The organism is Geobacillus sp. C56-T2 (assembly GCF_007829715.1).
Taxonomy (GTDB): Bacteria; Bacillota; Bacilli; order Bacillales; family Anoxybacillaceae; genus Geobacillus; species Geobacillus icigianus.
In genome coordinates this window covers 590,172-704,440 of record NZ_VJWB01000001.1, presented here as the reverse complement: position 1 = coordinate 704,440, position 114,269 = coordinate 590,172, and the positions used below count along the sequence as shown (strand labels likewise).

The window sequence follows — 114,269 nt, the reverse complement described above, 5'->3', positions numbered from 1 at the left end:
AGGAAGGGACTGAGTGAACTACCCCCACTTAATTTTCTAGCGAAAATTTGAAGTGGAGGCTTCCAAAGAAGTTTGACTGCTTCAAGCAATCCTTATTCTTTGAGGCGTGTCCACTTCGCCGCTAGAGCATAAGACACTCAGGTCTACAGCTTTACTTTTCTTTAAGATGTTTAATGCGCCGCTTCGCTTCGTTGAAGTGGGAGTCTTCTCGCCTAATTAAGATAAAAGGACGTGCCGGCGGCTATCTCGTCGTAGCGCCGGATTGGAAACCGATTACATGGACTGAAGAAGAGAGAAGCCGAGGGCAGGCATGGGGAAACAAAACCGTCGAAACGTTCCATACTTACGGAACGCCGAATGTCCCAAACGAAGCAAAACAATAACCTGTTCAACTCCTCTTCCCCCGACCGCCATCGGTGAAAGAGGAGCTTTGTTGTCTCCCTTCAATCTTCGGCCGCTGCCGACTGTCCCCCTTGTTTCACTGCTTTTACTTCGTAATGCCCTACTTCTACATGAAGAATAAACTCCGGTTGGGGCTCATTTCGTTTCGCTTTATGACCGGCGATGTGCGCATCGCTTTTCTCCCACTTTTTCCAATGTTCTTCCGATTCCCATGTGATCAGAAGCACGACTTCCTCATCACCACGACGCGTTTTTTTTACTAAAATTTTCAAATCAACAAATCCTTCTTGCTGCTCGATGATTCCTGGTTTTTGAAAGCGTTCGACCACTTGGTCAGCGAATCCTTCCGCCACTGTAATTTTGCGCATTTGCACAAACATGAATCCTCTCTCCTTTTTTGGATGGTCATTCCTTTCTTACTTCGCCATTCCCTTCATCATCGCGTTCAGCGATTTGGGCATCATCGGACTTGTGGATCCCCAACATCATGTTCAACTCATCATCATGAATGTCAAACGACTGAATGAATTCGTTGATCACCATTTCGATCGCTTTCAATTCCCCCGTCAGCACAGGATGAATCGATTGAAGCTCTGGCGACTGCAACTGCTGCTTTAAGGTTTCACGCTTGACGTATAACCTTTGTAAAAAATCGAGCACCCGTCCCCGTCGAAATGTTTTGGCGCCGCGATGAGGCCGTATGCGCATATGGGGGCCTTTCCAAGGGGGATGACCTTCGAATGAATGCCCATCCCCGGGAAAAAAATGTCCATGCATTTGCTCATCTTTCCTCCTTTCCCATCGTTTCTTTCACTCTCGCCAACGATCGTAAGACACTGGCAAGCACTTCATCTTGCGGAGCAAACTGTTCATTCAAGTAGCGGTTTCATTGCCGAACCAACTCCCATCCTTCATGGTGATCATATCGACGCCTCAGTTCCATCCTTCTCCCCTCCTTTCTGTATACAATTGTATACAATAATATACAAAAGATCAAATTCTTCATCTCCTGACCGCTAGGCTTTATGACTTTCGTTTGCTCACCATGATCATCCGAGAGTACTGATTTTGGCAAATAAAAAAAGACAACGGTTATCTAACCGATGTCTCAAACATTCTTTTAGCCTATCACAATGTTTCTGGTAAGTGAGCCCTAACCAATGCTTGCTTTACAACCAATACAAGATGATAATACAATGAGAATACTGAATGATTATTACTATCCAATTTTATTGATATGTCAGTCCTTTTTTAAGACTGATTATTTAATAAAAGGAGAGAGTCATGAATCGCTCGCTTGTCATAAAAGGAAGTGTGGCTGGCTTGGTGTCAGGCATATGGCTTGGCTTGTTTTTTAAAATGCTTGAGACATATTGGAACATCAAACTGTATACGCTGCTTCTAAATATCGACTATGTCCCCGTTTTCAATCGCTTTGCCTTTTCGGAAGCGGTCGAGTTTTCTTTTCATCTATTTATATCGATCGTATTGGCAGTAGGCCTTTTCTATGTTGCGGTCAAGCAACAGTGGACCACTAAGCAAATGTTCATCCGCATTCCCATTGTTTGCTTTTTGCTTGGTCTGATCCTTTATCCGACAACCGCGCTGTCAGAGCGAACGCCGCCCTTGACCTCAGGCGTGGCGCTCCTTTGCTGGCAAATCGGGCATCTTTTCTACGGAGTCATAGTAAGTTTTTTCTCTATGAAAAAAGACCGGAAGATCCAACGATAATTAAATGGAGAAAGGCAGATCGCGCGCTGATTGTCTTCACACATCACCGGCCTTCTAAAAGGCTGGTGAAAAACGGCTGATTCCCTTCATCAATGGGAGAATGAGTGAAAAACAGGACCGTGCAACAAGGTTTTTCTAATGGAGAAATAACATCGTAAAGCCGTATCCATGATGAAATCACCAGCCTCCTAAGCTCTATGTAGAAATAGAAAAAGATGCCCGCCCATGCGACGAACATCTTTTCCCCAATAGCGCTTCCGTGATCTAGCGCCTCGCACACGAACCCCGCTTGACAAGCCGGTGCGGGATGATGATGCGCTTGATCGGTTCGGCTTCGTTTTCGATTTTTTCAATTAAACTTTTCGCCGCTTCGCAGCCGAGCTGGAAAATGCCGATGTCGATCGAGGTGAGCGGCGGGCGCGACATTTCGGCGAGCAAGGTGTTGTTAAAGCTGACGATCGACACGTCTTCGGGGACTCGCAGGCCGATTTCATCAAGCGTCTTCAGCATCCCGAGCGCCATGAGATCGTCGGCGACCACCAGCCCGGTCGGCGGCTCGGGCAAAGAAAGCAGCTCTTTCATCGCCTCTTGGCCGCCTTCTTGCAAAAACTCCTCATGGATGACGTATTCCGGCCGGTACGGCAGCCCCGCTTCACGAAGCGCCTCTTCATACCCGGTTTGGCGGTCGATGGTCACCAAATATTGCGGATTGCCGCCGACAAAGGCGATGCGTTCATGGCCGTGGGCGATTAAATAGGTCGTGGCGTCTTTTCCCGCCTGCACGTTGTCGTTGTCGACATGGGTCACTTGTTCGGCCTTTTGGTGCGGCTTGCCGATGACGACGAACGGGAAGTCATGTTTTTGCAAGTATTTCATCAGCTTGTCGTTTTGCCTTGAATAAAGCAAAATGACGCCGTCGACGCGCCGCCCTTGCAGCATCTCGACGACCCGTTCGTAAATGTCGCTCTCTTTTTCCCCGGTCGACATTTGCAAGGCGTACCGCTTTTCATGGGCGGCTTTGCTGATGCCGCGGATGACTTCCGGGAAAAACGGGTTTTGCAGCGCTTGGTCCGCCGAGCTTGGCATGACGATGCCGATCACTTGCGTTGCTTGGCTGGCGAGGCTGCGGGCGATAAAATTCGGATGGTAGCCGAGCTCTTTCATCGCCTCGCGCACCCGCTGCTTCGTTTTCTCGCTGATGCGCGGGCTGTCGGCGATGACGCGCGATACGGTCGACGGCGCGACATTGGCCCGCCTGGCGACATCTTTAATTGTAACGGTCATAGACTCCCTCCTCTCTCGAAAGTTGGTGATTGAAGGAGCGTGTTGCCTCCCCTCACTTATTTCTCAAATAGAGAAACCATGCGGCATCCGCTTCTTAGTTTCAAATCACCTGACGTCGGTTAGGTTTTTTCGCCACCCTCCTAGAAAGGTGAATGCATCGCGGCTTTCTTTATTCATCTGCCCGTTTGGCTCGTTTTTTCACCATGTATAAAAACAAGAGGAATAGCGCGTAAACCGCGACTAGCGCGGCGATAAACGGGATGTTGATCCCCGTTTTGTCCCGCAGTTTGTACACTTCCGCCGTTTCGCGGTCCAATACAAGATCGTAGCCGTCCCCATCGCCGCGGACGAGATCGTCCAATAAAAAGCCGCGCAGCTCTTTGTTTTTCGGCAGCTGATCGTTCGTCAAATGCACGTGCTGCGTTTTGCCCGTATTGTTGATGGCGATGACAGTGGTTTCATCCCGATAGCGCCGCTTGAACACCGCCATGCCGTCTTTTTCATACAAGAGCGTAAAATCGCCGCGCCGCAACGACGGCAGCTGCTGGCGGAGCGGGCCGATTTTCTTTAAATAATCGATAATTTCCGGATCAGCCCGGAAGTCCATCAATCGGCGGTTATCCGGGTCCGGACCACCGTTCATCGCGATTTCCGTTCCGTAGTACATGATCGGAATGCCCGGAGCAGTGAACAAATACGTCATCGCTACCTTAATGCGCGAAATCGGGTTGTTGCGGTTGTCAATCGCTAGCTTCGTAAAGCGGACATTATCATGGTTGTCCAAAAACGTCCCGAGCAAATACGGGTGGTCATAAAACGTTCTGTTATACTCCCATATATCGTAGAGCGGGCGGAGCGAAGCATCGCGCCTCGCAAGCGACTGCTTCACCGCGCCATAGAGCGGGTAATCGACAAACCCGTCGATGCCGTACTTCCCGTAATCGGCGATATAGCGCGGATCGTCGCTCCACACTTCACCGAGAAGGAAAACGTCTTTTTTCACCGTTTTCACTTCTTTGGCAAATTCCTGCCAAAACGATTTCGGCACATGCCGCACCGTATCGAGCCGGTAGCCGTCAATGTCGGTCTCTTTGATCCACCATTTGGCGGCGTCAATGAGGTATTTTTTCACTTCCGGGTTTTCCTGCGCCAGATCGGGAAGCCCATACACCCAGCCGTTTTCTACTTGCTTTTGATTGTTCCAGTCAAAAATCTCTTTCTTCGGGTGGAACCAGTCTTTTTTCGCCGGATCCTGGAGCCACGGATGGTCGTAGCCGACATGGTTGGCAACAAAGTCCAAAATGACTTTCATGTCGCGCCGGTGCGCCTCTTTGACCAGCGTTTTCAAGTCATCGAGCGTGCCGAAATGCGGGTCGACGCGATAAAAATCTTTGATCCAATACCCATGATAGCCGCCCGGCATGTTTTCAAAAATTGGCGTCAGCCAAATGGCGGTAAACCCCATTTCCTTGATGTAATCGAGCTTCGCGGTCACCCCTTTTAAATCCCCGCCAAAATATCCTTTTGGGTCGTTGACATTGACGTCTCGGTCGTTCGTCGGATCCATATTGTTGAAACGGTCGACCATGATGAAATAAATCGCTTCGTCTTGCCACGTCCGTTCTTCTTTTTCCGCCGCCGCAGCCGGCATGGCATAAAAAAGAAGGAACGGAAGGATGAACAGTACACCAAGACGGTTCCCCATTTCCGTTTCCCCCCTTTACTGTCCGTTTAGCTGTGTGGAAACGGGTAAGCCCACTATTATATGATAGCGGTTCTTACCCTTTTGTGCCACCCGCTGTTAAGCCGGAAATCAAATATCGCTGCAAGAACAAAAAGACGATGGCAATCGGGGCGGCAATCAAAATCGAGCCGGCGGCAAAGCGGGTGAAATTGTTGGCAAACCGGTCGCTGATGAAATTGAACAATCCGACCGCCAGTGTAAATTTGTCCGGATCGCGCAAGACGATCGACGGCAGCAAAAAGTCGGTAAACGGCGCCATGAAGTTAAACAAGGCGACAACGGCCAAAATCGGCTTGGCTAACGGGAGCATGATGCGGAAAAAGACGCCGAAATGACCGGCGCCATCGATGCGCGCCGCCTCGTCCAACTCGCGCGGAATCGTATCAAAATAGCCTTTCACAAGCCAAGCGTTAAACGGGATTTGCCCACCGACATAAATGAGAATGAGCCCCCAAAGCGAATCGAGCAAATGGAGCATGTTCAGCAAAATATAGAGCGCCACCATCGCCATGAGCGAGGGAAACATTTGCAAGACTAAAAACAAATACAGCCCCGTTTTCCGTCCGACGAATTTGTAGCGTGAAAACGCATAAGCGATGAGCGCCGTAAAGAAAACGGACAACACCGCGTTCACCGCCGCAACAAACAAGCTGTTTTTATACCAAAGCAAGTAATCGCTTTGCGGGCTGGTAAACAGCCATTTGTAATGCTCGAGCGTCCATTTTTCCGGAATGAGCGATGCCGAGTACAAGCTCGTGCCCGGATTGAGCGACATGCTGATGGTCCAAAGAAGCGGATAAGCGATGACGACAAACATGAACGCGATAAACAAGTAAATGAGCGTGACTTCGATATGCGATTTCCATTTGCGGTTCATTACATGTTCCCCTCCTCTTTAAAGGAACGGGTGCGCCGGAACTGGTAAACAGCAAACCCGCACACAATCAAGCCGATGATGAGCGAGATCGCAGCTGCCATATTGTAGTTGTTCGTCGTAAACGTCAAATCGTACACCCACGAAATGAGAATGTCCGTTCCGCCGGCGTTTTGCCCGCGCACGGCCGGACCGCCATCGTTGAACAAATAGATGATGTTGAAGTTATTGAAGTTCCCCGCGTATTGCATAATCAACAGCGGAGCCGTGGCGTACAGCACATGCGGCAAGGTGATCGATTTGAACTTTTGCCAGCGCGTCGCCCCGTCGATATCAGCCGCTTCGTACCAATCGCGGGAAATGCTTTGCAAAACGCCGGTAAATAACGCAAACACAAACGGGAAACCAAGCCATGTTTGAATCAAGATGAGCGCCACTTTCGTCCAAAACGGGTCGGTCATCCACGGAACCGACAACCCGAACAAACTCAACACCTCACGGTTGATCGCCCCGAATTTATCGTTAAACATCGCGGCAAACACCAAAATCGTGACAAACGCTGGCACGGCCCACGGCAAAATGAGCACTGTGCGGATGAATCGTTTCAACTTAATGCGCGGATCGTTGACGAGCAGCGCCAAAAACAGCCCAAGCGCGATTTGCATCGTCGTCGCTACGACCGTCCAGACGATCGTCCACGCGAGGACGCTGAAAAACGTGCTTTTCCAAATCGGGATGGAGACTAAGTTTTTGAAGTTGTCAAATCCGACCCAATTCAACAAATGCCGCGGTGGTGAATGATACAAGTTGTAGTCCGTAAAGGCGAGCGACACCATGAACAACAGCGGCAGCACAACGATAAACAAAAGCATGACAAGCCCAGGCGTGACAAAAATGTACGGAAACCCTCGGTCCCATGCGTTCCGGCACGATTCAACAAGCGAGGGAAACGGCTCGCCGCGCTGCCGCCGACGGGCGTCGTTGCGGGCGTCAATGACGTTGGCAACGTGCAACGCAACGGCAAAAGCGATGATGATCACGGAAACAAGCCCTTGAATCAACAAGAAAATCGAATGATCAAGCATCGGGATTTCGCCGAGGGTCACCAGTCCCCACAGCCCGATGTTCAAAAAGTTATAAAAGGTGATAAGGAACGCCGCTTCGATGATGAGGAACAAAATTCCTTTGATATAGCGGCGGTTGTACAATTGTCCAAGGCCGGCAAACAGCAATGACAGCGCCATCGCCACCGCCGGCCGATGACGGACGTTCGCTTCCGGCATCGGAACTCCCTCCTATCGATGGATAAGAACGGTGGATAGGGATGATCCTATCCACCGCCATATGACGTATTATTTTCCAGCACCGCTGGCCGCGATTTTGTCTTGAATCGTTTTGACCGCTTCGCTGAGCACCGCTTTCGGGTTATCGCCTTTCGCGATGAATTGCAGCGCGTTGCCCATCGGCTCCCATACTTGCGACATTTCCGGCACGTTCGGCATCGGTTCGCCGTATTGGATTTGCTCAGCAAAGCCGGCGATCAGCGGGTCGTTCGTGATTTTTTCGTTCGTCAACGCTTTTTGGTTTGCTGGCATTTCGCCGGCCACTTCATAGTAGTGGAGCGAGTTTTCTTCGTTCGTCACAAATTTCATGAAATCGACTGCCCACTCTTTGTTTTTCGAATAAGCGGACAACATCCATGTTTTGACACCCACAAACGATTTCGGATGTTCGCCGTTGTCGAGCACCGGCAGCGGAGCCGTCGCCAGCTTGTCGCCTAACGCTTCCTTGTACGAAGCAATGTTCCACGGGCCGGTGATGGCGACCGCTACGTTCCCTTTCGTAAACAGCCCGTTCATAATATCGCCGGTGATTTCTTTCGGAATGTATCCGTTTTTAAACCACGATTGGACGAGCTCTGCCCCCTTGACGGCTCCGTCGTTGGCCAAACCGATGTCGCTCGTATCGTATTTGCCGTTTTCATTTTTGAACACATAGCCGCCGTAGCCGGCGAAGAACGGATAAACGAAGTAGAAGTTCGCCGCTTCCATTAAAAAGCCGTATTGGTCTTTGGCCGCATTCGTTTTTTCTTTGGCGATCTTCATCAACTCATCCATCGTTTTCGGCGCTTCCGGCACTAAGTTTTTGTTATAGAACACGCCGTATGTTTCCACGACCGCCGGCACACCGTACGTTTGGCCGTCATACGTCACGGCGTTGACAGCGGTCTCGCTGTACTCGCCTTTCGCATCGCCAAGGTCAACCGGATCGGCCAGCCCTTGCAGCACAATGTCGCCGATGCGGTCATGCGGCTGGTAGAACACGTCCGGCCCTTTGCCGGCTGGGCCGTCAAGCGCCAATTTTTTCGTTTGGTCAAGCATGTTGACGGCGACCATTTCGATTTTGATTCCGGTTTTTTCGGTGTACTTTTGGAAAATATCCTTCAATGCTTGTTTTTGTTTTTCATCATCGTTCACCCAAACGACCAGCTTTTCCGGTTTCTTCGCTTCTTCGGTCCCATTGTTGGTCTGTTTTGGCTGCTCCGCATCCCGCTTCGGCCCGCAGGCGGAAAGCAGACCGACAAAGAGCACCGCCATGAGAAACAACGACAACGCTTTTCTCATAATCCCCCTCCTAAACAAGAAAGTTTGAGAACACGGCCACAGTGCAACCATTAGGAAATCGTTTGCACAATCAAACAACGACGTTATCGATGAAAACGATTGCACCGCTCATCTCTATTATATCGCCTTTTTTCTATTTTACAAGCTCTTTTTCTATAAAATTTGACTTTTCTTCTCTTCTTGTTTTACTCTTTTTTTAAAGAGGAAATGATGCAAACGATTGCTTTTATAAGGAGGATGCCCCGTGTTCAAAGAGGCTGTTTACCATCGTCCAACGGACAACTTCGCTTATGCTTATGACGAACGAACGCTTCATCTTCGGCTTCGGACCAAAAAAGGGGATGTCGACAAGGTGGAGCTGCTGCACGGCGACCCATACGAATGGCGGAACGGCGCTTGGCAATTCGAAACGATGCCGATGAAAAAAACAGGAAGCGATGAATGGTTTGACTACTGGCTGGCGGAAGTGCAGCCGCCATACCGACGGCTGCGCTACGGATTTGTGCTCCACGCCGGGGAGGAGACGCTCGTCTATACGGAAAAAGGGTTTTATCTGACGCCGCCTGCCGATGACACCGCTTACTACTTTTGTTTTCCGTTTCTCCATGACGTCGATTCGTTCCATGCCCCCGAGTGGGTGAAAGACACCGTCTGGTATCAAATTTTTCCAGATCGATTCGCCAACGGCAACCCGGCCATCAACCCCGAGGGAGTACGGCCGTGGGGAAGTGAAGATCCGACGCCGACCAGCTTTTTTGGCGGCGACTTGCAAGGAATCATTGACCATCTCGATTACCTAGTTGACCTTGGCATCAGCGGCATTTACTTGACCCCGATTTTTCGCGCACCATCTAACCATAAATATGATACCGCTGATTATTTGGAAATCGATCCCCACTTTGGGGATAAAGAAACGTTGAAGACGCTTGTCAAACGTTGCCATGAAAAAGGAATCCGCGTCATGCTTGACGCCGTATTCAACCATTGCGGCTACGAGTTCGCGCCGTTTCAAGATGTGCTGAAAAACGGGGAATCGTCGCCGTATAAAGATTGGTTTCACATTCGCGACTTTCCGCTGCAAAGCGAGCCGCGGCCGAATTACGACACGTTCGCGTTCGTCCCGCAAATGCCGAAGCTCAACACCGCCCATCCGGACGTGAGACGCTACTTGCTTGATGTCGCGACATATTGGATTCGCGAATGCGATATTGATGGCTGGCGGTTGGATGTTGCCAATGAGATCGACCACGAGTTTTGGCGTGAATTTCGCCGCGCGGTGAAAGCCCAGAAACCGGACGTATACATCCTTGGGGAAATTTGGCATGATGCGATGCCGTGGCTGCGCGGCGACCAGTTTGACGCCGTGATGAATTATCCCGTTGCGGACGCGGCGCTTCGCTTTTTCGCCAAAGAAGAAATAAACGCCCGTGAGTTCGCCGAGCGATTGATGCGCGTGCTTCATTCGTATCCGGCCACCGTCAATGAGGCGGCTTTCAACTTGCTTGGCAGCCATGATACACCGAGGATCCTCACCGTCTGCGGCGAGGATGTCCGCAAGGCAAAGCTGTTGTTTCTGTTCCAGTTGACGTTCACCGGCTCACCGTGCATTTATTACGGAGATGAAATCGGCATGACGGGCGGAAATGATCCCGGGTGCCGAAAATGCATGATCTGGGACGATGACAAGCAGCATCGCGGCCTGTATGAGCACGTCAAACAGCTGATTGCGCTCCGCCGCCAATACCGGGCCTTGCGTCGGGGCCATATCGCCGTTTTGCATGCCGATGAGCAAACGAATCAGTTGGTTTATGAAAAAACAGACGGGGACGAAACCGTTGTCATTATCATCAACCGCAGCAACCAGGCAGCCGACATTCCACTCCCGTTCAACGCCAAACAGAAACGGTTGGTCAACCTGCTCACCGGCGAACGGTGGGCGGCCGAAGCGGATGGCCTTTCCGTCTCGTTGCCGGCGTATGGGTTTGCGCTCTATGCCGTGGAGAAGTAGCCGTTTCACCGCTCACATTCCCCGAAGGCAACGCCATAACCAAACGCGGCCTTGCCGGATCGACAACGTCAAGGAAGAGGGTGTCCGGAAAGGAAGGGGACACCCTCTTTCATCATATATACGTATTCGCTGCTTCTGATGGGCGATCTGTTGCGCCCGCCTTAAAGATCGACGTCCTTTTTGCCCCTTCTCCTCCCGCACTGACCGCTTCAATCACACGATAGGTTGTTCGTCTTGAGGATAGCTCCGTCTTTCTTTTCCGGCACCGCGAACAAGCGCCGGCTCCGAACGCCAATCAGCCCGCGATCGCAAACAGCAACGGCCCCTTTTGTTCACGGGCATAGCGGCCTGTCCGTCAAGCCGCTCCTTTGCCGATCGCTCCTTATATGCGGCGCGCCATGCGACGATATTCGGTTGGCGTCATGCCCTCCATTTTTTTGAACAACCGCGAAAAGTAGGCGCTGTCATCGATGCCCACCCGCTTGGCGATGGCCTCAATCGTTTCGTTCGTTTCCGCCAGCCATTGTTTCGCCTTTGACAGCCGATAATACGCCAAATAGCGGCTAAACCCCATGCCCATCGTTTTTTGCATACAGCGGGTAACGTAATCGGGATGGAAGCGGAGCTCGCGAGCGAGCCCCTCCAATGTCACCGGCTCGTGAAAATGCTTTTCGATATACGCAACCGCTGCTGCACTGACTTGTTCGGAAGCATTTGGGACGGAAAGCTCTTGTTTTTGCAACAGCCAAAGAAATTCGACGAACAAAAGCAACTGCCGCAACGGCCGGTCGATGTCTCGATCAACGTTCGGCTCAACGATCTGGCTAAGCAGCTGCTCAGCCCGCTCCCGCTGCTTTAACTCCCCATACTGGCGAATCGCAAACCGATATTGAATCGGCTCTGTGTAGGTCGCCTCTTTCTCTACGACCCGCTGCCGGTTTATCGAACAATCAGCCGCCACTTCAAAATCAGGAAGCAAAAAGTGAAGCCAGACAAACTGCGTCCGCTCCCGGCACGGAAGATGACCGTAATGATCTCTTCCCGGAATCAACAACAAATATTGCCCGCTGCCAACGGAAAAGGGGTGTCCGTTTTCCGTCATATACAGGCAGCCTTGTTTGACATACAGCAAGTCAAATACGGAAAAGGTGCGGCGAAAATGGCGCTTCCCCTTCGGAAACACGCTTTCCCCCCCTTTAATGAACACCGGAAGCGGAGGTAACGGGAACAGCACGTAATTCATTGTTCTCCCTCTCTTCTTGTCGGAAAAGTGAAAGTGAAATCGCTTCTTTCTCTTTCCATTATGCAACAAACTAGCTAAACTGGATATATCGTTCAAGTCGGAATCAGAAAAGGAGTTGTCTTGCCATGCGCCGTAAAGCGGACACATGGTCACTGTTTTCTTTGACGTGGCCGATTTTTATTGAAACGATGCTCTATATGTTGATGGGCAACGCCGATACCCTCATGCTCAGCCAGTACTCAGACGAGGCGGTCGCAGCGGTCGGGGTCGCGAATCAAATCATCGCCTTAACGATCGTGCTGTTTAATTTTGTCGCCTTGGCCACCGCTGTATTGGTCGCTCAATATTTAGGAGCCCGCCAAGAGCGGAAAGCGATGGAAGTGTCGCTCGTTTCCATCGCCGCCAATTTGGTGTTTGGGCTGCTGTTGAGTGCGTTGTTGGCTGCGTTCAGCCGCCCGGTGCTCCGCATGATAGATTTGCCGACCGAGCTGTTGGATGAAGGAAGCCGTTACTTGACCATTGTCGGCGGCTGTTTGTTCATCCAAGCGCTGATGATGACAGTCGGCGCCATTTTGAAGAGTTATGGCTATACACGCGACACTATGTATGTGACCATCGGGATGAACGTGCTGCACGTCATAACCAATGCGCTGCTCATTTTCGGCTTGTTAGGCTTCCCCCGCCTCGGTGTAGAAGGAGCGGCGATATCCACCGCTGCCAGCCGCGGAGTCGCGTTTGTCGCCTTGCTTTTTTTGTTGTATAAACGAACAAACCTTACCCTTGTCCCGAGCGCGTTTCGCTCCCTGCCGTTTCATTATTTGCGCTCACTGCTGAAAATCGGCATTCCGGCAGCAGGAGAACATCTTTCTTACAACACGGCGCAAATGGCCATTACCTATTTTATCACTTGGCTTGGCGCTGAAGCGTTGACAGTGAGAGTGTATACGCAAAACATCATGATGTTTGTGTTTTTGTTTGGCATCGCTGTCAGCCAAGGAACGCAAATTCTCGTTGGCCATCTCGTCGGCGCCGGCCGCTACGAAGAAGCTTATGCTCGTTGTCTGAAAAGCCTGTATAGCGCCATTGCCATTTCCGTGCTGCTTGCCGCCGTTGCTTTTTGGTTTGCCGAGCCGCTGTTGTCGCTGTTTACTGATGACCGTTCGCTCATTGAACTCGGCCGAACATTGCTGCTGCTGACGATCATTCTTGAACCGGGCCGTTCCTTCAATTTGGTGATCATCAGCTCACTTCGGGCGGCGGGAGACGTACAGTTTCCGGTCTATATGGGCATTTTGTCGATGTGGGGAGTCGGCGTGACGGTGGCATACGTCTTCGGCATCGCGCTTGAATGGGGGCTTGTTGGCATTTGGTTGTCATTCATCGCCGATGAGTGGCTGCGCGGACTGTTGATGCTTTGGCGCTGGCGGTCGCGGGCTTGGATGAAAAAAGCGCCGCTCACTCGAGCGAAGATGGCATAGTTCCTCGCGCTCAGCGCCGCCAAAGTAAGGGCTGCTCCTCGGAATTGATTTGAGACCGAAGCAAAAAACAGAAGTTCGACGCCGCCAAGGGACCCATCAACGACCTGCCGGAAAGGCCGTGCCTGCGCGGCCAAAAAAGGCTGACCCAAAAGGCGATCTCCCCTCAAGAAAGACACAGCACATAGTATGGCAGTGGAGCGGCTGGTGCTTCTATATAGCGATGAGAGAGGGAGGCTGACCCAAAAGATTGTCTGCCTTCAAGATCGGCACAACCGATCGTGCGACAGAAGCAGTGAGCACGTATATAGAGCAACGAAAGGGGGATCCCGATCCTTTTGGGACACCCCCTGATTTTTTCGTCGCTATTGATCCGCCACCTTACCGCCCAGCGGTTATTCTTTGATCGCAATGCCGTAATGTTCAAACCAAACATGCACTTGGCCAAGGTAAGCGAGCAGCTGCGGGCCGGTCATCAGCTGGCCGAACCATGGCACTTGGAACGATTTCCCTTCCGATTCAATGAGCGCAGTCAATTTTTCTCGGTCGAACAGCTCATGCAAAATGGAAGAGCGATCGCGGAGCAGCTGCTCCAGCCATTGTTTGACGAGTTTCGTATAGTAGGGATGATGCGTTTTCGGATACGGGCTTTTCTTCCGGTAGAGCACCTCCGTGGGCAACAGCCCTTCGAGCGCCTTGCGCAAAATGCCCTTTTCCCGGCCGCCATACATTTTCATCTCCCACGGGATGTTCCAGACATATTCAACGAGCCGATGATCGGCAAACGGCACGCGCACCTCAAGGCTCGCTCCCATGCTCATTCGATCTTTTCGGTCAAGAAGCGTCGTCATAAACCAAATCATATTTAAGTAAAACAACTCGCGCCGTTTGGCGTCTTCAGCGCTTTCCCCCTCAAGGCGCGGCACCTCGGCCATCGTTTCTTCATAGCGCATTTGCACGTAATCGTCGAGCCGAAGCTTTTGCCGCCATTCCTCTTTTAACAGGCCGATGCGCGCCTCAATCGATCGCATCCACGGGAATCCTTTTCGCGCTAAATCATCCGGGCGGTGAAACCACGGATAGCCGCCGAAAATTTCATCGGCACATTCCCCAGACAAACTGACGACAAATTGCTCACGAATTTGCTTGCAAAACCAGAGAAGCGACGAATCGATATCCGCCATGCCGGGAACATCGCGGACGATGACGGCATCCCGCAAATGGCTGAACAGTTCGTCTTGAGTGATCACACAACGGTGATGAATCGTTTGAAATTGGCTTGATACTTGTTCAATAAACGGCGCATCCGTATTGGGCTGAAAATCGTTTGCTTGGAAATAGCGATCGTTTCCTTCGTAATCAATCGAGTACGTATGCAGCGGCCCCCGGCCATCGGCAGCAAACGCCGTCGCCGCGATGGCCGTAATGGCGCTCGAGTCGACACCGCCTGATAAAAACGTGCATACCGGCACATCGGAGACCAATTGGCGCTTGACCGCATCGGTCAATAAAAAACGAAGTTTCTCCACCGTTTCGGCAAGCGAATCGCGGTGGATGTCGCTTTCGACGTTCCAATACCGCCAACGGCGAAGCCCGGAGCGAGAGAACGTGAGCGCGTGCGCCGGACGCAGTTCTTGAATGCCGCAAAACACCCCGTGCCCCGGCGTCCGCGACGGCCCGAGACCGAATACTTCCGCCAGCCCTTCGCCGTTGATTTCCGCTTTTACTTCCGGATGGGCCAAAATCGCCTTGATTTCCGATCCAAACAGCAGCCCCCCATCTGCTTGGCGATAAAACAGCGGCTTGACGCCGAGTCGATCGCGCGCCATAAACAGCTGCTCGCGCTCCTCATCCCAAACGGCGAAGGCAAAAATGCCGTTGAGCCAGTCGACGCATTGCTCTTTCCATTCCATATAGGCAGCAAGCAGCACTTCGGTATCGGAATGGCCTTCAAACGTATAGCCTTTGCCCAGCAGTTCTCTGCGAATCTCTTCTGTATTATACAGCTCGCCGTTATAGACGATCGTATACCGGTGCCCACGTTGGTGCCGGGTCATCGGCTGCTTGCCGCCCGCCGGATCTACGACGACGAGCCGCTTGTGGCCAAAGGCGACATGAACATCCAACCAAATGTTGGTATCGTCCGGTCCGCGCTGAGCCAGCGTCTCGGTCATGTGAGCAATGACCGCCTGCTCGCGGCGCAAATCGCGGCCGAAATGGACCCAGCCAGTGATGCCACACATATGAATCAATCCTTTCCTGATCGAAAATGGCAAACAGGCGTTCTCCGCCTTCTCCATTTCCTTTCCCGTCTCGTTTTTCACGGCATTGGTCAGCGATCGCCCGTTTTGACGACACGACCGCCCATTCCCCATCGGCATGGTTTCATTTTATGCAGCGTCTTTTCGTTCGTTGAATTGTCCAATCATGACCACCGCACGAATAAACAAACAAAAAAATGGAAAAAACGAACACAAGGAGGAGGAAACGACGTGACGATCCAAGAACGACTGCAATCGATCGCTGAACAACCGCGGGCTTATGTGCATGGAACTGCCGAGTTGGTCAATGACGAATGGATCTTTTTTGATGACGAATCCGACGAAGCGTCTTTAGTGGAAGAAGTCGCGGAACAAGGGGTCGAACTGTTCCGCGGCGGGCATTGGTTATCCGGCCAATGGCAGGAAAACGGCGCCGTCGCCACCGATCTTGGCGTTTTTCCTGTTCGCCATGGCGATCGCATCCGTTTTCGCAAGCCATTGACCTATGCGTATCAACAGTGGCTTCTTTCCCTATCTGACCCATCCTTTTTCCAGTTCGTTCATTGGCTGAACGGCCTAGGTTTTTCTCTTTACGATTGTTTGTATTGCTATAATGGCTTGCTGTTCGCCCGCCCTATCGGTGTGAACTTTATCATTTATGATAACAGCGAGCAAATCGGCAGCGTCCACCATTATTATGAGCGCGGAAAACGGGCGAGCGACCGCTTTGAAATCACCTTCAACAACGGAAAGCGGGCCATTTGCGCCCACATAGGCTGACCGACAGCCCGCCTTGGGAGCGTGCGAAACCTTCCGTTGCGCCGCTTTGCCCGATGAGCGGGCTTCGGCCGTTTGGGCGGCAGCATGACCGCTAGACGATTTATTTCCGAACTCCCGCCACATACGGAGTCGCCTCTTCCGCCATCAGCGGCGGGCATAGCGCGTACCCTTGCGCATACGTGCATTGCAAATCGCGGAGCCGATCGAGCTGTTCGACCGTTTCCACCCCTTCCGCGATCGTCTCGAGCCCGAGCCCTCGTCCCATCGTGATCATCGCTTTGACAATCGCCTCATCCGACGCGTTCGTATGCAAGTGCTCAATAAACGCCCGGTCGATTTTCAAAATGGTGGCCGGCAGCTGTTTTAAATAATGAAACGACGAATATCCGCTGCCAAAATCGTCGACAGCGATCCCAACCCCTAGCCGCCTCAGTTCATCCATAGTTCGCAGCGTGCTGGGGAGATGGCGCAACATCGAATGTTCGGTCAGTTCAAGATGCAGGCAAGACGGCGGCAGCTGCGACTGTCTGAGCGCCTGTTTCACATCGCTGACAAACCGTTCGTGCTGAAACTGGACGGCGGAGACATTGACAAACACCGCTAGATCATCGTTGCCTGTCATCTTCTGCCATCGTTTCGTTTGCAGGCACGCCGTCCGCAACACCCAGCGGCCGATTTCATGAATGACCCCGGTTTCCTCGGCCAGCGGGATAAACTCATCCGGACGCACGAGACCGAGTTTCGGATGACGCCAGCGAACGAGCGCCTCCGTCGCCTTCACCGCCCCTGTATGTATGTCCACGATCGGCTGATAGCAAAGAAACAGTTCATTTTCTTCCACCGCCTTGCGCAAATAGCTGTCCATTTCGAGCCGATGCAGCGCCTCCTCATTCATTTGGGCACTGTACCGCTCGACCCGGTTGCCGCCGACCTTTTTGGCCCGATTGACTGCGATGTCCGCGTGGCGCAACAGCGCCTGCTCATCCGCTCCATCGTCAGGAAAAACAGCAAGCCCGATGCTTGCGGTAATAAAAAATTCTTTTTCGCCATACACGGTCGGCTTCGCGACTTCCCGCACAACGCGGAGCGCCGTTTCCATCGCCCCTTCTTCCGTTTTGAGCGGAAAAAACAAGCAAAACTTGTCGCCGTGAAACCGGCCAAGCGCGGCGCCGACGGGCAAGACGCGTTGAATGCGCTCGACAAGCTGGCGCAAAACGCCATCACCGGCGTAATGGCCGATGCTGTCGTTGATCCATTTAAACCGATCCAAGTCGATCAACGCAACGGCTGTTTTTCGTTGCTTCCGCCTCGCTTTCTCAAGCTGCTCAGCCAGCAGCTCTTCCCACTTCGTCCGATTCGGCAAGTTCGTATCGGGATCGTAATACGCCAAATAGGCGATTTTTTCTTCCGCCTTTTTTTGCTCCGTAATATTGTGCCCGATCCCATAAATGCCGACCTTTTTTCCATCGATGATGATCGGGATGTTTTTGATTTGAAAAAGAAGGCGCTCCCCTGCTTTCGTTGGGATTTCCAGCTGATACGTTTGCACCATCCCGCGCAGCGCCCGATAAAAATAACGGATGACGCGCGGGATGTCGCTCGGTTGAATATACTTCAGTGAGTTCGTATGCAAAATCTCCTCTTTCCGGTAGCCCAGCACGCGCTCAAAGGCTGGATTGACGCTCGTAAAATACCCATGCAAATCGGTCGAATAGACAATATCTGTATTATGTTCAAACAACGACTTATACCGTTGCTCCGACATTTGCAGGCGGGCATGGAGGCGCTCCATATCACGCGATGCGGTGGCCATCAACTGGGCCAAGGCCATCACCCCATCAGGCGGCGTCGGCAACGGCGCTGGCAGCCCACTGTCTGCCACTGCCGATGTTTCCGACAGCGAAACCGCAGCAAACACGGCCGGTCGCACCGGAGCATAAGCGTCTTTAACGATCACTTCCACCGCCGGGAATAATGCCGCTGGCTGCAGAGCCGCCGCCATGCCGTCAAACAAGGAACGCGTATACCCGCCCAGCGCCGCGCTATGATACAGCCACATTCCGCCGGTTGGCTGCTTGGCGGCTTGTCCAGCCAAATCGCGCCCACTCCAGTACAGCGACGGGGCATGCACATAAGAAAACCGCACTTTTTCCCCTTCACGGACGCGGCCGCGCACGACAACCGCCCCGTCTTGATCAACCTCCACAATCGGCAGGCAAACATCCTGCCCATTCCGTTCCACTAGAAACGGGAACTCCATTCCCGACAGCGGCAAACGGTCAATGAACTCTTTTCCCAAGTATCGTTCCAAATAAAGTGACGCCTTTTGCCCCTCCAGCTCCATAAGCCGCTGGCCGCGGCTTTTCGTAACGGTGAACGCCAGCCCGACCGGCTCCCACAAAAACGGCGCAAAACAGTGGCTGCGAAGCCCCGGGCCACTGAACGAAACGGCGACTCCCCCGCCCTCCAACCGGCCGTCACGCGAAACTAGCACGCTATGTTCCGGCAGCGCGCACCCAACGATGACCATCCGCTCATTCACCAGCGGCACATGGCGAAGCAAAGAAGGCAAATCCGCGCGGCGATCGGTTAGCAGCAGCAGCCAAGCGGTATCGTCACGAAGGACCGCCTCGGCCACCAACGCTGCCAGCTCTGTGGGACGGGAGAATTCACTCGCCGGCAGCTCCAGCATGGAAACGCTGGAAACGGTCAGTGAAGCGGCGCCGATCATGAGTGAAGCATCTCCCACCATAGCCAGCGGGCTAGTCATCCCGATCACTTCGGATTGCGGCCAATGGTGAGCGAGCGCCTCGATCGCGCGGCGCACGTCCGTTTCATCATGGCCAGCAACTTGTACAAACGAAGGCTCGTCCGCTAAGAAGCGATGCTCCCTAAGCCAATCGTGCAGCTCCTCTACGCAGCGGCAGCCAAAAAACCGCATCAACGATCCGCCCCCCTTTCATTGGACATCCGGAAAAGCCCGAGTGGAGCCGATCGAACAATCAGGCGAGCAAGCAGCCCCACCTCTCATGCCCCACGCTTCTCAACCAAGCAACCGCCAGAAGGCCACCATCCCAACCGTTCATTATGGAAAACCGCCCCCTCGTCCGTGTGATCTGCCCTCCACCTAGGGATGAAAAAGCCCGCTTTCCGACGATATTTTTGCGGAAAATTAAGAAAATAAAAAACAGCGTTCCCTTTCCTCTTTCCGGCGTGGAAAGGCCGCTTCCCCCTCATCGTCATGGGCAGCCAAGCTGCAGCCGGCGGATCGTTTGGCGATCGCCGGCGGACAGGAGCGGGCTTTCTCGCCGTGAACAGAAGCCGCCGGTTGATCCCGGCGCGGCGAAAAAGCGGCTGACCGAAAAGGCGATCTCCCTTCGAGAAAGACACAACATATCGTTTGGCAGGGAAGGGGCCGTTGTTTGTCTATGGCGATGAGAGAGGGCGTCCCGGCCTTTTGGGACACCCCCTTGTTGCGCCTAAAACAAGTCAAAACCGAGCGGCAGCATCAACCCTAAAAACAGCGTGACCACGAGCGCAACGATCCATTGCGTCCATCCTGCCGCCGTGCGTTTCCCTTTTTTTTCTGCCGCTAATACCATTTCCATCGCCCCAATCACCCACAGTCCGGCGAGCGCCTTCAACCAATAAAGCGGTGAAATCGTTGTGATGCCATGCAACAGCATCAACCCTGTCGCCAGCGTAATGAGGTAAAACAGCCGCAACACCATTTGCACAACCTTCGCCTTGCCTGCTCCCCGCCGCGCCATCGATACGGCGATGAGAAACAGCACGATCGTGATCAGCCAGCTCGTAATATGAGCATGCGTCAATGTCCATCCCTCCAGCGTTTCCATGTTCATCCCCATCATAGCATGGGCGGCGGATCATTGACAAACACGATGACAGCCGAACGCGTCGTTTCCCGCTTCCCGAACCGCGAGCGGCGACTGGAAAGGGGCGGCTTTTTGCGGCCGTGGCAGCAGCACAGCCGGCGCTTTGTCGCCGTCGGCTGCCTACGCGCAAATTACTCGCCCACTTGGTTGCGCAGCGTGCCGATTCCTTCGACCGTGACCTCAACGACATCGCCCGGTTGCAAAAACCGCGGCGGATTCATCCCTTTTCCGACTCCCGCCGGCGTGCCTGTGGCGATCACGTCGCCCGGTTCAAGGGTGATGCCTTTGGAAATCGTCTCAATAATCGCTCCCAGCGAAAAAATGAGTTGCTTAGTGCTCGCCTGCTGGCGCACTTCGCCGTTGACCCGCGTTTCAATCCGCAAGTCGTTCGCGTGTGGCAGCAGCGATTTAGGCACAATCCACGGCCCCATCGGACAAAACGTATCCAAACTTTTGCCGAGAAAATACTGTTGGTGCCGCTCTTGCAAATCTCTGGCGGTCACATCATTGATGATTGTGTACCCAAATACGTAATCGAGCGCTTCCTCGCGGCGGATCGCCCGCCCCCGTTTGCCAATGACCACCGCCAGCTCCCCTTCGTAATCAACTTCATCAGTGACATCGGCATGGCGTAAAATCGTTTCACCATGGCCAATCACCGTCGTCGGCGGTTTCGTAAACACAATCAAATGTTCGGGAATCGCGGAGCCGCCGAGCTCAAGGGCGTGATCAGCATAGTTTTTCCCAATGCAAAAAATGTTTTTGGCCGGCCGTGGAATCGGGGCCAACAAACGAACGGCATCAAGGCGAAAGACGTAGTCGGGCTTCGGCTGGCGAAGCGCCCAATCAACGACCTCTTGCGCCCGCGCCAAAAATGGCTCTCCTTGCGCGATCGCAGCCAACATCGAAGCCGGTATCGTCTCCGTCCCTCTCATGGCCCGCTCCGCACCGCGCAAATGAATCACCGTCGTCTCCCCTTCCGGCACGGCTCCAACAAACGATTCACCGTTGACAACCGCTGTGACAAGCTTCATCATCCTTCTTCCTTTCCATATCCGTCTTCCGTTGCCCTAGCAAAAACGCGGGTCAGCGCCCTCGACCGTTTCTGCCTGTGGCAAAGCTTCCACGTTCTCCTATTCGCCATCGATGCCAAAACTCCTGTCTCTTGTAGAATTTTGTCTAAATTAGGAAATTTATCGCTTATTTTCTCGAATCTCTTTCTTTTTTCGTCGTTCTATGTATAATAATGTTTAACTTCTCCTCTCGCCGTCCGCAACTTTAGGAGGCTGATGATTGACTGGCGCAACCGCTTCGAATCGTTTCTCAAGTGAAAAAACTTGTTGCCTCAGCCTCTATGTTCGCGTTCCAGCATCGATCAAGGCAAACAGCGATTTTTCATCAACCTTTTTCGGTGCGCACTGAACGTTTTTTTGTCTACGACGGCATGCCTTAACCGACATTCCAACGAATTGATGGTGAAGGAAATGGTTCTCCTGCTCATTGAAGAAAAGCGGCAGCAGATGATCGAACTCGCGCTCACCTATGGACTAACGGCAAAGGAGACGATCGAATGCAGCCAACAACTCGATCAGTTGATCAATGAATATTTGCGCCAGACCGGTGAGTCGAAGCAATCTTGTCCGCCCGTTCAATAACGGCGGGTTTTTTATTGGCTCGGTCGGCGGCGAAACGGCGGCCGTTTTCCGTACGTCGCCCATCGCCAAACCCATTCGGCGGGTCCAAAATAAAACGACTGAAACCAAGGGCGGCTCACCCACACTTGCAGTGCATACAATCCAACGGCCAGCAGCGCTCCTTGCCATTCCTCCACCCTTCCATACCATCCAAGCCCGTAGCTGTAAAACAACGATGTGCAGATGAGCGACTGCAGAAGATAATGAGTGAGCGACATTCTTCCCGCGTCTTGCAGCCAGCGCCACGCCGGCCGTCGATTGGCTTTCCCGCCAACCAACACGGCGGCCGCGGCGTAGAACCCCGCCAAAACCGTGCCGCCAACGTTGTCTTGGATATACATCGTCAACGCGTTGGCCCCAGCCCAATACGGAATCGTTTTTAACGTCAGACCGAGGCATAGCGACACGACCATGAAGCGGCGCAACGTCGCGGCCGGATAGCGTCCGGCCTCAAGCCAGCGCTCTTTGGCGGCATAGGCGCCGAGAAGGCAAAACGGCCATACCGCCAAAAGCGTAAATAGAAGCCCGCCATCGCTATTGAGATACAACCAATCGTGCCATCGTTGCCAAAACACATCGCGAAACGTTCCACTTTGGTAATGGCGAAGAGCAACGGACGCCTCCACCTCGCGGTCATTGGCTGCCCCCATCCAACCGGCCACCATACTTATGGCCAGCAACAAGGTCATGAAGCTGTGAAAAAGGAAAAAACTAACAAACGCTGTCGTCCGCCACCAGCGTGAGGGGACGTTCATGAACAACAGCAATATCAGCCCAACAAGCGCGTACGGAAGTAAAATGTCGCCAAACCATAGGCCGAACGCATGAATGGCGCCGAACGCCAACAAAAGAAGGAAGCGGCGCAGCAAAATCGGAAGCGGCCGCTTCCCGCGCTCGCGCAATCGGTGGTAAAGGACGACCGTGCCGAATCCGAATAAAAAGGCAAACAACGGATAGGCGCTCGCTTCAAACAAAAGATCAATCGCTGCGGCAACCGCGCGGTTGAGGACGCCGTCGCCGACGTCTTCCACATATAACGCCGGCGACGAGAAATAGCGCATGTTGACAAGCAAGATGCCAAACAAGGCAAAGCCGCGCAAGATGTCAGCCGCCGCGATCCGTTCTGCCGATAAAGGTGTCACCAAATCCCTTCTTTCTATCTTTTCGCTATGCCGAAGGAGGCGGCTTACTGAGTGGGCAATCTCATGTGATCGCCAAACGTTTCGCCCCATTACGGAACAGTCGGCACCCTTGCACCACCAAACCCTCCGCCACCTATCATGATCTCCTGCCGTTTTCTCTAAGGTTGATGATTTAGGAAGCAGGCCGCTTATCAGCCTCGCTTCTCAAATCGAAAAGCCCATCGTCTTCCACAAGCTCCCCCTATTGTTCAAAAGAAACAACCGTATTTCGCCAGCCTTCGATCTCTGTTGTCAGAGCAGCCCGCGCACGTCACGCCATCAGTTGACATAACGCCCCGTTTTCCCCATCGAATCCCAATATTGACGGCGCAAATGCACTTTTTGAATTTTTCCAGACGCGGTCTTCGGCAGCTCATCCACAAACGTTACACCTGTGATTGCTTTAAAATGGGCCAACTTTTCCCGCGAAAAGGCGATCAACTCTTCTTCGCTCACCGTATGCCCCGGTCGAACGACGACGAACGCATGCGGCGTTTCCCCCCATTTTTCATGCGGCACGGCGATGACGGCCGCTTCAAGCACAGCCGGATGCTCATAAAGCACCCCTTCGACTTCAATCGAGGAAATGTTTTCTCCTCCGCTAATAATCATATCCTTTTTCCGGTCGACGATATCAATATGCCCGTATTCATCGACTGTCGCCATATCCCCTGTATACAGCCAACCGTCACGAATCGTCGCAGCCGTCTAGTTGTTTCCTTTCGCTCCGGCATCAAACACATCGGGATCCACCGTATTCGTGACGCTGCAAAACGTGTTTGTTTGCAAAAAGTCACCCGTATTGCCGCCGCCAGCACCGGAGTTGGTTTTCGCGGTGCTTTTCGGAGCGATTTGCAGCACATCTCCCATGTTTACGGTGCCATTGCCGCTGACGTTGGTCACTTTAATCCCGCCGATGACGATCGCTGGCATCGCCTTTCCCTTCCTTTCTGTCCCTTCCTTATTTTATTATATGCCGCAATGATACCGGCTCGTCGGACACCTGCCCGGCGCTGAACCGAATTTCCCTTCTTTACATACAATACGATAGCGATGCCATCGGAAGGAGGAAAGTCCTATGCCCTCATTTATCAGCGGACCGATTAAAATTACCCATGTGAGCGGAGATGGAACGGTCAACTTCGGGGACGTATTGCAAATTGCCCCCAAGAGCACAGCGAAAGCCCACACAGGTTCAGGTGGAAGCAACAACGGAGATTTTATGCAGACGAATACATTTATTAGTTTCACCAATACCGGCGATCCGGACGTCTCCGATTCGAATAATGCGGCAAACAATTGAAGGGAACGTTTTTCGGTGCGCGCCCATACATTATGGATAAGGACGCTGTGAAAGGAGCATGCCCCCATGCCGGCTTTTGTCGGGATCGTGAAACTGAACAGCATTGGAAGCAGCGGCGTGTTCCATATCGGCGATGTGTTTGCCATTTCTCCGCAAAGTGTGACCAAAACGTTTGCCGGTGCCGGTTCGTTCAATACGGGCGACGGGCTCCACGTTTACAACTATTACAGCAACACGAACACGAACGACGCAGATGTCGCTGACGAAAACGTCGTCGGAAACGTATAAGGAGGAAGAGGGGATGCGTTTTTACATCAGTCAAAGCATTTGCATCCACCAGCTGCGGATCGGCTCAGTGACCAATTCATCGGTTTTGCAGATCGGCAGCGCCGGAAGCATCCAAGCGCTGTCGACGCTCGCCAACACGGGAGGCTTCTCCGAGCCGGCGCCGCAGGCCATCGTGCCGCTAGGAACAGCGGTGCAGCCATCCGCTCCGCTCGTTCCTCTCCATTCCGCCACCCGCTAAATTCAACACAAACAGTGATGATGGCAAAAGGCCGTCCATATATTGAAGTAAGAGGGGACTTGGAGAGGATGATGGCGCCCGATGAGTGTCCATGACTATTTCGCCCAGCTGCACCGCTATTTAGTATGGCAGACGAACAAGATGCGCGCGTTGGAACGCCGGCTTCGCACCCTTGAAGCCCGGCTTCAAGAAATCGAAGCCCAGCCGCGCACTTCGATCGAACGAATCGAATATAAATTTGATCAGCTCAAAGTCGAAACGCTGGAAGGCACGCTGAACATCGGCATCGCACCGCCCGGGGCCGGCGGGACGATTGAGGACTTGGCTGTAGAGCCGGTTAAAACGGTCGTTCCCAAACCGGAACCCGTACTGATGCGTGCGATTCAGGAGAGGGTGGCGGCGTACCTAGCCAAAGAAGCGCCGGAAACGCTAAAGCAGCTTGAGCAGCGATACGGCCGCCGCCTCGATGACCCGTACCGCCAATTTATTTTGCAAGACATCGGTCGGCAAACGGAAGAGCGCATTCGTTTTTATTTGCAAGAAAAAGCCGCCAGCGGCTATATCCCGCCCGCCGACCGCGATGAGGCAACTGAAAACGAAATTTTTCAGAAAGTCAAAGCCGATATTGAACAGTCGCTCGATATGTTTTTGAAACATTTGCCTTCAGGAGGAGAACAGACATGAACTATACCGTCATCAACCGCGATGTACACGTCGGCGCAATCCGCCTCGTGGCTGTTACGAGCGCCTCGCTGTTTTTAATCGGCGATGCTGATACGATTCACTTGACTTCGGCGTTTGACACGCCGCCGGAGTCGCTCATTATCGGCCCGTTCGTTCCGCTCGTGCCGGCTCGAGGGGAACAATCGTGAAACGGACGTCGGTGGTGCAAACGTTTCACGCAGAAACCCTCATCATCAGTTCGGTACTGCAAATCGGCGACTCCGAGCGGATTTCCGCCCGTACACGCGCCTTGGCCGTTCAGCGTCAATATGAGTTGTTTTTCGGAGCGGAAGGAGAACAAGCATTCCCGATTTTCACTAAACCGATCCCGCGCTGGCTTTCACCGCCGCCGATCACTGTCCGCCAAACGATCCACGAATCCCCGGTTCTTTCTGTCCGTGATGTACGCATATTGGCGATTTCTTCATCCGCCGTCGTCCAGATTGGCTCTACTTCAACGGTTGAGGCGGAAGCAAGAATAAAACATATACGCGAGCTCGCCGCTCCGGAGCCAGGGGCGTAAACGAACGAGCCCGGAACGAACCGCCAGCCGCACGCTCCGGCACTAGGCGCCAACAGCGGGAACCGCTTCCTTTTCGACGTCGCTATGCCTTGGCTGAGGAGGTTTGAACATGCCTTCATTCGTCGGTCCGATTAAAATTAACAGCGTCGGTAGCGGCGCTGTTGTCCAAGTGGGCGACTGCCTGTATATCGCACCGAAAGTCGCCACCAAAACGCAAGCAGGATCCGGAGGATTCAACACCGGCGACTTTGTGATGACGAACAACGCCATTAGCTTTACGAACGCCTTTGACCCGGACGTGGTCGATCAAGCGGTCGCGGCCAACAACTAAAGAGGGGCTCGCCAGGCCCCCTTTTCATTTGTAACGCCCAGCCATGAACGATACCAGCCAACGAGGCGCTATTGGCTGCCGCAACCATTACATCACTTCCAAACATACGCGCGTGCCGCGGCCGGATGGTTCGGCTGGCTCGACAATTAGCTTGCGCGGCAGACGATGGCGGATTTCCGGAACATGGCTGATGACACCGACAGCCAACCGCTCGGTATGCAGCTTTTCCAAGGCGGAGATTACAGTCTCAAGCCGTTCCGGATCGAGCGTTCCAAACCCTTCGTCCAAGAAAAAGAAGCGAAGCGGGTATTCGCCGCGCAGCTGAATTTGCGCCGATAGCGCCAAGGCCAGCGACAGCGAGGTCAAAAACGTCTCTCCGCCTGAGAGCGTTGTCACCGGCCGTTTGACGCCGCCGTTGGCATCATCGCGAATGAGAAATCCGCCTTGTGAATCAAGTTCCAGTGAGTAGCGGTGCTGCGTCAGCCGCTGCAACCGCTCGGCCGCCATGATGGTCACTTGCTCCAGCTGTTCCTCCGCCATGAATTCGACAAAGCTATTGCCGCGCAACAACGATTGCAGTTGCTGATACTTGGCGATTTGCCGGTCAAGTTCCGCCCGTTTCGCCTCAAGCTCGACAAACCGGGCATGCTTGCTCCTCAGCTCCGTCACCTTTCCCCGGATGGCGCCAAGCTGTTCGGTCAACGTTTCCATTTGCGCTTTCAGCTCGGCATAGATGAGCTGCATCATTTCCCATTGTTCCGCGCTCACCTCCACCCCGCCAATCGCTGCCTCCAGCTGGGCAAGGCGATGTTGAGCCTGTTCCATTTGCCGCCAATAGCGGCGAATCGCTTCTTCCCATTCCCGGCGTTGCTCCGCCGGCACCTTGGCCGCCTTCACTTCTTCGCGATCGGTGAAAACGGTATCGGCCAGCGCCTGCCGCCAACGGGCAAGCGCTTCTTCCACCCGCTTCGCTCCCTCTTCCGCCGCATGCTTGGCAGCGTTTCTCTCGCTTTCGAATGTTTGATATTGGCGCTGGGCATGCTGCCATGCCTCATAAGCTTGCTGTTCTTTGCTCTTTAACCGCTGCCATTCCGCTTCCACCGCTTGCAACTGCATGTGGGCTGGATTCGAACCGGTCTTTTCTTTCCACTGTTGCTCGTATTCGTTCCACAGCTGCTGCTTGGCGTCAAGCAGCGACTCAAGGCGCACCCGCTCCGTTTCGAGCCGCCGCTGCTCTTGTGCCGCCGTCTCTTTTTCCCGCTGCTTTTCTTCCAAAAACGGCACGCTATCGTCCAATCGCTTTTGCACCTCACGCCATTGTTTCTCCTGCTCGCGTAAGCGTTCGTAGACGTCATCGATTTCCTCTAATGAAAACGACGGATAGGCGCGCCGCCACTGCCCGATCAGCCGCTCGTATTCCTCTTCGAGCCGCCGTTTCTCGGCTTGCAGTGCCTCGAGATCGGCGGCCAACCACCGGCACGCGTTTTCCGCTTCGCGCCGCGCCGCCTCGGCTTCATGCCATTTCGAGAGCGCTTGGTAAACGGATTCTTTGCCGGCGATCACATCTTGTTCAAGCGCTCGCACCTCAACAGAAAGATCTGCGACCTCATCCGCAGGGGCGCTTTCCGTCAAGGCCGGCGGCGCGCCGTGGCTAGCTGCAAGCTCAGCGAGCTGTTCCAACTGTGCCCTCAGCGACAGCAGCGTCTGTCGTTTTTGCTCGCACTGCCGCCATTCCTCCTCGAGATCTGGCAACCGGCTTGGTTTTCGATGAGACATCACAGCCGGACGCGGGTGCTCGCGCGACCCGCACACAGGACACGGTTCACCCGGACGGAGGCCGTCGGCAAGCAAGGCGGCCAACTCCGCCGTCCGCGCCTCCTCCGCCTGCTTTCGCTCCATCTCGATCGCTTGCTGCAACCTATGCGCCCGCTTTTCTATCTCTTGTTGCCGCCAACAGACGGAGCGGTATGTGTTCTCCACGAAGCGGAACAGCTCGCGAAGCTTCGTTTCCGCCGCTCTAGCTCGCTGTTCTTTCTTCACTTTTTCCTCCTCCGCTTGACGCCAAGCGGATTCTTTTTGCCGAAGCTGGGCATCGAGGCGGGCAATGGCCGCGGCGGCTTGCTCGATTGGCTGCTTCTCGGCGTGCGCCCGCTCGACCTCGTCTTTGTCGGCCAGCGCTGCCGCCAATCGCTTTGCCTCTTCCTTCAGCTCCTGTTGCCGCGTTAAGCCCCGCTCATACCATGCGGACGCTTCTTCGAACCGGCGTGCCGCTGCTTTCTCCTCAGCGAGCAGGCGCTCCCGTTTCTCGCGCAAGCTCGCCCATTCGCGCTTGAGCGCTTCCATTTGCCGTTCGAGCTCCTCAGCCTGCCGAAGCCGCTCCGTCTCCGCCAACAGCTGCGGCTCGCGCTGCGCTTTTTCCTGCCGCGCCTGTTCATAGGCGCGCGCCGCATCCTCATAATGGGTGCGGGCTTCTTCAAGGCGCCGCGCCAACTCTTGATCGCGGCGGAATGCCTCGGCCCGCAGTCGCTCCGCCTGTTCGCACTGTTCCCAATACGGCCAAATGCGCTCCGCTTGTTCGGCGCGCTCTTTTTTCTCTTCCAACTCGCGAATCCCGGCCTCGCGCCGTTTCCATTCGGAGAGCTCCCGTTCCACCGCTTCTTTTTCCTGTTGCCACGCCCATAGAAGTTTTGTTCGTTCAACCTCCGCTTCCACCTGGGCCAGCTCTTTTTTCCGCTTGGCAAACAGCGCCACCAGCTCGCGCTCTTTTGCTTCCGCCTGTTCGAGCGCCGCCTTGGAGGCGTCGCCAAGCCCCGCCTGTTCCGCCTCGATCTTTTCCCGCTCTTGTTCGGCAGCTGCAAGCCGCGTCTTCAACTTTTGGTTCAACCGATCGCCATACCGCTCAAGGTGAAACAAACGCTGCAGCATTTGCCGCCGCTCCACTCCTTTGAGCGACAAAAATTCGGCGAACTTCCCTTGCGGCAAAACGACCGCCCGCGTAAAATCATCCATCGTCAACCCAAGCAACCGTTCAATTTCTCGATCGACCTCGGACAGTTTGTCAGCGAGGACGATCGGCTCCGCTTGATGTTCGATCAGTCGGCAAACAGCGCTGCGCGCCCGCCACTCGTCCACTTTTTTCAAGCTCCGCTCCACCGTATACCGCCTAGTCCCGTTGGCATTTTCCAGCTCGAAGGTAAATGAGACAAACAGCTCCTGCTCGGCATGGTTGATAATGGCCTGTGTGCGGTTGGCCGCTCGCTCAACACTGCCAAACAAGGCGAGCGTCATGGCATCCAAAATCGTGGACTTGCCGCTGCCGGTTGGCCCAAAAATACCGAATACCCCGCCCGCACACAGCGCGGTGAAATCAATCGTCTGTTTTTCACGAAAGCTATGAAGCCCAGCGATCGTCAGCGAGATCGGCTTCATTCCCCTTCACCTTCCTCTTCTTCTTCCACCGCCAGCTCCAAAAATAAGCGGACCAACTCGTCATCAGGAGAGTGCCCACCGGTTTGCCGTTCATAGAAGCGGCGAAACATTTCGGCGAGGGACAGCGGCTCACGGCTGACCGCGGACGCTTCGTTTTCGCGCGGCTCGTCTCGCAGTACCGGACGGATGTAGATCAATCCCGGGTGGAGCTTGCGCAGCCGCTGAATGTCTTCCATCGTCAACGGTTCCGTCACATAAAGCTCGAGATCGATCCACCCCGACCGGTCCCGCCCTTCCTCGCACCACCGGTACACTTGGGCCAAACCTTCTTTCGCCTGCCAGCGAACGAGCGGTTTTCCAGCAGACAAGGGAATTTCCGAGACATTGGCTTGGCCGCCCGGCTGGACATCCACAATTGTAACCGATTTCGCATGCCCTGCCTCGGAAAAACTGTAAGCAAGCGGCGAGCCGGCGTAACGCGCCGACGTTCTCGCCCGCCTGACGTCCTGTGGCCGGTGGAGATGGCCAAGCGCCACGTACTGCGCAGAAGCCGGCAAGCTCTCCGCGGCCACCGTATAGGCGCCGCCGACTTCAATCGGCCGTTCCGAATCGGACGCATGGCCGCCGGCGACGTAAAGATGGCTCATGGCGACATTGACCGTTTCAGCGGTGAACGAAGCGGCCATGGCTTCGAACAAGGCGCGGACGCGGTCGTCGTACCGATCGCGCAGCGCCGTTTCGTCATGCTCCGTCGACAGCAGCTCAGCGAGGCGCGATTCGGACGGATACGGCAGAGGGGCAAGCACCATCGTTTCGCCGCAAGATGGAACGTCGATTCGGCAAACCGAAGCCTGCGGCCGTCCGAATAGGAAAATACGATGCTCTAAAAGAAGCGAACAAGCGGCGCTAATACGCTCCGGGTGATCGTGATTGCCGCTGATGACCGCGATCGGCCGGCGGCCTTTATCCGACAGCCGGGCCAAGCTTTCATAAAACAGCTGCTCGGCGGCGGCCGGCGGGTTGACGGAATCAAACACGTCCCCCGCCATCAACACCACATCGATTCGTTCGGCTGAAACGAGTTCCACAAGCTCATCAACGAACGCTTCTTGTTCGGCGAGCCGACTCCGCCCTTCAAGCGTTCGCCCGAAATGCCAATCCGCCGTATGCAAAATGCGCATCTTTCTCTCTCCCCCTTGGCTATGGCTTTTGGCCCGATCGGCGCCACGTTTTCTTTCTATCGCCACGCTCTTTTCCCCGGTCGTTTCCGCCGTTAGTCAACAGCAATCGCACACCCGCCGGAAAATGAATACAAATAGCATTCCGAAACCGGCACCCGCCAGATTTGCTCAATCGCCCGACGATACAAGCGCATCTGCTCCCCGTAACGCCCGAGCAGAAATCGAGCCGCTTCTTCCAGTTGTCCGCCAAAGCGATCCACCACTTCGTCGGTCTTATAATCGAGCATCACATAACCGCGTTCATCCGCAAACACGCAGTCGATCACCCCTTGCACAAGCACGCGGCGGTCGCTCTCCATCCCTAGGCGCCCATAAAGCTCAGCCGCCGGAATTCCCAAACTGAACGGCACTTCGCGGTGCACTTCGCGCGCTTCACGAAGGCGTCGGCCGATATCGGTGGCGAAAAAGGACAAGATCGCTTCGCTGTCCACCGCTTCCGCTTGTTCGGCGGCCAGCAGCTCGTTTTCCACGAGGCGGGCAATCTGGCTGCGGATCGCTCGCTCATCAAGCGGAGCACGCCAATCGAGATGTCGCATCACGACATGAAGCGCCGTCCCTTTTTCAGCGGGCGTTAATGTTTTGACCTGCATGAAGCGCGGACGGGAAAACACCGGCGCCGTCCCTTGGCGCGGCCGCCATTCGTCCGCCTGCTCGCCAAACAGCGCGCGCTGTTCTTTGAGCTCAGATACGGATTGTTTGGCGCGCACCGCTGTTTCTTTTTCGTAAGGATACGTCCACATAAGGCGCCGCTTGGCCTCTCCCTCCCACTCCTCGCCGGCTGGAACGGGAAGTCCCTCCTTTAGAGCCGTCAATAGGTGAAGCTCTGTCTCATCCGCTGTCGCTTCGCTGCCGTGAAGCTCGGCGGCCGGCACGATCACGATGCGCCAGACAGACGGGTGGGAAGCGATCTCCGCAGGCGCCGGTTCTCCCACAAGCTCGCAGCCGGCGCGGTGGCGGATGAGGGCGCGCCCGATCCAGTCCAAATACGAGCGAGCCGATGCCCGCATGTCGTCAGGAAGAAGCCAGCCGTCTTCCGCCATCGCCCCTCTCCACTTTTTCAGCTCCTTGTCCGCGTCAGGAACGGAAGCGATGAAATACAGCTTTTCTTTCGCCCGCGTCAGCGCGACGTATAAAATGCGCATCTCCTCCGCCAGCAGCTCGAGCCGCTTTTTTTGCTGAATGGCCATAAACGGCAACGTCGGGTAGCTGATGCGCAGCCGCGGATGGACATAGCGGGCAGCAAAACCAAGCTCTTTGTCGAGCAAATACGAATGATGCAAATCGCGCGTATAAAACGGCCGCGCGAGCCCGGCCAAAAAGACGACCGGAAACTCGAGCCCTTTGCTGCTGTGGATCGTCATGATCCGCACAACATCTTCCTGCTCGCCGAGCGGCCGGGCGGAGCCGAGATCGTCACCGCGCTCTTGCAGCCGTTCGATGAAGCGAAGAAAGCGAAACAGCCCGCGAAACGACGCCGATTCATACTGGCGAGCGCGATCATACAAGGCGCGCAAGTTGGCTTGACGCTGTTTTCCGCCCGGCAGCGCGCCGACAAAATCGTAATACTGTGTATCGCGGTACAGCTGCCAAATGAGGTCGGCCAATGAACGGCGGCGCGCCATCGTGCGCCAGCTTGCCAGCCGCTCGAGAAAAACCGCCGCCTTCCGCTTCGCTTGTTCCTCCTCATCCGTCTCGGCCGGCTTGTTCCGGAAAGACTGCAGCGCTTCATAAAACGTGCCTTTCGGAGCGGCCAAGCGGATCATCGCCAGCTCGTTTTCATCAAAACGAAACAGCGGCGAACGGAGCACAGCCGCCAGCGGAATATCTTGATCCGGATTATCGATAACCCGTAACAGCGACAGCATGGTGGATACTTCCGTCGCCTGAAAATAGCCGGCAGACAGGTCAGCCGCCGCGGGAATGCCTTGCGCCTGCAACTGCTCGATCATCGGCGACGCATTGGTCATCGAGCGGACAAGAATGACGATATCGCGGTACATCACGCGCCGCGGTGCACCGGTAGAACGGTCGTACACCCAAAACGGCCGGGCAATGAGCTCTTTCACCTTTTTGGCGATCCAGCGCGCTTCCAGCTCGGCGGCCGCCAATTCAGCCGCTTCCTCTTCTTCCTCTTCCTCGGTCCGCTGCCGATTGATGACCACGACTTCCGGGACGGCATCGCTCCCGTCGGGGTAATCGGCGCCGTATTTCAGGCGCGCGGCTTCATCGTAAACGAGCTCCCCAACGGCTTCGCCCATGATTTGTGAAAAAAGAAAATTCGTTCCGTCCAATACTTCCCGGCGGCTGCGGAAGTTGCTCGCTAGATCGATTTTCATGCCCCCGGCTTCTCCGTCCGCCGTAAACCGTTTGTATTTATCCAAAAACAGCAGCGGTTCGGCCAGCCGAAATCGATAAATCGACTGTTTGACATCGCCGACCATAAACAAGTTGCCCGTCCGCTCGCTTCCTTTCTTGACCAATTGCAAAATAGCTTCTTGGACAAGGTTCGTATCCTGATATTCGTCGACAAGCACCTCATCAAACTGAGCTTGGTACTCGAGGGCGGCGGCGGTGGGCTGCCATTCGCCCGTCTCTGGATGGCGGTGCCGCAGAACGCGCAAGCAATAATGCTCCAAATCGGAGAAATCTACGACCCCTTTTTCCCGTTTGGCTTCCTGAAACCTAGCGGCAAAACGGCGAACGAGCGCGGCGATCGTTTCCACGATCGGTTTCATTTCCTGCATGTGGCGGAGCCAAGCGGACGGAGGAAGCGAAAATACATGGTCGCGCAGCGCTTCGATTTTCTTTTTCGCCTGCTCGCGCAACGCCTTCACTTCATCGATCAGGTGCGCTTCGTATCGTTTGCTGCTGCACGACGGCAAGCGTCCGAACGACAAGGATTGCAACGCCTCGTGCAGCTTGTCCCACGGTCCGGCGACCCTCATTTGCAGCCCGGAAACGAGCGCGGCGTCTTCGCGCAACCGTTCCGTGTACGGCTCGGGACCGCCCGGTGCTTCCGCCAGCTCCAGCGCCTTTCGGATCAATCGCAAAGCCGCCGTCAGCTCCATTTCTGCATGCTGAGCGAGATAGCGTGCCGGCGCCAACGTTCTCACGTCCGCTTCAGCATCAACATCATACATCGACGCCAAGCCGGCAAGCCATTCGTCCGGCTCAGGATGAGAGCGAGAAAACTCATAAAGCGAGAAAATCATTTCCTGTAGCTCTGCATCGCTCCGATCGCCCGTATAAGCATCGACGACCGCCAAAAAGCGATCATTGTCCGCCTTTCCGTATTCTTCTTCAAGCAGGTCTTCAAGGACGTCTTCCTTGAGCAGCTCGATCTCCGTTTCATCAGCGATGCGAAACGACGGGTCTAAATCAAGCAAATAGTAATATTTGCGAATGACATCCAAGCAAAATGAATGAAGCGTCGAAATCGAAGCGCGGGGAAGCAGGCTGAGCTGGCGCCGCAAGTGGAGAGAATGCGGGCGTTTCGCCAGCTCCCGTTCGAGCGCTTCGCCGATCCTTGCCTTCATCTCAGCCGCAGCGGCATTGGTAAACGTGACGACAAGCAGGCGGTCGATATCCACCGCTCCTTCTTCCGCCGTCACTTTTTGAATGATCCGTTCGACAAGAACCGCCGTTTTGCCAGAACCGGCCGCCGCGGCAACGAGAAGATCGCGGCCGCCGGCGGTGATCGCCTTCCATTGTTCTTCCGTCCATCGGCTTCCGGCCGGCTTCGGGCGAATCGCCATGTTCATCGCTCGTCCTCTCCTTCCGCTACTTTTTCCAAGACCGCTTCTTTCGTCTGCGGAACTAGTTTTCGATATTCATTGCCCGGAAGCGCCTCGTCAAACTGGCACACCGGCTTGAACGGGCAAAACTCGCACGCCGTTTTCTCTTTTAGCTTATATGGAGCAATCGATACAACGCCATCGGCGATTTGCCCGCCGATCTCGACAAACAAGCGGCGGATATGGCGACGAAGCGCCGTAAAATCCGATTCACTCGCCACCGATGAGCGCGAATGGATCGATCCGCTTTTGGTGATTTGTGCGGGTACGATCAGCGACCATTGCCCGTCTTCAAGCTTGCTGTCCATCAGCCGGATCGCTTCCACGTCCGCGAGCAGCAGCCCGCGCATCCGAAACGGTTCAAGCAACTTTTGCACCAGCTTCACTTCGTCATCGACCCACTGTTTCGCTTGAACGATCGGATTGTGAATATGGAAATAAAGCACTCCCGCCGGAAGCGCCGGCTTTCCGACCAATTGTTCGGCATACGTCAATACAATGTCCAAATACGTGAACATTTGCAGCGCCAGCCCATAGTATACTTCCGCTATATCAAGCGCTTTGGCACTCGATTTGTAATCGATGATGCGAAGCAGCACCCCTTGGCCGCTTTCTGCTTTGTCAATGCGGTCGATCCGCCCGACGAGTTCCATCGTCGTTCCGTCGCGGAGCCGAAAGCGAAGCGGTGGCAAGTCGCCGCCCGGTCCAAACGACAGCTCCATCCCAACCGGAACGAAGCCGCTCGCCCGCGCGTGCTCGCTTAGCACGTACGCCGTGCGGGCGACCACGTTTTGCAGTTTCCGTTTCATATATTGATAGCGAGATGAGCTTGCTAGCACTTGCCGCTGAATGAGCGGGGCAATCCGCTCAACAGCCTCGGCCGACAGCCGCTCGCATTCCAGCTTTGACAATTTGCTCCATTCGACATGCCGTTCACGGAGCTGGTCGGCGATTTGCTTGATGGCAGCGTGAAACAACTGCCCGACATCGGGAGCCTCAAGCCGAAAAACATGGCGCTCTTTCAAACGCAGCCCGTGCGAGGCAAAGTGAGCGTACGGGCATTTTTGAAACTGTTCCATGCGCGAGACGCTCGCTTGAATCTTTGTTCCGTACAGCCGCTCGCTCCACCGTTTTTTCAGCGGCGCCGCTTTGTTCGTATAAAAGAGGGCGGAAACGGCATGCTGCACGTCTTTGCGCCACTCCGGATGGCGGACGAGCGCGTTATACACTCCCCACCACAACGGATCGATGCGATAATTCCGCTTCCACACCCGCAGTTGGCTGACCAAATACGTTTGCGTCGCCCTCCGGACGGTGACGAAGGCTTCCGCCTCCTCCTCCGGAACATCGAACGGGTCATTGCTGCATAACTTCACCGGCGCCAGCGGGAACAAATTCTTCAATTGTTGAATGAGCGGGGACGGCATCAGCGCCTTTCCTTCGCCGTCAGCGAGCGGATAGGCGACGTACAGACGGCGGCGCGGAGCCACGAGCGCCAAGTAGACGAAAAACGGATCATAAAACAGCTGCTCCCGACTTCCGGGGGCTAGCGACACGCCGAGCGCGCGCAATTGTTCGCGCTCGATCTCGGCCATCAGCCCTTCTTCCTTCACTTTGGCCGGAATGACGCCCTCGTTGACGCCAATGACAAACGCGTACTTGATGTCAAACAGCCGCGAACGATCCAGTTGGGCGATAATCACTTGATCGAGCGCCGGCGGAACGAGCGAGAATTCGAGGCGATCGAGCCCGGCTTCAATGATTTTGGCAAACTCGGCGAGCGGAAGAGACTCGGTGCCAAGCATTTCCACATATTGATCGAGCAAGTCAACGACCGCGTTCCACGCTTGTTCGTGCTGACGCGCCTCGATTAAGCGCCCGGCCGCTTCGGCTTCGGCGCTCATTTTCTCGAGTTTTTTTGGAATCTGCAATTCTTCGAGAAAGAGATATAACGCCGTGCAAAGCCCGCGTCCATCCGAAGCCCGGTGCAAGCGGCGGTCAAGCCGGCGAAGCGGGGCGGTCAACACCTCGCGCCACCGGTTCAACTCATCTTCAAACTGCCGCTCTTCGTCAGTCTGCGGCACATTCAACCCGTCAAGCGCTTGATAGCGGCGGTACGTCCAACGTTCGCCGCTCGTCCACTGATCCCCTTTCACTCCATGGGCAAGCACGTAATTTTCCAGCTTGTCCGCCGCCTCGCGCCACCAGGCCGCGTCTTCGTCAGCCGGAAAAAGCAAATCGGTTTTCACCGCCCGAAACACCGCCTCGTAGCGCCAGCGCGTCACGACGGTTTCGAGCGCGGCGCGTACGAGCTCAACGAGCGGATGGTAGTGCATCGGCTCTTTCTCATCCATGAAGGACGGGATGCCAAAGTCAAAAAGTACCGTTTTGACCACATCGCGATATGATTCAAGATCGCGAATGATCAAGGCAATGTCGCGATAGCGCGCTCCCTCATCGCGGACGAGGCGAATGATTTCGCGAGCAACCGCCTCCACTTCCGCCCGCCGGTTGGCTGCTTCGTAAATGCAAACCGCATCGGTCTTTTCCTCATACGGAATCAACGGACGATGGTGAAATTGCCTTTCCAAATGGGCAAGCGCGCTGCTTTCATGCCGGCGGTTTTCCGTAAGCACGACCGGCTCTTCGATCAATACGCCGCTGCTGAGCGCGAGTGCGCGCAGCTGTTGATACGTTTGCGCCGGCAAATAAAACAGATCGAGCGCATCCGGCACGCCATCGTCATATGGCCGGTCAATGGTCAAAGAAACGGTGACGCGTCGGCAATGGCGGAGAAGCTGTTCGATGACCGCGTATTCCTGCGGCGCAAAATGATGGAATCCGTCGATATAAATCTCAGCGTCACGCAAATAAACGGAGTGCGGAATTTGTTCAGCGAGCAAGCGCAAATAATCTTCCGAATCGAGATAATGGCCGCTCAGGCTTCGTTCGAGCTCGCCATAGACGAGCGCGACATCGCTTAGTTTGTCGGCGAGCAGCCGCCGTCCCGGTTGATTCGAATCGGCCGTAAGCGCCTCGGCGTGGCGGCGGAGCTCCCCCGGCGTCAGGCAATATCGTTTGCATTCGGCGATCATGTCGTGCAGCTGCTCAATAAACCCTTGTTTGTCCGCCGCGCGTCCGAACAGTCTAAGCTCCTGCCGGCGCTGTTCAATAATGTTGCGGATCATCATTTGCACGCCAACATCATGCACGTGATAGCGGTTCATGCCGCCGGTTTCTTGCAGCACGCGCCAAGCGAGGCGCGTGAAACTGAACACTTGGGCACGGATCATCCCGTCCGTCCCTTCTGTATGTATTAGGGCGTATTCGCATTGAAACGTCATTTGTTCCGGAACGAGGTAAACGATCGTTCGTCCTTGTGGGCTTTCTTTCAGCATGGTTTGTATTTCGCCCAGACAGGCGGCCGTTTTCCCGCTCCCCGACCGCCCGAGCAAAAACCGAAGCGACATGGCTCTTACCACCATCCGTTTCCTTTATTTTCTTTATTTTAGCACATACGTTCGCTTTTGGAAAGAAAAAAGCGCTGCCTCATCCAGCGTGACATACTCCCGCCAGCTACGCTGACGCTTTTTTGGGCCTTTCTTTTTAAGATGGAACCGAAATTCATCTCCCTTTCACTATTGTTTCGAAGTGGGAGACGTCTTCCGGTGGTCCGTTAAAACTGGAACGCGAACTCGTTCAGCGGCCAATAGCGAAGATCGACTTTGCCGACGATTCGGCTGATTTTCACGAAGCCGAAATGCCGACTGTCCCAACTGCCCAAACGATTATCGCCAAGGACAAACACACAGCCAGGTGGCACCCTCGTTTTTCCTGTCACTTCCTCAAGCGTAAAATCACCGGTCAGCTTGCCTCCGGCTAAGCTTTGCTTATACGGGCGCAAATACGGCTCATCCATCCGTTTCCCATTGACATACAACACATCGTTTTTATACTCAATCCGGTCGCCCGGCAAGCCAATGACGCGCTTGACGTAGTCTTCGTTTCTCGTGGCGTGAAAGACGATCACATCAAACCGATGAATCGGACCGATGTCATAAGACAGCTTGTTGACAACGAGCCAATTGCCGCTCTCTAACGTTGGCATCATCGATTTTCCTTCAACGATATAAGGACTGAACACAAACAAACGGAGCGCAACCGCAAGGCAGACGGCTGTCATCCACAGCCACCGGCGCCCTTGTTTCTCTTTCCGTTCTGTCACTCTCCGTCCCCCTCGCTTTCGCGTTTTTCCGTCAGTGAAAACCTCGCTTCGACCCGCTTTCCGGCATACCAAAGAAGGAAAACGGCTGCGGCGATCATCGCCGTCCGCAGCGGCTGGCGGACGAGCGCCACCAAGTCGTAGCCGATGAAACTGATCGTAAACACCATGATCATCTTTCCGAGAAGCACAGCCAGTATAAACTGCTGCCGACTGATGCGCGACAGCCCGGCGACAATGTTGACAAGCGCCGACGGGGTGAACGGAAAACAATACAGCAAAAACAGCGGCCCGAATCCGTGCCGTTCAATCCAATGCATAAACTGGCGCACCTTCGGATGACGGCGGACAAAATGAAAAAAGCGCTTTTGCCCCACTTTCCGCGTCAGCCAAAAAACGAGGAGCGACCCAAGCGAGGCGCCGAACCAAGAAATGAAAAATCCTTTCCACAACCCAAACGCCGCTGCATTGGCCATGACAAAAACAACCATCGGCAAAATCGGAAAAAATGATTCCAAAAGCGTCGCCGCGATGCCGGGAAGCACGCCGAAGGAGCGATACTGTTCAAGCAAAGCAAGAATGTGATCGAGTGTGAACCATTGTTTGACGGTTTCCATGTCCATGTATCTTTCCCCATTCAAATGCTGTTTATATGTCTATTTTACACCCCTAGGCGCCCAATTTGAACTCACCTTTGCAAAATCACGTCTGTTTTTCCTGCTGCATGCGGAATATGTACTGGAGTTTGCGTTCTCGCGCTTCCATCCGTTCGGATAACTTCGTCCGCAGTTGGGCGGTCCGGTGCAATTGATTGATAAACGACTTGCAGGAAACATCGAGGGAGACACTTTTTCCGTTGCGGAAGTACACGATGGTCTGTTCATATTTGGCAGGTTCGTATCGATAGACGTGCATGTGCGAAAGCCAAACGCAGCGGAAATCTCGTGGAGAAGCGGTTGGAAATACGTAAATTTCATTGGACGGTTCGATGGCGATCGGCGCCTTATGGGTGATGCCGATAATGGCTTTTGTTCCCTCTTTCCTCCCCCGGTAGCTGCTCCCGTAATAATCACAACTCTGTTTGACGATATCGGTCGGCGTTTTTTTCACAATGTACTCGCCATCTTCCTCGATGACTTTCGCATACACGTCGCTGTTCAAAAAGTAGGGGAGAATCGCCATCGTATATCGACTGACGATGAACTGTTCAAGGACAATGAACTCGTTGATCTTCATCGATCCATCTCCTTTCCTGTTCGCTCACTATTTTCTATCATAACACAAGTAGTTATATTTTTCTATATTTTGAAAAAGTTAAGGTTCTTCATTAAAAGTTGTACTGGATTTTTTCATTACACATCTTAACTTATGCATCCACGAAAGAACAGGGAAATCAATCATTTTTTGCATACACCTGTTTAGAGAAGTTCACTGTCTGTCAAGTACACGTTTTGATGACGAACCAAAGTTAATGAAAAAAACCCATGACGCTGGTCATGGGTCGGTTTAGGCGTTCTCAAACGTTTGACCGATTTCTTTCATCGCCAAATATTCATTCGCTTGTTCCAGCGCCGTATGTTCGCCGACAGAGTCGCCCGCGTACGTTTCCTCATTCATTCCCCATTGTTCAAAATGGAGATCGGTGCTGACGCGGAATTCGGCCGGCATTACCTCCGGCAGCTCGCTTTTGTCCTTTTTCATCGCATCGCCTCCTGCCTATATAGCATGCGCCGTCTTTTTCCTTTTATGCGCTGCACTTGCAGCCAAACCAAAAAAATGAGGTTGTCCCGAAGGATCGGGACCCCCTCTTTCGCAGTGATCGGCGCATCGGCTTTGTGTTTCATGCGATATGCGATGCTATCTTGAAGGCAGACAACCGTTTCGGTCCGTTTCGTTCAAGCCTTTGTAAACTGTTCTTCCTCGGTCGATCCTTTCAACGCGACGGTCGACGACTGGCCGCCGGAGATGACTTGGGCGACTTCATCGAAATAGCCGGTGCCGACTTCGCGCTGATGGCGCGTGGCCGTATACCCGTACTTCTCAGCGGCAAACTCGGCTTGCTGCAGCTCAGCGTACGCCGCCATGCCGCGCTCCTTGTAACCGCGCGCCAGTTCGAACATGCTATAGTTGAGGGCATGGAACCCGGCCAAAGTGACGAACTGGAATTTGTATCCCATTTTCCCAAGCTCTTGCTGGAACTTCGCAATCGTTTCATCATCCAGCTTTTTCTTCCAGTTGAATGATGGCGAGCAGTTGTACGCCAACAGCTTGCCCGGGAACTTCTCGTGAATGGCTTCAGCAAACTGCCGTGCTTCCTCCAAGTTCGGTTCGCTCGTTTCGCACCAAATGAGATCCGCATACGGCGCATAGGCCAAACCGCGGGCGATGGCCTGATCGAGACCAGCCCTCGTGCGGTAAAACCCTTCCGGCGTCCGCTCGCCCGTAATAAATTCTTGATCGCGCGGGTCGATGTCGCTTGTGATCAAATCGGCGGCATTGGCATCGGTGCGGGCGATCAGCACCGTCGGAACGCCCATCACATCGGCAGCGAGGCGCGCCGCAATCAAGTTGCGCACCGCCGTTTGCGTCGGCAACAGCACTTTGCCCCCTAAATGCCCGCATTTTTTCTCCGATGACAACTGATCCTCAAAGTGGACGCCAGCCGCTCCCGCCTCAATCATCGCTTTCATGAGCTCAAACACGTTCAGCTGGCCGCCGAACCCAGCCTCGGCATCGGCAACGATCGGCACGAAATAATCGATATCGCCGCTGCCTTCCAAATATTGAATTTGATCCGCGCGCTGCAATGCTTGGTTAATGCGTTTCACAACGTGCGGAACGCTGTTGGACGGATACAAGCTTTGGTCCGGATACATATGCCCGGCGAGGTTGGCATCGGCCGCCACCTGCCAGCCGCTTAAGTAAATGGCTTTCAGCCCCGCTTTCACCTGTTGCACCGCTTGATTGCCGGTCAGCGCGCCGAGCGCATGAACGTAATCTTCCGTATTTAACAGCTGCCATAACTTCTCGGCTCCGCGCCGAGCGAGCGTATACTCAATATCAAGCGAGCCGCGCAACTTAATGACATCTTCCGCGCTGTACGGGCGAACAATTCCTTTCCAGCGCTCCTCATTTTTCCAACTTTCCTCCAATTGACGAACACGTTCAGCAAATGACGCCATTTTCCTTTCCCCCATCTCTTGTTATATTACATTATTTTTATTTACGGTTTTATTATATAACAGTTAAGAAAAAATGCAAGCCCTTTTTTGAAACTTTTCTCAATTAAGAAAATAGACGCATAACGTTCATAAAAACGGCATTTTTTCTGTCCATCATTTTGGTATGATCAATAGTAGAGGAGTGATGATGATGAAAAAATGGTATATGATCGCCGCATCGCTTGTGCTCGTTGGCATCGGTGCCGGCATCTTTTACTTCGCCGTCTACAAGCCGTCTGCTATGCGTCTGCCGGATGGCGTGACGATGGAAACGGCGTGGGGAGCCCCTTATTCCTTTGACGACTTGCCGCCAAAAGTTCGACTCGTCGAATTCATCTATACGAACTGCCCGGATATTTGCCCGAATACGACGATGCAAATGGCCAAACTGCGCGACCGGCTGCAAAAAGCCGGAGTGTTCGGGCGCGATGTGGAATTCGTCACGATCACTATCGACCCGGCGCGCGACACGAAAGAAAAACTGCAAGCATACGCAAATGCATTTGGCGTAACTGGCGATGGGCAAGGATGGGTGTTTTTGCGCGGCAGCGAAGCGGTGACAAAAGCGATGGCAGACGCTTTCCACTTCCAATACCGTGACCCGGGAAACGGCATGATGGTGCATACGTCGCTCGCTTACTTGCTCAATCGCGACGGACGGGTCATCGAACAGATCGACATGGGGGGAGCGTCACGATTTCGTGTTGATGATGTGTACGAAACGATTATGGATGAATTGTCGTGACGGTTTTGTACAGGTGTAAAAAAAAGAGGGCATTGTCTGCCCTTTTTTCATTGAAGAACGCCGAACCTTTCACATCAACATCGAATAGCAACTAAGCACGACAACCGCAGCAAGCACGACAACAATAACATTCGCACCGAGCCAGGCGGCCGCCACCGCCGCCGCAAAACCGATCACCCCAAAAAGAACGTCGTCTTGAATGAAAAAAATATCAGGGATAATCAGCGCGCCAAGTGCAGCATACGGCACATTTTTCAGCACCCCTTGCCAAAACGGCGGCAGCTCGACGCGCCCAAGCAGCACGAACGGCAACATGCGCGGCAAATACGTGACGATCCCCATGCCGAGAATCATCCAAACGATCGCGTTATTCATCCTCATTCTCCCCCTTCTTCGCCAGCCACTCGACGACGACTGCGGAAAGAAGCGTCGCCAGCACGATCGACCAGCCTTTAGACAGATGAAAGACAAGCGTGCCGAGCGAGTTGAACACGGCCGCTAACCCTGCGAGCCATACCGTTTTCCGCTCCTTTTTCAGCGCTGGAACAAGCAAGCCGATAAACATGGCGTACAAAGCGACCGACATGCTCTCTTGTAAGCTTTCCGGCAAACTCGCCCCGACAGCATAACCGATGCCGGAGTTGACGACCCAGCTACCGTACGCCATCATGATCAATCCAAACATATACGAAGCGCTGACCGTCCCCTCTTTCATGGCCGCAACGGAAAACGTTTCATCGGTGATGCCAAACGCATACAGCGCCTTTTTCCAAAGCGCATCCGCCTCCGCTTTTTCGTTGAGCGAAGCGGACATTAAAAAATGGCGAATGTTTAAAACAAATGTTGTTAAAATGATTTCAAATATGCCGGTACCGACGGAAAGCAAGCTGAGGGCAATATATTGCGAGGCGCCGGCAAAAACGACGACGCTCATCAGCACCGTTTCTGCGAGCGTCAGCCCGGTCGTCTTAGCGAGCAGGCCAAATGTCAGCGCGATCGGCATATAGCCGATGGCGATCGCCACCCCCGCCTGCACCCCTTGGCGAAACGGCGCCATTTTCCTAGCCGTCCATGTCGTTTCCATCCATCCATTCCCCCGTTTCGCTAGTTTCATATGTTTATTGTCTAAAAATCGCTGTCATTTCGCAACCCGAACATAGGTCAATTCTTTTATCCTCTTAACTAGAAGGCCGGTGAAAAACCGCTGTCGCACCCCGATCGGCGGCATTTTCATTCAGAAAAGAAATCGGATTCTACAAAGTTTCTCTAATTGGGGAATTGATGGGATCCGTAACATTTTACACTAAATCACCAGCCTCCTAGATGGCTGGTGAAAAACGGTTGTTTCTCTTGAGCAATGGGGGAACGTTTGAAAGACGATCCTAATGCGACAGGGCTTTTCTATTTGAGAAACGGGCTTGATAAACGGCTTGTCCCTTAAATCGCCAGCCCCCTAGGAAACTCCCGCTTTGGCACAAAGCGGGAGTAGGGGAGAAACTCCATCTATGATATAATCGAATTGGTTCATTATGTGCGCAATTGAAAAGGAGTGGGCTATTGTGTCAGTAAAACCGTACGTATTGACCGAACGCGGCGTTCTCCGCTATGAGCAGGTGACGTATCCGATGGAAGAGCGCGGCTTGCAGTTCGGCGACGGCGTCTACGAAGTCGTGCGCCTATACAATGGAACGTACATCTGGTTAGAAGAACATCTCGATCGTCTGTATCGTTCGGCGGCCGCTATTCGCCTGTCCGTCCCGTTCGCTCCCGAAGAGCTGGCCGCGCGGCTCGAGGAGCTCCGCCGCTTGAACGATGTGCACGAAGATGCCATTTTATATTTGCAAGTGACGCGCGGAAGCTTTCCCCGCGCCCATGCTTTTCCGGCGGAAAACCGCCCGAACTTGTATGCCTACATCGAGCCGATGGCGCGGAAAAGAAACGAAATGACGCGTGGCGTGCGCGTCATTGTGACCAAGGATGTCCGCTGGGAGTATTGCTATATTAAAAGCTTGAACTTGTTGCCAAACGTGCTGGCCAAGCAAGAAGCGGTCGAGCGCGGGGCATTCGAAGCGATTCTCCACCGCGATGGCATCGTCACGGAAGGAAGTTCGTCGAACATTTTTCTCGTCAAAGCTGGGACGGTATATACCCATCCTGCCACCGAGCGGATTTTAAACGGCATCGTCCGCACGAAAGTGAAGCAGTTTTGCGGAGAGCTTGGCATCCCGTTCATGGAAGAAGCGTTTTCGGTCCACGACCTCGCCCAAGCCGATGAGCTGTTTTTAACGAGCACCACCTCGTCCATTATTCCGATCATCCAAGTGGACGACACGACGATCGGCAGCGGCCAGCCGGGAGCCGTCACCCAATCGTTGCAAGCCGCCTACCAAACGGCAACGCAGCCGGCCGCGCGCAACGCCTAGTGGGCCCACCAATGAAAAGCGAGGTGTCCCGCTCCTCTCGTTCGGGGCACCTCGCCTCGTCTATTGGCTGAGGACCGCGCGATCGCTCGCAAATTGACTGCCGCGAATGCGTTGAAATTCAGCAAGCAGCCGTTCGACGGTCAGCTCCTCCTTTTCCTTTCCTTCGGCGGCAAAGATGATTTGTCCGCCATCCATCATAATGAGCCGGTTGCCAAGGCGAATCGCCTGCTCCATATTATGCGTCACCATCAGCGTCGTCAAACGGTGTTTGGCGACGATTTCCTTCGTCAATTCAGTAACGAGCTCAGCGCGCGCCGGGTCGAGAGCAGCCGTATGTTCATCAAGAAGAAGCACATCAGGCTTGGTAAACGTCGCCATCAATAACGAGAGCGCCTGCCGCTCGCCGCCGGAAAGCAGTCCTACTTTCGCTGTCAGCCGGTCCTCTAGCCCTAAATGAAGCGTTCGCAGCGTCTCGCGAAACCACTCGCGCTTTTCCTTAGTCACCCCGAACCGGAGCGTGCGCCGCTTCGTCCGGTTGTAAGCGAGCGCAAGATTTTCCTCAATCGTCATATGCGGGGCGGTGCCGGCCATCGGGTCTTGGAAAACGCGACCGATATAACGGGCGCGCGCATGTTCCTTAAGCGATGTCACATTGCGGCCATTGATCCACACTTCCCCCGTGTCGGGAGACAGCCGTCCGGAAATGATGTTCATCAGCGTCGATTTCCCGGCGCCGTTGCTGCCGATGACCGTGACGAAATCGCCGGGGGAAAGCGTCAAGTCGATGCCGCCTAAAGCGATTTTTTCATCGGCCGTTCCTTCGTTAAACACTTTTGTAATTCGTTTCAGCTCCAGCAACAGCCTCCCCCCTCTCCAGCTGCTCGGCTTTTCGTCTTTTTCTCCGCTTTTCTTTTTGGGCCGCCCAGAGGTTGGGCACGATGAGGGCCGCCATGACAATGAGAGCGGTAATCAGCTTCACATCGCTCGTCTCCAAAAACTCGACCCGCAAAGCGAGCGCCAAAATCAGGCGATAGACGATGGCCCCGCCGATCACTGCCCACGTCGCCCGAACAACGGAGTGAGCGCCAAACAGCGCCTCGCCGATAATGACGGAAGCTAACCCGATGACAATCATGCCAATTCCCATGCCGATGTCACTAAATCCTCCGTACTGGGCGACGAGCGCCCCGGAAAAAGCGACAAGCGCATTCGACAGCCCAAGCCCGAAGATGATGAGGCCGTCCGTATTGGCGGAAAAGCTCGCCACCATCGGCTGATTGTCCCCCGTGGCCCGCATGGCAATGCCCAACTCCGTTTTCAACAGCCAGTCCACCATTCCTTTTACCACGACCGCCACCGCCGCCATCGCTGCGAGCACCGCCCACGTTCGCGGCGCGAATCCTGTGAAGGAAACGGCTCGGTTGAGCACATCATCCCATCCGGCCTGCTGCCAAGCGGCTGTAATTTGCTTGATGACCGTCTCCTCTTGAAGGAGCGGAATATTTGATTTTCCCATGATGCGCAAATTGATCGAATATAACGCGATCATCATTAAAATGCCTGACAAGAGCGGATTGATCTTCCCTTTTGTATGCAAAAGTCCTGTCACGACTCCGGCGGCAAATCCGGCCAATAGCGCCGCGGCCGAAGCGGCAAACGGATTCGCTCCGTTGACGATCATCACGGCGGCGACCGATGCGCCGGTGACAAAGCTGCCGTCAACCGTCAAATCGGGAAAGTCCAACACGCGAAACGACAAATAGACGCCAAGCGCCATCACAGCGTAAATCAAGCCGGCCTCCACCGAACTGAACATGGCCGTCCACACACCATTCACCCGCCTTTTGACGGCAATCCCCCTTCGTCGAAGGGGGAAGCCGCTCGTTTATTCAATGTATTCCGCGATCGAATCCCATTCCGGATTGAGTTTAATCCCCATTTCTTGGGCCGCTTTTTTGTTGATGACCAGCTTCAGCTTTTTCGGATACTGCACTGGAAGCTCGGACGGCTTTTTGCCGTCTTGCAAAATTTGCGCCGCCATTTCCCCGGCTTCATATCCGATGTCGTAATAGTCAAAGCCATAGGCGGCAAACCCACCGCGTTTGACAGAATCAAGCTCGCCGACGAACAGCGGGATGTCGTGTTCATTGGCGACTTGAATGACCGATTCGAGCGCCGACACAACCGTGTTATCCGTAATGATGTAAAAACAGTCGACCTTGCCGACCAGCGATTCAGCCGCCTGCTTCACTTCCGCGGACGTGGATACCGATGCGGGCACGATCTGCAAATCTGTCCCTTCCATCGCCTTTTTAACTTGCTCGACTTGGGCGACCGAATTTTGTTCGCCGGCATTGTACACCATGCCGACACGATGGCCTTGCACATACTTGTCAATAAACTGCACCGTTTTCGGAATCGCGTCAGGGTGGGTATCCGTCGTTCCTGTGACATTGCCGCCCGGCTGTTCCATCGATTGCACGAGCTGGGCGCCAACCGGATCGGTTACCGATGTAAAGACGATGGGAATGTCTTTCGTCGCATTGAGCGCAGCCTGCGCGCTTGGGGTTGAGTTGGCAAAGATCAAATCCACGCCATCGGAGACAAAATTGTTGGCGATCGTTTGGTTGGTGCTTTGATCGCCTTGGGCGATTTGCACGTCATAATCGACGGACAATCCTTTGTCCTGCAACGCCTGTTGGAATCCTTTGCGCGCCGCATCGAGCGACGGATGCTCCACGATTTGCGTCACGCCGATTTTGTACGTTTTTTCCTTCTGTCCTCCGCCCCCCCTGTTTCCTTGGCCGCTCCCTGTTTCCTTTGCTCCGCCGCAGCCGCCGAGCAGGAACAAGCCGGCCGCACAGACGATGGCGAACCGCCGAATACGCTTGCCCATATGATCTATCCCCCTATGTAAAATAATTCGAAACTATCTTATGTTTAAAATTATAAAAAATAATAAAATTATTTTCAATATACTATTGTCAGAAAAGAAAAAAGAGAGGCCCAGACGCGCAAGCCCCTTCTTTGCCGCGTCACGGACCTCCCGGCGCTTTCTGTTTCAGCCGTCAAGCGCGAGAAGCGACGAATTGCTCTTTCAATACCCTGCGCAAAATTTTTCCGGTTGTGTTTTTCGGCAGTTCATCCAAAAACTCAATGGCAGTCGGCACCTTATATTTCGCCAGCCGTTCGCGACAATAGGCGATCAATCGCTCGGCGGTCAACTCCGGATTTTTCGTCACTACAAACGCCCTTACCGCCTCGCCGTAATCCGGGTCGGGAACGCCGATCACCGCCGCTTCAACCACATCTGGATGGCTGTACAGCACTTCCTCGACTTCACGCGGGTACACGTTATAGCCGCCGACAATGATCATCTCTTTTTTCCGGTCTACGATGTAAAAGTAGCCATCCTCGTCCATACGCGCCAAATCACCGGTGTGCAACCAACCGTCGCGCAAGGCGATGGCCGTTTCCTCCGGCATTTTATAATACCCCTTCATGACGTTCGGGCCGCGGACGACAAGTTCGCCCACTTCACCGACCGGCACTTCCTCACCGTATTCGTTCACCACTTTGTTGATCACGTTCTTAATGTTCGTCCCAATTGACCCCGGTTTGCGCGGCCGGTCGAGCGGGTTAAAGCAAGTGACCGGCGACGCTTCGGACAGCCCATACCCTTCGGAAATGATCACATTGAATTTTTCTTCGAAGTTTTTCAGCAACGCAACCGGCATGGAAGCGCCTCCTGAAATGCAAAGACGAAGCGTCCGCAGATCGTCGGCACTCCCCTCCTCATACTGGTAAAGGAAGTTATACATCGTCGGCACGCCGGCGAAAATCGTCGCCCGCTCTTCGCGAGCAAGCGCAAACAATTGCGCCGGGCTGAACTTCGGCATGATGAGCACCGTTCCCCCGTTCATCAGCGGAGCATTGAGAGCGACGGTCAGACAAAACACATGGAACATCGGCAAAGCGGCAATGACGCGATCGTGCTCATTGATGCCTAAATAATCGGCTATATCTTGGGCGTTGCTGTATAAGTTTTTATGGGTGAGCATCGCCCCTTTCGGTTTTCCTGTCGTTCCCGACGTATACAAAATGACGGCTACTTCGTCATCGGCAAGCTCAGGGCCGGTGAATTCCGGGCTGCCGGCAGCCAACACGGCGGCAAACGTTTTCATCTCTTCGGTCAACGGAACTGCTTTTTCCTTTCCTTGCGGCGTTTCACAAACGATCGCATGGGAAAGCAGCGGCAGCCGCCGCTTTGCCTCGGCGAACAGCGGCGCGAGCAAATCAAGGCCGATGACGGCTTTTACATCGCCGTTTTGCAAAATATAGCCGATTTCCTCCGGCGTGTAAATCGGGTTAATCGGGATGACGGTCGCGCCGAGTCTTAGCGCCCCGTACAAGCCGATGACAAACTGCGGCGAGTTGCCAAGCAGCAGGGCAACGTGATCGCCGCGGCGGATGCCAAGCTGTGCCAACCCATCGGCGAATTGTGAAACAGCGGCGTTGAGCTGCCGATAGGTGCAGCGCTCCCCTAAAAACACATACGCTTCCTTGTCCGGCAATTGCTTTGCGATTTGCGCCAATCGTGCAGGTAAGTTCATGCGAAGCTCCTCCCCCAAAATGAATGAATGACCATTCATTTTATAAGTAAAAAAATTCGAACTATACCTATTATAAAAAAAAGAGCAGCAAAGGACAAGAGAAAGCGTTTCCTTTGCTGCTTCTCTAAAAGGCCGGTGATTGAAGGGAGCAAGCCGCTTATCAAACCTGTTTCGCAAATAGATAAACCTTGTCGCATCAGGAGCGCCTTGCAAACGTTCCCCCATGGTTCAAGAGAACCAACCGTTTTCACCAGCCTCCCTCTATAAATATTGATGTATCAAGGCTTTGCGGCCTCTCAGGGGTGTCAAAAAAATATTTTTCGACAAAATCCATTACATCCTCCTAAAACCGGCTCGGCTACGGCGCCCATACGAGCCCGGTGCGAGCTAGGCGAATGACGCCACCAAATAAGCGGGCAGCCTCTTCGACAAGCTGCTCATGACGGCCAACGTGCGGCAAATGCGTCAGCCACAATTCGCCGACTTCTGCCCCTTTGGCGATAGCCGCCGCCTCCTCGCTCGTCATGTGTCCGGCCGCTGCCGCATGTTGCCCAGCGTAAAAGTTGCATTCGCTGATCAGTAAATCGGCGCCTTGCGCAAACGGCACAAACTCCGGCAAATAGCTGGAATCGGCGGTATACACAACGTCCTTGCCGCCGGCGCTAATCCGCATCGCGTAGCACGGCACCGGATGGGCGGTTTTGAGAAACGACAGCGCAAACGGCCCCACCGTTACCGTTTCTTGCGGATCATACGCCACGCCTTCGGTGATGCCGCTGTGGGTCAAGCGGGCAAACGCCTCCTCGTCTTCCGCATGGCCATAGATCGGCAACACGGGCAAATCGGCGCCCAAATTTCGATGAATGAGGCGCGCGTATTGAAGCGGTCCAATATCGGCCACATGATCGTAATGATAATGGGAAAGGACAACCGCGTCCAACTGCCGGACATCGACCTCGTTTTGCAGTTTGGCAAGCGCTCCGCTTCCGCAGTCAACAAGAAGGTGAAACCCATCATGTTCGAATAAATACGCTGATGTCGCTTCATTGGCAGCGGGAAATCCTCCCCAATAACCGATGACCGTCACTTTCATCGCCGTTCTCTCCTTTCTTTCGTTTTATTTCCATCATACACAACGAAGCTTATTTTTTCATCTTTCACATTTTGTTTTAAAACACCTATTGACATTTTGGTTTGTGTTATAATACAATAAAACCAACAAGACAACGGAGGGGATCGGAATGTTGGCTAAAGTGTTGGAATTTTTCAGAAACTTACCGCCGAAAAAATGTCTGCACTGCGGAAAAGAGATGGATGAGCAACATGAATGCTACGGCAACACGTGCTCGGACTGCCTTGGCGCCGCTTACCGCCAATAGGTGAGCGGACGCATCCCTTGCGTCACACATTGTGCCGGCTGCCCCGCCGGCAAGCGGCTGTTCCCCGATGCAGCCTATCTTTTGCACACGCCTCCATCATAATAGAGGCGTCTTTTTTTTTGCATGATATCCCCCAACATGATGAGCATAAAAATCTCCTGCATCCGATAAAGAATAGGCTGATCCAAAAGGTGGTTTGCCTTCAAGATCGGCACAACCGATCGTGTCGTAGAAGCCGTCAACCGCAACGAAAGAGGGGATCCCGATCCTTGTGGAATCCCCCCTTCTTCACTTAGCAAATTTCGCTCGTGACCGAACAATGAATATGGTCAGTTCAATAGCGAAAAAGGACAGCATTTAAAAACAAATGAGAAAAACGAACTTTCCTCATCCTGCTGGAGCGAATCAAAGCACAGATCACACTCAGCCTTGCATGGCAGGCTCCTCTGCAGCCGTCCGATAACGACGCCGGTACAAAAAGTGAAAATAAAGCAACGTTCCAGCCGCAAAAATCACCGCCACCATTCCTAACTTCGTCGCTTCTTCCCACATCACCGCAAAATCGCCACTTGAAATAACCGCTCTTAGCCCGCGAATCGCATGAGTCATCGGTAACCACGGGTGAAGGGCCTGCAGCTGATCCGGAACAAGCTCAATCGGATACGTTCCAGCGCTTCCGATCAGCTGGGCGATCAGCAGCAAAATAGCGAGAAAACGGCCGGGATTATCAAACAAGGTCACAAGAAATTGAATGATCATCATAAACGTCAGGCTGATGATCCACGTAAACAGCAAAAAGCGCCCAACGCTTTGCACGTGCAAGTCGAGTCCATACAGCAGCCATGCGTCGGCCAAAAGCGTTTGCACGGCCGTCGCCACCGCCAATACTCCCCATTTCCCGAAGAACCATGCTATTCCAGAAGTCGGGCGATCCGCTGGTTCACGCAGCGGAAAGACAATCGTCAGCAGCAACGCGCCGACAAACAGCCCTAATGACAAGAAGTAGGGCGCAAATCCCGTTCCGTAATTAGGAACATGATGGAGCGGCTGCTTTTTCTTTTGCACAGGATCGGCGATCATATCATACACGCGGTCGTTCGCTTGAACGTGGGCAGCTTGTTTCGCCCCGTCTTTCAGTCGATCCTCCATTTCTGCCGCGCCTTTGGCCAGTGAAGCCAATCCCGTCGATAGCGACCGGCTGCCGTCGGAAAGCTGCTCCATTCCGTGCTGAAGCGAGCCTGCCCCTTGGGCCAGCCCCTTTGCGCCAGCGGTCAGCTGTTTGGCGCCGGATGCCAATTGATGTGTGCCGGACACCAATTGATCAGCTCCGGAAGCCAGCGTCTCGACTCCTTGCGCCAATCGGCCGCTGCCGGAAGCTAGTGCCTCGGCGCCGCGTTCAGCGCGGTGAAGCTGCTGCGCCAGCTCCGCCGCCCCTGCCGCCAGCCGCTGATGGGCATCGGATAATTCGGCCGCCCCAGCCGCCAGCTGCCGCTGACCGTCTGTCACCTTCTTCACCGCTTCTTGCACGGTTTGTTGCCCATTGGCAAGGGAATCCGCCCCATCGGCAAGACGAGCGGCACCATCTTGCAGCGGCCCGGCCGTTTCCGCCAGTTTTCCGACGCCTGCCGCCACCGCTTCGCTTCCGTCAACAAGCGGCTGCAGCTGTTGAACTAGCGTTTGCAACATCGCTTTTTGGCTCGGATCGCTCGCTTGTTCGGACAGCGCCTGCAGCGCCGCCGCGTATTGCCGCAGCCCTTCGCTGACTTGACCGGCGCCGGCGGCCGCTTCTCCCGCTTTCTGTTTCCACTGCGCCATCCCTTGCGAAAGCTGTTCAGCGCCGTCGCGAACGCGCAAGGCCCCGTCCGTCAGCGCCGGCAAACGAGATTGCAATGTTTGCAGCCCGCTTAATGATTCATTCAACCCGCCGGCTAAACGTGCGGCACCCGCTTGCGCTTGCCGCTCCCCATCGGTTAGGCGGTCAGCTCCGGCCGCCAATTGCCCAAGGCCGGATTTGAGAGCGGACGCTCCGTCCTTCACTTGCGAAGCACCGGCACTAGCCGACTGAAGCCCTTGGTCAAACATGATCGATTTTTCAGCCAACTCGGTTAAATGGCCGGATATTTTTCCGGCTCCTTCTGTCAGTTTTTGCGCGCCAGCCGCTAACTGGCCGCTCCCCTGCTCAGCGGCTCCCATCCCTTTTGCCAGCTGCCGACTCCCTTGTTCCGCCGATTGAAGGCCTTCATGCAGGCGACCGGCGCCCTCCCCTGCTTCTTTCAAACCTTTTCCCGCTTCTTTCATTTTCGTCAACATGGCTTCGGCATACGCTTTGGTGACATTTTTGCCGATCTCCTCTTTGATAGCTGAAACGGCAGAATCACCGATTTTTCCGACGAGATAGTTCGCCCCTTCATTGACGATATAGTTGAGGCGAAGCGGTTCAGGTGCCGCGTCTTGCACCGTTGTGGCACGCTCGGAAAAATCCGATGGAATGACGATCGCCATATAATAGTCGCCGTTTTGCAAACCGTTTAACGCCTTGTCGCGATTGACAAAGTGCCAAGAAAATGAATCGGTTTTTTTCAACCGCTTCACCACATCGTCACCGAGATGAAGGGAGTGGCCATCGAGGTTCGCCCCCCGATCTTCATTGACGACCGCTACGGGCAAGCGGTCCAAATGACCATACGGGTCCCAAAACGCCCATAAAAACGACCCGCTGTAAAGAAGGGGGATAAATAAAACAGCAGCAATGGGAATCAGCACTTTAGGACGAAACAAAATCGCCCGCCATTCGTTGGCGAACATAGGAAAAGTCCCTCCTTTGTACAAATGACCAATTTGTCCATTTAGTCAAACACGAAAAAAAAGAACGGATCATCTATTTTGATAATCCTTGCAAAAAATACAGTGTGAACAATTCGGCGATTTGTTCTTTGCTCAGCGGCTCATGCTCCTTTTCCCAATCGACGATCAAGGCGATGTAAGTTTTCAGCATCACAAACGCCGTAATTTCCGAATCACAAGGGCGGATTTCGCCTTTTTCCACCGCCGCCTCGATTTTACATCGAATGAATCGGACCATCTCGCGATCAAACTTCGCCAATACTTCCTGCACCGCCGCCGTGCCGATGCTGCGCACTTCTTGAAGCAGCTTGGCGGTCAGTTGATGGCGTTGGCGAAATTCCAAAATGCGATACAAGGCGCGGGGAACATTTTCGGAAAACGGCAACGACGGATCCATCGCCTGCTCGGCTTCGGTTTTAATTTGAGCGATTAAGGAAGAAATAATTTCATCAAGAAGCTCCTCTTTGCTTTTAAAAAACGTATAAATCGTTCCTTTGCCGACGTTGGCGAGCCTAGCGATTTGTTCCATCGTCGTCGCTTTATAGCCAAAAGCGGAAAATGATTGGGCCGCTGCAGAAATGATTTGTCGTCTCCGGTCGCTTGCCATGAGCCTCATCCTTCAATATGACTAAATGAACAATTCGGTCAATCCGTATCCTTATGTTATCATAGCCCGCGTTTCCTGTAAAGGGGGAACGGAGAGACAACGAGGGTGTCCCAAAAGGAGCGAGACACCCTCTTTCGTTGCTCTACATACGTGCTGACTGCTTCTGCCGAACAATCGGTTGTGCCGATCTTGAAAGCAGACAACCTTTTGGGTCAGCCCCTCTCTCATCGCTATATAAGCACGAGGCGCTTCTCGGACACACTATATGCTATATAAGCACCAAACGTTTCTCGGCCACACTATATATTATGACGATCGTGAAAATACCTAAAATCGGAAAATGGACCGGGGGATTTTCATCCTTCCAAATGTGACGAATTTTTTCCGTCATGCGAGTCGATCTTCAAGAGCGCCTTTTCGATCAGCCCCGTTCCCGCTGCGAAGAAGCCGCCGAACGGCGCGGCTTCTTCGGCTGCAAGAAGATCGTCCCCTCTCGCCTGCACACCGCTGAACGCTCCTTCTCTCCGGGGTCCAGAGGGCGAAGGCTTCTCGGTTCAAAGTGAGAAAACAGCGCCCCTCCCTAAACCGTTCGGCCCCGGCCTTCGATTACTCAGCGCGTTTGCTCCCCGCTTCCATCATTTGAACGGACTGCTGTTTTCCCCAATACTCAAGCACATCGCGGACGGCCTTCTCCGCTTGGTCAATGCAATCGGGCAGCCCGAGCCCCTCATAGGAACTGCCTGCTAAAAACACCCCCGGCAGCGCGGCGGCCATCTGCGCTTTAATGTCCGCCAACCGCTCGCGATGACCGACCGTATACTGCGGCATCGCCCGCTTCCACCGCGAAATGACGGCAAACTGCGGCGGGCCGTCGATGTTCATCACTTTGTTTAAATCATCGAGCACAACGCGAACGATTTCATCATCGGGCTGATCGACGATCTCTTCGTCGCCCGGCCGTCCGACATAGCCGCGCAAAAGCGCCTGGCCGGGGGGCGCAGTATGCGGCCATTTTTTATGCGTCCACGTGCATGCGGTCAGCGTGTAATCGCTGCGGCGCGAAACGACAAACCCGGTGCCGTCAATGTCCCGACGAATCGCTTTTTCCGGAAAGGCGAGCGCGACCGTTGCCACCGATGTGAGCGGCACTGACCGGAACGGGGCAAAAAACGGGTAGTCGGCGAACAGATCCGGCACCGTGTGATGCGGGGTGGTGACGATGACGCTGCCCGCCTCCCACGTTTCGCCCGTGCTCAACCGCAGCCGGTACGTCGAGCCGAGGCGGGTGATCCGCTCAACGCGCACCCCTTTGATGACACTGCCCGGCTCGAGCCGTTTTTCCACTTCTTCAACGAGCGATTGCAAGCCCGTTTTTAACGTCTGAAACGCCCCTTTTCGCTCTCTCTGCTCCTTCGGCGTCGTCCGTCTCGCTCCGCGAACGAGGCTCCCGTATTTTTGTTCAAGTTGGAAAAATTGTGGGAATGTCGCCATTAAGCTCATGTTGTCGATGTCGCCGGCATAAATCCCCGATAGCAGCGGCTCGATCAAATGGTCGACCACTTCGTCGCCTAAACGGCGGCGGAAAAAGTGGCCGAGCGGCATATCGCCCTCGGTTTTCACCGGCGGCAGCACGAAATCAAGCGCCGCGCGCAGCTTGCCGAACGGAGAAAACAAACCGGTCGTCAAAAACGGGGCGAGGCGCGTCGGAATGCCCATCACCGCCCCACCTGGGATCGGATACAGTTTGTCATTGACTAAAATATACGACGTTCCCGTCGCATTATGAACGATCTCGCGCTCAAGCCCGACCTCTTGCACCAAGCGGAACGCGCTTGTTTTCCGCGCCAAAAACGAATCCGGCCCGCGCTCGATGACAAAGCCATCGCGAATGACCGTCTGCACTTTTCCGCCGAGCCGGTGCGTCGCTTCGACGAGCTTGCACGTCAGCGGGAGACGTTGGTTTTTGATCGCTTTTTGCAAGTAGTAGGCGGCGGCCAGGCCGGTAATGCCGCCGCCGACAATGACCACCGTCCGTTGCCCATCACTCATCGCGATCGCCTTCTTTGGCCAGCCGATTGAGCACGACCGTCGCCAACGCGTCGATAAATAGCGGATCGGTATTTGGCATTTTCGGACGATAATAGCGGGCTCCGATTTCCTCGGTCACCTGTTTGCATTCAATGTCATTATCGTACAATACTTCCAAGTGGTCGGAAACAAAGCCGACCGGTGCATAGACGAATGAAGTATAACCGTAAGTTTGATGAAGCTCGCGCGTCAAATCCTGCACATCCGGACCGAGCCAAGGTTCCGGCGTTTGTCCGGCGCTTTGCCAGCCGACGGCGTAATGGGCGACCCCGGCTTGCTCGGCGATGCGTTTGGCCGTGTCTTCAAGCTGCGCAGGATACGGATCGCCGGCTTGAATGATTTTCTCCGGCAAGCTATGGGCGGATACGATCAGTACGGCCCGCTCGCGCTCATGCTCCGGCATGGCCGCAAAAATCGCCTTCACTTGCTCGGCCCAATATTGCAAAAACTTCGGTTCGTCATACCATTGATCAATCGTATAAATCGTCGGCCCGCCCAGCTGCTCGGCTGTTTGTTTCGCCCGCTCGTTGTACGAGCGAACGCTAAAGGTTGAATAATGTGGGGCCAAGACGATGCCGACCGCTTCGCTGATGCCGTCCTCATGCATGCGCCTGACGGCATCCTCGATGAACGGTTCAATATGTTTGAGACCCAAATACACGCGAAACTCGACATCATCCTGCATCTCGTTCAGCCGCTCTTCCAGCCGTTTCGCTTGCGCCTCTGTAATGGCGGCGAGCGGCGACAGCCCGCCGATCGCCCGATAGCGCGCCTTTAAATCATCGATCTGTTCCTGAGGCGGCTTGCGCCCATGGCGAATGTGCGTATAATACCGTTCGATATCGCTTTCTTGATACGGCGTGCCGTACGCCATCACCAACAGTCCAATCGTTTTGTTTGCCATCGTATTGCACCTCTTTTAGTTCCGTGAAGTATAGTCATGGATAAAAGCGGTCAGCCGCTTCAATGTCGCCGGCTCAACATCTGGAAAAATGCCGTGTCCTAAGTTGAAGACATAGCCTGGCCGCTCCATTCCTTCGTCCAAAATGCGCTTCACCCGCTCTTCAATCACATCCCACGGCGCGAGCAGCACGGCCGGATCCAAATTGCCTTGAATCGCTTTCGTCACCCCTTGACGACGCGCGTCGCGAATCGACAGCCGCCAGTCAAGACCGATGACATCCAGTGGCAAATCATTCCACTCGTGCACCAAATGGCTGGCGCCGACGCCAAACATGATGAGCGGCACCCCTTCTTCGCGCAAAGCGGCAAAAATGCGCGCCATCGCCGGTTTGATGAACGTGCGGTAGTCATCCGCATTGACCGCCCCGACCCAAGAGTCGAAAATTTGCACGGCGCTCGCCCCGGCTCGAATTTGCGCTTTCACATAGCGGATCGTCATCGCCGCCAGCTTGTCCATCAAGGCAAACCACGCGTTTGGTTCCGCGTACATAAACGCCTTCGTTTTATGGTAGTTTTTCGATGGGCCGCCTTCAATCATGTAGCTGGCGAGCGTAAACGGCGCGCCGGCAAAGCCGATCAGCGGCACATCAAGCTGTTCGTTGACAAGTAGCCGAATCGTTTCCAAGACGTATGGCACATCGCGCTCCGGGTCGATCTCTCCAAGCCGCTCCACATCATGAAGCGAGCGGATCGGGTTGGAAATGACGGGACCAACGCCGCCGCGAATTTCCACGTCCACACCGATGGCCGGCAGCGGTGTCATAATGTCTTTATATAAAATGGCAGCATCGACGCCATATTGCTCCACCGGCAGCCTGGTGACATAAGCGCAAAGCTCCGGCTGGTGCGTAATCTCAAACAAGGAGTACTTTTCTTTCAGCGCCCGGTATTCCGGTTGCGATCGTCCAGCTTGCCGCATATACCAAACCGGCACATAGGCCGTTTTTTCGCCGCGGCAGGCGCGCAAAAATGTATCGTTCATTCGTCTCGTCATCTTCATCCGCCTTTCTTTCACCCAGTCCAATCAGCCGTTCCTTATCGTTTTTGCCCATTCGCATTGCGTATCTCTTTTTCACTATACCGCTTTCGATGTCCAATGTATAGAGAAGGAAACGAACTGTCAAAAAATCGACCGATTTTTCAACCTGTGCCTATTATAACAAAAAGCTGTCCCGACAGCACGGGACAGCGTTTTTCATTAGATGAGAACCATGGCGACAACGGTCGTGATCGCCAAACCGATAGCAACCGGCAGCAAGTTGCGGCGCGCCAGCTCAAACGGATCGACGCCGCAAATCGCGGCGGCCGGAATGAGCGCCCACGGAACGAGCGTACCACCGCCAACCCAAATGGCCGCGACTTGGCCGAGCGCGGTTAATGTCGCCGCTCCGCCGCCAATCGCCACCGAAAACAAGTGCGCGATCGAGCCGGCGAGCGAGATGCCGGAAAACCCGGAACCGTCAAGGCCGGTAATCGCCCCGACGACAGTGAGCGTGACCGCCCCGATCTCACCGTTCAGCGGCACGGCGTGGGCCAAGGCGACCCCTAAATCGTTGACAATGCCGTGTGACGACTGCGGCAAATAGTCGCCGATCATTTTCGTGAAGCCGGCATCGCCAAGATAGAAAAAGGCGGCAATCGGAATAACCGGTCCAAACACTTTAAAACCGAATTGAAATCCTTCGATAAAATAGTTGGTCACTTCAGAAAAACTTTCCTGACGGTGGGCGAAAACGGAAATGAGAATCAAGATAAAAATGGCCGTTCCGCCGACTAAGGCGGTTGCCTCGCCGCCTTGCAAACGCAAATAGAACATGGCGATGACGTCAAAACCAAACAACAACGGAATCAACAACGCCAGCCATTTTTTCGTCGGCTCAGCCAGCAGCCCTCCCGTTTTCTCGAGCGCCGCATCAGTGGCAGCGGCGATTTCTGCCTCCCCGCTCGCCAAGCGCCCTTGCTTCATATCACGGCGCAACAAATAAAACGCCGTGGCGGTCGTGACCACTCCCATGACAAAAACGAGCGGCACACTGGCGGCAATCACTTCGCCCACCGGCAATCCGGCCGCATCCGCCGTCAGTTTCGGGGCACCTTGAATGATAAAATCACCAGAAAGAGCGATGCCATGCCCGAACAAATTCATGGCCATGGCCGCCCCGATGGCCGGAAGTCCGACGCGGACGGCTGCCGGCAGCAGCACCGCTCCCATTAAAGCCACCGCCGGCGACGGCCAGAAAAACCAAGAAATGACCATCATCAACACGCCGATCGTCCAGTACGCCCAAGCCGGCGTCCGAATGAGCCGGACAAACGGCGACACCATCACATCGTTGATGCCGGTCACGGCCAGCACTTTACTCATCGCCACAATAACGGAAATGACCAAAATCGTTGGCAGCAATTCCGTAATCGCGTAAATAAAACTGTTAAACACCCCGCTGACTGCCGCGCTCAGTGAATGGGTGGCGACCGCCGCCAACAGAAAAATGCCAGCGATGCAAACGAGCGTCGTATCTTTGCGGGCGACCATGAACCCAATAATGAGCAAAATAAACAGCAAGTAAATCCAGTGCAGCGCAACAAGCTCCGTCCCCATCAACCTTGATCCCCTTTCCTCCTTGCTTCCAGCCTAATGGGCTCATTCCCCATCCGGGCTGGTGTACTACAGCATATGAAGCGGGAATCAAGGTGTGAAAAGGGACCAAAAGGACGGATGGAAAAACAGACAGCTGTTCAGCAAAAGTTGTCCTTCATTTTTCGTCACATCGCTTACTCATGCAGCCAAGAAAAAACAGAAAACGAATCATGTTTTGCCTACACTTGTTGAGGGAAGTGTGCCGTCTGTCAAGTACTAGTGATGAACCAAACAGACAAGCCGCCGCCAGCGCCAAAAACGCCAGCGGATGGCGTCAAGCCCGCTTGGGAGCCGCGTGCCGCCTCGCCGCCCACAACGCGATGATGGTTCCCACAAACCAAGTCGCCACCCAAAGCCCGCGCGGCGAAACGGCGGCGAGCACAAGGTGAAACACGGTGTTTTGTCCAAGCAACAAAACAAACAACAACCGAACCGCCGCCGCGGCTGGCTGGGTCGATGGGACGGGATAAAGCCGCGGCCATAGCGAATGGCGATGACGATAAAACAGCGCCGCCAATTGCAGCGCGGTCGCATAAAGAAACAAATACACGATGGCCGCTTGGGCGTATTCGTTTCCGATGAACGCAAGAAGGACGCCACCGATCGCGGTTAGACGGATATACAAACCGGCATATCCGCCAGCGCGGAAGAACGTGCGCACGTATAAGTGAAAAAAGACGTGCGCCCTCCCGTACGGAATGAGGCGAAGCGCCGGATCAAGCCAGCGCCGCCGCTTCGCTTCCTCCTGCCATCCGGGAACATCGACAAACATACTGGCCAAGCGGTAAAATTTGTTTTTCGCCCGCTGTTCGTCACGAATGAGCCGCTCCCACTTCCACCCTTTTCCCTTCGTCAGCCGCCATACGTAGACAGAAACACCGACGATACACAAAGCGACCGCCGCCAAAAACGGCCACGGCGCTGACGCCAGCACAAGACCGATCACTGCCGCCGCCAAGCTGAAGCGGACAAACGCACTCCAGCGCCCAAAAGACGGATCAGCGATTCGACTTCCTCTCCAGGCAACCCACAAATTCCATAGTTTCAGCCCCGTGAGGATGAGCAAAAACAGCGGCCAAGGCAGCGGCGAAAAACGGGCATGAAGAGGTCCAGCCAGCAACAACAGCAGACAGAGGCCGTAAACGTGCCAGACTAAAGAAAACCAAAACGCCCGTTGAATATACGGGCGCAGCTGCCGTTCCGCTGGAAGCAAAAACACAAGATCGGCCTCGCAAAACAGCGTGCGCACCGTTCCGGACGAAGCCGCCCATCCAAACACCACGGCGGCGATGAGCGGATACGGAAACGAGCGCGGAAGTCCCGCCGCCCAACGCTCATACCCCACGGCCAAGCCCGCCAAAACGATCAGCAAGCCGACGAGCAAATGGCTGTTCAACATGTACCGCCAATAGCGACCCTTTTTTTTTCCAATCGGCCCATACCCGCTGCCGCCAAAGCCGGCCGGCATCCATCATGATTCATCATCCTTTGTCAATTCGATATACAGCTCATCGAGCGTCGCCTCGTTCCGTCCGCATTGGCGGCGGATGTCGTCAAGCGTCCCTTTCGCCCGCACGCGGCCTTGATGCAAAATCACAAACGAATCACAATATCGCTCGGCGGTCGCCAAAATGTGTGTCGACAACAAAATGCCCGCTCCCTTCGCCTTTTCCCGCTTCATCCGTTCAAGCAGCGCGTGAATGGCAAGCGGGTCGAGGCCGAGAAACGGCTCGTCGATAATGTACAGCGGCGGCTCAAGCAAAAACGCGCAAACGATCATCACTTTTTGCTTCATTCCTTTGGAAAAGTGCGCCGGGAACGAGGAAAGCCGGCGCTCGAGCCGGAACTCGCGAAGCAAGGGCGGAAGGCGGCGCTCATACTCGTCCTCGTTCAGCCCGTACGCCATCGCCGCGAGACGCAAATGCTCTTCAAGCGTCAACTCTTCATACAGCACCGGAGTTTCCGGAATAAACGCAAACTGTTTTCGATACGCTTCCGGCTCGGCTTCGAGCGTATAACCGTTGATGGAAATAGCGCCGCGGCGCGGATCGAGCAAACCGATCACATGTTTGATCGTCGTGCTTTTGCCAGCCCCGTTCAGCCCGATTAAGGCAACCATTTCGCCGGGCTTGACGGCAAACGTCACATCTTCCAATACGTTTTGCGCTGTATAGCCTCCGTATAAATGCTCCACTTGCAAAAGCGCCATCGTTTCTCCCTTTCTGCTGTGATCATGGCTTTTGTCCCCATTGTACCAAACAACCGCCTTGTTTACCAAAAAAACCCCCGCATACATCCCCAGCTTTCGGACATGATAAAAAACGAAGAGGGGATGAGGCGAAGCCAAACGTAGATGAATCGATCCATAAGAAATGGGGTGTTCGTCAAAGACACCGCAGTGAGCCGAAAACGATGGTGACCGTTTTGCAGCCATGACTGCCTGTTGCCAAATGCAAATGGCAGCGACCCTCTCAAAGGGGATGGTCACGTTGAACAAAGGAAAACGCTCACGCTGACACGACTTTCGCCGCAAATGGGGTGTTCATCAAACGCACATCGGACCGATTTCCCTCTCCCCTTTTCACAGCCGGGATGTAGCCGTTTTCACGGGATTACATCCCGGTTTTTTTATGGTACAATGAGGGAAAAGGAAAGGGGGCCATTCCAGTGGACAATTGCATTTTTTGCCGCATTGTGAACGGCGAGCTGCCGGCGGCGAAAGTGTATGAAGATGAACACGTGCTCGCCTTTTTGGACATCAGTCAAGTGACGAAAGGGCATACGCTGGTTATTCCGAAAGTACATACGGAAAACGTATTTACGCTCACTTCGGACGTCGCTGGCCGTTTGTTCAGCGTCGTGCCGGCGATCGCCAACGCGCTCAAGCACGCATTTTCCCCCGTCGGGCTCAACGTGTTGAACAATAACGGCGAGCAAGCGGGCCAGACGGTGTTTCATTACCATCTCCATCTCATTCCGCGCTACGGCAAAGGCGACGGATTTGGGGCGGTTTGGAAATCGCACGCAAGCGATTACACTCCTGCCGATTTGCAGACGATCGCCGCCGCCATTCGCGAGCAGCTCGGCTGATTTTTCTGCCGGCTGTGGCGCACAAAAAAAACGGAAGCAACACGCGGCTTCCGTTTTTTATTTCTTCCCTTGTTCGATCACGTCTTGCAAGTCTTTATCTTTAATCTCGACATCAGCCTCTTTTACCAACTCATCGACTTTCGACTGCATCGTCGACGGATCGAGCTTGCTTCGCTTCACTTCAAAGGCGATTTCGTCTTTCATCTCGGCAAATGATTTTTTCTTCTCTTTATCCGTCACTTTAATGATGTGATAGCCGTAATCCGTTTTGACCGGGTCGCTCACTTCGCCGACATCAAGCTTGTAGGCCGCTTCCTCGAATTCCTTCACCATTTTCCCCGGGCCAAACCAGCCTAAATCGCCACCGTTTGACGCTGATCCCGGGTCTTGCGAGTATTCTTTCGCCAGTTTGGCAAAATCTTCGCCTTTGTCTAGTTTGGCTTTCACTTCTTTCGCCGTTTTTTCATCTTTCACTAAAATATGGCTGGCGCGGATTTTCGGCTTATAGTTGTTGTAATAGTCCTTCAACTCTTTCTCCGTCACTTTCACATCTGCCACAGCCGCTTTGGCCCGCAGCAAGTCAAGTTTGACCATCTCACGGATCACTTTTTCGCCGTTTTGTTGCACGGCTAGATCGTACTGTGTGCCATAAGCGTCTTTAATCCGCTCGATTTCCCGATCAATTTCCTCATCGGTTACTTTGTATTTTTTGCTCAATACTTTTTCGTCGATTAAATCGCGGAGGACGGATTTCCCAACGCGTTCTTTCATTTCATTGTAAAATTCGTCTTTCGTAATATTGCCGTTTTTCGTCTCCACGACCGCCTCAGAACCGCCGTTATTGCAGGCCGATAAAGCCATGACCGAAACGACGGCGGCCGCCATCATCCACTTTTTCATCCGCTTCACAACTCCCATTTCATTTTTCCGCCTTTCGCCTTGGCTGTTCGAGCCCCGCAGCAGGCGAAACGGCTTGTTCGCTTTAGCCACGACAATTACTATACCATATTTCCAAAGAAAAAAAAACCTCTTTCCGGCTCCGTCATCCGCCCATAACATGCCCGTTTGCCATACATATGATGAGGGTGAAGCGCCGCGGCGGGCTCCCCCTGCCGAAAGGAGGTGTTACGATGAGCGCACCTGCACCTTACGCTGGAGGCTTTGCGTTAATTGTTGTGCTGTTTATTTTGCTCATTATCGTCGGCTGCGCCTGCGTCATCTACTAAGCAAAAAGAGGGTGCTCTCCCGCTCGGGCACCCTCTTTCTGTACGTTCCCCCCTGTCAGTCGCAGAAACAGCCGTTTGGTTATGTAAACAATACTTCCAAATATGAGGAAATCAGTAACATGGTGGTCAGCACATTGATCGTCCGAAACACGGCCGGCTGCTGCTCCTCGGGAATGTCGCGCTGCGCGCACAGCAAATAGGTGAACCGGTTCACGAAAAACAAAACGATGACTGCAAGAGGGAGAAAATAATAATCAAGCGTCAAAGCGAATCCCCCTTTCTTTTTCGCCAAACGCCGCCCATGGCTTTAACTTTACATCGTTCGCCGCCCGAAATCAATCGTTTTCTGCTTCGCGGGCAGACGGATTTTTTGGTTGGTCCGTGCGCGCAAATCCGGTAAAATGAAGATAAACAAGCGTACGTTGATGTCTGTCAAAGGAGCGCGATGTATGGAATCGTTGGAAAAGCGAGTGGCCAAGCTGGAGTTTCACCAGTCACTGTTGATGGAAATGGTCGACGAAGCGAAAAAACCGTTTTACGCCTTGGTCATCCGCGCCGACTTAACGAAAGAAGAGGTCGACGCGTTCTTGGCCTTTTGCCAAGAGCTTGCCGACCAATACGAACAGCAGAAAGCGGAAGGATTAACGATCTTCACTCCCTTGCTCGTCCAGTTCGCAGGGATGCTGCCTCCCAACCTCCCGCTCGAACAAACGGTTGACGCTCTGCTCACCCAGCAACTGTTTGTGCCGCTGATGACGGAGCTGAAAGCGCTCATTCGCGCCGTCAGTTAGCTTGGCCGGCCAGCTCCTTCTCACGCTCTTCCGCTTTTGCCTTACGTTTGACGAGCCTGCCGTCCTGCTCCTCAAAATCTTCTTTAATGTTTTCGAACGCTCGCTCAAAAATTTCCATAAAGTCGTCGCCGTAAATGTGGCGGACGATGCACATCATTTCTAAAATTTCTGGAAACTTCCCGTACAATTCTCGCAGCGGCAGCGCTCCGTTAAAGACGGCATTTTTGCTCGGATCATACGTCTCCATCAGTCTCATCAGCACTTCTTCGCCCTTTTCCGTCAGCTCAACGTAGGTGTTGCGCTTGTCATCCTGTTTTTTCGAGAACGAAAGCAGCCCCTTCTCTTCCAGTTTTTTAGAAAAATTAAACGCGGTCGATACGTGCATCACACCAAACTTGGCGATTTCGGAAATCGAAGCGCCCTTAAAGTGATAAGCGATCCACAAAATGTGATGCTCGTTGATGTTCAAATCAAACGGCTTAATCCACTGTTGCCAGTCTTTCTCAATCGACTTCCACAGCGCTTTGCTCAGCTGGGCGATCCGTTGGCTGAATAGCATCGCCTCTTTGACGGAATAATGCTGTTCTGTCCCTTTCATCGTTCCACCCACTCTTCCCTCACCGTATTTTTTATTACCTATTATATCAATAAAACAAAAAGGAATAAAGACAAAAATATTTATTTTTATGACTTTTTTTGCATATTCATAGTAGTAAAGCTTGAGGCATTGGCCGCACACAGGGGGAGAAGGCAATGACGTATATACAATGGCTCCTTTTCGCAACGGGGTTCTTATTTTTCTGTCTCTTTATAAACACGTTTGTCTCGCTATGGAAAGCGCGGGCGTACCCGCCAAAAGCGCTGTTGAAAGAGCAGGCGATGCGCTATATTGGAATAGCGTGCGCTTGTCTGCTCATGGCTTGGTTGCTTCGCTATGTTTGAGCTTCGTTCTCACCGTCTTCTATCGCCGTTTGTTCAGCAGATATCAAGAATTTGCGATCTCCATGTCGCGTCTTGATCACCTAGAAGGCCGGTGATTTCGTGCAAAATACCGCTCGAGTTCCACCCATTTCTCAATGAGAGAAACCTCGCAGAATCAGCTTTCTTTATCTGAATGAAAACGCCGCGCTGGCGCGGATTTTCATCCCCGGGTGGAGAGCAGATCGCGCTGCCCATGGATCTTTTCTGAATGAAAATGCCGCCGATTGGTGTGTGACAGCGGTTTTTCACCAGCCTTCTAAAGCTGGCGCGGTGACAAAAAGAGCGAACAATGCCATGGAAAACAAACTCGCAACTTATATAGCAAAAAACCCGACCAACGATGATCGGGTTTTTTGCCGCTCACACGTGCGCTGTCACGTTCATCCGCCGGAAGATGGCCGCGGCGATCGGATAGACGATGGCCATCGCCGCCGCATTCAACGCCGCGGTCGGCAGCACAACGGCGACAAACAGCGCCGAGAACGCCGTTCCTCCCGGCAACCCGACAAGCAACAGCGCCGCCGTCAAAAACACGGTCCCGGAGATGACGGTGCCGACCGCCGCCAGCACGACAGCCCCGATCACCGTTTGACGATAGTTCCGAAGCACCGCCACCAAGGCGAAAACGACAAAGGCGGTGATGATTTTATCGATGATATTCGGAAGCTGTCCGCCCGGGAACGTTGTTGTCATGGCGGAAATGAAGCCGGTGGCGACGCCGACAAGGCCGACGGCTTTGGCGCTTGGAAACAACAAAATTGCCAAAAACATCATCGCCAGCATCATGTCCGGCTTCATGCCGGCAAACAGCCCGGGAATGACCGCGTGCAGGACGGCCCCGATTCCAACTAACAGCGCCATCGATACTAATGTTCTTACGTTCATGCTCATCTCTCCTCATCTCTCCTCGTCTATTTTCCTGCTTGAGAATGTTTCTATCATTATATCACTTTGCTGTGTAAAAGTGAAGAAGAAATTTTCAGGCAAAACGGCGGCGGAAGTCGTTCATAAACGAGGCAAGCGCCTCGCACGCCTCGAGCGGCACCGCGTTGTAAATCGACGCCCGACAGCCGCCGACCGACCGATGTCCGCCAAGGCCGATAAACCCGCGCTCCTTCGCTTCGGCGAGAAACGTGTTCGTCAACTCTTCGCTCGGAAGCGTAAACGTGACGTTCATGAGCGAACGGCTTCCTTTTTCTGCATGCGGTTGATAAAAGCCGCCGCTTTCGTCAATGGCGTCATACAGCACGGCCGCTTTTTGCCGGCTGCGCGCTTCCATCGCTGGGACGCCGCCTTGTTCTTCGACCCATTCGAGCACGAGCGACAACATATAAATCGCAAACGTCGGCGGCGTGTTGTAAAGGGAGCGGCTCTTCTGGTGCGTGCGGTAATCGAGCATCGTCGGCAGCCCGTCGGGAATGCGATCGAGCAGATCGCGACGAAGGATGACGACCGTCACGCCGGAAGGGCCGAGATTTTTTTGCGCCCCGGCGTAAATCAAGGCAAATTTGCTGACATCAAACGGCCGGCTCAAAATATCGCTCGACATATCGGCGATCAAATCAACGGGCACATCAGGAAATTCCCGCCATTGCGTGCCGAAAATCGTGTTGTTGGACGTAATATGGACATAGGCGGCCTGTTTGGGCCACTTGACTTCATCCAATGAAGGAATGTACGTATAGTTGGCGTCCTTGCTTGAGGCGACGACTGTCGTTGCCCCGATTTTTTGCGCCTCTTTCAGCGCTTTTTCCGACCACGCGCCCGTTAACACGTAGCAGCCGATTTGCCCTTCGGCGAGGAAATTCATCGGCACCATCGAAAATTGCAGGCTCGCCCCGCCTTGCAAAAATAGCACATCATAGTCGTCCGGAACGTCAAGAAGACGCTTGAGCCGTTCGCTTGCCGCTTGGTGAACCGCCTCATATTCCTTGCTTCGGTGGCTTAACTCCATCACCGACATGCCGGTGTCTTGGAAGTTGAGCAGCTCCCGCTGAGCCCGTTCAAGCACCGGCAGCGGCAGCGCTGACGGGCCGGCGTTGAAGTTGTATGCGCGTTTCATCGTCATCCCTCACTTTGCCTCCTAGTAGTCCATCGATATTATTATCCTAACACGATTCGAAAAAAAAGAAAGGGAATTTTTCGAAAAAAGCGCTTTCAACATCATAAAAAAAGAAAGCCCTTGTCGATCACAAGGACTTGGCCTGCTTCCGCCGCTCTCGCTCTTGGCGGATGCGTTCCATATAAACTTCCCCTTCTTTTTCAATGAACGCTTCGTCCATTTCCCGTTCGCGCGCCGCTGTTTTTACGGTCATATAGCCGCTGAACAGAATGCCGGCCACCACGATATACACCCACCATGGCAGGCTAAGCATCTCCATCCCCCTTTTCGTATGCTTGTCTCACTAAACTATACGCACAAAGGAGCGGTCATATGCATAAAAAGAGGCGGACATGCCGCCTCTTTGGTTGGGACAACGCTTATGCTTCGTTTCGCTTTTTCTTTTTCTGCTTTGCTTTCCTCCATTGCCGTTGCAGCTCTTTCAGCTCTTCTTTCGCTTGCTCGTATTGGGTGACGGGGACGATTTCGATGATCGGTTCGATCAAACTCATCCCTCCTTTGCGTGTCGCTACTTCTCTTTACCCGCTTTTTCCGATGTTGAAACAGCCAAAAACGCCGGCTTGTAAAACGAACGGTTGTCAAGAGCGAAAATGCGCTCGGTAAATTCGCCCGGTTTTACTTTTTCCAGCGCCCGATCGATCATCATCATTTTCGCGTCCAAATTGTCGATATAATGAAGCACTTCCGCTTCTTTGACGAGCGGCGGCTTCGGGCTGCCCCACTCCGCTTTGCCATGGTGGGCCAAGACAAGGTGCTGCAAAATGACAACTTCCTCGCCTTGGATGCCGAGCTGCTCGGCCGCCTTGCTGATTTCGCTGACCATGATCGAAATATGGCCGAGCAAGTTGCCTTCAAGCGTATACGCCGCCGAGACCGGGCCGGACAGCTCGATCACTTTGCCAAGGTCGTGCAAAATCACTCCCGCATACAGCAAATCTTTATTCAGCGATGGATACAGACGGACGAGCGCCGCCGCAAGTTCGAGCATCGACACAACGTGATACGCGAGTCCGGAGATGAATTCGTGATGATTTTTGGTCGCCGCCGGATACTCAAAAAACGGCTTTTCATATTTCTTCAGCAAATAACGCGTAATGCGCTGAATGTTTGGATTTTCCATCGCAAATATGTATTCCATTACTTTCGCTTTCATTTCCTCGCGGGCAAGCGGGGCGGTCTCTAAAAAATCGTCGACACGCACCGCATCGCCGGGATGAGCCGGGCGGATCGAGCGGATGCGAAGCTGCAGTTTGCCGCGGTAATTATGAATGTCGCCGACCACTTTGACAATGCATTCCGGCACGTACCGCTCCTCATCATCGGGAGACACGTCCCAAAGTTTCGCTTCAATGTCGCCGCTTTTGTCTTGCAACATCAGCGTCAAAAACGGCTTGCCGTTGCTGGCAATTCCTTTTGTCGCTGATTTAATGAGCAAAAACAAGTCGACTTGTTCCCCGACTTCATAGTGAATAATCCCTTTCGCCACGTTCGTTCTCCTCCGTTTCTCTTTACGTATCCTTTAGTATACCATAACGGGGAAACGGCAAAAAAGAAAGCCTTGCCGGCCCGGCAAGGAACGATTCGATGTTTTTATGCCTTCTCCGATCGCTTACTTTTTCGTCAGCTGAATGGCCTGTTTCATATCCTTGAACACGTTCATTCGCCCATACATAAGCACGCCGCCGCGATACACTTTCGCGCCAACCAAAATGAGCAGCGCCATCGTCGCTACCAACAAAGCGAGGCTGAGCGCCACCTCCCACGCCGGTACTGAAACGAGGCCGATGCGTAAAAACATGAGCATCGGCGTGAAAAAAGGAATGAACGAGGCGCCGACAACAAACGGCGATTCCGGCATGTTCAGCCCAACCATGGCGATCATAAATGCGGCGACAACCATCAGCATGACCGGAGTAATCGCCGGCTGCACATCTTCAACGCGGCTGACAAGCGAACCGAGCACGGCAAACAGCACCGCATACAAAAGATACCCCAACAGGAAAAAGATGAGTGCGTATCCCCATATGGACAGCGGCGTCTGATCCAGCCCGAGAAAGCGCCACACTTCTTGGCCGCTCGCTTTCAAAGCAGCGAACCCAACGGCGAAAAACACGAAAAACTGCGTCAAGCTAACAAGCGCCACGCCGATAATTTTGCCAAACAGCTGCTGAACCGGGTGAATGCTTGACACTAAAATTTCCATGACGCGCGACGATTTTTCCGTGGCGACCTCAGTGGCGATCATGCCTCCGTACATGAGAACAAACATATACATCGCGAACAGCAGAACGTAAACGAGCGAACGCGCCTCGTTCAGCTCCTCTTCACTTTTCGCGTTTTTTTCCAGCGCCACCTTTTGAAACGGAACGGGCTGATATAGAACGGCCAATTGTTCCTTTGTCAGGCCGATTTTGGCGGCGGCAAGCGCCGTTTTCAGCGCGTTTACCCCGCGTTCCAGCTCTTCAGACGTTCGATTGTCGGCGATCGTATTGGCATAATAAAAAGCCTTCGGCAATCCTTTTTCATCCGTGGACAATACGAGCAATCCGTCCCACTTTCCTTCCTTCACTGCCTTTTTCGCTTCATCTTCGAGATCGGTAATTTTCGTTAACGCGATTTCTTTGTTATTCACCTGCTTTTCAAGCGCTTTGTACAGCGATTGTGTACGATCGATGACGGCGACATGGGCCGTTTCATCGCCGGTAAACGCCTCGATGATCGTCTGCACATTGGCCAACCCGATGATCAACAGGCAAGTCAAAGCGGTGGTCACTAGAAACGCCTTTGCCTTCAGCTTCGTTACGTATGTATGCCCCATGACGAGCCAAAATTTATTCATACGCCGCACCTACTTTTTCGATAAAAATGTCATTCAATGACGGTTCCTCAAGCGCAAACAAACGCACGGCCACCTTCCCCGCCGCATGGGCAAAAATCGCTTGCGCTGTCTCCTCGCTGGCGATTTGCAGCCGCACTCCTTCGGCCGTCCGCTTGCACTGAAGCACGCCCGGGAACCGTTCCAACTCTTCCAACGGCCCTTCCCCATGAATGACAAGATTTTTCTTGCCAAAGGAACGTTTCAATTCGCGCAGCCGGCCGGCCACCACCGCCCGTCCGCGGCGCAAAATGCAAACATGTTCGCACAGCTCTTCGACGTGCTCCATTCGGTGGCTGGAAAATACGATGGTCGCACCGTTTGTTTTCAAATCGAGCACCGCTTCTTTCAACAGCTCGACGTTCACCGGATCGAGCCCACTGAACGGCTCGTCTAAGATGACGAGCTTCGGCCGGTGCAATACCGCGGCAATAAACTGGAGCTTTTGCTGGTTGCCTTTCGACAGTTCCCCGACCCGTCGATCGGCGTAATCGCGAATATGGAACCGCTCGAGCCAACGATCGATTTCAGAAAGCGCCTCCGCCTTTTTCATCCCGCGCAGCCGCCCTAAGTAAACGAGCTGTTCTTTCACCTTCAATTTCGGATAGAGCCCGCGCTCTTCAGGCAGATAGCCGATCAAATGGCTTTTGGAATAATCGATCGGCTCCCCTTGCCAGCGGATCGTGCCTTCTGTCGGAGCAAGGAGGCCCAATATCATGCGGAACGTCGTCGTTTTTCCGGCCCCGTTCGCCCCGAGCAACCCGAACATGTTTCCTTCGGGAATCGTCAATGTCAACTGATCAACCGCCGTCGTCTCCCCAAATCGCTTCGTCACCCCTACCACTTCCAAACCCATCCACATTCCCCCAAATGAAAGCAAATTTTCCATCATTATATTTGACGTTTGCTGCCGAAAAAAGTTTCAGCAACAAGCAGGATTTTTCACAGCCAAGCGCTAATGAAAAAAGTGAATCACCATTCATTGAAAGGGGATGAACGGATGCCGACATATACGTTGACCGCTTTTGAACCCGACGGAGAGAAGCTGCTCGATGAGACGTTTGAGGCCGCCAATGATGAAGAGGCGAAAAAAATCGGCGAGCAGAAGCTGCGCGAACGCGGCTGTTGGGAGAAAACCCACCGCTGCGTCAACGCAAGCGGCAAACTGATTTTGTTTCACCGCTAAATGAAGAGGCTGAGCCAAACGGTTACCTGCTTTCAAGATCGGCACAACCATCGTGCGATCGAAGCAGTCCGTACGGGCTAGCCATAAAAGAGGGTGTCCCGATCCTTTTGGGACACCCTCTTTCATCGCTGTATATAGGCACTAACCGCTCCGCCACACTATATGATGTGTCTTTCCTGAGGGGAGATCGCCTTTTGGGCCAGCCCCTCTCTCATCGCCATATAGAAGCACCAGTCGCTTCCTGCCACACGATAGGTTGTATTTTCTTGGGGGGGGGGGAGATCTTTAGGCCAGCCCCTCTTTCGCTCAGCCAAACAAGGCGGCCATGATGGTCAATTTTTCTTCTGTATATTCCATAAAATGTTCGTTATACACCTTCGGCTCTTTCGGGTTCGCCTGGCGGGTGATTTTTCGCGTTTTCGGGTCGACGAATTTGCTGGACGCTCCGCAGCCGAGCCCGATGATCGACTGCTGCTCTTCCATGATCATTATGTTGTAAATGCTCTCGTTTCCCGGCAACGCGTAGCCGACATTTTCGAGGTTGCCGAGAATGTTTTTTTGCCGGTACAAATAATACGGCACATAGCCGTGCTGGCGCGTCCACTCTTCGGCCGCTTTCATCATCGCCTGTATTTCTTCGCGACCGGCGACTTTGTACTTTTGTTTGTTTTTCGTCATTTCCGAAGCGCGCTTAAACGACAGCGTATGAACGGTGAGCGACTCCGGCATGAGCCGTTCCGTCTCGGCGAGCGTATGCGTAAACTCCGCCAGCCCTTCACCCGGCAAGCCGATGATCAAATCCATATTGATGTTGTTCATCCCCATTTGCCGAGCCAAGTGAAATTTGTTGATCGTTTCCTCAACAGTATGATGGCGGCCGATCGCTTTTAACGTCTCTTGGATATACGACTGCGGATTGATGCTAATGCGGTCGATCCGCCATTTTTTCAAGACGTCCAGTTTTTCTGGTGTAATCGTGTCCGGCCGCCCAGCTTCGACGGTTATTTCGCGGACGCGGTCGACATCTGGAAATACGTTGTACATATGGGCGTACAGCCGGTCCATTTCCTCAGCCGTGATGCTTGTTGGCGTCCCGCCGCCGTAATAAATCGTCGTAATCCGGATGCCGCGTTCACGCAAAAAGCGGCCGACCGCTTCCATTTCGTAATGAAGCCCGGCCAAAAAATCATCAACCGATCCTTGACGGCCGTTGATCGCATACGCCGGGAACGTGCAGTACGCACATTTCGTCGGACAGAACGGAATGCCGATGTAAATGCTCACTTCATCGGCCAACTCGTACAAGTCCGGCACCACCGTGAGCTGGCGGTCAACGATCGCTTGCATGAGGTCAATTTTTTCTTTTGTTACTAAATAGTCTTCCGCTAGTCTCCGATGCGCCTCTTCTTTCGTCATCCCGGAACGCAGCAGCTGATGAAGCAGCTTCACCGGGCGGACGCCGGTTAAAATGCCCCACGGCTGCACGATGCCGGTATAGCGTTCAAGAAGCGTTATATACACATGGAAAACCGCGTTTTTCAACTGTTTTTCGCGCGCTTTTCCATCGGCTTCGACCGGCGCCTCATGCTCATGCCTAGCCTCCTCAACGCGCCCGGACGTCCTGTCCGCCAGCGTTCCAGAAACGGTGATGCGGCCGTTCTCGTTCACAGTCAACGAAACGACAACATCCGCTTCCGGCAGCGGCGCAAACGAAAGCGCGGGCGCTTCGAAAAACAGCTCGGTCATCACTTCGAGCGGGCGCTGAAACCGTTCCGGGTTCGGCAGTCCTAGAATGTTGATGCGCACGTTCATCACCTTTTCTGTCAAACTTCTTTCAGTGTAGCGAACCGCCGTTTCGTTCGTCAAGCGGAAGAATGCTCCTTTCCCGCCCGGCTGTTGCCAACGTTTCTGCCTGCGCAGCTCGCCAATAAACGCGGCCAGCTAAAAAAGTTCACATGTCGACGTCTTTCTTTCGCCATGTATGAACATCGTTGCGTTACGAAGGATGGTAGGTTTTCAAACCGGCAACTACAACTTTCGGCAAAGAGAAAAAACACGCCCCGAACCGACCGGGGCGCCTTGCTTTGCTTCTTCCTTGTTTTGTTTTTAGAGGGGCGGTGATTTCGTATAAAATCCTTAGATTCGCTCTATTTCTCAGTTAGAGAAGACTAGCGAAACCAACCTTCTTTTTTAGCGAAATGCCGCTGATTTGCTCGTGGCAGCCGTTTTTCACCGGCCTTTTAGCTTTTGCAAAAACTCGATCCGCTGCTGTTTGCGGAAATGCTCTTTCACCATGTAAGCGACGCCGAGCTGTTCGTTCGAGCGCGTCACCCAGTCAGCCACCCGCTTGACTTCAAGCGGCGCATTGCCCATCGCCACACCAAGCCCTGCGGCTTCAATGGCCGGCAAATCATCGAGGCCGTCGCCAATCACCACCGTTTCTTTCAACGAAATGCCGAGATGTTGGGTGAGCCGGCGCAGTCCAGCCAGCTTTGACACGCCTTGCGGGACAATTTCCATTTTGCCTTCAGGCTGCATAATCATATCAATGGACGGAATGGCGGATGCAAGCAAGCGGGCTGCTTCCTCCCGCTCTGCATCATCGGCAAAGTAAACATCGATTTTGGGCACGGCCATCGGTTCATCGATCAACACATCACCGAGCGAATCGACAAACTGGGTCGGATAGAAAAAGGGATCGCTCGAGGAAAGAACGGTCTGCACGACGAGATTCCGCTTCACTTTTTTCCGGTTGCCAAGCGAATACCGTTCGTGCATCAGGCGAATGTTGCAAGGGAAGTTTTCCAAAATCTGCACGATATTAAACGTCCGTTCTTCCGGGATGACGGCGGCAAACAGTCGATGATCGAGCGATTTGCCGATCAGCGCCCCTTGAAACGTGATCAGCATTCCATCGAGCCGCAACGCCTTCGCCACTTTGCGAGCGGAAAGAAAATTTCGGCTCGTCATCAGCGTCACGTAAACCCCTTTTTTCCGCACGTAGTCGACCGCCTCTTTCGTTTCCCGCGACAGGCGGCCGTTATTTTTTAAAATCGTTCCGTCAATGTTCAGCGCCAGCAGCTTATACACGGCTGTCTCCCCCTTTGTTCGTCCCTCTTTTCAGTCAGCCTAAAGCGGCGCCGCCCGTTGTCCGCTGCGGCGGCTTTGCCGTTCTGATCATTTTCATGACTATGATGAACCGGACAAAAAAAGAACACCCTGTAGGGTGTTTTTCAACCGCCATCTTTCTTCGCTTTGACCATATCTGTCTCCGCTTGAATGCCCTGTAGGGGTTTTGCAACCGCCCCGCCGTTTTTCTTTTCCCGTCATAGGAGGCTGGTAATTCCATCGTGGATACGGCTTTACACTGTCATTTCTCCATTCGAAAAACGTTGTGGCATCGGTCCTGCGTTTCGCTCATTCTCCCCTTTGCGTGAGGGAAGCAGCCGTTTTTCACCGTTCTCCATAGGCAGCGCGGGAACGAAAACGAGGCGGCCCGATTCGTTTTTCCGTTCCGTCCGCTCAATCGCCTTCCATCATCGAGCGGTGCAATTCTTCGAGCGGTTTCATCGCGATGTGCTGAACTTCGGCAAGCGCCATGCTCATTTGCTGTTCGAGCGCCATCAGCCGCGCGAGCTTGGCGTTTTGTTGGACGAGCGCCATCGCCTTTTGCGCCTGCTCGATTTCATCGGGCAAAATGGCGGCCCCGCGCATTTGTTTTTCATGCAATCGAAGCTGAATGTCGCGGAAATTGGCAAACATCCGATAGGCGGTTTCATCACGGCGGATGTCTTCGTACGCCTGTTTCAGCTCCCGAAACGGTTCACTGTCGCGGATCGCCTGCTCAAGCTGTCGAGCGAGCGCCTGAAGAGATAGTGACATAAGCGAGCGCCTCCTACTTGAAGATCGGTTTCGTTTTAGCGTATGCACGAACCGGCGTTCATATGATTCTAGGGTTACCAGCCTCGATCGCGTTGGCGCCGTTGATCGTCGCTGTCAACGGGCGGCGATAGACTTGGGCGGTTACAGCCATAAGCCGATGGCTCCTTGAACCGCGCCGATCAGCCCGCCGAGCAAGGCGCCTAGATAGGTGATCATGCTCAGCTCACGGCGGGCAATCGATAAAACGATTTCCTCAAGCCTTCTTAACGAAAAGGACTCCACTTGCTCACGCACGATGTCCTCAAGCCCGAGCCGCGCCACCATTGCCTCGATTTGGCCGCTGAGCAGGCGAAGCGCCGTTTCCGTCGCTTGCGGAACAAGTTGTTGGAACAGCCGCTGCTCATACGGGGCGATGAGTTCAGCGATCGGACGATGCAGCCAGCCGCTTTCCAAGACGAAACGGCGGGCAACCGTCCGCACCGCCTCATGAACGCGCTGGCGGCCGATCATTTCCTCCACCGCCTCTAGCGGCGTGTCCATCCATTTGTTCCATTCCGCAAAGAGAAGGCGGGCCAGCGCCTCTCTTGTCCCGGCATGCCGCAAAAATTTGCCGAGCTCCACCTGCGCTTTATCAACGAGCTGAACATTGCCAAGCAGCATTTGCAGCACGCCTCCCATCATGCCGCGCTCCTGAAAAAAGCGGCGGATCATGCCGGCGAGCTGCTGCTTTCCTTCCTCGCTCTGCATGTACTCAAGCACCCGGTCGGCCAAATAGTGTGCGAGGCCCTCGAGGCGCGCTTCCATCGTCTCCTTCCATTCCGGCGGCAGCCAATCGCGAATCGGCCGCCGTCTCCACGCTTCTGCCCACCGTTCATACGCGCGGTCCGCTTGCCCGGCAGCCCACTCGCCGAGCCGCTCGGCAGGCGAAGGAACGCCAAGGCGCTCAAGCCATTGAAGCGGCGTTTCTTGGCGTGAAAGCCATCGTTTCAGCCATGTCCGCCCCTGCTCCGCCACCTCGGCCGCGAAAGCAGGAGCGGTCAGTTTGCGCCGCAGCCCTTCCGGCGTCACCAAATGCTCCGCGACCGTCTTCCCTAGTTGTTCGGCGAGTTCCCGTCTTCGCTTTGGAATTAATCCGGGGGTGAACGGCAGCCGTCTTCCTAAGACGTACAGCGGTTCATACGGGCGAAATAACATCACGATGGCGATAAAATTGGTCATTCCGCCAATGAACGCCCCGATGGCGATCATCAGCACCCAGTACGCGAACGAACCCATCGTCTTCCCCTTTCTTCTCCGCCGTTGTCACCAAGCGGCGGCCGGCATCATACGATAGCGATATAAACGTTTGCCTATTTGTTCATTATAGAGCTTGCGTGATGAATGCGCAAATGAGGGACTGCGATGGAGAAACAACCGACGATGGCTGTCTTGACGGAAATCAAAGACAAAAATGAACAAGCCCGCTTTGGTTCCATTCATCGTTTTTGCGAGGAGCTCGAACAGTACGGAAGCGAACGCGGTCTCTTCGTTTACGTCACCTCGCCGTCGCTTTATTTGCAGCGCCTCGGCTATCGGCGAAGCAACGGCGCGTGGAGCAAACAAGACGTTCCTCCCGCCAACGTGATCTACAACCGCTTGCACTCGCGCTCGTCGGAGCATTCTCCGGCGTTTGCCAAACTGCTCACCCGGCTTGCGGAAGAAGGCGGGGTGATGTTCAACCGCCGCTTTCTGCATAAGTGGGAAGTGCATGGCTATATTGAACGACACCGCCATTTGCGCCCGTACTTGCCCAAAACCTCGCTATGGAACGATCCGCGAGAACTCGAAGCGTTTCTTTCCGCCTTCCCGGCGGTCTTTCTCAAACCGATCCACGGCAGCCAAGGACGGGGGATTTTGCGCCTTGAACGCCAAAACGGCGGAATAGGCCTGCGCCGTTCCACGGCGGCGGCCTCGGCAACGATTGACCAGCCGATCGATGTCTTCGTTTCCACCTTGTGGCAACAAACAACCGCGCCGATGATCATTCAGCAAGGGCTTGAGCTCCGCTCGCTGGACAGCCGCCCGGTCGATTTTCGCTTCCTTTGCCATCGAACCCGCCACAACGCTTGGCGCGTCACTTCCGCCGTCGCCCGCGCGGCATCGCCCGACCAGTTCGTCGCCAACCTCGCCCGCGGCGGAGAACTGCTGGCCGTCAATGCGGTCTTGCAGGAGTGGTATCCGAAATCTGTAGCCTTTCAACAAAAACAGCTCCTCAAAGAAATCGCCCTTGAGGCGGCGGCAGCGCTGGCGCTAGAAGTCGACGGGATGTACGGGGAGTTGGGCATCGATCTTGCTGTCGATATCCACGACCACCCTTGGATTATTGAAGTGAACAGCAAGCCGTCCAAGCACGTGGAAATGGTTCCCGCCGCGAAGACGATCCGGCCATCAGCTAAGGCGATCGTCAACTACAGTTTGACATTGATAGAAGAAAAGGAGTGAGCCGCTTTGCTTTCCCTCGGCTTTGTCGCCCTTGACAAGCAGCAAGACCGTCCCTACTGCACAGAACTGGCCAAGCGCGCCGGACGCTTCGGCATCTCCGTCTGCCGTTTTTCCCCGCTTGATATCGACCCGCAGACGGAACAAGTCCACGGCCTTGTTTTTCAGACCGAAACGAACGAATGGACGCCCGCTATGTTCGCCATTCCGCCGTTTCTTTATGATCGTTGTTTTTACGGCTCTGACGACCGCTCCAAAAAAGCAAAGCCCATCATGCAATGGCTGAAGCAGCGGCCGGATGTTACGTTTTTGGGCTACGGACTTCCCGGAAAAGGAGAGGTGTATGAGGCGCTTGCCGCCCACCCGCTTCTCTCGGCGTACGTTCCGCCGACCTCTCCCCTTGAAGGCGCCGAAGATGTGCTGCACTGTCTTCGACGCCAGCAGGCGATCATCGCCAAACCGGTGCATGGCTCCGGCGGGCGCGGCATTTTCGTGATGCGAAAACAAGGAGCCGCGTTGTCCAGCGAAGACGGCTGGGGACAACACCAAACGATCATCACCCGCCGAAACGAGCTTGAGCGGTTCGTCTCCTCGCTGAACCGCTGCGGCCGCTATGTGCTGCAACCGCTTCTTCGGCTGTCCACTCCGGCCGGTGAACCGTTTGATCTTCGCTTTCTTTTGCAAAAAAACGAAGCGGGAGAGTGGAGGGAACGGGCACGGGCGGTTCGGGTCGGCCGGGCGGGGGCGTGGGTGGCCAACGTCCGCGCAGGAGCAGACATCCGGCCCTTTTCTGATTGGCTTGACCGGCTTACGATTCCGAGGCGCGCCGTCGTGATGGATGGCATCGAAACGATCATTCGGGCGTTGCCGGCATATATGGAGGAGCGATTCGGCCCGCTGTTTGAAATCGGTTTGGATCTCGGCGTCGATGACAAAGGGGCGGTTTGGATTTTGGACGTCAACTCAAAGCCGGGAAGAAAAATCATCAGCGTTCTTCCGCCGGAACAACAAGACTGTATTTATGAGGCTCCGCTTCGCTACTGTTTGTTTTTGGCCCGTGAGGTGAACAAGCGGTGACGTACACCTTGGTCATTGACGAACAGACAACCGGTACCGTCGTGCTTCCCGCTTCGCTTCCGCTCGCAGGACAAACGATGGCGGCGTTTGGCAGCCTGTTCGTGCCATGCCGAATCGTCTCTTCGGCCTCGCTCACGAACGAAGCCGTCATCGCTCATGACGTCGCGCGGCGCTTACGGATCCCGTTTGCCGCCGAGGTCCATGTCTTTTTGACAGATGAGGCCGTTCATTTCGGCCCGCTTGTCGGCATTTTCACAGCCGGCTTCACCACATCGCCCAACCGCCCGGTCGGAACCCGCAGCCTCTTTTTCGCTAAACTGCTGGCGCAACAAAAACAAGTCGGGGGATTCGCGTTTTTGTTCGGCGCCCCTCATATCGACTGGAACAACGGCATGGTCAACGGCTACTTTTACACAGAGCGCGGTTGGGAACGGCATCTCGTGCCGCTGCCAACCGCCGTTTACAACCGGCTGCCGAACCGGCGCATCGAAAACGCCCAACCGTTCCACACGATCACGGAAACGTTGCAAACACGGTATGGCATCCCTGTGTTTAACGGCCATTTTTTCAACAAAGCCGATATTTACCGCCGGCTGTCGACTCATCCGCAAGCCAAGCCGTATTTGCCAGCGACGGCGGCCCATATCACAGCCAAGACGATCGAGCAGTTCCTTCGTCGATACGCCGAAGCTTATATCAAACCGGCCGATGGCAGTTTAGGGCGCGGCATCTATCATCTGGCGAAAAAAAACGGAGCGTATGAGTGCCGCTTTCGCGAAGAGCACGGCGACGTCAAAACGTTGACCTTTCCTACCGCGATGGCGGTATGGCATCATTTGTTGGCCGCCGCTCCGCTTCATCGCTGCGTCATTCAGCAGGCCATCCCGCTCCTGACCGTGCGCGGCCGACCGGTCGATTTCCGCGTCCATACAAATAAAGACGGCCAAAACGCATGGCAAGTCAGCGCCATGGCCGCCAAAATCGCCGGAAAAGAAAGCTTGACCACCCACATCCGCAGCGGCGGCACTGTGAAAACGCTCGAGGAAATTTTCCCCGACCCCGGCGAACGGCAAGCGCTCATCAGCCGTCTATGCGACGCCGCCTTAACGCTCAGCCGCTGCCTTGAGGAAACGCTGGATGCCTTCATCGGCGAAATCGGCTTTGACTTTGGAATCGACCGCGACGGAAACGTGTGGATGTTTGAAGCCAACTCAAAACCGGGACGTTCGATTTTTCACCATCCGAAGCTTAAAGAAGCGGACGAACAAACGGTGCGGCTGCCGCTTGCCTACGCCATCCACTTGAGCAAAACCGCCATCACCGCCCCAGAGGCGCTTTGGCCATGATAACGATCGGCTATCAAAGCGATACCGGTGCATGGGTCGGCGAACGGCTGAGCGAGCCATATCGGTTTGGCAGCGGCCGCCTTGTTCCCGCCGCTTCCCTTCCTGACCTCACCTTTCCCGTTCGCGAGCGGGCCGGGCGGGTCGGACCACTTGTTGGCGTTTTGGTGAGCGAATCGTCGATTCCCGCTTTGCTTGTCGGGAAAAAAAGATGGCTGGAAACGGTCGTCCGTTCTGTTCATGACGCCGGCGGCATTGCCATCGTCACGACCGCCGCTGGCGTGAAGGAAAACACCGTTTCCGGCTTTGTGCTCGTGCCGGCGTCCGGACGCTGGATCAAAGCATCCACCCCGCTTCCTGATGTCGTCTACAACCGGGTAAAAAGCCGAGCGGAAGAAAGCGGCGAGCGGTTCCAAGCGGCGGCCGCCCGGTTCGATGCGGGCGGAATTGCCTTGATCAACCGGTCGTTTTTCCGCAAGTCGGATGTGTATGACGCCCTGCGCGCTGATGGCCGGCTTTGGCCGCATTTACTGCCGACCGCTCCGGTCCGGACAGCCGATGACGTTCGCGCATGGCTGAACCGCTATAGCTGCGTTTACGTCAAAAAAGACGATGGCGCGAAAGGAAACGGGCTATTTCGCCTCACCGTCTTGCCGGACCGTTCCGTTTTATGCGAACATCCCGGTGGGCGAAAACGGCTTCGTTCCCTCGAAGCGCTCGCCCCGTTGCTTGAATCGGGCGGCTACATCGCCCAAGCGGCGGCCCGAACGGACACGTGGAACGGCCAGCGCTACGACTTGCGCGTGCTCGCTCATTGGCGGCGCGGCCGCTATACAATGACCGGCGTCGGCGTCCGCTTAGCCGCGAGACGGGCGCTAACAACCCATGTTTTTCACGGCGGGACGATTCTTCCCTATGCCGAGGTCGAAAAGCGGATTGACGAGGCGGCGCTTGCCCAACTGATCGCCTTAAGCGGCGAGCGATTGAGCGAACGGTTCGGATTTGTCGGCGAATTTTCCGCCGACATCGGCGTCGGCCCGAACCATGAACTTTACGTGTATGAAATGAACGCCAAACCGATGTCCTTCGATGAACCAGACATTGAAAAACGGCGGCTTGAACGGCTTAATGAACTGTTTGCTTCATTCGCTCAGCTTGCACCATAGCTAACAACGCGCCGCTTTGCTGGAGCGCTTGGTGAAACAGGCGATCGGAGGCCTGCCGGGCCGCGCCGCTCAGGCTGCCGCAAACCCGCTGGCATAATTGCGCCTTTGTCCACTCCGCGGCGGCGAGGGCTTCCAGCAGCTCAAGGCGACCGCTGTGACTCGCCTCCCCTTCCGCGCTCTTCATGGCGCATTCTTGGCCGGCGATGAGCCGGTACATGTATTCCCAAAATTGGCGCTGGCGCCCTGCCTCTTTCAAGTAAGCTTCCCATTCTGTTTCTTCCTTGTCCAATTCAGCGAGCCGCTGGGCTGTTTCTTCGGCCGCGGCGATCGTTTGAAGCAATTGTCGGATGATCATCGTCATTTTCCATCACTCCTTCCCGCTTGTCCTCTACTATCCATATGAACGAAGCGGATAGACGATGACGACTTCGGACAAACTAGAAAAAACCAAAAGGAAGGAGAGAACGATGGAACGGAAAGAAACGGGGCGCCAAGATGCCTTATATGAAGGAAGAGATGAGTATGAGTGGGACATCGATCGCATGATCAATGAAGGAATGGCCGGCGGCATGGTCTACGGCCACGGTGAACAAGTCAACATCGAAGAAGCGCGCGATCTCGTCAAAGAGGAACCGCCTCACGAGGCCGGCGATTGACCACTCCGACTTCCCCCAAGGGAAGTCGGATTTTGTTATAATGGATGCAAAACGACAGAAAGGATGGCGCGCGATGCTTAAAGAGCTCGAGTCGCTTTATGCTGGGGATATCATCATCAACGGCCAGACGGAGCAGCCAGAAGCGTATGACTGGTTTTATACGGCAGACGGAGATGAAATCGGCATTGCCAAACAGCGGTTGACCGACCGAGAGCGGCGGCTGCTGTCGCTCTTTTTCACACCGGCCAGCGGGCGGCGCACACCGGAAGGAGAAGCGGAACGGGCATGGAAGCGATGGATCGCCTGCGGTGACCCGGCGGCGCTCGCCCAACTCACCGCGCCGTACTGCCGGTTTATTCATTTCACTGCGAACCGGCCGATCGTCCCTAGAGACGATTTTGCCGATGCCCTGCGCGGCTTATTTTCCTCGCCGATCACGATCGTCTGGGAGCAAGATCATCGCGGGATCATCGTCGAAGCGAAGCCGAAACGGACCGCTGAGCGGCCGCCGCTTGCCGATATGGCCGAAGCGCTCGCTGCCGATTTTTATGCCGCCATCCACGTGCTGATCGGCCCGATCCGCCCCGCCGATGGCCATCTGCGCGAATCGTTCCTTCTTGAAAAAGAATGTTTCGCCGCCGCTCGGCGCTTTTGGCCGAAACAAACGGTGTACGAATGGGAAGACGTCATCTTACTTCCGCTCATTGCAGGCGAAACGGACAGCGGAAACGTCGATCGCCTCTTTTCGTTTCTCAACGAGCTGCAGGAAGATGACCTCCAAGCGATCGAGACGTTTTTCCAGTGCAACTTAAACGTCTCGATGGCGGCGAAAGCCCTTTACATGCATCGCAACAGTTTGCAATATCGCATCGAGAAATGGACCGAGCAGACCGGTCTCGATATCAAGCGATTTAAAGGGGCGGCGGCGATGTATCTCGCTATTTTGCATCGCCGCCGTCCGTAACGTTGGGCAGGCTGCCGAAAATGGGCCGCCGTTTTTTGTGCATGTTGTCCATTTACGAATGTTTCTATTTTTCTATACACTAAAGCTAGAGGAAAACGATTTTAACAAGCGGGAGGATTGGCCATGGCAGAGCTCATTTTGGATCATATTTACAAAATTTACGACAACAACGTCACAGCCGTCAAAGACTTTAACTTGCATATCCAAGACAAAGAGTTTATCGTCTTCGTCGGCCCGTCCGGCTGCGGCAAATCGACGACATTGCGGATGATCGCCGGCCTTGAGGAAATTTCCAAAGGCGATCTTTACATCGATGGCAAACGAATGAACGACGTGCCGCCGAAAGACCGCGATATCGCGATGGTGTTCCAAAACTACGCGCTTTACCCGCATATGAGCGTTTATGACAATATGGCGTTCGGCTTAAAATTGCGCAAATTCCCGAAGGCGGAAATTGACAAACGCGTGCGCGAAGCCGCCCGCATTCTGGGGCTTGAACAATATTTGGACCGCAAACCAAAAGCGCTCTCCGGCGGGCAGCGGCAGCGCGTTGCGTTAGGGCGGGCCATCGTCCGCGATGCCAAAGTATTCTTAATGGACGAGCCGCTCTCGAACTTGGATGCCAAACTGCGTGTGCAAATGCGCTCGGAAATCGCGAAGCTCCATCAACGTTTGGAAACGACGACGATTTACGTCACTCACGACCAAACGGAAGCCATGACGATGGCCACTCGCCTTGTCGTCATGAAAGACGGCGTCATTCAGCAAGTCGGAACGCCGCGCGAAGTATATGAGAAACCGGAAAACATTTTTGTCGGCGGCTTTATCGGTTCGCCAGCCATGAACTTCCTGCGCGGAACGCTGCAAGACGGCAAGTTTGTCGTCGGCCAAACCTCGTTCGGCATTCCGGAAGGGAAAATGAAAGTGCTCCGTGAACAAGGATATGTCGGCAAAGAAGTCATTTTAGGGATCCGTCCGGAAGACATTCACGATGAGCCGCTCTTCTTGGAAGCCTCACCGGCCTCGAAAGTAACGGCGCACGTGGAAGTCGCCGAGCTGCTCGGGGCCGAGTCGATGATTTACTTCAGCATCGATGGCCAAGAAATGGTCGCCCGTATTGACGCCCGCACGGAAATTAAGCCGGGGCACCGAATCGACTTGGCGCTCGATATGAACAAAGCGCACTTCTTTGATGTCGAAACCGAGCGGCGCATCCGGGCGGCGAACGAAAAGTAACCCCCCTTTGTTTTACTATACACTTGACGATCCGGCGTCCCTCCAGCTGGGACGCCGTTTTTTTGCCAGTCGGCGCTATGACATCACTCGACCGCTTATTCTTGAATAAATCGCACTTCCTCCGCCTGGCAGCGCGGACAATAAAACAGATGAACACATTCATGATTCGTGTATGTACGTGCGTAACCGTCGAATTGTTTCATCATATCCGCATCCATATACGGGCTGTAATCATCAAAATAATCGGTCACCTTTCCTTGATCCTCCATTGGCTGCCGGCAGCTGCTGCAACACACCGTTACTCGGCGCAGCCCGTTGCAAAGCGGACAAACGTTCATGCTGCTTCCTCCTCTTAAGGGGCGGTGATTTCGTACGAAATAATGCTGTTCCATTTGTTTCTCAATGAAAGAAGCCTAGCGAAATCAGCCTTCTTTTTGGCGACATGCCGCTGATTGGCTCGTGGCAGCCGTTTTTTCCGACCTTCTAAGCTGTTCTTGGTCAAGGGGCCATCCCGCTTTCCCCCTGCCTAATGGGATGATCGGTACGGAATTTCGATCACCCGTTTGACGCTACCAGCTGTCCCTTTAATAAGCTGCCATTTTGTTTTCCATGGCATGGTTCGCTCTTCTGTCACCGCGCCAGCTTGTCAGGTGATCAAGATGGAACATGGAGATCGGAAATGGTTGATTACAACCTATATATTCCCTAATCGCGGCGATGATAAAACGTAAAAAATTCCCATATCTTTTGAACGAATAACGAGACAAAAACGTCCCAAACTATGAGTACCGCCAGCGGAACAGCCAAATCCGTTGCAACGGGACAGCTGGCGAAACAACAGATGGGCGGTGGGTTCAGCCAAGCTTGGCAGCGCGCTTTACGGCGTGCAACGCTGGTGCAAATCCAGCCAACCCAGCCATCAAAATTCTTTCACGAGGAGATGATCTAACTATGGCACGCAACAATAACAACAACCAACTGTTAGTCGCTGGTGCTCAACAAGCGATCGATCAAATGAAGTATGAAATCGCCCAAGAATTCGGCGTAAACCTTGGCGCTGACACCACTTCTCGCGCGAACGGTTCGGTCGGCGGCGAAATTACGAAACGCCTTGTTGCCATGGCTCAACAACAGCTTGGCGGCCAATTCGGCAACATTCAATAACAGCACGGCAAACAACTTGATATAGATGGCAAACGAGGGTGTCCCAAAATCGGGACACCCTCTTTCGTTGCTATGTTCCTTTATGGCAACCGATTCCGTTCCGGCTGGCGCGGTTCGTTGGCCTTATCTTTCTCGCTCGACGAAAAGAACCTTGCGAAAAACGGCGGATTAAACGCCTCCCGCTTGCTCGGCGAGCGGTGGGCTCATGGAGACGAGCACTTTGCGGATGCGCCGATTGTCCACCTGACGAACGGTGAACGTCAACGGCCCGTACTGCAGCGTTTCGCCAACGGACGGAATGCGCTCAAACATCTCGAAAATCCAACCGCCCAACGTATGGGATTCGCTTTCAGGCACCTCGATATTCATTACCTCGCAAAATTCATCCAACGGCAGCTCAGCGTTAAACTCAAAGCTGTGCTCATCGATTTGGCGCACGGTTTTCACCGCTTCATCATGTTCATCCCATATTTCGCCGACGATTTGCTCGATGATATCTTCAAGCGTGATCAGGCCGGCGGTGCCGCCAAACTCATCAACGACGATGGCCATATGCACCTTGCTTTTTTGCAGCTCCGGCAACAAGTCGGACACTTTCATCGACTCAACGACAAACAACGGTTGACGGAGCAAATCGCGGATGCGCACTTCTCGCTTCCGCACCAGTTCGCCGAAAAAGTCGCTTTCCGACAAAATCCCGATCACATTGTCAATGTCGCCCTCGTACACCGGGATGCGCGAATATTTTTCCTCCAAAAACACGTCGCGAATTTCTTCAATCGACTGGTTCACTTCCACCGCGACCATATCGGCGCGCGGGGTAAAAATTTCTTCGACTAAAATTTCATCAAAATCGAGCGAACGTTGAATGAGCTCTTTTTCTTTATTGTCAATAACCCCTTCCTCTTCGCTCAACTCAACCATCACTTTAATATCTTCCTCCGTGACCGCTGGCACGGCGACCCCGTTGGCAAAGCGCCGAGCGATCCGCTCTTTTAAAACGTGAAAGGAAGCGGTAATCGGCGTCATCCATTTCATCAACCCGTAAGCGAGGCTCGCGTACCGAACCGCCAGCGATTCTGCCTGCTCTTTCGCCATCGATTTTGGCAAAATTTCACCGAAGACCACCGATAACACCGTCATTATCGCAATTCCACTAAGCAAACCGATCCGTTCCCCAAAAAGGGAAACGGCGATATCAAGAAACAACGCGATGGCTACTACACCCGTCAACCGGTTGGCAACGGCCAGCGCCAACAACACGCGGTCAAGTTGGCCGAACACCGCTTGCAAGCGCTTATTTTGCGGATTGTCTTCCACGTACTGGCGCAATCGGGCTTTGCTTGCTTGAGAAAACGCAGCTTCCGCTGAGGCAAACAGGACGTTTGCGAACAAGAACAGGAAAAACCATCCGAATAACCTTAACGGCCACTCTTCCAATGAATCTTCACACTCCTAACGGAAACATGACTATGTTCATTCATACCCATTTTTTGGCCGAAACATGCTTGCGCAAACACCATTCGCAGCGCTGAAGCAATCAAAACATCCTTCACTTTAAATATAACAAATTTTTTGCCAACTGACTATAGAGAGGGTACGAAACTTCCATGTCCATCCAAAACTAACGGGGCGGCTGACCAGTCGCCGCCCCTGTTCATCCTAAGTAGCGATAATAGATCGTTTTCGCCTCGTGCACGTCTTTCGTGCCATGCACGAGCGCGCGGCCGTCGGCGAACACGACAAGCCGTTTGCCGCCGCCAAGCGACACGGCCACGAGATACGGATTCGCTTCCGTCTGCAGCCCTTGACGGCGAAACACCTCCGCCAGCTCATCGATCTCGTACTCGCGCCGGATAGGCGGGCGGATTTGTACCGAATCGCGCCCGCACAACACTGCCGCCTTTGTCCGCTGGTCGTAGGAAAGAAACGGATACGATGGGTGGCGTCCGCATGTCGGACAATCCTCCTTTTTCACCGCGTCAATGCGAACAGCGGCGTATTCATTCGTCCAAAGGTCAAAGGAAACAAGTTTGCCGCGGAGCGCCGCCCAATCCTCCACCAACATTTTCAACGCTTCCGCCACTTGATAGCTGACCACCATTTGCACTGCTGGACCGATGATCCCCGCCGTGTCGCACGTCAACCCTCCTTGCGGCACCGTTTCAAGCAAACAGTACAGACAAGGGGTGCGGCCCGGGATGAACGCGCAACTGAGGCCATAGCTGCCGACGCAAGCGCCGTAAATCCACGGGATGCGATATTTATAAGCCACATCGTTGAGCACAAGGCGCGTATCAAAATTGTCGGTCGCGTCAATCCATACATCCGGGCGCTGTTCAGCCGCGATCGCTTCGAGCTCTTCCGGCCCGGCGTCGCCAACGATCGCCTCGATCTCGACCTCGCTGTTGATCTGTTCAAGCCTCCGCTTCGCGGCGATCGCCTTCGGCAGCCGTGCGATCGCATCGGCTTCACTGTAGAGCTGCTGGCGCTGCAAATTGCTCCATTCCACATAATCGCGGTCAATGATCGTCAATTTGCCGATGCCGGCGCGCACGAGCGCCTCGGCGTTGCCTGCCCCGAGCGCGCCGGCGCCGACTATTACCACATGCTTCCTACGAATGTTGGTTTGCCCTTCCTCGCCGATGGGCGCAAACAACTGTTGTCGGGAATAGCGTTCATTCAAACAATGCTCATTCCTTCCATCGGGCTGCTTGCTGACGCGTATCGCTTTTTCGGGATGCGTCCGGCTTCATAGCCGAGCCGTCCCGCCTCCACCGCCAGCTTCATGGCCCTCGCCATTTTCACAGGATCCGCCGCGCCAGAAACGGCCGTGTTGAGCAACACCCCATCCGCACCAAGCTCCATTGCCAGCGCCGCATCCGCCGGGCTGCCGATCCCGGCGTCAACGATCACCGGCACCGTCGCTTGTTCGATAATGAAACTCAAGTTGAGCGGATTGATGATGCCTTGCCCTGACCCGATCGGCGACGCTCCCGGCATAATCGCATGGCAGCCGAGCTCCTCGAGCCTCCTAGCCAGCACGACGTCATCTGATGTGTACGGTAGCACGATAAACCCTTCTTCCAACAGCTTCTCTGCCGCCTTCAACGTTTCGACCGGATCAGGAAGCAACGTTTTGTCGCAGCCGATCACTTCCACCTTAATCATATCACATAACCCCGATGCTTTGGCCAGCCGCGCGATGCGCACCGCCTCTTCCGCCGTTTTTGCCCCAGCGGTATTCGGGAGCAGCTTGTAGCGGGTGACATCGAGCTGTTCCAATACATTCGGCTGCTCCGGAGAAAAAATGTTCATCCGCCGAACGGCGAACGTCAAAATTTCCGCTCCTGACGCTTCCACCGCCGCTTTTTGCACTTCCAAACTCGGATACTTGCCAGTGCCAAGCAATAGCCGCGAAGAAAACGAATATGGGCCAATGTTCAGCATCTCAACCGCCTCCTACAAAATGAACAATTTCGATGCGATCGCCATCGGCGAGCGCGGTTGTACCGTACTCATGTTTTTCAATGATGCGCACATTGACTTCAACAATCGCCAGCTTATTGGTAAGCTGGAAATAGGAGAGCAAATCGCTCACCGTTTTGACTTCATCGGGCACCGTGACCGTTTCCCCGTTGATCGTTAACGTCATTTGACCCCCTCCGTTTCTTCGGCATGACGCGTTAGCGCGAACGGCGACAAATCAAACGCCGGCTTCTTTCGCTCGACCAAGTCAGCCACAATCGCTCCGGTGACGGCGCTAAGCAAAATGCCGTTGCGGTAATGACCGGCAGCCACGAATATTCCTGGCCGCTCAGGATGTTCTCCAATATACGGCAATCCATCTTTCGTCTGCGGCCGAATTCCGCTCCATGCGTCGACCCATTCTGCTTGTTCAACGGCCGGAAGCAAATGAGCAGCTTGAAGCAACAAGCGAGCCAGACCGCCAGCCAAGATGCGGCGATCATACGTGCCGGGGGTGGATGTGGCCCCGATCAGCAAGCGGTTCCCCGCCTTCGGGACGATATAACAGCCGTTTTTCGCAAACACTGTCGTTCGCAACAAAGGGACGTGCGCCCGCACCATGAGACACTCCCCCTTAACAGGGAACATGGAGAGCGAAAGCCCCGCCTTGGCGCCGAGCCGAGCCGCCCACGCTCCAGAAGCAATGACGACCGCCTCAGCGGCGAATGTGCCGACGGCCGTATCGACGAGATGACCGCCGCCTCCAGAGCGAATATCCAGCACTTCCGCATATTCATATAGATGAACGCCAGCGGAAACGGCCGCCGACACAAGGGCGGCGGCTAGGTTGGGCGCGCTCACCTGCCCATCGCCCGGAATCCACATCGCCCCTGTCAGCGCCTCGGCATGAAGCTGCGGCTCGATCTCCCGCACTTCCTCGTTGGTAAGCCAGTGCACCGGTTCGCCCCTCTCGCGCCAAAACGCGTAGTGACGGCGCAAATCGTCCGCCTCTTCCTCCGTTGTCGCCGCTTTGATCAACCCTTTTTCCACCAATTCAATGTCCATCCCGGTCCGCTCTTTCAGCTCGGCAGCCAATGACGGCATGAGCGCCCGGCTTTGTAAAGCGAGCGGGACGAGCGGGCTTGGCGCGGAAAATTCCGATTGCGCTCCGAGCATTCCAGCAGCGGCGCTTGATGCCTCTTTGCCCGCCTTCCCTATGTCAAATATGGCAACGCGATGCCGCCGCTTAGCGAGCTCCCATCCGACAGCGGCCCCAATCACTCCGCCGCCGATCACAATGACATCATACGAAGACGCTGTCACTCGATCCTCTCCCCCTTTACGATCTCAGCGAGCTGTTTCGCTTCCCGCACAGGATCTTCCGCCAAAAAAACCGCCGACAATACCGCCACTCCCGCCGCGCCGGCTTTCAGAACGGAACGCGCGTTGCCGGCATGAATGCCGCCGATCGCAATGATCGGAATTTGCACAGCCCGAACGACGTCCGCCACCCCATCCAACCCGCGCGGCGCTAGACCCGGCTTGCTTTCCGTCGGAAACACATGGCCGTACAAGCAAAAATGAGCACCAGCCTGTTGGGCTTGTTTCGCCTCGATCGGTCCATGCACTGAACAGCCGATCTCCAAATCCGAGAACGTGCGGCGAACGGCGCGCACCGGCAGGCTGTGATAGGCGAGTTGCACCCCTTTGACGCCGTAGACCGCGGCCACATCTACCCGGTCATTGACGATAATTTTTTGCGCCGGCACCCCTGCCCGCAACAGCGCGATCACAAACTCTGCCACCTCGCGCGCCGTTTTTCCCTTTTCGCGGACGTGAATGGCATCGGCATACGGATGAATGCGTGCACAAATAGCAGCCAATTGCGCTGCTGTCTGCCGGCCCGTGGAAATCAAATGAAGAACACCCATCTTCATCCCTGTCTTTCTACCGCACATCGCGGATAGGAATATACGGATAGTGGATCCCGACGTAATAAGCGGCAAACAGGAACGCAGCGAACAGCGCGACAAACCAACCATCGTATTTGCTAAATCCGATCTCATAATAAAACGTGCGCGGACCGCTTCCGGAAAACTGTTTCGCTTCCATCGCCACCGCGATGCGTTGGGCGCGGCGGATGCTTTGCGACAACAGCGGAATGGCGTAGCGCTTCACTTTGCCAAGTCCGCCCTGGCGCGGCACCCCTCGCACCTTTAACGCATGGCGAATCGTTTGCAGCTCCTCGAGCATGATCGGCAACAGCCGCACCGCCGCCAAAAAGCTGTAGGCATACTTTGGTTTCAGTTTCAGCTGCTGCATCAAGGAGTAAAACAACGGCACGGGCCGGGTGGTCAACGAAAAGATGAGTCCAAGCAGCCCGAGCGCCAAGGCGCGAAATCCTAGATGCAGCCCGCGCCAAAAACTCTCCGCTGTAATATGGATCAGCCCCCAGCGGAACCATGTGGTCGTTCCTTCCCCAAACATCATCATCGATGAGGCGCTGGAAAAAAAGATCAAGAAAAACGGCAAAAACATCCAGAATAAAACGTTCGCCGGATACCCCGTGCCAAAACAAAACAAAAGGAAAAGAGCTAGCGACAAGTTAATGAGCACATTCGGATTGTGAATCAACAGCACGGCCAAAAAGAGCACGACAAGCACCGCGAGCTTCAGCGTCGGATTCGCCTCATAAAGCCATGTTTCCCGATGCGAGATTTCCCACTTCATCGTCCCATCCCCCTCTTGGCAATCGCCAACTGGCAAACGTCCAACGGCTCGTCGCGGACAAGCGCCCCGTCTTCAATCACCCAGCGCCTTGTGGCAAAACGGCGGACAATGTGCTCATCGTGCGTCACCATGATGACCGCCGCTCCTTGCTGGCGCTGCGATTCGAGCCGTTCAAGCAAAGCGAACGTATTTTTCGCATCCTGTCCGAAGGTCGGCTCGTCGAGCAAAAGAAGGCGCTGGCCGGCGATGACGGAAGCCGCTACGCTCAGCCGCCGCTTTTGCCCGACCGATAATTGGTACGGATGCGCATCCTGTTGCTCGATCAGATCAAACTCGACCAAAAAGCGGTGAACGAACGCTTCGATTTCCGCCGCCGGGCGCCCTTGGAGCTTGAGGGAATAAGCGAGTTCATCGCGGACGGAATGGGTGACAAACTGCCATTCGGGATTTTGAAACACAAACGCGATATCGCGATGCAGCGGCTGCCGCTCGCTGATGTCGTTTCCAAACAGCTGATAGCGTCCTTCGGTGCGAATGAGTTGCATCAAAGCATGCAGCAACGTGCTTTTGCCGGCGCCGTTTTTTCCCGTGACAGCGATCCACTCGCCGGCTCTCACCACCGCCTCGGAAACCTCAATTTTTGCCTCTTTCCCCCTAAAGCCGCGAAACTGAGAAAGGCGAAGCAGCTCCTCGCCCTCTTCGCTGACCGCACGCCGCTCCGGCCATCCGTAGTCGTCCCAGATGCCTGGATACCAAATGCCGTGGGCGCCAATGGCGTGCTTATAGCGGGAAAACACCGTTTTCGCCTCACCATCGGCGATAATTTGACCATCGCGCCCCAGCAAAATGATACGCTCAATAAAATCGAGCACATGGTCAATTTTATGTTCGACGATGATGACCGTCTTCTCCCGGCCGACTTGTTTGACCGTTTGCCACACCGCTTTCGTTCCTTCCTCGTCAAGCAAAGCCGTCGGTTCGTCCAAAAACAGCACATCCGGCTCCAGCGCCAATACAGACGCCAAAGCAAGACGCTGTTTCATTCCTCCCGAAAGCGTATGAATGTCGGTGTGCGGCGCAATGGCCAAGCCGACTTGATCCAACAGCGCGCGAATGCGCTCCGGCATCTGCTCGCGCGGCACGTTTCGATTTTCCAAGGCAAACGCGATCTCCTCATCCGCATACGGCATACAAAACTGAGCATCCGGGTCTTGAAACACGTACCCCCAGCGTTCCGGCCGCTCGAGACGCTCGGCTTTCATCGGCACGTCAATCGAATTGGGAATAAGGCCGGCCATCACTTGCAATAGCGTGGATTTGCCGCATCCCGACGGGCCAAGGAGGAGCACTTTCTCCCCTTGAGCGATCGAAAGCGACAAATCGCAAAACAAAAGCCCAGCGCGCCCGGGAAATTTCAGACGCAGCCGCTCGATCGATACCGCTTCTTTCATTTTTCTTCGCCGCCTTATCGATTCAATGCGTCATAGTCGTCTTGGGAAGCCGGCCGCCACATTTGCGTGACCCCGGTTTTCTCAAGCGCCTTGGCCAACGAGACAGCGAACACGCCGGCAATCACGATGGCACCGATAAAGCGCGCCAGCAAAAAGAGCGCCATGTTCCATGGGGCGAGCGCGTCAATGTAGCCTTTGTAAAAGTCCATGATGAGCGAACCGACCGTCGCGCCGACCGCGCTTAGCGATACGACGAACACGTCAAACCGCCGATAGCGGAACGCCGCAAACACAAGCTCGGCAAACAACCCTTGAATGAATCCATAAATGAGCACTTCAAGCCCCCATTGCGACCCCATGATCAGCTCGCCGGACGAAGCCGCCATTTCGGCAAGCAGCGCCACCCCGGGCTTGCGGATGAGCAAATAGGCGAGCGATGAGGCGATAAACCACATCCCATAAATCAATTGATCGGCATGGAAGCCAAACACTTTCACCATATCGTACAGCGGCCCCCATACTTTGTAAATCACCCCGAACACAATCGCAATCACAATCGTTGTTAAAATGTCGGCCATCTTCAACCCTTTTGCCTTCCGTTCCATCTCAATGTCCCTCCTTTGTTCGTTTTGCCCACGTCAACGGCTTGCCGCCAGTCGCGCGGACGGCCAGCGTTCGAGCCGGTACGCCATGTCCCAAAATTCATACTCATATTCGCTGCTGATTAAGAAATGCTGCTCCATCCGGGAGCGCTCCTCCTCGGTGACCGCCTCAGCGATGGCATCCAAGCGCGCGATCTGTTCTTCGACAAGCGAACGGAACCAGTCGGAACTGTATGTGCCAATCCATTTTTCGTAAATCGGATCGTTCGGCTGGCACGTTTTTAAGCGTTCACCGATTTCATAGTACAGCCAATAGCAAGGCAAAATGGCGGCGATGACATCGCCTAAGTGCCCTTCGTACGCCGCCCGGTACATATGGGAAGTATACGCGTACGCCGTCGGCGCGGGAACGAATGCCGCCCGCTCCGCTTCCGTAATGTTAAGCAGCTCAGCGAACGTTTCATGCAGTGACAACTCCGCCTCGCAGGTGCTCTGCGCGTGATGGGCGAGCCGGGCGGTCGCGGCCAGATCCGGCGCCTTGGCGGCTCCGAGCGCCTGCACACGGGCAAAATGGCGCAAGTAATACGCATCTTGCATCACATAATAACGGAATTTTTCACGCTCAAGCGTTCCTTGGCCGAGCTCCTGAACGAACGGATGGCGAAAGCTCGCCTGCCAAATCGGGTCGGCCGCTGCGCGCACTCGCTTGGCAAAAGACATGGTTTCTCCCCCTTTTTCATCGAAATAAAAACGCCGCTTCCTTTACGGATTGGCGTAAAGAAAGCGGCGTGGGCTCACCGTTTGGCTAGGCAAAAAGGACATAGCCCGCCTTCGTGCAACTCCTCCACTTCCCTACGCTGGCATTACCCAGATCAGGTGCTAAGGGTCTCAAAGGCACACTTTGATCTCAGCCTTTCTAAAGGCCCCCCTAGTGGATCGCAATGATGCTATTTCCTTGTTTACATTTATCATATCACGGCCGTTCCCGTTGTCAACCGTTTTTTCCGGCCAACGTTGCGTCGGCCACCGCCATTCGCTATGATAAAAGCGCAACGATTGACTACCGGATAGGAGTGAACAGAGTGGCAAACGTCATTTTGAAACGGCAGCGAAAAAAACGGCTTGAACAAGGCCATCCATGGATTTTCCAAAGCGAAGTCGACCGCATTGAAGGCGACATCACGCCAGGCGACTTCGTGGACGTTTATAACCATCAAGGCTATTGGCTGGCGAAAGGGTACATCAACCCCGCCTCGCAAATCATCGTCCGTGTGCTGACGCAAAACCCCGATGACGAATTGGATGAGCGCTTTTTTGTTGAGCGCATTCGCCAAGCGTGGGCGTATCGTGAGCGGATGATCCCCGGCGTTCGCTCCTGCCGCGCCATCTACGGCGAAGCCGATTTTCTGCCGGGGCTGATCGTCGACAAATACGAAGAAATCCTTGTCGTGCAAATATTGACGCTTGGAATGGAGCGGCGCAAAGACTGGATTTTACGCGGCTTGCTGGAAGTGTTTTCCCCCAAAGCCGTCTATTTGCGCAACGATGTGTCCGTTCGCGAGCTTGAAGGGCTCAAACAAGAAAAAGGCTTTTGGTATCAACAAGCGGAAACCGAGGTCGTGATCGAAGAAAACGGCGTTCAATACATCGTTGATATTGAAAACGGCCAAAAAACCGGCTTTTTCTTCGATCAGCGACAAAACCGCGCCGCGCTCCGCCCGCTGATCGGCCCGGAGACGACCGTGCTCGATTGCTTCACCCATACCGGGTCGTTCATGTTGAACGCCTGCCTGTACGGCGCGAAACATGCCACCGCTGTCGATATTTCCGAACACGCCATCGAGACGGCGAAACGCAATGCGGCCTTAAACGGCTTTACAAACATCGACTTTGTCGTCGCCAACGCCTTCGACTATTTGCGCGAATCCGTGCGCGCCGGCCGACAGTGGGATGTCGTCATCATCGACCCGCCCGCGTTCGCCAAATCGGCCTATGCCGTTCCAAAGGCGCTGCGCGGCTATAAGGATATTAATTTAAACGGGCTCAAACTCGTCAAAGACGGCGGCTTTTTTGTCACTTCGAGCTGCTCATACCACGTCCGCCCGCATATGTTTCAAGAGATGATCGCCGCTGCGGCGTTTGACGCCAAAAAAGTGCTCCGCCAAGTCTATTGGGGCGGCGCCGGCTACGATCATCCAAAACTGCTCGCCGCTGAAGAAGGAGATTATTTAAAATTCGCTATTTACGAAGTCCGCTCCCGGCGATAACGATATCAGTGTCATTTTATTTTCCGCAGCATCGTTCGCTCTTCTTGTCACCGTGCCTGCTTGTCAGGTGATCAAGACGGGACATGGAGAGCGGAACTTCTTTATTACGAACAATAACCATGGCCTTCTCCGAAACGAGCTTCCTCCTCATGGCCCAGCCCACAGGCTGAGCACAGGGGTTTAGGGGAAACGAGGCAGCACCTAGAAGGCTGGTGAAAAACCGCTGATTCCCTTCATCAATGGAAGAATGATTGAAAAGCAGGCCCGATACAACAAGGTTTTTCTAAATTGAGAAATGACATTGTAAAGCCGTATACGCCATTAAATCACCAGCCTCCTAGAAGACTGGTGATTTAGTGCAAAATACTACTGATTCCATCCGTTTCTCAATTAGAGAAGCCTTGCAAAATCAAGTTTCTTTTCTGAATGAAAATGCCGCCGATTCGTGTGTGACAGCGATTTTTCACCGGCCTTCTAGAAGGCCGGTGATTTAAGGGGGCAAGCCCGCTGATCAAACCCGTTTCTCAAATGGATCAGCCTTGTCGCATCAGGAGCGCCTTTCATGCTCAAGAGAAACAACCGTTTTTCACCAGCCTCCTAGAAGCCGTTGTTCCCCTCGGCGCCCCTTCCCTACGCCTTGTTTCCTTGGCGCGGCGGAAACGGCTGCTCTTTGCGCAGCACGGCCAAATAAACGAACATCGAAACGAGCACGGAACAAGCCGCTGATAAGTAAATGGCCGGATACCCAAACCAATGGCTGATCTGGCCGAACACCATCGCCCCAATGCCAACTCCTAAATCAAAAAACGAGAAAAACGTCGCGTTCGCCATCCCTTTCCGATGAACAGGCGCCCGCTCCACCGACCACGCCTGCAGCCCCGGCTGCACCATGCCAAACCCAAAACCGTACAGCACCGCCGCAGCCAATAACGCCCATTCCCCCGGCAGCCAAGCGAGCAACAGCATCGCCAACAAAATGAGCCCGGCACCGGGGAGAAAGACAGCCCGATGCCCTTTCCGGTCATACCACTGACCGGCGAACGTCCGCGTCACCATTAAAGCGAGCGCGTAAAGCAAAAAATATAGCTGCAAGCCGCCGATGTTTTTTTGCGCCGTATACAAAGGCAAAAAGGAAGCGATGCCGCCAAAGGTCACCGTTAAAAAGAAAAGCAGCACAGATGGAATCAAAGCCGTCTTTTCGTAAAGATCCCATTTGCTTTCCTTTTGGCCATGCTTGGCCTCCGCTTTTTTATATGTAATCGCCGCGGCAAACGCCAAAGAAGCCACACCAAGCGCCGCACAAATCAGAAATAAGCGGTTGAACGGAATAGAGGCCGCCAACGCAAGTCCAAGCGACGGGCCAAAGGCGAGGGCGATATTTCCCGACAGCCCGTAATACCCCATCCCTTCCCCGCGGCGGCTCGCCGGAATGATATCGGTCGCTACCGTGCCGGATGCCGTTGTCGAAAACCCCCAGCCAATTCCTTGGATCACCCGCATGAAAAAGAGAAAGAAAATACTCGAGATCAGACTGTAGGATCCGACAGAAATGACAAAAATGAGCAATCCGAGCAAAAACACAAACCGCCGCCCTTTCGTCTCCAGCGCATGGCCAGCGAAAGGCCGAACGACGAGCGCCGAAAAAGTAAAAATCCCAACAACGAGGCCAATGAGCTGATCATTGCCACCTAAATGCTCGACAAAAAGCGGGATGGTCGGCAGCGTCATTTGAAATCCGAGGAAAACAAAAAAGTTGGCGAGGCAAATGAACAGGAAATTGCGCGTCCAAATTTTCTCTTTCTGCTCCGTCACCACCGGTTGTTGTTGCGCACCCATATCTCTCCCCTTCCTATCTTTCGTGTCCCTCAATATTTGTCAGTATAACATACTGTATGCGTTTGTGTAAGGGAAATGATCGGTTCCCTTCTGTTTTCGAAAAAGGCGGAGAAAAACCGCGCTTCCCCTGATCGCCATCGGGAAACGTGTGAAAAATGAAGCCGATGCCATAAGGGATTTCCGCTTGAAAAACGATGCAGGGAACGTGTATGCGCTCGGAGATCACAGCCTTCTAAAAAGGCGGAAAAAAGCTTCCCTGCTTGATCAAGGAGGAACATAGGAAAAGAAGAACCGATGTGACTAAACTTTTCAATTGGCGAAACGATATTGCCAAGCGCCCCATTCCTTGACATCCCCGTTCTCCGAAAAAAAAACAAAAAGGATCTGTGGAAAAACAGATCCTAAACAAAGGCTAAACGGATAAAGGCCGCTCCATCCTAGGACAAAAGGTGTGTAAAAACAGAGCCTAAACAACGGCTAAACCGTTGATCCGAACCCATTACGTTTCCTTGCTTGCCATTGCAGGTGCCGGCCACAAACGCCTCGCAACGCTTTGAATCCAACGAACCAAAATGAGGCCTCCGTTCCTTCGACCGCAGCGGCGTTTTACCATCCTTTCCGTTGGCGCAACGCCAAAATTTGCGCCGTATGATGCTTCCCATGCCATGCATACAACGCCGTCAATACGTAAAGCGGCATCTCCTTCGCCGCTCCTTCCGGCCGAACGGTGCGGTGAAAATCGGCTTCGGTCATCGCTTCCAGCAGCGCTGCCCACCGAGCGTGAAGACCGTCAAGCAATACGAGCGAAGGTTCGATAGCCAGCGAGCGCGCCTCCGCCGTTTTGGCCCATTCACTTTCGGCAAATGGTTTTACCAGCGGGTGTTCCTCCGTCAGCCCCCATTTCGTGCGCAAAAACGCGTTCATGCTCGCGTCGGCCAAATGGTGAACGACTTGGGCGATCGTCCACCCGCCGTCGCGGTAGGGAGTGTTCAACTGCTCTTCATTCAATCCGCTCACCGCCTCCCGCAAAGCGCCGGGGTGTTCACGGATCGCTTTGATCCACTCCTCTACCTCTTGGCCGCAAAACGCCGCCGGCGGTTGAAACGTTCCGATAGGATAACGGATCGGGTCGATGGTCGTCATCTTGCTCCTCTCCTTTCTATAGAAGGCCGGTGATTTAAGGAAACAGGCCGCTTAACAGCCTCGTTTCTCAAATAGAAAAGCCCTGTCGCATCCGGATCGCCTTTCACACGCTCCCCCATGTTCAAGAGAAACAACCGTTTTTCACCAGCCCTCTAGACATCCATTCGACGCCGACCGAACCAATTCCTTCTCATTCTTTCCAGAGATAAACCCGCGCTTCATACGGCTTCATCATAAAACGAGTGGCGTTTTTATGCGGCCGAACCGGATAATTGCTCAGCGCCAAATGGTCCGATTGGAGGCGAATCGGGTCATAACGATACAGAGCCGGCCGCTCCGACAAGTTGACAATGACAAGCGCTCGCTCGCTCCCAAGCGTCCTTGTATATGCATAAATCGAACGGTGATGTTCCAGCAGCAAATCGTACGTTCCGTAAACAAGCAGTTCATGTTGTTTACGAAGCTCGATCATTCGCCGGTAAAACGACCAGACCGAATGGGGGTCGCGCCGTTCGGCTTCGACATTGATCGTCCGATAATTATCGTTCACCTGAATCCACGGGGTGCCCGTGGTGAATCCAGCGTTCGGCTCGGCAGACCATTGCATCGGTGTGCGTGAATTGTCGCGACCTGTTTTCCAAATCGTGCGCATGATCTCGTCATGCGCGCGCCCCTTGGCCCGCTCCAGTTCATACATCCGCAAGATCGCGACATCACGATAATCGTGAATATGAGGAAACTGAACATTGGTCATGCCAATTTCTTGGCCTTGATAAATGAACGGCGTTCCTTGCATGAAAAAGTACAGCGCGCCGAGCGCCTTCGCGCTTTCCGCCCAATACTCGCGGTCATTCCCCCATGTCGACACGGAGCGGGGCACATCGTGATTTTCCAAAAAGAGCGCATTCCAGCCCCGGTTTTCCAGCCCTTTTTGCCACTTCGTCAATGTTCGCTTCAACCGCCGAACATCGATCGATCCATCAGCTTGGCGTTGCCATAACCCTAAATGTTCAAACTGAAAAATCATATTGAACACACCATGCTCTTCTCCGACCCATTGTTCGGCTTCCTCGACCGTCACGCCGTTCGCCTCCCCGACGGTCATTACATCGTAACGTGCAAACGTTTGCCCCTTGAGCTCTCGCAAATAGTCCATAATCCCCGGCTGATTCATATGGCCGGCAAACGACGGCACGTATTTCAGCCCTTTCGGATTCGGCAAATCGGGAAGCCCTGGTTTTTTCTTAATATGGGAAATGGCATCGACGCGGAAGCCATCGATCCCTTTCTCCAACCACCAGTTGACCATGTCATACAGCGCCCGGCGCACCTCATCGTTTTCCCAATTCAAATCCGGCTGCTTGACATCGAAAATGTGCAAATAATACTGTCCCGTTTGTTCATCGTATTGCCATGCCGAGCCGCCGAAGATGCTCTCCCAATTGTTCGGCTCGCGCCCGTCTTTGCCGTCGCGCCAAATATACCAATCGCGCTTCGGGCTGTTCAGCGATGAGCGCGATTCGATGAACCACGGGTGCTCATCGCTCGTATGGTTGATGACCAAATCCAAAATGATTTTCAACCCGCGCCGATGGGCTTCGGCGAGCAGCTCATCAAAGTCGGCCATCGTTCCGAATTCATCCATAATCGCTTGATAATCGCTAATATCATATCCATTATCGGCATTGGGCGAGCGGTAAATCGGGCAAATCCAAATAATGTCGACCCCAAGCTCGACAAGATAATCGAGCTTCTCAATGATGCCGCGAAGATCGCCAATGCCGTCGCCGTTGGAATCCATAAAACTGCGCGGATAAATTTGATAGGCGACGCCCTCTTTCCACCACGTTTTCTTCAAGGCTGCTCCTCCTTTGTGCACACGTTTTCACTATTAACTGTACAACACATCTCCGTCGTGCACAACTCTCTTTTCCAAAAAAACAGCCGCTTGGCCGAGAGCAGACCGACTCCCGCCAAGCGGACGACGTTTTCCCATTTCATCGCCGAGCAGCCAAGCGTTCTTCATAAAGCAAAGCCCGCCAAGGACGTTCTCACGCCCGAGGACCGCCCATAACGACTCCATATGAGCGATGCCATTTAGCAGCGGCAACACCATCGTCGCCTCTCCGACATACGGTTTGGCATCAGCGATCGCGCCGGTCAAATGATAGGCTTTGCTTGCAAACACGACAACGTCAAACGGTCCATCGTGTCCTCCCCCGCAACGATCAGTTTGGGCCTCAACACGGCGTCACCGTGCACGCTACGGATGACGAGCCCCCGTTCTTCCAACTCTCGTTTTCTCCTCTCGCGAACAAGAAAGGCAACATCCACCCCTTTTTCCAGCAGCCGTCCGCCGAAATAGCCGCCGACAGCCCCCGCTCCAATAACGAGAACGCGCATCGTATCCCTCACTCCTTCCTTACCTAAAAGACTGGTGATTTAACAGGAAATTCGGTTGAACAGAGGGATTTCTGAATTTGAGAAACCTTATATGAAATCGGTCTTTGTCTGAATGAAAAACAGGCATGCTCAAGGAAATCATTGTTTTTCACCGGACCTCTAAGCCATCTCGTATCCTGCCGTACGGCCATGGAAACGCCATGACCGTGGGCAAGAAGAAAAAAGGAAGAAGAGGACGTGCCTCTTCTTCCTTCGAGGCCGCTAGCAGCAGCGCGACACTTTGCCGCCTTTGGCATTGTAGCGCGCCTCTTGCGCCTCGCAGAAAAACTCTTTCCGCGACTTGATCGGCTCGCCAGGATGATGGGTTTTCATATGTTCGACATATTTTTCATAGCTCGGCACGCCGACAAGCAAATCTAGAAACTGGCGGCGATAAGCCAAAACGTTTTTCAGCCATTTAGGCATAGTGCTTCGCTCCCTCTCCGTCGCGCGGCACGTACGGCGCTTCTTTGAGCGGCACGTGTTTGTTTTGCAGCACCTTGATCCAAATATTGAGCGCGGAAATCAGCATAGCAATGACAACGAGCATGAAAATCGCGCACAATGTCGCATCAATGTAGTCGTTCATAATAATTTGCCGCATTTGCGCCTCATTCGTTGCCGGCGCTAAAATTTTGCCTTGGCTCAAGCTGTCTTGGAACAGTTTCGCATGCGACAAGAAACCAATTTTGACATTTTCATGGAACAGTTTTTGATACCCGGCCGTCAGCGTGACGACAAGCAACCACGTCGTTGGCACGAGCGTCACCCAGACATACGCTTTTTTCCCCATTTTAAACAGCACCGTCGTAGCAAACAGCAAAGCGATGCCGGCCAACATTTGGTTGGCGATGCCAAACAGCGGCCAGAGCGTGTTGATGCCGCCGAGTGGGTCGATGACGCCTTGATACAAAAAGTAGCCCCACGCCAGTACGCAAAGGGTCGTGGCGATCAAGTTCGAGACGAGCGAATCCGTTTTGCCGAGCGGTTTGTAGAACGTCCCCATAATATCTTGGATCATAAAACGACCGACGCGCGTGCCAGCGTCAATAGTCGTCAAGATGAACAGCGCTTCGAACAAGATGGCAAAGTGGTACCAGAACGCCATGAGCGCCTTGCCGCCGATGGCGCTTGATAAAATGACCGCCATCCCGATCGCCAACGTCGGCGCCCCGCCCGTACGCGATAACACCGTTTGCTCGCCGACGTCTTTCGCCAGCTCCGTCAGCATATCGGGGGTGATCGTAAATCCCCACGATGACACGACTTTTGCTGCTTGGACAACATCCGTGCCGATGACAGCCGCCGGGCTGTTGATGGCAAAATAGGCTCCCGGCGTCAAGACGCAAGCCGCCACCATCGCCATCACCGCGACGAACGACTCCATCAGCATCGCGCCGTAGCCGATCGGGCGCGCATGGCTTTCACGCTCAATCATCTTCGGCGTTGTGCCGGATGACACGAGCGCGTGGAATCCAGACACCGCGCCGCAAGCGATCGTAATGAACAAGAACGGGAACAGATTGCCGGCAAACACCGGACCAGTGCCATCGATAAATTTCGTCACCGCCGGCATTTGCAAGTCAGGCGTGACAACGAAAATGCCAAGCGCAAGGCCAACGATCGTGCCAATTTTCAAAAACGTGCTCAAATAATCGCGCGGCGCCAACAAGAGCCACACCGGCAAAGCCGAAGCGACAAAGCCATAAATGATCATTAAGATGGCGATCGTTTCCCCTTTTAGCGTAAACATCGCCGAGAGCGTCGGGTGCTCCGCGACATATTGCCCGACCACGATCGACAAAATCAACAGCACAAATCCTCCAAGCGACGCTTCAGCAACGCGCCCTGGACGGATGAAGCGCATATAAATGCCCATCAAAATCGCAATCGGGATCGTCGCGGCGATCGTAAACATCCCCCACGGGCTTCCGACAAGCGCTTTCACAACGACGAGCGCCAACACCGCCAATAAAATAATCATAATGCCCAAAATACCGAGCGCTGCGATAAAGCCCGTCACCGGCCCCATTTCCTCTTTAATCATCTCGCCAAGCGACTTCCCGTTGCGGCGCATCGAAGCAAACAAAATCACAAAGTCTTGCACCGCTCCGCCGAGCACAACGCCGATCACAATCCAAAGCGTCCCCGGCAAATACCCCATCTGCGCGGCCAAAATCGGCCCGACAAGCGGTCCAGCGCCAGCGATGGCGGCGAAGTGATGCCCGAACAACACCCATTTGTTTGTCGGAACATAGTCTTTTCCGTCATTGAACACTTCCGCCGGCGTTTTCCGGTTATCATCAAGACCAAATACGTTGCGGGCGATAAACCGGCTGTAGAAGCGATAGGCGACCGCATACGTGCAGACGGCAGCGACGATCAACCACATGGCGTTGACCGACTCGCCGCGGCTTAAAGCCAAAATGGCGAACCCTGCGGCTCCTAGAACCGAGATCAGGCCCCATAACAAGATCGATTTTAGCCCCTTCACACGCTTTCCTCCTTTAGCGATAATCCAGATTCTTTCGATTACAATTATATTAATTATATTGCGAAAAATCAAAAGAAGTTTTTTTCTTATACATATGGCGTGTTTGGTTTTATAGTAAAACTTATCCATTTAGCTATTGCAAAAAAGCATAAAATCGAAGAGGAAAGCGAAAAATGTAATTGCGCGCCGCTGGGCTGAATCTTATGCTCCCACTCACTTCTTTTTGCTCTTGCTTCATCGCGCAACAACCAGAGCAGCGGTCACAAAACATTATTTTAGCAAAGGGTCGAGAAAGTGAAAGCCATCGAAGCATTGTTATGGAGCATCGCCTTGCCCGGTTTCGGGCAGCTGTTAAACAAAAAGTATGTCAAAGGAATCGCCTTGATTTTTTTAGAGCTGCTCATTAACACGCAATCGCGGTTTAACGAAGCCATTCGCCTCAGCTTTTTAGGGCGCACCGATGAAGCGGCGGCCATGGTGGATATCGGCTGGCTCATGTTTTATCCTTGTTTGTACTTTTTTGCCATATGGGACGCGTTTAAGGATGCCGGCGGCGGCCAAACACCGTATTCGTTTTTGCCGTTTGTTTTCTCCGCTTACTCTGTGACGGTCGGTTTAATGTATTCATTCGATGTCAAAGTTGCGGGCGTCTTTTTTGGGCCGATTTGGCTGCCCATTTTATCGGTCATTCCTGGATGGGCCGTTGGACGATTGCTGCAAGTCGTTCTGCTGAAATGGAGGCGGCCGTCTGCTCCATAACCACCCATCAAAAAAAGCCGCCAATCATTCGTTGGCGGCTTTCGGCTGCGGTTCTTTGGCGGCTTTCCTTTTTTTCAGCGTTCCAACCGTGATGACAGCGGCCACAACAAGCAGTTCAAATCCGTATTTGATCACAGGGTTGGCAAAGTACTCTTTCAAAAACGGCTCGCCGACGATCATTTTTGATGCTGTCCAAGCGAGAACGCCAGCGCCGATCGTGATAATGATCGGGAAGCGTTCAATCCATTTTAAAATGAGCGTGCTGCCCCATACCATGATCGGAACAGAAATGAGCAGCCCAAGGACAACAAGGAGAAAACTTCCATGCGCGGCACCGGCGACCGCCAACACGTTGTCAAGCCCCATCAACGCATCGGCAATAATAATCGTGCGCATCGCTTCCCATAAACTTCCCCCGGCCTCAATATCATCGTGCCCCTTTTCCTCAACGAGTAGCTTGTAAGCGATCCAGACAAGCAAGAGACCGCCAACAAGCAAGAGACCTGGAATTTTAAGAAGCCATACAACGAAAATCGTTGCCAACGCCCGAACAGCAACAGCGCCAACCGTTCCCCAAATGATGGCCTTTTTTTGCTGATGCTTTGGCAAGTTGCGGGCCGCGAGCCCGATGACAATCGCATTATCCCCCGCCAAGACAAGGTCAATAATGATAATGGAAAGCAACGCTGTCCAAAACTCTGGAGAAAAGAAATCCACACCATCATCCCCCTTTATAGGTTATATTTTTCTTTTAATGAAACTGGAGCCATCTTAACGACTTGCTGCAAAATAAACATGAAAACGGCCAAATCATCGATAAAACCAAATAACGCCAGAAAATCAGGAATAAGATCAAACGGCAGCGCCATATACAGCAGCAATAACCCAACCGCGAATGCTTTTTTTCGCATCGGCACATCGCCGGAGACGAAAAATTCAAGCAAAAACGGAAGAAAGCGTCGGACGTTTACGATGAAGCGAAGTCGTTTCCACCACTTGCGCACGTCATCTCCCTCCGTTCATCATCGTTTATCCCATTAAGAATCGAGCCCATCTTCCTTTACGATTAGCTTCCCCCTTCCGTTTCATAAAAATAAGAAAAGACCTTTGCCATACTTGGTAAAGGTCTTTAAGCAAACAATGACCTTTACCGCAGCAGGTAAAGGTCTCGCTAACAACGTCACCGTTGCCAACAAAGCCGAGGGCGAGAACTGCGCCCTGAACTGACGACTTTGCTGTTAAAGCTACTCCCCTTTAACAAAACGATATCGCTTTGTTCAACTTTATCATATTCAATATTGATACGACCTGTCAATCCATTTGTGCCGAAACATCACACAAAAAGGCGATGTTTCCACACCGACCAAGCGCCAACATGGCGATGTGCGTTTGCTGCCCCCGTTTTTCGCGCTACGGCCCAGCGGTGAATTTCAGCCCTATAATCCCGATGAGAATCAATAATAAAAAGAGGATCCTCGGCGCGTTGACGGGTTCGTTTAAAAACATCATGCCAATGACGACCGCCCCAAGCGCCCCGATTCCTGTCCATACCGCGTAGGCGGTGCCGATCGGCAATGTTTTAGTGGCCATCGATAAAAAGTAAAAACTGGCGGCCATCCCCAAAACGGTGACGACAGAAGGCCAAAGGCGAGTGAATCCCTCCGTATATTTCAGCGCAATGGCCCAGACAACTTCAAATACGCCGGCGACAACTAAGTATATCCACGCCATGTTTCATTCCTCCTTTCAAAAAAGAAAAAAGCCGTGAGAAATATCAAAATGATACTCCTCCCGGGCTTTTGTCCCTCCGTGTACGCGAGAATGTCGCGCGTTTTCTCTCGGTCGCAGGCCAGCCGCAAAGCAGCCGCGGAACCCTAGAAAACCTGTTTCTTCGTTTTTCCGCCTGTTATTGTACCATGTTTGCGGCCAACCGGCCACTGATTTGACCATCGTGCCGCCCGCACAGCAAGAAAGCAGACGGGACATGCCCACCTGCCTTATACCGGATCGTTATCCACATCGCTGTACGACTCAATCGCTTGGTCGAGCGCCCGATAGGCCTCAGCGAAGGCGTTTGTCGCCGATTCATCTCCCGCCTCGGCCAGCTCCATTCGCGCATTGCGCGCGTGAGTCACCGCGCGGATGACGTCTTCGATCATTTGCCGCTTGTCCCCGGCGCTCGCTTTTACTTGTTCAAGCTCATGAATCGCCCCATCAAGACTCGCCGAGTGCGGTTCGTGAAACGATTGTTCCAGCTGCTCTTTTACACGCTGCAATACTTCTTTCATGATCGCCCATCCTTTCTTGATGTCTTGTCATCCGCTAGTGTGGGCGATCGGCGGCAAACTATGCATGAACGAAAAAATGGTATTTACTCGTTTACGTGCCCATCTTTCAAACCAGCCCAAAACGCGGCGATGATCGACAGAGCGACGATGATCATCGGCGCATACATGATCAAAAATGTTTGCATCATCCTTTCCCTCCTTCCCATTTTCCTTTCACGTACGACTTGTTAAACAAGAAAAGGCGCATAAGCAAATAAAGTGACGGAATTAATAACAGGAGGCCGGCAATAAACGCAACGATCAACGCCATAGCCATCGTCTCATTCGTAAACCCGTCATAAATGGTCAAATACGGGTATAACAAATACGGATAATGTGAAATGCCATAGGCATAAAAGGCGAACGCATATTGAAACAAAAGCGCAATAAATGCCCAGCCGAACCGCCGTTGCCGCCAAAGCAGCCAAACGGTGGCGACAAAAAACAAAAAAGAGACAGCCAGCATCCATGCCACGTTCCATAGGTTGGCGTAATGCTCGGGATTATGGTAGCGGAGCTGATAAATAATGAGCAGCGCTGACAACATCGTCGGCCCGCTCCAAAGAAGAGCGTAGCGGCGCAACAGCGCCCGCGCCCGTTCATCCTTGGCCGCGTCCGCATAATACGTTAAGAAAACGGCAGAAATGTAAAGAACGCTCGTCACACTTAACAGCACAATGCTCCATGACAACGGGCTTGCAAACAGCTTCCCATAATCAAGCGCAACGCCTGAGGCGCCTGCCTCTACAAACCCGCCTTCGGAAATCGTCAACACAATGGACAGCGAGGCCGGAATAAACAACCCTGTCAATCCATAAGCGATTAAATACCAGTTCCGTTCCGTCCCCCCATACGTATGAAACGCGTAGTACGAGCCACGAATAGCTAACAAAATGATCGAGATGCTCGCCGGGACAAGCAAAATAGAACCATAATAATACGCCGTTTTCGGAAAAAAGCCGACCATGCCGACAAAGAAAAAGACAAGAAAGACGTTCGTCACTTCCCATACAGGGGAAAGATAGCGCTGAATGATGCGGTGCAAAATATGCTGTTTGTTTGCCCAATGGCTATAGGCGCTGAAAAACCCGGCCCCGAAATCAATCGAAGCAACGATAATGTATCCGAACAAAAACAGCCATAACACCGAGATGCCTATGACTTCGAGCGTCATGGCGCCACCTCCCCGTTATTGGCCCGCTCTGCCAGCTCCCGTTCAACCGGGTTGCGGCGGAACATACGGACGAGCACTGTTGCGCTTGCAATTACTAACACCATATACAAAAGGCAAAACAACACAAGCATCGTATCAACATGCGCAGACGATGTCGCTCCTTCCGCCGTTTTCATATAGCCGCGCAAAATCCACGGCTGCCGCCCGACTTCCGCTAAGTACCATCCCGCCTCAATCGCAACCATCGCCAGCGGCCCTCCCGCCACCAAGAGTCCAAAAAACCACTTTTTCGCCGTCCATTTCCAGCGGAAAATCGATCCGAGCCAATACGCGGCTGCGACCACCATTAAAAACACCCCGATCGTGACCATCACATTGAATAAGTAATGAATGTATAGCGGCGGACGCTCATCTTCTGGAATATCATTTAATCCAGTCACAACCGCAGCGGGATGGTTATGGGCTAAAATACTGAGGGCGTATGGAATTTCTAAAGCATATTTCACTTCCCCGTCTTCTCCGAGCGTGCCGAACAGAATCAACGGTGCATGGGAGCCCGTTTCAAAATGCCATTCGGCGGCCGCTAGCTTTTCTGGCTGGTATTCGGCTAAAAATTTACCCGATAAGTCACCAACTAATGCACTGGCTACTGAAAAAATAAACGCCGTTTTCATCGTTAAATGAAGTGCCTTGCGATGATAAATGTGACGATTGCCTTTCCATAAATGCCAAGCCGCGATCGAAGCAAGCACGAATGCTGACGTCATATACGCCGTCGCCAGCACATGGGCGACTTTCGTCGGCATCGCTGGGTTGAACATCGCCGCGATCGGATCGATGTTGACAAGCTCGCCGTTTTTCACCTCAAACCCTTGCGGTGTATTCATAAATGCATTCACCATCGTAATAAACATCGCTGATGCCGAAGAGCCGATCGCCACCGGGATAAGCAAAAGCAAATGTTTTTTCTGATTTTCAAACCGATCCCATGTATACAAATAAATACCGAGGAAAATCGCTTCAAAAAAGAAGGCGAACGTCTCCATGAACAGCGGCAAGCTGATCACCTGGCCAGCCAGCTGCATAAAGTTCGGCCATAAAAGCGACAGCTGCAAGCCGATCGCTGTCCCTGTCACCACGCCAACCGCTACGGTGATGACAAAACCGCGCGTCCAGCGGCGAGCGAGCAAAATATAATGCATATCACGTTTGCGAATCCCAACCCATTGGGCAATCGCGATCATCAGTGGAATCCCGACGCCGATCGTGGCATAAATGATATGGACCGTCAGCGTCAATCCCGTCAAAATACGGCTAAGCAGCACCGGATCGTAGCTATTCACGATTCATCCCCCCTTATGAAAACAAGCGGCCAATCAAGGAAAGCAAGACAACAGCCGCAACAGCAAAGCTAACGAACACAAGCGTTTTTTCGTGTCGTTCCCACATACGCATCCCCCGGAAAAATAATCAATGAATACTTTGTGACAAATTTCACAAATAATCTACTTCTTATTATTTCATAAAATCAGCGGTACTGTCCGACCTAATTTTGAATAATTTGTGTCGTTTTTCACATATTCATCGTGACAAACAAAAAAGCAGGATGTCCCTGCCTTTCATCATCACAAATATTTTCGATGCACCGTTTTCCCGTCATACGTAAACAATATCGGCTTTTCTTCAACGACCGTCTCCATATGAACCGGACGGCCCCACAACTGATAAATGTACGGGAGCACCTTTTCCAAATACTTCAGATCGAGTTCGATCCCTTCATACCAATGCTTCAAATACAACTCGCCGTTGCGCATATAATCGCCGTCATTGACCGTGATATACGGGAATCCGCCGTTGACTCGCATGCTGACGAGTTGATCGCGGATATGCTCCCAGTTTTTGTCGACGATTTTATATTCTTTTCCTTGTTTCTGGAACAAATACATATCTTCGCGCATGACGAGCTCTTTCGTCAAATAGTTGCGCAGAAACGAAATGTCCGACTCCAGTTCGCGCACTTCAAAAATTTTCGCCCGCCCCGATCCGGGCTTGACACCGTATTTTTTCATCTCCTCGGTCGGGTTGTTCCAACGCTCTTCAATGTCTTCGAAAATTTTCAACCCTAAATAGTACGGGTTAATGCCGGTGCGCGACGGCTGCACGACGTTGGCGTTCAGCTTCGCAAATTCAATCGCTTCATCGCTCGTCAAGTCCATCTCGCGCAAAATGCGCTGATGCCAATACGTCGCCCAGCCTTCGTTCATGATTTTCGTCTCGAGTTGGGGCCAAAAATAAAGCATTTCCTCACGCATCATCGTCAAAATATCGCGCTGCCAGTCCTCAAGCTCACGGCTGTATTCTTCAATGAACAACAGCACGTCTTTTTCCGGCTGCGGCGGAAATTTGCGCCGTTTTTTTCGCGGCGGCGCTTTTGGCTTGTTTCGTTCATCAAGCGACCAGAGATCGTCATACGGCGTTGGCGCTTTCGCCTCCTCTTCTTCTTCATACACTTCCGTATCTTCCCACGTCCATGACAGCTTCGGCCGCAGGAGCGAGGGATCAATATGCTCTTGAATCGCCAAGACGGCGTCTAAAAATTTCTCCACTTCCAGTTTTCCATATTGATGTTCATAGCGCTTAATTCGCTCCGCTGTCGCCGCCATGCTTTCCACCATATCGCGCTTTGTGTTGCTGAAGCGGACGTTGTTTTTGAAAAAGTCGCTGTGCGCCAACACATGGGCGACGATCAGTTTGTTTTGGATCAGCGTATTCGTATCAAGCAAAAACGCGTAGCAAGGGTCCGAGTTGATGACGAGTTCGTAAATTTTGCTTAACCCTAAGTCGTAATGCAGTTTCATTTTGTAAAACTGTTTGCCAAAGCTCCAATGGGAAAATCGCGTCGGCATCCCGTAGGCGCCAAACGTGTAAATAATGTCCGCCGGGCAAATTTCATAGCGCATCGGATAAAAATCAAGGCCAAATCCTTCGGCAATTTCCGTAATCTCCGCAATGGCCCGCTCCAGCTCTTTCAGCTCGTCCTGCCGCATCGAATCCCCCCTTTTCTTCTTACCACAATGTATGAGGGAAACGGCGGTTTGATACGTTCGATCGTTTGGCATGAACGCGCAGCGCCCCATTTTCATTTGTGGACCGTTGGCTTATAATGGTCATATACAAGAAATCGCGGCAAAGCGTGGTGGTTATTTGCAACATTATTTGCACCATCTCGTCGACCATTTCGGCTATATCGGCATTATGATCGCGCTCATGCTTGGCATCGTCGGGCTGCCGATTCCTGATGAATTGCTGCTGACCTATGCCGGCTACCGCGTATCGACCGGTTCGTTTTCCTATCCGCTCGCTTTCCTTTTTTGCTGGCTTGGCGCCGTTATAGGCATCTCGCTCAGCTACACGCTCGGAATTGCGTTTGGGTTGCCGTTTTTACACCGATTTGGTCCTAAACTCCACGTGACGGAAAAACGGCTCGAGCAAACGAAAGCGCTGTTTGTGAAACTCGGTCAACTGTCCTGTTCATTTGCTATTTCATCCCCGGCGTTCGGCATCTCGCCGCTTTTTGGGCCGGGACGAACGCCTACCAATGGCGAAAGTTTGCCCTATTTGCCTACAGCGGAGCCATGGTGTGGGTGGCGGTTTTTTTGACGATCGGCGCTTATTTTGAAAGCCGCTGGACGGCCGTCAAACAATACCTCCACGCCTATCGCCCGTTTTTTCTTCTCGCCTTCGTGATCGCTTTCAGCTTCGCCCTCTTCTGGTGGCGGACGCAGCAAAAACGAAAAACACCGGACTGAACGCCGGTGTTTTTCGTTTTTCGGCTCCTGCTATACGTGTTCGGTCGAATCGCGGCGATACGTTTCCATGAGCAGGCCCATGAACAAGCCGAACCCGAACATCACCATCGAAGCGCCGATAATTCCAAGGCTGACAATGGTAAGGAAAAAGTCTTTGTTGTAAGCGCTTGCGATAAAACTGAGCAAAAAAAGCGCTGTTCCGACCGTTAAGCCGACGGACGCCATCCATTTGCACATGTTGGTCATTTGTTGTCCTTCATGTCGTTGATTCATTCTCATCATCCCCTTACTTAGAGGATACTATTCTTGTCACAAAATTGCAATATTTTCTTTTCTTTTTTCTCCTCCGTTTCGGGTATAATTTATATTTTGCCTTCTGTCACAACATTTACAGGGCAACAAAAACGGAGGACGTCATACACTAACAATGACTCCTTCCCAACAAAGGAGGCATGCCGCTTGAACACCGTCGACTACGATAAGGCGCTCTATTACACGCATCGCTCGGAATGGGATAACTTGCTGATTTTAATGGTGCGCACGCCCGATGATATGCTATCCAAAAAAATCGAAAAGTTCCTTCATGCTTATAATTTCGAGCATGATTACTCGATCATTCAAGAGCGGCTCCACGCTCTGTTGCGCTACATCGATCATGCTCTTGAAGTCAGTGAACAACAAATGGGGACGGAAGCGTACGCCCATTTTTACTCCTAAAGC

The 114,269-nt window shown here is 53.8% G+C and carries 110 protein-coding genes, 5 pseudogenes and 2 riboswitches; of the genes and pseudogenes, 33 read left to right on the top strand and 82 right to left on the bottom strand.

The features are described from left to right. Window positions 1-230: 230 nt before the first annotated feature. Window positions 231-383 (top strand): annotated as a pseudogene (locus GC56T2_RS17990) (catechol 2,3-dioxygenase); the annotation flags it as partial. Between the two features lie 60 nt (window positions 384-443). Here GC56T2_RS17990 and GC56T2_RS03575 read toward each other — a convergent pair. From GC56T2_RS03575 to GC56T2_RS03560, 3 genes and pseudogenes are all read right to left on the bottom strand, one after another. Next, on the bottom strand, window positions 444-782 hold the full coding sequence (locus tag GC56T2_RS03575) for an antibiotic biosynthesis monooxygenase family protein (RefSeq protein ID WP_144973102.1): 339 nt from the start codon (window positions 780-782) through the stop codon (window positions 444-446). A gap of 25 nt (window positions 783-807) precedes the next feature. Further along, entirely contained in the window at window positions 808-1,179 is a 372-nt protein-coding gene (locus GC56T2_RS03570; RefSeq protein ID WP_144973100.1) for an SRR1 family protein, read from the bottom strand. A gap of 390 nt (window positions 1,180-1,569) precedes the next feature. Then, window positions 1,570-1,635 (bottom strand): annotated as a pseudogene (locus tag GC56T2_RS03560) (IS200/IS605 family transposase); the annotation flags it as partial. Between the two features lie 51 nt (window positions 1,636-1,686). Here GC56T2_RS03560 and GC56T2_RS03555 point away from each other — a divergent pair. Then, entirely contained in the window at window positions 1,687-2,133 is a 447-nt protein-coding gene (locus GC56T2_RS03555; RefSeq protein WP_144973098.1) for a hypothetical protein, read from the top strand. A 264-nt stretch (window positions 2,134-2,397) separates the two neighbouring features. On the opposite strand, the gene GC56T2_RS03550 is transcribed toward GC56T2_RS03555, so the two are convergent. The 5 genes from GC56T2_RS03550 to GC56T2_RS03530 form a co-directional block, all read right to left on the bottom strand. Next, window positions 2,398-3,417 (bottom strand): LacI family DNA-binding transcriptional regulator, encoded by a 1,020-nt coding sequence (locus GC56T2_RS03550; RefSeq protein ID WP_144973096.1) that lies wholly within the window; start codon window positions 3,415-3,417, stop codon window positions 2,398-2,400. A gap of 169 nt (window positions 3,418-3,586) precedes the next feature. Then, window positions 3,587-5,122, bottom strand: a complete 1,536-nt coding sequence (locus GC56T2_RS03545) for an alpha-amylase family glycosyl hydrolase (RefSeq protein ID WP_144973094.1) — start codon at window positions 5,120-5,122, stop codon at window positions 3,587-3,589. Window positions 5,123-5,195: 73 nt separating this feature from the next. Continuing rightward, a complete protein-coding gene (locus GC56T2_RS03540; protein WP_144973092.1) occupies window positions 5,196-6,038 on the bottom strand; it encodes a sugar ABC transporter permease in 843 nt (280 codons plus the stop codon). Continuing rightward, window positions 6,038-7,318 (bottom strand): carbohydrate ABC transporter permease, encoded by a 1,281-nt coding sequence (locus GC56T2_RS03535; RefSeq protein WP_144973090.1) that lies wholly within the window; start codon window positions 7,316-7,318, stop codon window positions 6,038-6,040. The genes GC56T2_RS03540 and GC56T2_RS03535 overlap by 1 nt, the downstream gene beginning before the upstream one ends. A gap of 69 nt (window positions 7,319-7,387) precedes the next feature. Further along, window positions 7,388-8,659 (bottom strand): sugar ABC transporter substrate-binding protein, encoded by a 1,272-nt coding sequence (locus tag GC56T2_RS03530; protein ID WP_144973088.1) that lies wholly within the window; start codon window positions 8,657-8,659, stop codon window positions 7,388-7,390. A gap of 244 nt (window positions 8,660-8,903) precedes the next feature. Between GC56T2_RS03530 and GC56T2_RS03525 the strand changes: the two genes are divergently transcribed. Beyond that, on the top strand, window positions 8,904-10,667 hold the full coding sequence (locus tag GC56T2_RS03525; RefSeq protein WP_144973086.1) for an alpha-glycosidase: 1,764 nt from the start codon (window positions 8,904-8,906) through the stop codon (window positions 10,665-10,667). A 382-nt stretch (window positions 10,668-11,049) separates the two neighbouring features. On the opposite strand, the gene GC56T2_RS03520 is transcribed toward GC56T2_RS03525, so the two are convergent. Further along, window positions 11,050-11,910 carry a helix-turn-helix transcriptional regulator gene (locus tag GC56T2_RS03520; protein ID WP_144973084.1) on the bottom strand — a complete coding sequence of 287 codons (861 nt, stop codon included), beginning with the start codon at window positions 11,908-11,910 and terminating at the stop codon, window positions 11,050-11,052. Window positions 11,911-12,035: 125 nt separating this feature from the next. Here GC56T2_RS03520 and GC56T2_RS03515 point away from each other — a divergent pair, with 125 nt between their 5' ends. Further along, on the top strand, window positions 12,036-13,388 hold the full coding sequence (locus GC56T2_RS03515) for an MATE family efflux transporter (RefSeq protein ID WP_144973082.1): 1,353 nt from the start codon (window positions 12,036-12,038) through the stop codon (window positions 13,386-13,388). Window positions 13,389-13,780: 392 nt separating this feature from the next. On the opposite strand, the gene asnB is transcribed toward GC56T2_RS03515, so the two are convergent. Beyond that, window positions 13,781-15,628, bottom strand: a complete 1,848-nt coding sequence (asnB, locus tag GC56T2_RS03510; RefSeq protein WP_144973080.1) for an asparagine synthase (glutamine-hydrolyzing) — start codon at window positions 15,626-15,628, stop codon at window positions 13,781-13,783. Window positions 15,629-15,877: 249 nt separating this feature from the next. On the opposite strand from asnB, the gene GC56T2_RS03505 reads away from it, so the two are divergent. Further along, entirely contained in the window at window positions 15,878-16,426 is a 549-nt protein-coding gene (locus GC56T2_RS03505) for a DUF2777 domain-containing protein (RefSeq protein ID WP_144973078.1), read from the top strand. Between the two features lie 100 nt (window positions 16,427-16,526). Here GC56T2_RS03505 and GC56T2_RS03500 read toward each other — a convergent pair whose 3' ends face one another. The 3 genes from GC56T2_RS03500 to GC56T2_RS03490 all read right to left on the bottom strand — a co-directional run bounded on the left by GC56T2_RS03500 (window position 16,527) and on the right by GC56T2_RS03490 (window position 21,356). Beyond that, a complete protein-coding gene (locus GC56T2_RS03500) occupies window positions 16,527-19,367 on the bottom strand; it encodes an EAL domain-containing protein (RefSeq protein WP_144977017.1) in 2,841 nt (946 codons plus the stop codon). A 538-nt stretch (window positions 19,368-19,905) separates the two neighbouring features. Beyond that, window positions 19,906-20,259, bottom strand: a complete 354-nt coding sequence (locus tag GC56T2_RS03495; protein WP_144977014.1) for a YisL family protein — start codon at window positions 20,257-20,259, stop codon at window positions 19,906-19,908. A 194-nt stretch (window positions 20,260-20,453) separates the two neighbouring features. Continuing rightward, window positions 20,454-21,356 carry a fumarylacetoacetate hydrolase family protein gene (locus tag GC56T2_RS03490; protein ID WP_144973076.1) on the bottom strand — a complete coding sequence of 301 codons (903 nt, stop codon included), beginning with the start codon at window positions 21,354-21,356 and terminating at the stop codon, window positions 20,454-20,456. A gap of 450 nt (window positions 21,357-21,806) precedes the next feature. Between GC56T2_RS03490 and GC56T2_RS03485 the strand changes: the two genes are divergently transcribed. Next, complete coding sequence (locus GC56T2_RS03485) at window positions 21,807-21,977, top strand: aspartyl-phosphate phosphatase Spo0E family protein (protein ID WP_051985075.1); 171 nt, start codon at window positions 21,807-21,809, stop codon at window positions 21,975-21,977. Between the two features lie 11 nt (window positions 21,978-21,988). Here GC56T2_RS03485 and GC56T2_RS03480 read toward each other — a convergent pair whose 3' ends face one another. The 3 genes and pseudogenes from GC56T2_RS03480 to GC56T2_RS03470 all read right to left on the bottom strand — a co-directional run bounded on the left by GC56T2_RS03480 (window position 21,989) and on the right by GC56T2_RS03470 (window position 24,130). After that, a complete protein-coding gene (locus GC56T2_RS03480; RefSeq protein ID WP_144973074.1) occupies window positions 21,989-23,158 on the bottom strand; it encodes a DUF418 domain-containing protein in 1,170 nt (389 codons plus the stop codon). A gap of 318 nt (window positions 23,159-23,476) precedes the next feature. Beyond that, window positions 23,477-23,905, bottom strand: a pseudogene (locus tag GC56T2_RS03475) (AMP-binding enzyme); the annotation flags it as partial. Then, window positions 23,906-24,130: a spore germination protein gene (locus tag GC56T2_RS03470; protein ID WP_144973072.1), complete on the bottom strand. Its 225-nt coding sequence runs from the start codon at window positions 24,128-24,130 to the stop codon at window positions 23,906-23,908. It lies immediately after the preceding pseudogene. Window positions 24,131-24,275: 145 nt separating this feature from the next. Here GC56T2_RS03470 and GC56T2_RS03465 point away from each other — a divergent pair, with 145 nt between their 5' ends. The 7 genes from GC56T2_RS03465 (at window position 24,276) to GC56T2_RS03435 (ending at window position 26,603) form a co-directional block, all read left to right on the top strand. Beyond that, window positions 24,276-24,500: a spore germination protein gene (locus GC56T2_RS03465; protein ID WP_033019684.1), complete on the top strand. Its 225-nt coding sequence runs from the start codon at window positions 24,276-24,278 to the stop codon at window positions 24,498-24,500. Between the two features lie 66 nt (window positions 24,501-24,566). Then, complete coding sequence (locus GC56T2_RS03460; RefSeq protein WP_033011654.1) at window positions 24,567-24,788, top strand: spore germination protein; 222 nt, start codon at window positions 24,567-24,569, stop codon at window positions 24,786-24,788. A 13-nt stretch (window positions 24,789-24,801) separates the two neighbouring features. Next, window positions 24,802-25,026 carry a spore germination protein GerPB gene (locus GC56T2_RS03455; RefSeq protein ID WP_033019681.1) on the top strand — a complete coding sequence of 75 codons (225 nt, stop codon included), beginning with the start codon at window positions 24,802-24,804 and terminating at the stop codon, window positions 25,024-25,026. Window positions 25,027-25,107: 81 nt separating this feature from the next. Next, window positions 25,108-25,710: a spore germination protein GerPC gene (gene gerPC / locus GC56T2_RS03450; protein WP_144973070.1), complete on the top strand. Its 603-nt coding sequence runs from the start codon at window positions 25,108-25,110 to the stop codon at window positions 25,708-25,710. Next, window positions 25,707-25,898, top strand: coding sequence for a spore gernimation protein GerPD (locus GC56T2_RS03445; protein ID WP_144973068.1), 192 nt, complete (start codon window positions 25,707-25,709; stop codon window positions 25,896-25,898). Before gerPC ends, GC56T2_RS03445 begins: the two co-directional genes overlap by 4 nt. After that, window positions 25,895-26,272, top strand: a complete 378-nt coding sequence (locus GC56T2_RS03440; RefSeq protein ID WP_144973066.1) for a spore germination protein GerPE — start codon at window positions 25,895-25,897, stop codon at window positions 26,270-26,272. The genes GC56T2_RS03445 and GC56T2_RS03440 overlap by 4 nt, the downstream gene beginning before the upstream one ends. A 109-nt stretch (window positions 26,273-26,381) precedes the next feature. After that, window positions 26,382-26,603, top strand: a complete 222-nt coding sequence (locus GC56T2_RS03435; RefSeq protein WP_144973064.1) for a spore germination protein — start codon at window positions 26,382-26,384, stop codon at window positions 26,601-26,603. Between the two features lie 87 nt (window positions 26,604-26,690). On the opposite strand, the gene GC56T2_RS03430 is transcribed toward GC56T2_RS03435, so the two are convergent. The 9 genes from GC56T2_RS03430 to aceA all read right to left on the bottom strand — a co-directional run bounded on the left by GC56T2_RS03430 (window position 26,691) and on the right by aceA (window position 42,471). Then, complete coding sequence (locus tag GC56T2_RS03430; RefSeq protein WP_144973062.1) at window positions 26,691-30,032, bottom strand: AAA family ATPase; 3,342 nt, start codon at window positions 30,030-30,032, stop codon at window positions 26,691-26,693. Further along, window positions 30,029-31,213 (bottom strand): exonuclease SbcCD subunit D, encoded by a 1,185-nt coding sequence (locus GC56T2_RS03425; protein ID WP_144973060.1) that lies wholly within the window; start codon window positions 31,211-31,213, stop codon window positions 30,029-30,031. Before GC56T2_RS03425 ends, GC56T2_RS03430 begins: the two co-directional genes overlap by 4 nt. Window positions 31,214-31,305: 92 nt before the next feature. Further along, window positions 31,306-35,034 (bottom strand): helicase-exonuclease AddAB subunit AddA, encoded by a 3,729-nt coding sequence (gene addA, locus GC56T2_RS03420; protein ID WP_144973058.1) that lies wholly within the window; start codon window positions 35,032-35,034, stop codon window positions 31,306-31,308. Next, window positions 35,031-38,537, bottom strand: a complete 3,507-nt coding sequence (addB, locus tag GC56T2_RS03415) for a helicase-exonuclease AddAB subunit AddB (RefSeq protein ID WP_305040696.1) — start codon at window positions 38,535-38,537, stop codon at window positions 35,031-35,033. The genes addA and addB overlap by 4 nt, the downstream gene beginning before the upstream one ends. 206 nt (window positions 38,538-38,743) lie before the next feature. Continuing rightward, on the bottom strand, window positions 38,744-39,292 hold the full coding sequence (gene lepB / locus GC56T2_RS03410; protein WP_144973054.1) for a signal peptidase I: 549 nt from the start codon (window positions 39,290-39,292) through the stop codon (window positions 38,744-38,746). After that, window positions 39,289-39,912, bottom strand: coding sequence for a TVP38/TMEM64 family protein (locus GC56T2_RS03405; protein WP_144973052.1), 624 nt, complete (start codon window positions 39,910-39,912; stop codon window positions 39,289-39,291). The genes lepB and GC56T2_RS03405 overlap by 4 nt, the downstream gene beginning before the upstream one ends. A gap of 79 nt (window positions 39,913-39,991) precedes the next feature. Next, the gene (locus tag GC56T2_RS03400) at window positions 39,992-40,525 is read right to left on the bottom strand and encodes a competence protein ComK (RefSeq protein WP_033019659.1); all 534 of its coding nucleotides are present in this window, start codon (window positions 40,523-40,525) and stop codon (window positions 39,992-39,994) included. A gap of 270 nt (window positions 40,526-40,795) precedes the next feature. Continuing rightward, a complete protein-coding gene (locus tag GC56T2_RS03395; protein ID WP_033019657.1) occupies window positions 40,796-40,990 on the bottom strand; it encodes a hypothetical protein in 195 nt (64 codons plus the stop codon). Between the two features lie 194 nt (window positions 40,991-41,184). Then, window positions 41,185-42,471: an isocitrate lyase gene (aceA, locus tag GC56T2_RS03390; protein ID WP_144973050.1), complete on the bottom strand. Its 1,287-nt coding sequence runs from the start codon at window positions 42,469-42,471 to the stop codon at window positions 41,185-41,187. 190 nt (window positions 42,472-42,661) lie between these two features. Here aceA and GC56T2_RS03385 point away from each other — a divergent pair, with 190 nt between their 5' ends. Continuing rightward, on the top strand, window positions 42,662-43,255 hold the full coding sequence (locus GC56T2_RS03385; RefSeq protein WP_144973048.1) for an SCO family protein: 594 nt from the start codon (window positions 42,662-42,664) through the stop codon (window positions 43,253-43,255). A gap of 69 nt (window positions 43,256-43,324) precedes the next feature. Here GC56T2_RS03385 and GC56T2_RS03380 read toward each other — a convergent pair whose 3' ends face one another. Next, the gene (locus GC56T2_RS03380; protein ID WP_144973046.1) at window positions 43,325-43,630 is read right to left on the bottom strand and encodes an AzlD domain-containing protein; all 306 of its coding nucleotides are present in this window, start codon (window positions 43,628-43,630) and stop codon (window positions 43,325-43,327) included. Next, window positions 43,623-44,339 (bottom strand): AzlC family ABC transporter permease, encoded by a 717-nt coding sequence (locus GC56T2_RS03375; protein WP_144973044.1) that lies wholly within the window; start codon window positions 44,337-44,339, stop codon window positions 43,623-43,625. The genes GC56T2_RS03380 and GC56T2_RS03375 overlap by 8 nt, the downstream gene beginning before the upstream one ends. Window positions 44,340-44,814: 475 nt before the next feature. Here GC56T2_RS03375 and dat point away from each other — a divergent pair, with 475 nt between their 5' ends. Continuing rightward, entirely contained in the window at window positions 44,815-45,678 is an 864-nt protein-coding gene (gene dat / locus GC56T2_RS03370) for a D-amino-acid transaminase (protein ID WP_033019648.1), read from the top strand. Between the two features lie 60 nt (window positions 45,679-45,738). On the opposite strand, the gene GC56T2_RS03365 is transcribed toward dat, so the two are convergent. From GC56T2_RS03365 to GC56T2_RS03345, 5 genes are all read right to left on the bottom strand, one after another. Next, complete coding sequence (locus tag GC56T2_RS03365; RefSeq protein ID WP_144973042.1) at window positions 45,739-46,536, bottom strand: ABC transporter ATP-binding protein; 798 nt, start codon at window positions 46,534-46,536, stop codon at window positions 45,739-45,741. Further along, the gene (locus GC56T2_RS03360) at window positions 46,502-47,494 is read right to left on the bottom strand and encodes an ABC transporter permease (protein WP_144977010.1); all 993 of its coding nucleotides are present in this window, start codon (window positions 47,492-47,494) and stop codon (window positions 46,502-46,504) included. The genes GC56T2_RS03365 and GC56T2_RS03360 overlap by 35 nt, the downstream gene beginning before the upstream one ends. Before the next feature lie 69 nt (window positions 47,495-47,563). Next, entirely contained in the window at window positions 47,564-48,574 is a 1,011-nt protein-coding gene (locus tag GC56T2_RS03355) for an ABC transporter substrate-binding protein (protein WP_144973041.1), read from the bottom strand. 172 nt (window positions 48,575-48,746) lie between these two features. After that, window positions 48,747-50,291: a fatty acid--CoA ligase family protein gene (locus GC56T2_RS03350; RefSeq protein ID WP_144973039.1), complete on the bottom strand. Its 1,545-nt coding sequence runs from the start codon at window positions 50,289-50,291 to the stop codon at window positions 48,747-48,749. A 358-nt stretch (window positions 50,292-50,649) separates the two neighbouring features. Continuing rightward, window positions 50,650-51,384 (bottom strand): MBL fold metallo-hydrolase, encoded by a 735-nt coding sequence (locus GC56T2_RS03345; protein WP_033019644.1) that lies wholly within the window; start codon window positions 51,382-51,384, stop codon window positions 50,650-50,652. A 148-nt stretch (window positions 51,385-51,532) separates the two neighbouring features. Between GC56T2_RS03345 and yhfH the strand changes: the two genes are divergently transcribed. Further along, window positions 51,533-51,670: a protein YhfH gene (gene yhfH / locus GC56T2_RS03340; protein ID WP_082799297.1), complete on the top strand. Its 138-nt coding sequence runs from the start codon at window positions 51,533-51,535 to the stop codon at window positions 51,668-51,670. A 423-nt stretch (window positions 51,671-52,093) separates the two neighbouring features. Here yhfH and GC56T2_RS03335 read toward each other — a convergent pair whose 3' ends face one another. The 9 genes from GC56T2_RS03335 to GC56T2_RS03300 form a co-directional block, all read right to left on the bottom strand. Further along, the gene (locus GC56T2_RS03335; RefSeq protein WP_144973037.1) at window positions 52,094-54,475 is read right to left on the bottom strand and encodes a YhgE/Pip domain-containing protein; all 2,382 of its coding nucleotides are present in this window, start codon (window positions 54,473-54,475) and stop codon (window positions 52,094-52,096) included. 73 nt (window positions 54,476-54,548) lie between these two features. Continuing rightward, the gene (locus tag GC56T2_RS03330) at window positions 54,549-55,121 is read right to left on the bottom strand and encodes a TetR/AcrR family transcriptional regulator (protein WP_144973035.1); all 573 of its coding nucleotides are present in this window, start codon (window positions 55,119-55,121) and stop codon (window positions 54,549-54,551) included. A gap of 356 nt (window positions 55,122-55,477) precedes the next feature. Then, window positions 55,478-55,624, bottom strand: a complete 147-nt coding sequence (locus tag GC56T2_RS17710) for a hypothetical protein (RefSeq protein ID WP_172706165.1) — start codon at window positions 55,622-55,624, stop codon at window positions 55,478-55,480. Between the two features lie 103 nt (window positions 55,625-55,727). Further along, window positions 55,728-57,170, bottom strand: coding sequence for a protoporphyrinogen oxidase (gene hemY, locus GC56T2_RS03325; RefSeq protein WP_144973033.1), 1,443 nt, complete (start codon window positions 57,168-57,170; stop codon window positions 55,728-55,730). Further along, a complete protein-coding gene (gene hemH, locus GC56T2_RS03320; protein WP_144973031.1) occupies window positions 57,163-58,113 on the bottom strand; it encodes a ferrochelatase in 951 nt (316 codons plus the stop codon). Before hemH ends, hemY begins: the two co-directional genes overlap by 8 nt. A gap of 15 nt (window positions 58,114-58,128) precedes the next feature. Then, window positions 58,129-59,166 (bottom strand): uroporphyrinogen decarboxylase, encoded by a 1,038-nt coding sequence (gene hemE / locus GC56T2_RS03315; RefSeq protein WP_144973029.1) that lies wholly within the window; start codon window positions 59,164-59,166, stop codon window positions 58,129-58,131. Between the two features lie 204 nt (window positions 59,167-59,370). Beyond that, a complete protein-coding gene (locus GC56T2_RS03310; RefSeq protein ID WP_144973027.1) occupies window positions 59,371-60,771 on the bottom strand; it encodes a hypothetical protein in 1,401 nt (466 codons plus the stop codon). A 313-nt stretch (window positions 60,772-61,084) separates the two neighbouring features. Further along, a complete protein-coding gene (locus GC56T2_RS03305) occupies window positions 61,085-62,278 on the bottom strand; it encodes an ABC transporter permease (protein ID WP_255516001.1) in 1,194 nt (397 codons plus the stop codon). A 3-nt stretch (window positions 62,279-62,281) separates the two neighbouring features. Beyond that, the gene (locus GC56T2_RS03300; protein WP_144973025.1) at window positions 62,282-63,019 is read right to left on the bottom strand and encodes an ABC transporter ATP-binding protein; all 738 of its coding nucleotides are present in this window, start codon (window positions 63,017-63,019) and stop codon (window positions 62,282-62,284) included. 458 nt (window positions 63,020-63,477) lie between these two features. Between GC56T2_RS03300 and GC56T2_RS03295 the strand changes: the two genes are divergently transcribed. Then, window positions 63,478-63,900: an HIT family protein gene (locus GC56T2_RS03295; protein ID WP_033019631.1), complete on the top strand. Its 423-nt coding sequence runs from the start codon at window positions 63,478-63,480 to the stop codon at window positions 63,898-63,900. Between the two features lie 57 nt (window positions 63,901-63,957). On the opposite strand, the gene GC56T2_RS03290 is transcribed toward GC56T2_RS03295, so the two are convergent. Then, window positions 63,958-64,800 (bottom strand): peptidylprolyl isomerase, encoded by an 843-nt coding sequence (locus GC56T2_RS03290; protein ID WP_144977007.1) that lies wholly within the window; start codon window positions 64,798-64,800, stop codon window positions 63,958-63,960. A gap of 230 nt (window positions 64,801-65,030) precedes the next feature. On the opposite strand from GC56T2_RS03290, the gene GC56T2_RS03285 reads away from it, so the two are divergent. Then, window positions 65,031-65,126 (top strand): YjcZ family sporulation protein, encoded by a 96-nt coding sequence (locus GC56T2_RS03285; protein WP_081897173.1) that lies wholly within the window; start codon window positions 65,031-65,033, stop codon window positions 65,124-65,126. Window positions 65,127-65,205: 79 nt separating this feature from the next. On the opposite strand, the gene GC56T2_RS03280 is transcribed toward GC56T2_RS03285, so the two are convergent. Next, the gene (locus GC56T2_RS03280) at window positions 65,206-65,391 is read right to left on the bottom strand and encodes a hypothetical protein (RefSeq protein ID WP_033019628.1); all 186 of its coding nucleotides are present in this window, start codon (window positions 65,389-65,391) and stop codon (window positions 65,206-65,208) included. A gap of 184 nt (window positions 65,392-65,575) precedes the next feature. Here GC56T2_RS03280 and GC56T2_RS03275 point away from each other — a divergent pair, with 184 nt between their 5' ends. Next, a complete protein-coding gene (locus tag GC56T2_RS03275) occupies window positions 65,576-65,917 on the top strand; it encodes a YhaI family protein (RefSeq protein ID WP_033019625.1) in 342 nt (113 codons plus the stop codon). Here the strand turns inward: GC56T2_RS03275 and GC56T2_RS03270 are convergent. Beyond that, the gene (locus GC56T2_RS03270; RefSeq protein ID WP_172706258.1) at window positions 65,910-66,515 is read right to left on the bottom strand and encodes an HTH-type transcriptional regulator Hpr; all 606 of its coding nucleotides are present in this window, start codon (window positions 66,513-66,515) and stop codon (window positions 65,910-65,912) included. The genes GC56T2_RS03275 and GC56T2_RS03270 overlap by 8 nt on opposite strands. A gap of 155 nt (window positions 66,516-66,670) precedes the next feature. On the opposite strand from GC56T2_RS03270, the gene yhzF reads away from it, so the two are divergent. Next, on the top strand, window positions 66,671-66,859 hold the full coding sequence (yhzF, locus tag GC56T2_RS18435; protein WP_144973021.1) for a membrane protein YhzF: 189 nt from the start codon (window positions 66,671-66,673) through the stop codon (window positions 66,857-66,859). Window positions 66,860-67,258: 399 nt separating this feature from the next. Here the strand turns inward: yhzF and GC56T2_RS03260 are convergent, their stop codons facing one another. From GC56T2_RS03260 to GC56T2_RS03230, 7 genes are all read right to left on the bottom strand, one after another. Continuing rightward, on the bottom strand, window positions 67,259-67,783 hold the full coding sequence (locus GC56T2_RS03260; RefSeq protein ID WP_033020173.1) for a tryptophan transporter: 525 nt from the start codon (window positions 67,781-67,783) through the stop codon (window positions 67,259-67,261). 94 nt (window positions 67,784-67,877) lie between these two features. Further along, a complete protein-coding gene (serC, locus tag GC56T2_RS03255) occupies window positions 67,878-68,960 on the bottom strand; it encodes a 3-phosphoserine/phosphohydroxythreonine transaminase (protein ID WP_144977004.1) in 1,083 nt (360 codons plus the stop codon). A 127-nt stretch (window positions 68,961-69,087) separates the two neighbouring features. Continuing rightward, the gene (locus GC56T2_RS03250; RefSeq protein ID WP_144973019.1) at window positions 69,088-69,273 is read right to left on the bottom strand and encodes a sporulation YhaL family protein; all 186 of its coding nucleotides are present in this window, start codon (window positions 69,271-69,273) and stop codon (window positions 69,088-69,090) included. Between the two features lie 106 nt (window positions 69,274-69,379). Continuing rightward, complete coding sequence (locus tag GC56T2_RS03245) at window positions 69,380-69,511, bottom strand: phosphohydrolase (RefSeq protein WP_255516000.1); 132 nt, start codon at window positions 69,509-69,511, stop codon at window positions 69,380-69,382. 17 nt (window positions 69,512-69,528) lie between these two features. Further along, complete coding sequence (yhaM, locus tag GC56T2_RS03240) at window positions 69,529-70,506, bottom strand: 3'-5' exoribonuclease YhaM (RefSeq protein ID WP_144973015.1); 978 nt, start codon at window positions 70,504-70,506, stop codon at window positions 69,529-69,531. Between the two features lie 123 nt (window positions 70,507-70,629). After that, window positions 70,630-71,859: an ABC transporter permease gene (locus GC56T2_RS03235; RefSeq protein WP_144973013.1), complete on the bottom strand. Its 1,230-nt coding sequence runs from the start codon at window positions 71,857-71,859 to the stop codon at window positions 70,630-70,632. After that, window positions 71,852-72,751 carry an ABC transporter ATP-binding protein gene (locus GC56T2_RS03230; RefSeq protein WP_144973011.1) on the bottom strand — a complete coding sequence of 300 codons (900 nt, stop codon included), beginning with the start codon at window positions 72,749-72,751 and terminating at the stop codon, window positions 71,852-71,854. The genes GC56T2_RS03235 and GC56T2_RS03230 overlap by 8 nt, the downstream gene beginning before the upstream one ends. A 144-nt stretch (window positions 72,752-72,895) precedes the next feature. On the opposite strand from GC56T2_RS03230, the gene GC56T2_RS03225 reads away from it, so the two are divergent. Continuing rightward, complete coding sequence (locus GC56T2_RS03225) at window positions 72,896-73,081, top strand: YhzD family protein (protein WP_144973009.1); 186 nt, start codon at window positions 72,896-72,898, stop codon at window positions 73,079-73,081. Window positions 73,082-73,387: 306 nt separating this feature from the next. Here the strand turns inward: GC56T2_RS03225 and GC56T2_RS03220 are convergent, their stop codons facing one another. The 4 genes from GC56T2_RS03220 to GC56T2_RS03205 all read right to left on the bottom strand — a co-directional run bounded on the left by GC56T2_RS03220 (window position 73,388) and on the right by GC56T2_RS03205 (window position 78,238). Continuing rightward, window positions 73,388-74,893 carry a coproporphyrinogen III oxidase gene (locus tag GC56T2_RS03220; RefSeq protein WP_144977001.1) on the bottom strand — a complete coding sequence of 502 codons (1,506 nt, stop codon included), beginning with the start codon at window positions 74,891-74,893 and terminating at the stop codon, window positions 73,388-73,390. 417 nt (window positions 74,894-75,310) lie between these two features. Continuing rightward, window positions 75,311-76,171, bottom strand: a complete 861-nt coding sequence (locus GC56T2_RS03215) for a Cof-type HAD-IIB family hydrolase (protein WP_144973007.1) — start codon at window positions 76,169-76,171, stop codon at window positions 75,311-75,313. 432 nt (window positions 76,172-76,603) lie between these two features. Next, entirely contained in the window at window positions 76,604-76,963 is a 360-nt protein-coding gene (locus GC56T2_RS03210) for a YlbF/YmcA family competence regulator (protein WP_144973005.1), read from the bottom strand. Window positions 76,964-77,104: 141 nt separating this feature from the next. Beyond that, on the bottom strand, window positions 77,105-78,238 hold the full coding sequence (locus tag GC56T2_RS03205; RefSeq protein WP_144973003.1) for a DUF445 domain-containing protein: 1,134 nt from the start codon (window positions 78,236-78,238) through the stop codon (window positions 77,105-77,107). A gap of 126 nt (window positions 78,239-78,364) precedes the next feature. Here GC56T2_RS03205 and GC56T2_RS03200 point away from each other — a divergent pair, with 126 nt between their 5' ends. Genes GC56T2_RS03200 through GC56T2_RS03185 form a run of 4 tightly spaced genes read left to right on the top strand, consistent with a single transcriptional unit; the run spans window position 78,365 to window position 83,027 of the window. Beyond that, entirely contained in the window at window positions 78,365-79,444 is a 1,080-nt protein-coding gene (locus GC56T2_RS03200) for a YheC/YheD family endospore coat-associated protein (RefSeq protein WP_144973001.1), read from the top strand. Between the two features lie 6 nt (window positions 79,445-79,450). After that, entirely contained in the window at window positions 79,451-80,518 is a 1,068-nt protein-coding gene (locus tag GC56T2_RS03195) for a YheC/YheD family endospore coat-associated protein (RefSeq protein ID WP_144972999.1), read from the top strand. Continuing rightward, window positions 80,515-81,864 (top strand): YheC/YheD family endospore coat-associated protein, encoded by a 1,350-nt coding sequence (locus GC56T2_RS03190; protein WP_144972997.1) that lies wholly within the window; start codon window positions 80,515-80,517, stop codon window positions 81,862-81,864. Before GC56T2_RS03195 ends, GC56T2_RS03190 begins: the two co-directional genes overlap by 4 nt. After that, a complete protein-coding gene (locus GC56T2_RS03185) occupies window positions 81,861-83,027 on the top strand; it encodes a YheC/YheD family endospore coat-associated protein (RefSeq protein WP_144972995.1) in 1,167 nt (388 codons plus the stop codon). The genes GC56T2_RS03190 and GC56T2_RS03185 overlap by 4 nt, the downstream gene beginning before the upstream one ends. Here GC56T2_RS03185 and GC56T2_RS03180 read toward each other — a convergent pair. Then, window positions 82,987-83,388 (bottom strand): hypothetical protein, encoded by a 402-nt coding sequence (locus GC56T2_RS03180; RefSeq protein WP_144972993.1) that lies wholly within the window; start codon window positions 83,386-83,388, stop codon window positions 82,987-82,989. The genes GC56T2_RS03185 and GC56T2_RS03180 overlap by 41 nt on opposite strands. 106 nt (window positions 83,389-83,494) lie before the next feature. On the opposite strand from GC56T2_RS03180, the gene GC56T2_RS03175 reads away from it, so the two are divergent. The 3 genes from GC56T2_RS03175 to GC56T2_RS03165 all read left to right on the top strand — a co-directional run bounded on the left by GC56T2_RS03175 (window position 83,495) and on the right by GC56T2_RS03165 (window position 85,883). Then, window positions 83,495-83,683 carry a hypothetical protein gene (locus GC56T2_RS03175; protein ID WP_033018653.1) on the top strand — a complete coding sequence of 63 codons (189 nt, stop codon included), beginning with the start codon at window positions 83,495-83,497 and terminating at the stop codon, window positions 83,681-83,683. A 73-nt stretch (window positions 83,684-83,756) separates the two neighbouring features. Then, window positions 83,757-84,647: a helix-turn-helix domain-containing protein gene (locus tag GC56T2_RS03170; protein WP_144972991.1), complete on the top strand. Its 891-nt coding sequence runs from the start codon at window positions 83,757-83,759 to the stop codon at window positions 84,645-84,647. 123 nt (window positions 84,648-84,770) lie between these two features. Next, a complete protein-coding gene (locus tag GC56T2_RS03165; RefSeq protein WP_144972989.1) occupies window positions 84,771-85,883 on the top strand; it encodes an ABC transporter ATP-binding protein in 1,113 nt (370 codons plus the stop codon). A 95-nt stretch (window positions 85,884-85,978) separates the two neighbouring features. Here GC56T2_RS03165 and GC56T2_RS03160 read toward each other — a convergent pair whose 3' ends face one another. Continuing rightward, a complete protein-coding gene (locus tag GC56T2_RS03160) occupies window positions 85,979-86,221 on the bottom strand; it encodes a hypothetical protein (protein ID WP_144972987.1) in 243 nt (80 codons plus the stop codon). A 613-nt stretch (window positions 86,222-86,834) separates the two neighbouring features. Between GC56T2_RS03160 and GC56T2_RS03155 the strand changes: the two genes are divergently transcribed. After that, window positions 86,835-87,047: an alpha/beta-type small acid-soluble spore protein gene (locus GC56T2_RS03155; RefSeq protein WP_011230133.1), complete on the top strand. Its 213-nt coding sequence runs from the start codon at window positions 86,835-86,837 to the stop codon at window positions 87,045-87,047. Window positions 87,048-87,215: 168 nt separating this feature from the next. Here GC56T2_RS03155 and GC56T2_RS03150 read toward each other — a convergent pair whose 3' ends face one another. From GC56T2_RS03150 to tenA, 10 genes are all read right to left on the bottom strand, one after another. Continuing rightward, window positions 87,216-88,487 (bottom strand): hemolysin family protein, encoded by a 1,272-nt coding sequence (locus GC56T2_RS03150; protein ID WP_144972985.1) that lies wholly within the window; start codon window positions 88,485-88,487, stop codon window positions 87,216-87,218. A gap of 217 nt (window positions 88,488-88,704) precedes the next feature. Continuing rightward, the gene (locus GC56T2_RS03145) at window positions 88,705-89,733 is read right to left on the bottom strand and encodes a thiazole biosynthesis adenylyltransferase ThiF (protein WP_144972983.1); all 1,029 of its coding nucleotides are present in this window, start codon (window positions 89,731-89,733) and stop codon (window positions 88,705-88,707) included. Next, window positions 89,730-90,497 carry a thiazole synthase gene (locus tag GC56T2_RS03140; protein WP_144972981.1) on the bottom strand — a complete coding sequence of 256 codons (768 nt, stop codon included), beginning with the start codon at window positions 90,495-90,497 and terminating at the stop codon, window positions 89,730-89,732. Before GC56T2_RS03140 ends, GC56T2_RS03145 begins: the two co-directional genes overlap by 4 nt. A 1-nt stretch (window position 90,498) precedes the next feature. Further along, entirely contained in the window at window positions 90,499-90,702 is a 204-nt protein-coding gene (gene thiS / locus GC56T2_RS03135; RefSeq protein ID WP_033018662.1) for a sulfur carrier protein ThiS, read from the bottom strand. Next, the gene (gene thiO, locus GC56T2_RS03130) at window positions 90,699-91,838 is read right to left on the bottom strand and encodes a glycine oxidase ThiO (RefSeq protein WP_144972979.1); all 1,140 of its coding nucleotides are present in this window, start codon (window positions 91,836-91,838) and stop codon (window positions 90,699-90,701) included. Before thiO ends, thiS begins: the two co-directional genes overlap by 4 nt. After that, window positions 91,835-92,446 (bottom strand): thiazole tautomerase TenI, encoded by a 612-nt coding sequence (gene tenI, locus GC56T2_RS03125; RefSeq protein ID WP_144976997.1) that lies wholly within the window; start codon window positions 92,444-92,446, stop codon window positions 91,835-91,837. The genes thiO and tenI overlap by 4 nt, the downstream gene beginning before the upstream one ends. 16 nt (window positions 92,447-92,462) lie before the next feature. After that, a complete protein-coding gene (locus GC56T2_RS03120; protein WP_144972977.1) occupies window positions 92,463-93,245 on the bottom strand; it encodes an energy-coupling factor transporter transmembrane component T family protein in 783 nt (260 codons plus the stop codon). Next, on the bottom strand, window positions 93,242-94,696 hold the full coding sequence (locus tag GC56T2_RS03115; protein WP_144972975.1) for an ABC transporter ATP-binding protein: 1,455 nt from the start codon (window positions 94,694-94,696) through the stop codon (window positions 93,242-93,244). The genes GC56T2_RS03120 and GC56T2_RS03115 overlap by 4 nt, the downstream gene beginning before the upstream one ends. Window positions 94,697-94,710: 14 nt before the next feature. Then, on the bottom strand, window positions 94,711-95,301 hold the full coding sequence (locus GC56T2_RS03110; RefSeq protein WP_144972973.1) for an ECF transporter S component: 591 nt from the start codon (window positions 95,299-95,301) through the stop codon (window positions 94,711-94,713). A gap of 33 nt (window positions 95,302-95,334) precedes the next feature. Next, complete coding sequence (tenA, locus tag GC56T2_RS03105; RefSeq protein ID WP_144972971.1) at window positions 95,335-96,018, bottom strand: thiaminase II; 684 nt, start codon at window positions 96,016-96,018, stop codon at window positions 95,335-95,337. A gap of 112 nt (window positions 96,019-96,130) precedes the next feature. After that, a riboswitch (TPP riboswitch) is annotated at window positions 96,131-96,238 on the bottom strand. Window positions 96,239-96,380: 142 nt separating this feature from the next. Between tenA and GC56T2_RS03100 the strand changes: the two genes are divergently transcribed. Further along, complete coding sequence (locus GC56T2_RS03100; RefSeq protein ID WP_144972969.1) at window positions 96,381-97,565, top strand: class I SAM-dependent rRNA methyltransferase; 1,185 nt, start codon at window positions 96,381-96,383, stop codon at window positions 97,563-97,565. Window positions 97,566-98,195: 630 nt separating this feature from the next. Here GC56T2_RS03100 and GC56T2_RS03095 read toward each other — a convergent pair. The 6 genes and pseudogenes from GC56T2_RS03095 to GC56T2_RS03070 form a co-directional block, all read right to left on the bottom strand. Next, window positions 98,196-99,401: an MFS transporter gene (locus GC56T2_RS03095; protein WP_144972967.1), complete on the bottom strand. Its 1,206-nt coding sequence runs from the start codon at window positions 99,399-99,401 to the stop codon at window positions 98,196-98,198. A gap of 606 nt (window positions 99,402-100,007) precedes the next feature. Further along, complete coding sequence (locus GC56T2_RS03090) at window positions 100,008-100,544, bottom strand: YfiT family bacillithiol transferase (protein ID WP_033018674.1); 537 nt, start codon at window positions 100,542-100,544, stop codon at window positions 100,008-100,010. 190 nt (window positions 100,545-100,734) lie between these two features. Continuing rightward, the gene (locus GC56T2_RS03085) at window positions 100,735-102,402 is read right to left on the bottom strand and encodes a glycoside hydrolase family 13 protein (RefSeq protein WP_144972965.1); all 1,668 of its coding nucleotides are present in this window, start codon (window positions 102,400-102,402) and stop codon (window positions 100,735-100,737) included. A gap of 162 nt (window positions 102,403-102,564) precedes the next feature. Continuing rightward, a pseudogene (locus GC56T2_RS03080) lies at window positions 102,565-102,947 on the bottom strand (2-dehydropantoate 2-reductase N-terminal domain-containing protein); the annotation flags it as partial. A gap of 261 nt (window positions 102,948-103,208) precedes the next feature. Continuing rightward, complete coding sequence (locus GC56T2_RS03075; protein WP_033018677.1) at window positions 103,209-103,412, bottom strand: YbdD/YjiX family protein; 204 nt, start codon at window positions 103,410-103,412, stop codon at window positions 103,209-103,211. Next, window positions 103,405-105,480 carry a carbon starvation CstA family protein gene (locus tag GC56T2_RS03070; protein ID WP_144972963.1) on the bottom strand — a complete coding sequence of 692 codons (2,076 nt, stop codon included), beginning with the start codon at window positions 105,478-105,480 and terminating at the stop codon, window positions 103,405-103,407. Before GC56T2_RS03070 ends, GC56T2_RS03075 begins: the two co-directional genes overlap by 8 nt. Before the next feature lie 294 nt (window positions 105,481-105,774). Here GC56T2_RS03070 and GC56T2_RS03065 point away from each other — a divergent pair, with 294 nt between their 5' ends. Then, window positions 105,775-106,239 carry a hypothetical protein gene (locus GC56T2_RS03065; protein WP_144972961.1) on the top strand — a complete coding sequence of 155 codons (465 nt, stop codon included), beginning with the start codon at window positions 105,775-105,777 and terminating at the stop codon, window positions 106,237-106,239. 24 nt (window positions 106,240-106,263) lie between these two features. On the opposite strand, the gene GC56T2_RS03060 is transcribed toward GC56T2_RS03065, so the two are convergent. The 8 genes from GC56T2_RS03060 to GC56T2_RS03030 all read right to left on the bottom strand — a co-directional run bounded on the left by GC56T2_RS03060 (window position 106,264) and on the right by GC56T2_RS03030 (window position 112,787). Further along, window positions 106,264-106,956 (bottom strand): TerC family protein, encoded by a 693-nt coding sequence (locus GC56T2_RS03060; protein ID WP_144972959.1) that lies wholly within the window; start codon window positions 106,954-106,956, stop codon window positions 106,264-106,266. 14 nt (window positions 106,957-106,970) lie between these two features. Further along, the gene (locus tag GC56T2_RS03055; protein ID WP_144972956.1) at window positions 106,971-107,243 is read right to left on the bottom strand and encodes a YkvA family protein; all 273 of its coding nucleotides are present in this window, start codon (window positions 107,241-107,243) and stop codon (window positions 106,971-106,973) included. Between the two features lie 406 nt (window positions 107,244-107,649). Continuing rightward, window positions 107,650-107,970, bottom strand: a complete 321-nt coding sequence (gene sugE / locus GC56T2_RS03050) for a quaternary ammonium compound efflux SMR transporter SugE (protein WP_144972954.1) — start codon at window positions 107,968-107,970, stop codon at window positions 107,650-107,652. 55 nt (window positions 107,971-108,025) lie between these two features. After that, window positions 108,026-108,128: riboswitch (guanidine-I (ykkC/yxkD leader) on the bottom strand. Window positions 108,129-108,236: 108 nt separating this feature from the next. Beyond that, a complete protein-coding gene (locus GC56T2_RS03045) occupies window positions 108,237-108,527 on the bottom strand; it encodes a hypothetical protein (RefSeq protein WP_144972952.1) in 291 nt (96 codons plus the stop codon). A gap of 83 nt (window positions 108,528-108,610) precedes the next feature. Continuing rightward, window positions 108,611-108,712: a cytochrome bd oxidase small subunit CydS family protein gene (cydS, locus tag GC56T2_RS18430; RefSeq protein ID WP_483299724.1), complete on the bottom strand. Its 102-nt coding sequence runs from the start codon at window positions 108,710-108,712 to the stop codon at window positions 108,611-108,613. Further along, window positions 108,712-109,740: a cytochrome d ubiquinol oxidase subunit II gene (locus tag GC56T2_RS03040; RefSeq protein WP_144972950.1), complete on the bottom strand. Its 1,029-nt coding sequence runs from the start codon at window positions 109,738-109,740 to the stop codon at window positions 108,712-108,714. The genes cydS and GC56T2_RS03040 overlap by 1 nt, the downstream gene beginning before the upstream one ends. After that, complete coding sequence (locus GC56T2_RS03035) at window positions 109,737-111,083, bottom strand: cytochrome ubiquinol oxidase subunit I (protein WP_144972948.1); 1,347 nt, start codon at window positions 111,081-111,083, stop codon at window positions 109,737-109,739. The genes GC56T2_RS03040 and GC56T2_RS03035 overlap by 4 nt, the downstream gene beginning before the upstream one ends. Before the next feature lie 282 nt (window positions 111,084-111,365). Further along, complete coding sequence (locus tag GC56T2_RS03030) at window positions 111,366-112,787, bottom strand: SpoVR family protein (protein ID WP_144972946.1); 1,422 nt, start codon at window positions 112,785-112,787, stop codon at window positions 111,366-111,368. Window positions 112,788-112,944: 157 nt separating this feature from the next. On the opposite strand from GC56T2_RS03030, the pseudogene GC56T2_RS03025 reads away from it, so the two are divergent. Then, window positions 112,945-113,549, top strand: a pseudogene (locus GC56T2_RS03025) (DedA family protein). 30 nt (window positions 113,550-113,579) lie between these two features. On the opposite strand, the gene GC56T2_RS03020 reads toward GC56T2_RS03025, so the two are convergent. Then, window positions 113,580-113,828, bottom strand: coding sequence for an MFS transporter (locus tag GC56T2_RS03020; RefSeq protein WP_144972944.1), 249 nt, complete (start codon window positions 113,826-113,828; stop codon window positions 113,580-113,582). Window positions 113,829-114,008: 180 nt separating this feature from the next. Between GC56T2_RS03020 and GC56T2_RS03015 the strand changes: the two genes are divergently transcribed. Next, the gene (locus GC56T2_RS03015) at window positions 114,009-114,266 is read left to right on the top strand and encodes a YhdB family protein (RefSeq protein ID WP_144972942.1); all 258 of its coding nucleotides are present in this window, start codon (window positions 114,009-114,011) and stop codon (window positions 114,264-114,266) included. Window positions 114,267-114,269 lie beyond the last annotated feature (3 nt).

Coding starts and splice junctions, on each gene's coding strand:
- GC56T2_RS03575 (WP_144973102.1), bottom strand. CDS start 782: ATGTTTGTGCAAATGCGCAAAATTACAGTGGCGGAAGGATTCGCTGAC.
- GC56T2_RS03570 (WP_144973100.1), bottom strand. CDS start 1,179: ATGCATGGACATTTTTTTCCCGGGGATGGGCATTCATTCGAAGGTCAT.
- GC56T2_RS03555 (WP_144973098.1), top strand. CDS start 1,687: ATGAATCGCTCGCTTGTCATAAAAGGAAGTGTGGCTGGCTTGGTGTCA.
- GC56T2_RS03550 (WP_144973096.1), bottom strand. CDS start 3,417: ATGACCGTTACAATTAAAGATGTCGCCAGGCGGGCCAATGTCGCGCCG.
- GC56T2_RS03545 (WP_144973094.1), bottom strand. CDS start 5,122: ATGGGGAACCGTCTTGGTGTACTGTTCATCCTTCCGTTCCTTCTTTTT.
- GC56T2_RS03540 (WP_144973092.1), bottom strand. CDS start 6,038: ATGAACCGCAAATGGAAATCGCATATCGAAGTCACGCTCATTTACTTG.
- GC56T2_RS03535 (WP_144973090.1), bottom strand. CDS start 7,318: ATGCCGGAAGCGAACGTCCGTCATCGGCCGGCGGTGGCGATGGCGCTG.
- GC56T2_RS03530 (WP_144973088.1), bottom strand. CDS start 8,659: ATGAGAAAAGCGTTGTCGTTGTTTCTCATGGCGGTGCTCTTTGTCGGT.
- GC56T2_RS03520 (WP_144973084.1), bottom strand. CDS start 11,910: ATGAATTACGTGCTGTTCCCGTTACCTCCGCTTCCGGTGTTCATTAAA.
- GC56T2_RS03515 (WP_144973082.1), top strand. CDS start 12,036: ATGCGCCGTAAAGCGGACACATGGTCACTGTTTTCTTTGACGTGGCCG.
- asnB (WP_144973080.1), bottom strand. CDS start 15,628: ATGTGTGGCATCACTGGCTGGGTCCATTTCGGCCGCGATTTGCGCCGC.
- GC56T2_RS03500 (WP_144977017.1), bottom strand. CDS start 19,367: ATGCGGTTTTTTGGCTGCCGCTGCGTAGAGGAGCTGCACGATTGGCTT.
- GC56T2_RS03490 (WP_144973076.1), bottom strand. CDS start 21,356: ATGAAGCTTGTCACAGCGGTTGTCAACGGTGAATCGTTTGTTGGAGCC.
- GC56T2_RS03485 (WP_051985075.1), top strand. CDS start 21,807: ATGGTTCTCCTGCTCATTGAAGAAAAGCGGCAGCAGATGATCGAACTC.
- GC56T2_RS03470 (WP_144973072.1), bottom strand. CDS start 24,130: ATGCCAGCGATCGTCATCGGCGGGATTAAAGTGACCAACGTCAGCGGC.
- GC56T2_RS03465 (WP_033019684.1), top strand. CDS start 24,276: ATGCCCTCATTTATCAGCGGACCGATTAAAATTACCCATGTGAGCGGA.
- GC56T2_RS03460 (WP_033011654.1), top strand. CDS start 24,567: ATGCCGGCTTTTGTCGGGATCGTGAAACTGAACAGCATTGGAAGCAGC.
- GC56T2_RS03455 (WP_033019681.1), top strand. CDS start 24,802: ATGCGTTTTTACATCAGTCAAAGCATTTGCATCCACCAGCTGCGGATC.
- gerPC (WP_144973070.1), top strand. CDS start 25,108: ATGAGTGTCCATGACTATTTCGCCCAGCTGCACCGCTATTTAGTATGG.
- GC56T2_RS03445 (WP_144973068.1), top strand. CDS start 25,707: ATGAACTATACCGTCATCAACCGCGATGTACACGTCGGCGCAATCCGC.
- GC56T2_RS03435 (WP_144973064.1), top strand. CDS start 26,382: ATGCCTTCATTCGTCGGTCCGATTAAAATTAACAGCGTCGGTAGCGGC.
- GC56T2_RS03430 (WP_144973062.1), bottom strand. CDS start 30,032: ATGAAGCCGATCTCGCTGACGATCGCTGGGCTTCATAGCTTTCGTGAA.
- GC56T2_RS03425 (WP_144973060.1), bottom strand. CDS start 31,213: ATGCGCATTTTGCATACGGCGGATTGGCATTTCGGGCGAACGCTTGAA.
- addA (WP_144973058.1), bottom strand. CDS start 35,034: ATGAACATGGCGATTCGCCCGAAGCCGGCCGGAAGCCGATGGACGGAA.
- addB (WP_305040696.1), bottom strand. CDS start 38,537: ATGTCGCTTCGGTTTTTGCTCGGGCGGTCGGGGAGCGGGAAAACGGCC.
- GC56T2_RS03405 (WP_144973052.1), bottom strand. CDS start 39,912: ATGGACATGGAAACCGTCAAACAATGGTTCACACTCGATCACATTCTT.
- GC56T2_RS03400 (WP_033019659.1), bottom strand. CDS start 40,525: ATGAAGATCAACGAGTTCATTGTCCTTGAACAGTTCATCGTCAGTCGA.
- GC56T2_RS03395 (WP_033019657.1), bottom strand. CDS start 40,990: ATGAAAAAGGACAAAAGCGAGCTGCCGGAGGTAATGCCGGCCGAATTC.
- aceA (WP_144973050.1), bottom strand. CDS start 42,471: ATGGCGTCATTTGCTGAACGTGTTCGTCAATTGGAGGAAAGTTGGAAA.
- GC56T2_RS03385 (WP_144973048.1), top strand. CDS start 42,662: ATGAAAAAATGGTATATGATCGCCGCATCGCTTGTGCTCGTTGGCATC.
- GC56T2_RS03380 (WP_144973046.1), bottom strand. CDS start 43,630: ATGAATAACGCGATCGTTTGGATGATTCTCGGCATGGGGATCGTCACG.
- GC56T2_RS03375 (WP_144973044.1), bottom strand. CDS start 44,339: ATGGAAACGACATGGACGGCTAGGAAAATGGCGCCGTTTCGCCAAGGG.
- GC56T2_RS03360 (WP_144977010.1), bottom strand. CDS start 47,494: ATGTTCAGTTCGGTGGAGGCCGGCTTGATTTACGCTGTGATGGCGCTT.
- GC56T2_RS03355 (WP_144973041.1), bottom strand. CDS start 48,574: ATGGGCAAGCGTATTCGGCGGTTCGCCATCGTCTGTGCGGCCGGCTTG.
- GC56T2_RS03350 (WP_144973039.1), bottom strand. CDS start 50,291: ATGAACTTACCTGCACGATTGGCGCAAATCGCAAAGCAATTGCCGGAC.
- GC56T2_RS03345 (WP_033019644.1), bottom strand. CDS start 51,384: ATGAAAGTGACGGTCATCGGTTATTGGGGAGGATTTCCCGCTGCCAAT.
- yhfH (WP_082799297.1), top strand. CDS start 51,533: ATGTTGGCTAAAGTGTTGGAATTTTTCAGAAACTTACCGCCGAAAAAA.
- GC56T2_RS03335 (WP_144973037.1), bottom strand. CDS start 54,475: ATGTTCGCCAACGAATGGCGGGCGATTTTGTTTCGTCCTAAAGTGCTG.
- GC56T2_RS03330 (WP_144973035.1), bottom strand. CDS start 55,121: ATGGCAAGCGACCGGAGACGACAAATCATTTCTGCAGCGGCCCAATCA.
- hemY (WP_144973033.1), bottom strand. CDS start 57,170: ATGAGTGATGGGCAACGGACGGTGGTCATTGTCGGCGGCGGCATTACC.
- hemH (WP_144973031.1), bottom strand. CDS start 58,113: ATGGCAAACAAAACGATTGGACTGTTGGTGATGGCGTACGGCACGCCG.
- hemE (WP_144973029.1), bottom strand. CDS start 59,166: ATGACGAGACGAATGAACGATACATTTTTGCGCGCCTGCCGCGGCGAA.
- GC56T2_RS03310 (WP_144973027.1), bottom strand. CDS start 60,771: ATGGGGACGGAGCTTGTTGCGCTGCACTGGATTTACTTGCTGTTTATT.
- GC56T2_RS03305 (WP_255516001.1), bottom strand. CDS start 62,278: ATGCCGGCCGGCTTTGGCGGCAGCGGGTATGGGCCGATTGGAAAAAAA.
- GC56T2_RS03300 (WP_144973025.1), bottom strand. CDS start 63,019: ATGGCGCTTTTGCAAGTGGAGCATTTATACGGAGGCTATACAGCGCAA.
- GC56T2_RS03290 (WP_144977007.1), bottom strand. CDS start 64,800: ATGAAAAAGTGGATGATGGCGGCCGCCGTCGTTTCGGTCATGGCTTTA.
- GC56T2_RS03285 (WP_081897173.1), top strand. CDS start 65,031: ATGAGCGCACCTGCACCTTACGCTGGAGGCTTTGCGTTAATTGTTGTG.
- GC56T2_RS03275 (WP_033019625.1), top strand. CDS start 65,576: ATGGAATCGTTGGAAAAGCGAGTGGCCAAGCTGGAGTTTCACCAGTCA.
- GC56T2_RS03270 (WP_172706258.1), bottom strand. CDS start 66,515: ATGAAAGGGACAGAACAGCATTATTCCGTCAAAGAGGCGATGCTATTC.
- yhzF (WP_144973021.1), top strand. CDS start 66,671: ATGACGTATATACAATGGCTCCTTTTCGCAACGGGGTTCTTATTTTTC.
- GC56T2_RS03260 (WP_033020173.1), bottom strand. CDS start 67,783: ATGAACGTAAGAACATTAGTATCGATGGCGCTGTTAGTTGGAATCGGG.
- serC (WP_144977004.1), bottom strand. CDS start 68,960: ATGAAACGCGCATACAACTTCAACGCCGGCCCGTCAGCGCTGCCGCTG.
- GC56T2_RS03250 (WP_144973019.1), bottom strand. CDS start 69,273: ATGCTTAGCCTGCCATGGTGGGTGTATATCGTGGTGGCCGGCATTCTG.
- GC56T2_RS03245 (WP_255516000.1), bottom strand. CDS start 69,511: ATGAGTTTGATCGAACCGATCATCGAAATCGTCCCCGTCACCCAATAC.
- GC56T2_RS03235 (WP_144973013.1), bottom strand. CDS start 71,859: ATGAATAAATTTTGGCTCGTCATGGGGCATACATACGTAACGAAGCTG.
- GC56T2_RS03230 (WP_144973011.1), bottom strand. CDS start 72,751: ATGGGTTTGGAAGTGGTAGGGGTGACGAAGCGATTTGGGGAGACGACG.
- GC56T2_RS03225 (WP_144973009.1), top strand. CDS start 72,896: ATGCCGACATATACGTTGACCGCTTTTGAACCCGACGGAGAGAAGCTG.
- GC56T2_RS03220 (WP_144977001.1), bottom strand. CDS start 74,893: ATGAACGTGCGCATCAACATTCTAGGACTGCCGAACCCGGAACGGTTT.
- GC56T2_RS03210 (WP_144973005.1), bottom strand. CDS start 76,963: ATGTCACTATCTCTTCAGGCGCTCGCTCGACAGCTTGAGCAGGCGATC.
- GC56T2_RS03205 (WP_144973003.1), bottom strand. CDS start 78,238: ATGGGTTCGTTCGCGTACTGGGTGCTGATGATCGCCATCGGGGCGTTC.
- GC56T2_RS03200 (WP_144973001.1), top strand. CDS start 78,365: ATGGAGAAACAACCGACGATGGCTGTCTTGACGGAAATCAAAGACAAA.
- GC56T2_RS03185 (WP_144972995.1), top strand. CDS start 81,861: ATGATAACGATCGGCTATCAAAGCGATACCGGTGCATGGGTCGGCGAA.
- GC56T2_RS03180 (WP_144972993.1), bottom strand. CDS start 83,388: ATGACGATGATCATCCGACAATTGCTTCAAACGATCGCCGCGGCCGAA.
- GC56T2_RS03175 (WP_033018653.1), top strand. CDS start 83,495: ATGGAACGGAAAGAAACGGGGCGCCAAGATGCCTTATATGAAGGAAGA.
- GC56T2_RS03170 (WP_144972991.1), top strand. CDS start 83,757: ATGCTTAAAGAGCTCGAGTCGCTTTATGCTGGGGATATCATCATCAAC.
- GC56T2_RS03165 (WP_144972989.1), top strand. CDS start 84,771: ATGGCAGAGCTCATTTTGGATCATATTTACAAAATTTACGACAACAAC.
- GC56T2_RS03160 (WP_144972987.1), bottom strand. CDS start 86,221: ATGAACGTTTGTCCGCTTTGCAACGGGCTGCGCCGAGTAACGGTGTGT.
- GC56T2_RS03155 (WP_011230133.1), top strand. CDS start 86,835: ATGGCACGCAACAATAACAACAACCAACTGTTAGTCGCTGGTGCTCAA.
- GC56T2_RS03140 (WP_144972981.1), bottom strand. CDS start 90,497: ATGCTGAACATTGGCCCATATTCGTTTTCTTCGCGGCTATTGCTTGGC.
- thiS (WP_033018662.1), bottom strand. CDS start 90,702: ATGACGTTAACGATCAACGGGGAAACGGTCACGGTGCCCGATGAAGTC.
- tenI (WP_144976997.1), bottom strand. CDS start 92,446: ATGGGTGTTCTTCATTTGATTTCCACGGGCCGGCAGACAGCAGCGCAA.
- GC56T2_RS03120 (WP_144972977.1), bottom strand. CDS start 93,245: ATGAAGTGGGAAATCTCGCATCGGGAAACATGGCTTTATGAGGCGAAT.
- GC56T2_RS03115 (WP_144972975.1), bottom strand. CDS start 94,696: ATGAAAGAAGCGGTATCGATCGAGCGGCTGCGTCTGAAATTTCCCGGG.
- GC56T2_RS03110 (WP_144972973.1), bottom strand. CDS start 95,301: ATGGAACGGAAGGCAAAAGGGTTGAAGATGGCCGACATTTTAACAACG.
- tenA (WP_144972971.1), bottom strand. CDS start 96,018: ATGTCTTTTGCCAAGCGAGTGCGCGCAGCGGCCGACCCGATTTGGCAG.
- GC56T2_RS03095 (WP_144972967.1), bottom strand. CDS start 99,401: ATGGGTGCGCAACAACAACCGGTGGTGACGGAGCAGAAAGAGAAAATT.
- GC56T2_RS03090 (WP_033018674.1), bottom strand. CDS start 100,544: ATGACGACCATCGACCCGATCCGTTATCCTATCGGAACGTTTCAACCG.
- GC56T2_RS03075 (WP_033018677.1), bottom strand. CDS start 103,412: ATGCCTAAATGGCTGAAAAACGTTTTGGCTTATCGCCGCCAGTTTCTA.
- sugE (WP_144972954.1), bottom strand. CDS start 107,970: ATGGCGTGGATATACTTAGTTGTCGCCGGCGTATTTGAAGTTGTCTGG.
- GC56T2_RS03045 (WP_144972952.1), bottom strand. CDS start 108,527: ATGAAAGAAGTATTGCAGCGTGTAAAAGAGCAGCTGGAACAATCGTTT.
- cydS (WP_483299724.1), bottom strand. CDS start 108,712: ATGCAAACATTTTTGATCATGTATGCGCCGATGATCATCGTCGCTCTG.
- GC56T2_RS03040 (WP_144972950.1), bottom strand. CDS start 109,740: ATGACGCTCGAAGTCATAGGCATCTCGGTGTTATGGCTGTTTTTGTTC.
- GC56T2_RS03030 (WP_144972946.1), bottom strand. CDS start 112,787: ATGCGGCAGGACGAGCTGAAAGAGCTGGAGCGGGCCATTGCGGAGATT.
- GC56T2_RS03020 (WP_144972944.1), bottom strand. CDS start 113,828: ATGAGAATGAATCAACGACATGAAGGACAACAAATGACCAACATGTGC.